Consider the following 115,343-nt stretch of genomic DNA (forward strand, 5'->3'; position numbering starts at 1 on the left):
CGCTGAGGTTGGCACCGATTAGGTCGGCACCGAAGAGGTTGGCACCGATTAGGTCGGCACCAATTAGGTCGGCACCAATTAGGTCGGCACCGAAGAGGTTGGCAAAGCTGAGGTTGGCAAAGCTAAGGTTGGCATCGCTGAGGTTGGCATCTATGAGGTCGGCACGGCTGAGGTTGGCATCGCTGAGGTTGGCATCTATGAGGTCGGCACGGCTGAGGTTGGCATCGCCGAGGTTGGCAAAGCTGAGGTTGGCACGGCTGAGGGTAGCACCGAAGAGGTTGGCATAGCTGAGGTCGGCACCGCTGACATCAAGCTTTAATTTGCCAACGATATCAGCTTCGATCAAAAAGCGAATAACGCTAGTTTTACGTTCTTTGTCGTCTTCAAATCTCCGTAGGATAGATAGCGTTCTAGCGCGAATTACGTCACATGCCGAATCTAATAGCTCTTTCTCCTCAACAGCAGGTTTAGTTTTAGTCGCGATCGCCAGGAGATTCTTATCGACTAACAGCACAGATAGTCGGTCGAAGTAGACTTGTAGAACTTCTTCCTTGGTTTCATCCGCATCACGTTCTCGCTGCGCTCTAGCCACTTCCTCAGAACGCTTCTGCTGCATTTGCTGGAGCCAGTACCCCAGAATTGCCAATGACAGCGGTACTCCTAGTAGACTCAGCCAGTCCCAGAGTGTTTTTCCTTCATCGATCTTGGTTGTTTCAACAGACTTGGTAACATTCCCTTTAGCGTCTCTCTCGATGCTTTTTGTGCTCACAGATTCCCCCTTTTCAAAGCCAAATCCACCTGGCCAGAGGACGGGCTTGGAAACCCATACAGCCGCAAGAATGGTAGCGATTAGCAGTAGCAACAAGAGGCGTTGCTGAAAGGATACGAGGCGTTGCCGAAAGGATAGGAGTAGATTGGTTTTAGGATTCTTGGACATTAGCATTAGCATTAGCAAATGGGTTCTTGAGCAGTTCAGGGAGCTGGCGAATCCCTGCGTGGGGCGCAGCCCCACACCCCTTTTTCTCAAATCATTTGTGATTGTTATATGTAAATTAATTTTTACTTTGCATATTAGGTTTACTGGTTAAACTATATTGATTTTGCTAACTCAAACAAAGGAGAATCGATCGCAAATGGCGGAAAATCAGGTGTTGGCTAAAAATACCATTAACGTTGATGGAGAGACAATCGAGATCTTCGTGCAAGTAGACAAACCCACTGTCAGAGGTGGGCTGGGTGAAAATGAGCGTAGCGATGCCGTTGATAAAACCATCGACGCGGCAAAAGATATGCTTGCCGATGCCATGAAGCTTGTTAAAACTTCCGCTTTACGTGCATATCAAAGTATTAATAGCATTAACGAAACGAGTCGCCCTGATGAATGGGAGGTAAAGATGGCAGTCAAGTTAGACAGTAAAGTAGGAGCGTTTATTGCTGAATTGAATGCCGGGGCACAATTAGAAGTCACGATGAAGTGGAAGGTTAAAAGCTAATGCCTTCAGAAGAAAACCCGTGCCATAAAATTCTTCCCTACACGCGCATTGTCGGGCAAGAACAGTTGAAGCTCGCACTCGAACTGTCGTATATCGCCAAAGGAATAGGTGGTGTATTGCTCAGCGGTAATAGAGGATCGGGGAAGTCCACAGCAGTTAGGGCATTTGGGCTTTTAGCTTACGGCGAGCTGCCCGTGACTTTGCCCATGAATGCGACAGAAGATCGCGTGATTGGTGGCTGGCAGATCGATGCGTTGATGAAATCCGAAGCAAAATGGCAGGATGGGCTGCTGGTGGAAGCGAGCAAGGATAACAAACAAATTCTCTATATCGATGAGGTGAATTTGCTCGACGATCGCGTGGTGAATATTATTCTCGATGCCACTTCAACGGGAATCCTGGAAATTCAACGCGAAGGCGAAAGCAAGCAAGAACTGATATCCTTTACCCTAATCGGCACGATGAACCCGGAAGAGGGAGGTTTGCGCCCGCAGTTACTCGATCGCTTTGGCTTAACCGTAAATATCTCAGCGGAAAAAGAGGCAAAACATCGAACAGACATTCTAAAAACTGTACTTGAATTCGACCGAGCTTTGTCTTCTCCCGACCGAGTAAAGGCATTCTTTGAAGCAGCGCGTCCAAAGGGTGAGAAACTCAAGCAAAAGCTCGATCGCGCTAAGAAGAGGTTGTATGACGTGGAAGTACCCGATTCAATCGCCGACAAGTGCGCCGAGATTGCGGAGAAATTCGACATCGAGAGCAATCGCGGCGACTATACCTTAGCTCTAGCTGCCCGCGCTCTGGCTGCATACGAAGAGTCGAACGAGGTAGCCACAGACCACATCCGCGAGGTGGCTGCTATGGCACTCCAGCATCGCCGACCAATGGCAGTTCAGAGCGATCGCATTGTCTGGAGTACAGAGGACGATGCCAGACTTGATGAACTACTCAGTGCCTAGACATGTCGAGCAAATTTCCCGATCGCTTGCTTGAAGGGCTGGCTTGTGCCGCACTCGGTACCCATCATCCCAACGGAGTTTTGCTGTTTGACGAGGTGGGAAAGGATAGTCTGGAGATCTCCCGTTTCTTAAGGGCAATGGTAGCAGCAGCGACGGGCGATACGGTAGACATTGTTACCCTGAGCAGTTGGCACGACGAAGACGACTTGTGGGGCACGTTCGTTCTTAAAGGAACATCGGCAGAAAAATTTACCAGGCAAGAAGGCTTACTAACGGGCGGTCAAGCAGAAGGACAGCGAAGGATCGTAGTAATTCCAGAGTTAGCCAACCTTAGCCTGACAGCAATGCGCGCGATCGTCTCGATAATGGGTATGGAAACGGCTTACCTGGAGCGTCACGGACAGAAACGTAATTGGACTCCAAAGCTTTACTGGCTAGCTGGTTGCGATCGCCCTGGTGCCGTATCGCCCCATTTACTCGATCGCTTTGGGCTGCGGTTGCAGGGGGGCAACTGGTCTGCCCCGCAACGCGACACGCATCAACGCGGCAAGGATATCCTCGCGCGGTTAGAGGAGAGAACGGCGGACAAACAACGATCGCCAGACTTGGGGGCTTGGGCTGAAAAGCTAAAAGCAGCGCGCGATCGCCAGCCCGCTATTTCTGAGGCAGCCTGCGATCTGGTTCGGGATTGTGTCGATCGGCTCGAAGAGTTTGGTGGTGAATGCAGCGGACATCGGGATACAGCCCTCGCACGGCTAGCGGTGGCGGTGGCGCGACTGGAGGGCAAAGACGAAGTCGATCCATCCTGCGTCGAGAAAGCAGCCAGTATCGCAGGGTTTCCTAAAGGATCGCTAACTCCCCAATCGCCTCACAGCGAGACCCCACCTGGATCGCCAGCTCCAGACCGATTGGATGGGGAATTTAAAGAAACCCCAACCGGACAGCCGCAAACCCCTGGAAGTACGCCAGTTTATGGCGGCACTCCCGATCGCCCTTCGGAAGCGATCGATGCGGAGATGCCAGAGATAACTCGCGATCGCGAAGCAGTCCCAGCCGAGGAGACCAGTCCTTATCGCGAAGATACGGCAGATATCGAGCGCGAAGCGGCATCGTTGCGCTTGCCCGTGAGTTCTTTCCGCACGACAAATGCTGCTAAAGGAGTAATTACAGGCGATCGCCCTACCAATAATGCTTGCGATCTGGCAATTGCAGCAACACTGCGCGAGGCAGCGAAGTTTCAGCCCATTCGCAGAAAAAACCATCCAGAACGCTCTCAAGACAGGCTCGTACTTTTGGGAATCGATCTGCGCGCGCATCGTCGCGCCCCAGCGATCGAGCGCATGTTATTGCTCGTCCTGGACTGCACTTGTTTGAATGCAAGCGATCGACAAACGGTGCTGAAGCCATATACCGACTGGGCTTATGAATCGCGAGCAAGTGTTTGTTTGATTCTTATTGGTGCCCAAAATGCAACGCATTGGTTGCGAGCGGAAAAGATTGCCGCAGGAAAATTTGCCACTCCTCGGATTAGAACTGCCTTAATTGCCGAACCGGGAAAAGCGACACCACTGGCTCACGGACTGATGCTAGCACTGCACGAATTGCGGCACGCTCTGCGGCAGGGGACAGCCACCACCCACGAAGTTGCAATGGTTGTGCTAACTGACGGGCGGGGCAACGTACCTTTGGCAGCCAGTCTTCGCGGCGCGATCGAGCCATTTGTACCCGTCAAACGTCAGGGCATCGAGGACGCACTGCAAGTTGCCGCGCAAATTCGAGATTGCGTTGCTGGTGGCAGTCACCGCATGTACGTTGCCGTACTCGATCTGCAACCGGAGCCGTATTCCGATCTCCCATACGAGCTGGCAATGGCATTGGGTGGAGGAATCGTCTCGATTCCTAATCTCAATGAGAAGGAGGTGCCACAATGAGCGCCTTCAAGAACCTGCCAGAAATACAGCAAGCAGTTCTGGAGGCCAAGCATGACGCTTCCTCTGCGATCGCGGAAACAGAAGAACCTCAAGTTTTCGATCTATTCGATCTAGAGGATATTTACATCAAAAAAACGCCATCCACCCAGGATGGAGCATTTCTCTACGTTAGTGAGGATGACAGCGGTTATTGGTTAAAAGGTGGAAACCAACAATTTACGATGGAGTCGCGAATTTTAAGAAGCTCTGGCTCAAAATATGATTTGTCACTTGATGGCTTTATCAAAAATTCCCCGAATCCCAACGGGAAAACCATCATAGATTGGATGAAAGAGATTTCGTTTAACAAAATTTTGTTAGAGTTAAGAAGGTGGCTGAATCAGATTCGTAAAGAGTTTAAGAATTGCTATCTGATCGTTTACGATACGACATCGGTAGAAATCCTGTGGGAAATGATCGATTTGACCCCGGATGATGAGGAAACGAACTATGCAGGTGCTGTTATTCGCATTGCTCGATGGAAAGAAATAATCAAGGGAGATAGCTTTATCTTCTTGGAACCTCAAGAAATTGCCGCTGGCGGAGAAATCACTGCTTACCTCAACAATGCCGAACTACCCACACTAGATGAAGAGGATGAACTCAAAAAATTAAAAGCCAAGATTTATCTACATTCGCAAATTTCGGAGTTTTGCGATCGCTTGAAATGCAAAACTACTCCTGTTAATCTCGCATATATTGCAGCGCATGGATATTATGAAGATATTGCGTTTGGCTGCAGCGAGTATAAAGTATCTAGATTGGATTTATTGAAAGAGAGCTTGTCAGCCATCCTCAATGGTAAGGGAATTGTATTTATGAATGCATGTCACACTGCACAAGCTCAACCAAACGAGATCGTTCCTGGAACATATCGATATGATTTCATTGACTTATTTTTTAATAAAGGTGCAAATGGGGTAATTGGTACTGTTTCGGCTGTGGGAACAGATACCGCTAAAAGGATCGGCTGCCAATTTTTGCAAAAGTGTCAGGACCGAGAGGTGCCACCCGTAGCCGAAGTGTTACGACAAATTCGCGCTGATGCGGTAAACCGTTGGAAGCAAGATAACAATCATGGTGCACTTGTCTATGCTTTTATGTACGTCTACTACGGCAACCCTTTAGCCGTATTGCGTCTAACCCCACCGCAACCAGGAGGGCAAGCATGACTGCCGCAACCGAAACGATCCAGATCCAACCAGTAATTTCTTATCCGAAAACGGCTAAGGTTGGCGAGTTATATCGCGTAGAAGTGGACGTGCAAATGCCTGAGGGCAACGTGGCATGGCCCTATGAAGAGGAAGAATTTGTCCTCACCTGCGTTGTCGATGGGGGCAGGTTCTTTCGCGTCAAAACCGTTGGCAATCCCTCCATAGCATTGCATCGGTTTGGCGGCACCTACGGGGCGGCTAAGTTTTTGCTCGAAGCCGTGCAGTCAGAACAAGATGCAAATATTACTGTACTGGTGGTGAATGAATGGGGCGTTCCGCTGATCGCTCGCAGCCTGCCAGTAGCGTTTGAAGATATCCCGCCAGGCGATCCTATTGGTGGAATTACCCCTAAAGCTGGAGATAAGTGGAAATTTTTTGAGCCTTGGGAGCCGGAAGCCCCAATCGATCCAGTATTTTTAGAAAACTTACCTTTGCTAGCAGCCTTATTCTCATATCACGAGATTAAGCACCCTGAAGGCAGGCATATTGCCGATGAACTGCGAGTAGAAATCGACAAAGCTTTTAATCAATATGGTGGGCTTGCCTACCCTCCAGCAAATATAATTCAAACCTGCCAGCTTTGCCCTATCAGCGAAAGTTTAGACCTCTCATTTGCGAAAAATCGCACCTGGAAGCAAATAGATCGCGAGCTTCAACAAGATCGCCCCGTAGCGATTTGGAGACCAGTAGAAATAGCCAGCCCCCTTTGCTTCGTGAAGAAGCTCGACTCGAACTCTTATTTAGTCTGCGATCGGACTGGCATTCTTTCTGAAACATCGCTAGAAGAAGCGAATAAAGAATTTTTTGGAAGAGAAGGCTTGTCCGCTCTTTTTATCCGTAGCCTCGATGCCGCGATCGTGCCCGTAGTGCGAGTGGGATGGTACGACCCTGACGCGCTGATGTTGGAGGAGTTTTCGTTCCCGGTGGTGACTTATACAAAAGGCGGAGAGCGCAAAGAGCGTGCTGGTAGCGCCCGCATGTTTCGAGAGCAGATTGGCAATTTAGAACTACAAATGGTAGAAATCCCCAGTGGTAAGTTTTTCATGGGCTCACCAGAAGGCGAAGGGAATAGCGACGAGCACCCGCAGCACGAAGTTACAGTGCGATCGTTTCTTATGGGTAAATACCCCGTAACCCAGGCGCAGTACCAAGCGGTGATGGGCAAGAATCCATCGCATTTCGGGGGGAATGGAGCCAACCGCCCCGTTGAAAGGGTTTCTTGGCACGATGCCAAAGAGTTTTGCGCTCAGCTATCGGAGCTGACGGGCAAGAACTACCGACTGCCCAGCGAAGCCGAGTGGGAATATGCTTGCCGCGCGACTACAAAGACAGAATACTACTTTGGCGACAGCGAATCGAATTTGGGTGATTTCGCGTGGTATTACTCCAATTCGAATGGCAAAACTCAGCCAGTCGGGGAGACACTGCCCAATGCCTTTGGATTATACGACATGCACGGTAACGTGTGGGAATGGTGCGAAGATAACTGGCACGAAAATTATCAAGGCGCTCCGACGGATGGGAGAGCGTGGGTAGATCGCAAAAAATCAACAAATCGTGTTAGGCGCGGCGGTTCGTGGAGCCTCAATGCCTTCTACTGCCGTTCGGCTTTCCGCAACTACTACTATGCGGACTTCGTCAGCAACTACGACGGTTTTCGAGTAGTAGTCTCCTCTCGCTGAGGACTCCCTTCTCTACTCTTTTGCCCTTTTGCGCTTTACCCTTGTTTCTTTTCACTGCTTTGGCGCGTTAGCGCCTCGAATTTTTTTGCACGCCTTAACAATCTCTTTAGCTTTAGAGTAGTAAATTCCAACAAAATTATGCAAAAATCTCGAACACTGTTTTTCTCTAGTTTGTCAAAATTTTGAGAAAGCAGGAGTAAGGCAGGGATAACAGCAGACGCGGCGGTTCGTGGAACAACAATGCCAACAACTGCCGTTCGGCTTACCGCAACAACAACAATGCGGACATCGACAACAACAACAACGGTTTTCGAGTAGTAGTCTCCTCTCGCTGAGTACTCCTTCAGGTCAGAGTTGCCGGATGGGAATTCGGCAAGCGTACGTAAGGGAGTCCAAACCTGCTTTAGCGATGCTGGTGACGGCATCCAAACATCAAACCGAGTGGGGTATTTTAGTAGGAAGACCGAAAAGTTGCCCCATTCATCTATTGTTTTGAGATCCAGTGACAAAAGCGACAAGCGAACTGCCAATCGTCCAAAAAACTTACGACCTCATCAAATGGTACGTACCGATTCTCAATCGTCTACCACGACAGCATCGCTATCAACTGGGAGATCGCACGATCGCAACGCTCTACGAACTGCTGGAAGGACTTATCCGCGCCCGCTATGCCCGCGAAAAGCTCGACCTGTTAGAGTTGCTAAATGCCCGTCTAGATGTTTTGCGCCACCAAACGCGCTTGTTATTTGAATTTGAGTTGCTGAAATTGGAGCGTTACGAACACGCTGGCAAACTTTTGACTGAGATCGGTAGCGAACTGGGTGGGTGGAGAAAACAGCAACAGCACAAAGCTAGAGCCAAAGCATGAAGCGTCATGGCAACCTCTGGGCTGAGATTGTGTCTTTTGCTAACCTGCTCGATGCTGCCAACAAAGCCAGGAAGCGCAAGCGTTATCGTGATAACGTCCTGGATTTTCACTACAATCTGGAATTAGAACTGGTGACGTTGCAGAAAGAGTTAGTTGCCAAAACCTACCGACCGGGAGAATATCGTACGTTCCAGATTTTTGTGCCCAGGCCACGCTTTGTTTCGGCAGCACCTTATCGCGATCGCGTCGTCCATCACGCTTTATGCAATGTTGTCGCCCCGATCCTCGATCGCGCCCTGATAGATGATACCTATGCTAACCGTACGGGGAAAGGCACCCACCGCGCTCTACGACGATTGACGAAATTTGCCCGCTCCAGCCGCTACGTCTTGCAGTGCGATATCAAAAAATACTTTCCCAGCATCGATCGCAATATACTCAAAGAACTGCTACAAAACAAAATCAAGTGTGCAGATACCCTCTGGCTGATTGAGGCAATTATTGATGCCAGTAATCCCCAAGAGACAGTGCTGGACTATTTCCCCGGTGATGACCTACTTGCTCCTAGCCTCCATCCTAAAGGTCTGCCGATCGGCAACCTTACAAGCCAGCTTTTTGCTAACTTCTACCTATCTGGTTGCGATCGCTTTATCAAAGAAGCCCTCAGTTGTCGCAAATACGTGCGCTATGTCGATGATTTTGCTCTTTTTGCCGACGATTGCGAGTATTTAGTCGATGCCCGCCATCAGATTGAGGACTTCCTGTGTACCCTGCGGCTTAAACTTCATCCCGTCAAAACACAAATCTTTGAAACTCATATTGGTGTTAGCTTTTTAGGTTTTTGCACCTTGAGCGATCGCATTCGCGTGCGGAGCGACAACCTGCAACGCGGACGGCGGCGGCAGCGGAAAATGAAAAAAGGAATGGCGCGAGGGGTTATCTCTATCGAACAAATGCAGCGATCGCAACAGAGCTGGCGATCGCACCTTGCCCACGGAGACACTTGGAGATTGTGTCAGAAGCTGTTTGCTCCGCATAACGGCGATCCGGATAGTCAGAGCGGTACAATCGCAACAGAACTATATCCTAATCATGACAACTAATAAAGTCCTGAGTATTTATTGTGAGATCGCACCAAGGGTAGCCTATAGCTTCCGCGAAGCATTGGCAGGACTGGTCGATGCCATCCCTCTAGAGATGGTAAAAATTCCAGGCGGTACCTTTGTCATGGGGGCACCGCCAACCGAAGATAGAAGCAGTAATAGCGAACACCCGCAGCACGAAGTCACCGTGCGATCGTTTTTTATGGGTAAATACCCCGTGACCCAGGCGCAGTACCAAGCAGTGATGGGCAAGAATCCATCGCATTTTAAGGAAAATGGAGCCAACTGTCCCGTTGAAAACGTTTCTTGGAATGCTGCCAAAGAGTTTTGCGCTAAGCTGTCAGAGCTGACGGGAAAGAACTATCGATTGCCCAGCGAAGCCGAGTGGGAATATGCTTGCCGAGCAGGTACGACGACACCTTTCTACTTTGGCGAAACCATCACTCCCGAACTGGTCAATTACGGTGGCAACTACCCCTATGGTGAGGCACCCAAAGGCGAGTCTCGACAGCAGACAACAGCAGTAGGAATTTTTTCACCCAATGCCTTTGGGTTGTACGACATGCACGGCAACGTATGGGAATGGTGCGAAGATAACTGGCACGAAAATTATCAAGGCGCTCCAACGGATGGGAGAGCGTGGGTAGATCGCAAAAAATCAACAAATCATGTTAGTCGCGGCGGTTCGTGGAGCAACAATGCCTACTTCTGCCGTTCGGCTTACCGCATCAACTCCTATGCGGACTTCGACCTCAAATACTACGTCGGTTTTCGAGTAGTAGTCTCCTCTCGCTGAGGACTCCCTTCTTTACTCTTTAGCCCTTTTGCCCTTTACCCTTGTTTCTTTTCACTGCTTTGGCGCGTTAGCGCCTCGAATTTTTTTGCAGGGGGAGGAAGTGCAATTTTACGGAGAGGGGCAAAAGCAGAGTCTGTCACAGCAACCTTTGCCATGACTGCTTGCTCTCCAAGCCTAGAGACCGATCTTTCTCGGGTGCATCCATGCCACAAAGCCGAACTACACCAAACCAGAAATCCTTGCGATCTCTTGGGCAGCGGGCAGAGGAAACATTGCGTAGCTCCAGTTTAGACATACCAACCACTGGGGATTGGCGTTCTAGCGTCGCTCCTAGTTGTTTGCGCGATCGATCTTTAGGGGTACTTTTTTATGGTAAGTTGCCAGTATACTGGGGATTCTAGCAAATAGAGCTTATTTCCCCTACGCTCGCATATAAAATCTTATGTGTGTTTAATTTTTGTCAGCAATGTTCAATTCTGGCGCTTGGCGACATCCCGGTCTATTTTTGCTCTTTGTTATTTCTGTAATGGCGATCGCAGCTAGTACGCTTACCAACTTACTTAGTGATTGGCAGGTAATTGGCGGTGCTGTGGTTTTATGTAGTATGTGGCTCCTGGTGAAAAATAGGCAACTGCCACAGCCGAGCGATCGCAGCGCTCCTCAAACCCCAGTCGATCGCCATAGCCTGCAACGAGATTTGCAAAAGGCGAACCAACTCATTGCTAAGATCGGCGATCTATCGGATCGCCAGGTGCTGGAGAAACAAGCCGAACAAATTGCTAATAATCTTGCTCAAAATCAATTTCGGATTGCTGTATTCGGTATGGGTTCGACTGGCAAAACCGCTGTAATCAATGCTTTGATGGGTCGCAAGGTTGGCAACATCGCCGCTACAGTGGGAACCACACCCGCTACAGAAATCTATGATTATGGTAACGAGCATAGAGAAGATCGAGGTAACTCCAAATCTGCACTGCTCGGTAAAAAGACAAGACAAATCTCGCTGATCGATACACCCGGCATTCAGGAGATGGGAGGAAACGGTCAGGTACGCGAGGCAGAGGCGCTGCATGTAGCCCGTACGTCCGACTTACTTGTATTTGTTACCAGTGGCGATCTAAGCGCTACGGAATATCAGGCATTAACTAACCTCTGCCGCGTTGGCAAGCGCACTATTCTAGCTTTCAATAAAACCGACTCCTATTTACCTAAAGATCGCGAAGCAATTATTACTAATCTGAGACACCACGCCCAAGAACTGGTATTAGCAGAAGATATCGTGGCGATCGCGGCACAGCCCGCCCCCATCAAAGTCAGACAATACGGCGATATGGAGCCAGATCGCTTTAGAGAATGGCTGGAGCCAATCGCACCCGAGATCGCGCCCTTAAAGCAGCGGATTGAGGCGATCCTGTCAGGGGAATGGGAGGAGTTGCTGATTGCCAATACCCATCAGCAAATTCAGGCATTATTGGAGGAAACTCAAGCCAAGCTGAAGCAACTCCGCCATGCCAAAGCTGAGAAAATCGTGATGCGGTTCCAGGCGATCGCGGCGACGACAGTATTTGCTAACCCTTTACCTGGGTTAGATTTGGTGGCAAATACTGCAATTAACGTGCAAATGTTAATCGAACTCAGCCGCCTGTACGAACGGTCATTTAGCGTGAAACAAGCCCAAAAAGCAGCAGCAGTAATCGCGCAGTCTTTCGTGCAAATGGGTTGTGTAGAACTGGCAACCACGGCGATCGCGAACTGCCTTAAAACTAATGCAATTACCTACGCGATCGGGGGATCGGTGCAGGCGCTTAGTGCCGCGTATCTGATCCGGGTCGGCGGTCTCAGCTTTGTAGATTATCTGGATACTTTAGAGGAATCCTCAACCCAAAAGGACATGGCAAATACGCTGAGCACCCTACGCGAGCTATGTCAAAAGAACTTTAGCAACGCGCAGAGCGCTCAATTTCTGACGAGTTTTGTGGGTAGTGCAGTTAAGCAAATTAACCACGGCCTACATATCGCCGCCTCTAGCAGCTAGCAGGAAAATTACAACTGGGCCGGACAGAACGATTAGCGCCAGGCAGATCAGTTGGAAGATAAGTTCAAAATTAATGGCAGAAAAAAAATCTGTAATACCGCTAAGAAAATCCATACTAGTTTTCCAAAAGTTAAATGTTTATTGGTTATTTTAACAAGCAATGCTACTTAAGACATAGATATACCATGTCTGGGGGATCGCCAAAGTTATAAATGACTGTTAGCGGTCAGCTTTAAGCGGTTAGCTTTGGGGAACGATCGTGTTGCAAAGGTTTCAGGACTTAGACTTGTGGATGCATTAAATTACCAGCACGAAGATTTATCCTGTCTGGAACAGGCGATCGCGCCAGCACTAATGTGCGAAGATGCTCAAATTGCGCGTCAGGTGTTTGTCTGTCAAAATCGCACCTGTCGTAAGGACGGCTCCGAGCGTATATTGGCGGCATTAAAAGCCCAATCGCCTGCAAATGTGGAGGTAATCGCCTGCGGTTGCCTCGGCCTGTGCGGTGCGGGGCCGATGATACTGGTTACGCCGGAGAATATGTATTACTGGCGAGTCAGGAAGAGCGAGGTACCAGTTTTGATCGAGCAGCATTTAATTGGTGGCAAACCCGTTAAAAGTATGTTACATCCCAGATTACACCTAGATCGGTTTGCTTGAAAAATTTCACCTGAAGCCAAATCGATTTATATGAATCTGCCATTTTATGGAGAAGTTGGATATGCAGTTATAACCGTCTGTTTGTCACCTGTGTAAATTGCTTCTACTAGACCGTGGGTTGGATGCGCCCACCAAACTTTTATCCTGCCGCCTTTCCCCTGTCCCGATCCACTCTTCTGGTAGCCTGCTTGGATCATCAAGTCCTCAAACCTCTGAGCGTTACAGGTTTTGACGCGAAAGGGCGGAATTCCTTTGATGATATGTTTGTCAAGCGTCATAACTTAATAAATTAGCCGTGCGTGAAAGATTATTAATCAATTACCCAAATAGATAGGCGTGCAGATTATTGCAGCTCCTATTATTCTTTCAGTCCAAGTTTGTTAACCTATCTATAGCGATCGCAAATGATTTGTGAAAAAGGGGGTGTGGGGGCTGTGCCCCCACGCAGGGGAGGCAGGGCGGTCTTGGGGGTTTCCCCCTAGAGCCACTGCCGTGTTCCACCCCTGCACCCCGTTCATAAATGATTTAGGATCGCTATAGTATGAGTTTGAGTTAGTTAATCAACAATATGAAAGCAAGCTTTTCCAAAATCGATCGTAAAGCTATAGCTTATAGTCTTGATGCTTGCTATCCTGGCTTTTTCATATGGATAGGGGACTTTAGCCTGCGTATGGGGGGGGAAGAGCCTGGCGACCAACCGTATCCCTATCCGTATACCCTTCCTACATCGATCGGGATTGGTTTTGTGCTCCCCAATCTTTTTGTATGGCATACCCCATTCTCTGAATTCATGAGAGATTCTAATAATGCAGTGGCATCAAGTAAGACGGATGATAAAGCTCCTGCTTAATTAATTTATTAATTAACAGACATAATCTGTCAGATAAATCCAGAGTCAAGTCATATTACGGTCAATATTTAGGTGCTGAAAGAAATTCAAGTTAATGCTCAAACTAATGGTTTAGGCAATAACCCCAACGCGCTGAGTTTTGAACTTCCCGATCCTCAAGATGAACGGATCTCGGAGCAAGAGTTTGAGGCTCAGGTGGACGTGGCGTGGCAGGTGTGCGATCGCTTTGACCTGCAAACCGATATTTGGCGAGGACGAGTTCTGCGCGTGGTGCGCGATCGCGAAAAGCACGGGCATAACCCAGAGAGTATGGGTTTTCTCAATTGGCTCAACGAGCGGGAAATTACCAAAAGTCAAGCTTATGCCTGGATTGCCCTGGCAGATAGTGCCGATACTTTATTGGAAAACGGCCATCTCGATCCTGACTCCGTCGATCGCTTTAGCAAACGGGCTTTTATTGCTACCGCTCAAGCTGAACCTGAGGTGCAGGAGCTAATCGGTGAAGCCGCTCGCAATGGCGATCGCATTACGCGGCGCGAGGTACGCCAACTCACCGATGAGTGGACGGCGATGACCTCTGACCTCATACCAGAGGAAGTCAAGGAACAAGCTGCGACCAGTGCCATTCCTACCCGCTATCTCGCACCACTGGTGCGGGAAATGGCAAAACTACCGGATTTTCATCAGACGGCACTGCAAGAGTCGATTCGAGAAACCCCTGACGTGGATACGGTCAAGCAGGCAACGTCCGAGGCTCGTAACCTGGCTCGATATTTAACTAATACTACGCAAGTTCAAGCCCTCAGCCGCACTTCTGCCAATCTTGAAGCTGCACTCGAAGAGGCTATCCGCATTGGCTGCTCCAAGTCAATCGCCGATCTTGTCAACCAAGCCGCACAGATGGAACAAACGATCGCGAAGCTGTATGCCACCTGGAGAAAGCTGAACGGCTTAGCCGAACGGTTATATGTCGATAGCGGTGCCAGTACGCCCCATTTAAGATCGTTATTAAATGGTCTGGCTTGCTTGTCGGGAGAGACGGTGGAAGTGCAGTTGGGTAGCGATGAGTCGGGGCGGACGATTCGCCTGCATATTGAAGATGAGACGCATGAGGGATAAGTAGCGATCGCGATCGCTGCTTAAAAACATCCCCTCAGCTAAACTAAGCAGTTAGTATAGTGAGGGGTGGATATAGATAAAATTTTTATATGAGAGCGGTAATGTTAAATCTACATCATCGGTGAACGACGATATTGCTTATAGGCTGCAAAGAACAACCCTGCCAGTGTAATAAAAATAAGACCGAGACAAATGCCTACCAGAATTGGTTCAACCACAAGCTTCAACTGAAAATCTACGCAATCTAGTTTAGCCTCTATCATGCACAAAATAAAGTTTCGTTACGTACTAGGTACCCTATTGGCATTTTCAGCGATCGATTTAGCAGATTTGAGTCAAGTCTCTAATCGGTTTGGGCATTTATCAGGCAATCAAGGCAATTTCGTTCCGAGTGCTTCCAGCCGCTATGCCTATGCCAAAAGTAGTGGCGGGCGCACCGGCGGTGGGTCGTTTCGGCGATCGTCACCATCATCGCCATCGCGCTCCACTACGCCCAGTCGCTCTAATGACACGAACTCGCGCCCAGATAACAGCAGATCCTTTGACAGCAATCGCGATCGCGGTGGTGGCACGACTGTAGTACCAGTAATTATTAACAACGGTCAATCCCGCCCCAGTACTAATACTGGCTCTGGTCTCACCTCCACCAGTTCCTCTGGTGGGGATGCATTCTTAGGCTTCATCATCATTATCGTCGCGCTCATGGTCATAGGTGGCATTGGTTGGTGGATTTTTTACCTGATCAAGCAATCTACTAGCAGTAATAATTTCACTGGTGGTTTCTCCCAGGGCGAGGTGGGCAACGACACTGTCACCGTCACCAAGCTACAGGTGGCTTTACTGGCACAGGCTCGCGAACTTCAGTCCAGATTATCCGAGATCGCCTTAGAGGTCGATACGAATACACCAGAAGGACTGCACTGGTTGATGCAAGAGTCGGTAATAGCGTTGCTGCGTACCCCAGAAAATTGGACGCACGCGCTGTCTAGCTCGCAGGCAACTAAAACAGAAGCAGCCGAGAAAATTTTCAACCAAATTTCGGTAGCCGAGCGCAGCAAATTTAGCGTTGAGAGTTTGGTAAACGTACGCGGTGTCAATCGCAAGCAAACCCCGATCGCCGTCGATCCGGAAAAAGAGCCTGCGGCATACATCGTCGTGACCATGATTATTGGGACGGAACACGACAAGCCTCTATTCGGTCAAATCAGATCGGAAGCGGATCTCAAAGCGGCATTGGAAGCGATCGCGGCAATTCCACCCAGCCATCTCCTGGTATTTGAGTTACTATGGAGTCCGCAGGCCGAAACCGATAGCCTCACCTACGACGAGCTACTAACAGAATATTCAGATATAGTGCAGATTTAGTCGTCTTTCCAATCATTTATGGCAGTAATTAACGGTACATCAGGCAGCGATACCCTTGAAGGCACTCAAGATGGAGATAATATTACTGCCCTGGCTGGCAATGATGTGGTGCGAGGACTCGCTCTCAATGACCTCGTAAACGGCAATCAGGGTGCGGATACGATTAGTGGCGGACAAGGCGCGGATACGATCTATGGCGGTCGCGGTAACGATTCTCTGCGGGGAGCCAAAGGTACGGATGCTCTCTTGGGTGGCGCTGGAGACGATACGTTGTGGGGTGACCTTGGAGCCGATACCCTTACGGGCGGGGATGGCAGCGATGCGTTCGTGCTGGCATCCTCTCAGGACACGGATCGGATCGTTGACTTTAGCAGTGGCGACTCGATCGCTTTAGCAGGTAATCTCACCTTTGGCGATCTAAATATCTCAGGTACAACCGAGAATAATGCCGTCAGTACTGTAATTCAAGATCGCTTAACTGGGCAGGTATTAGCGATTTTGACTGGTGTCGATCCTGGCGCGATCGCGGCTAGCAATTTTAGAACCATATCTGACACTGGATCTCCCAGCCAATCCGGGCAAGCAAGCTCTAGTTTCGATATTCGCTTTGATTATCGCTACGATACTAATGGATTCTTTAGCGATCCGCAACGGCGCGCCGCATTAGAAGCAGCCGCGAATACCTGGGAAAGCATTATCAAAGATGAATTCCCAGATATCCCAGTAGGAACGCCAACCCCCTTTGTCGGCAATCCTCAAACTGATGTGGACGATACATTTGTGACGGATACTCCCATAGACGATCTGCTGGTGTTTGTGGGAAGCAGGAATTTAGGAGAGGCTACACTTGCGGTAGCTGGCCCATCTGGATTTTCTCAAAGCAATTTACGTTATACGGGCAGCAACTTTGAACCCTGGATTGGCTCCATATCATTCGATGCGGCGACAAACTGGTTCTTCGATCCCACTTTAGATACTGCTGGCGATATCCCAAGCGATGCCTTTGATTTTTACTCGATCGCGCTGCACGAACTCGCTCACGTGCTGGGCTTCGGTACGTCTCAGGCTTTTACTAACCTGGTTTCTGTTGCTAATCCCAGCTTCAATGGCGATCGCGTGAAAGCTGCAAATGGTGGCAACCCGGTGCCGCTCTCACCAGCACCCGATCTGGGGCATTTTGCCACTGGTTACAGAATAAATGGCGTGGAGCCGTTAATGGATGCAACTGCTTCACCTGGGATGCGAGACTTTGCTACATCTGTGGATATCGCCGCACTGGCCGATATTGGTTATATCATTTAGAGCAAACTGGTTGACTGACAAATCTCTGTAAGGGCGGGTTTAGTAAGCAATCGAACGCTTTCAATACAAAGCTTTTTGGTAAAGATAATCTGGGCTTTTCAGGACTTCTGACAGTCAATGAGAATGCAAACTCTCACAGCAAGTATGGTAAGGTTACGGTAAATTTTGTACCTTCGCTGACTCTGCTGTCAAATTTTATTTCACCCTTATGCAGATCGACGAGATTCTTAACAATACTTAGTCCCAGTCCAGTACCTTTAATTTTGTTGGCATTCTCAGCTCGCACAAAGCGCTCAAAGATTTTTGGATAATACTCAGTGGGAATACCTATGCCGCAATCCTGTACTTCAAAAGTAACGTTATTGCTTTTACAAGTAACAGATAAATTAACCTCTCCACCCTGCGGGGAATATTTGATCGCATTTGTCAGTAGGTTAGAGAGAATAGCTAATAGTAAATCTGGATCTAAATTAGGGGTAATTTTCGCGGCCTCATCAGGATATTGAATCTGATAGGTAACTTGGTGCAGTTTACTGGCATGAATTTGGCAGACTGAAACTAACTCGGCACAAAATCTATCTAAATCTAGAGGGGATGGATTGCAGACGAGTTCTCCTGACTCTACTTTCCCCACAGTTAAGACATCCTTAATCATTTGTGAGATGGAATCGATCGATCGCTGTATGCGTTCAAAATGTTTGGATTTTTTATCAGGTGCTAGCTTATCTCCACCATCTTTAAGCATGTCAGTCGATAGCTGGATAACACTGAGAGGTGTACGGAATTCATGGGCAGCGATCGCCAGCGATTGCAGTTGCTGCTCGCTATATTGTTTAGCACTTGCCAAAGCTTGACGCAGCGATAACTCCTCCTGGTACTTGCTGAGAGCTATTTCTATAGATGTGCTAACTTCTTTTACTTTAAATGGTTTGAGTAAATAGCCAAAGGAGCCTGTTTGCTGAGCTCTTTTCACTGTTTCATTGCTATTATAGGATGTCAGAAATATGACGGGAATATTCAGATGCTGGCGAATCTCTAGGGCAGTATCAATACCATCAATTGAACCCGCAAGATTAATATCCATTAAAATTAAGTCCGGTTGACAATCGTTTGCGATCTGAATAGCTTCTTCTCCAGACGTAACAGTGTCAACAATTTCATATCCCATAGCTTCGAGATCGTCTGCCAGACTCATAGCAGTCAACAGTTCATCTTCTACAATTAGAATTTTTGTTGCTGTCATAATTTCAATAATCTAAACTCTATTGCGATATTTTAGTTCTGAGAATCTGAGGGAAAAGCACGTTCCATTAGCGGCTTCGATCTTCATTTCCCCCTTAAGCTGACGAGATAATTGGTTGATTATTCGTAACCCTAGGGATGAAGCCCTATTAAAATCGATATGGGCAGGGATACCCACACCGTTATCACAAACATTAAGCCTAATCCGTCCGTCACGAATTGCCAAACATTCAACTAATACCCTTCCCTCGCTGCGATCTGGAAAAGCATGTTTGAAAATATTTATAACTAGCTCGTTGACGATTAACCCACAGGGTATGGCAGTTTCAATATTGACTTCAATGAGATCGGTATTTATTTCAAATTGAATGTCCTTATTTCTAATGTCATGGGATTGAATTAAGCTACTGACGAGATCCCGTACATATGCACCGAGATCGATTTGATTGAGTTGTTTTGACTGATAGAGCCTTTCGTGAATCGCTGCCATTGCATAAATGCGATTGCGGCTATCTTCAAATAACTGGGCAATTGCAGGATCTTTAATAGTGCGTTGCTGAAGATTTAAAAGACTTGCTACAACTTGCAGGTTGTTTTTGACGCGGTGGTGGATCTCTTGCAGTAGCAGCTCTTTTTCTTTGAGAGACTCCTCTAGCTTTAGCTCGGCTCGCCTGCGATCTGTAATATCTGTTGAGATACTGCAAACCACATCTGGAATACCTCGATCGTTTAGTAGTGGGAACCTTAAAGTAACTGCATGTATAAACCCATCATCATGAGGAACAGTTTCTTCGATTTCCATTGATTTGCCGGACTTAATTGTTTGATTGATTGTAGCTAACACTTCTTTAGAGAAGTCATGCTCCCATACATCAAATAAAGTTTTTCCGTATAACTCAGCGTTTGTATAGCCGGATTTCTGCTCGTAAAAACGATTTACTAATATATGTCTTCCATCTTTGTCAAAGACATATATCGCCGCAGGGCAGTTGTCTAGAATAGATTGAAACCGCCTTTGAGTTGCTTTCAGTTCCTCTTCTGCTTGCTTGCGATCGCTGATATCGCGATAAATACAGACAGCACCTTCTAAATGGCCTTCTTCATTTGAGATCGATGTAATTGATACCTCAACTGGGAATTGCGTACCGTCTTTCTTATTGCCGATCAGATCTCCCTTCCATGCTCCTGTTGCTAAGATAATGGGAACTACATCTTTCTCTACAAAGTCAATCGTCTCGGGGGCGTACAAATCTTTCCAGTGTTTGCCAATCGTCTCAGCCGCACTGCTGTAGCCAAAAGTTATCGCGTGAGCATTGTTAGCATAAGTGAACGTGCCGTTTAAATCGACAATGGCAATGCCATCTGCCGAGGCTTCCATTGCTGTTAACTGGTGCTTGAGTTTTAGCTCCCTGGCTCTCTCATCTGTAATGTCGCGAGCAGTACCAATATACTGGGTAGTTCTACCACTAGCATCTTTTGCAAACACCTTATCCCGGCTATACATCCAGCGCCATTCGCCGTTGGCATGCTTAATGCGGTAGGTACAATCGACGACCTCTCCAATTGCGAGGCTATGTATGCGATCGCAGTAGTTTGGTAGTAATGCCAAGTCATCAGGGTGTACTAGAGTTGAGAGTAACCTCGATCCCATAGCGATTGTTTCTGCTGGCGTATAGCCCACAATGCTCGTGCTGGCTTCATTCATATAAATGACCCTTTGCCCAAGCAGATCGTAGACGTAAAGGATATCAGGGACGCTTTCTGCAATGCTCTCCGCATAGCGCTGGCTTTCTAAAAGAGCAATTTCTGAATTTTTGCGCGTGATTGCTACGGAGGTGTAAGTGGCGATCGCTTGCACCAATTGAGTCTCTGCATCGCTAAACTGGCGGGGGGCATCATAGTAAACTACGATTTTACCCAACTGCTTTCCTTGATATTGGATGGGGAATGAGATAGCAGCTTGAATGCCTTCAACTTGTCGCAATATATCCAGTTGCTCGTCGCCTTTTTTTTGCTTAGCATCAGTAATAGTTACCAACTGAGTCTCTGGAAGCTTGCTCTGGGACGCACAGTATTGTTCTACAGCTTGCTTGTAAGCTTCGCTCAACCCAATTGATACTTGATAGCGAAGAATATCGCGATCGTCTATTATAAGTATTGCTGCACGCTTGACTTTGAGGGTCTGTTGGACGCTCTTTAGCGCGACATTATAAATCCCATCAAGCGTGTTAGCTGTATTGAGATTAGATGCCAGATCGTTGACCCAGTAAAGATGTTCGATTTGGGCAGCAAGTCGCGCCTCAGTACGCTGCCGTTCGGCTATTTCCACAGCTAACAGTCGATTAAGCTGAGAAAGTTGACTTGTGCGTTCTGCAACTCTTGTTTCTAGTTCTTCATTGAGGTGCTTTAACGACATTTCCACCTGCTTGCGATCGCTTATATCTTGAATTACGGCAAGCAAGCATCGCGATCCATCCTTAGGGCTTGCAATTAAAGAAACAGTTTTGTGAACCCAAATTAAATCCCCACCTTTACGAACATAGCGTTTTTCAACCGCGAAGTTGGAAATTTCTCCTCCGCTTAGTTGGTTGAGGAAAGTATTAGTCAGATCCCGATCCTCTGGGTATGTAATATCTAAATACTTCATTGCCTGCAGTTCTGCTGAGGTATACCCTACTATCTCGCAAAATTTCTGGTTTGTTTGCAGAAAGCCGCCCTCAATAGTGGTGTAGCAAATTCCTACGGCTATCTGCTCAAACATGCTGCGAAATTTTGTTTCACTTTCCCTTAGTTCCATTTCGGTAAGACTGCAAGTCTTGTTTTTGGTTTCTTCTAATAGTAAAAGTGCCTGAGCCAGAAATTCATTTGCATTAATGGCAATCTGTCCTACGATCTCGGGATCGGAATATTCCTGTAGTAAGATCCTCAGTGCTTCTCGATGGACGACCATTAATTCACTGGTACTTTGGGTTGCTAATATAGCTTCTATCCTGGATTTACAAGTTAGTTGCCATAATTCCGAATTTTCGTCCTCGATCGCTAAAAATTGCCGCAAAACCGCGCAATAATTCTCTACTCTATCCCCCGTTAAACTGCACATACGCTTTAACTAAACACTACACTGCAATCCTCCGTTAATTGCCTTGCACAAATTGGTATATTTGGCAAGCACATAGTTATAGTACCCAAGTGCATGAAAAGACTTCACCTGCCCCTGTGTTTTTACGGCAGTATAGCGGTTTTCACTTGAGAAGGGGTTTTATTGACGGGGTGAAGGGGTTCCACACGGCAGTGGCTCTAGCGGGGAACCCCCAAGACCGCCCTGCCTCCCCTTCTTGGGGGCAACGCCCCCAACCCCCCTGCTCTTTCCGATCTGAAAACCGCTATAGTTCTATTTGCTAGACAGTGGTACAGAAGTAATGATGAAAATGGGGTTGTAGAGGCTACGCCCCTATTTTGGGACAAGCCCCTACCACTCCAACCTCTAAATATTCTTACTTGTTTAGAACTGTCCGCTAGAAATCTACAGAGTTTAGTTTGTCAAAGCAAACTTTCTCTCTGGTTCGATCACTTTCTCCATCATAAATTCGATGGTTTGCTGGCTGACCCATCCCCGACTGGCAAGCAACTTACCCAAAGGCATGGATATCCTGGTTTGTTCTGCTAATGCCTCTTCGAGTTGTTCGGCAGTAACCAAACCAGCTTCCATCAAGTAGGTGCCAATCCGCTTCTTGCCTTTCATAGCAAGCTTTTCTTGGAAGAACTGCTGTAAGGGTTGCTCGTGTATATCCTCGCACCATTCACTGGCGATGTCTTCGATGACATGATGTTCGGCTACCAGTGTCGAACCATGATAATGGCGAATAATGGGATGGATGCCCGTACTCAGGGCAGAATTGTCGATGTCATCTTTGTGAACTCTGGGTATAGCAAAAGGATCGGGAATGGTCTCAAGGATATCGTAGCCAAACTCTAACGTCACCGTGTAATAGTGTTCGCTTTGACCCCACTCACTGTCGTGGATGAAATCAGTTGGGACTTCTTCATAATACTGCGCCGCTTCGCCAGAGCCAGGTACGACGATCAGATCGCACAGAAAACCCGTCTGCTGCCATAAGGCTGAACTGCGGTTGACGCGCTGCAAAACTGCTTCGGTCAGGCTTGTGGCTGTAGGCTCTAATTTGCGGCACGGCCACGCTTGCTGATGATATTTTTGCTCGAATACGCGATACAGAGCGCGAATGTTATAGCGGAATCCGTGAATGAAGCCAGATGCCTTTTTCTTGAAGTCCCGCATGTGCATCAGCACGCCAGCAAAGTATAGATCCTTGACATTGGTGGATTCCCACGAGCTAGTCTGTCTGGGGAAGCGATTGTTAATCGTCAATTCGGGCAAACAGGTTTCGTCAAAGATCGATGTGTCGAAGCGGAAGCCAGTGCATACAATGACGCGATCGTAAATGAGGTCTTCTTGTTCGCTGTCGGCGTGTGTATAGGAGAAAGAAACCACATACTTACCGTCATCTCGCATTGCAATTTTTCCCACAAAAGCATCGAGAATCACATTCTGCGACTTCAATTGATAGGTGTCGAGAATTGAGTTGTTGACTGCCCGCAAATGACCGACATACCTGCTCTTCCATGCCATTGTAATTGAAGTGGGACTTACAACATGGATGGCAGCCGTTGTTGCGGCTAGCCGATCCGCAGTCTCAAATCCAGAGTTACCCTTACCAATAATCAAAACCCTCTGGTTCTTAAAGTCCTCTGGATCGACGGAGACATCGGTGTAATTCTCAGCTAGCTCGATACCGGGGATAGGAGGTAGGTAGGGTTTTGCCAGACCTGTGGCAATAATTAGACGCTTGCAGGCATATACCTTACCTTGGCTATCGGTTACCTTAAATGTGCCATCCTTAGTAACGCTAGTTACGCGGCGATCGTACTCGATGTTCAGCTTAAAGCGATTTACGAAGTCGCCAAGATATTGGACGAGCGCATCGGCATCCGGGAAATAGTCTTTGCTGTAATCCGTAAATAGCAGTTCGTTGTCGTTGCTGAGCAAAGAATTCCAATCCCATCTGAGCTTAATTTCCGGATCGTCATACCCCGTATAACGCTTATTAATGGAAATGAGTTGGCGATGGCGGGGAAACTGCTTGAAAGACGTGGCAGGTGATGCTCCAGCCTCCAGAATAAGATAGTTTCGCTTAGCTTGTTCAAGAAAATAGCCAAGTTGAATGCCTGCGGGGCCTGCCCCAATAATTAAGTAGTCTAGCTCGCACTCTACTGCCGAACTGAACAGACATGTAGTAGAAAACGCATGAGAAATATTTTGAGACTTGGCGTATGACAACATCTCATTTGTAAGCCCAGTAAACAAAGCGAATACTTTATCAACAATCTTCATGCATTCACTGCGTTCTGCCTCTGTGAGATGGGTATTCTCGACTACTTGCTGTGCTTCAGGCGAGCAATAAGTATGTCCTGGTTCTACAGTTAAGTGACCGCTACCAAAGTAGCGATATTTATCTTGGGTATTAGGTACCTTAGATACGATCTCGTGTATAACTTTAGAGGACTCAGTGAAGAGAACATTCCCGGTTGCTTCATTTACCTCAGTAACAACCAATTTTTGGATAGGAGAAGCTTGAAAAGTTAGTCGATATAGCTCATGAATAACAAAATGAGAGAAACTAGCATCCTTGCCCCATAGGAATTTTACTGCATCATTGAATTTTAATGAATGATTAAGCCCCAATTTCTCAATATCTTCCAGAAACCATAGCCAATGACGATCGTCTTCATAGGTATGCTCATTGATGATTGCCTGTATTTTGTCAGTTGTTGGCTCATCCCTAAAAACATGCTTGTTAAGATCGCCGAAGCCCATGATAAACGGGGTGACACAAGGGGCAAAAGCAAGTCTCTGCAAGGGATCTATGCTTTTATCGCGCATAAACTCAAACAGAGGCAATTGAGCAAAATCCCGCTTTTTCTGTTCGATCGCTGCAATGATTTCTTTCATCCTAAAACCTCAAAAGCAATTTATAGATTGGGACGCGATTCTAGATTATCGATTTCTAGGCTACGAGAACTTAGTTTAGATAAAAACTTAGACGAGCGAACTTGAGAACTGTTAAAGTTCTGTAGCAAACGCACTATAATCGACGTGCAATACTGAATGCGTAGCAAATGGACACCTAAAGCCTTATCTTTGTATAGACCCGACAAGATCGCGTTCTTTAAAAGGCTATAGACTTAAATCCTTTGCTTATCAACAAGAATAAGAAACTAAAAACTATACCGATATAAAACATCAGCTTGAGAGCACATTCCCCTAGTTTTCAGAAAAGTTCTTATACATTTACGATTCCTTTACAAATACTACTTCATATCCCTTAATAAGTATACCCAATAAATATTAAGTTTTGTAAACCGACTTAAAGGCTTACAGCAATAGGGTTTGTGGCATCTAGCTCATTGCTCATACGCTCCACGTATACCTGAATTAAGGTATTAGTCCTTACTTGTACTGATAGCTGTTCGGCTCTCTAGTTGGACATTTTGTGGGATACCAACCTCAATTTATTCATGATATCCAGCATGATATCTAAAGCGATTTAAGTTAAAAATATGTTGGTAAATATTTTCCGCTCTGCCTGGATTTCCCTTTTATATAGCGGTTTTCAGATCGGAAAGAGTAGGGGGGTGGGGCAATACCCCCAAGAAGGGGTTCCACCCCTTCACCCCAAAAGTAAAACCCGTTCTCAAGTGAACCCCGCTATATAACTACTGGATATAGACATGAAAAGATCGTTGCTCATTCTATAGCAATAGCCAAGAGTCTTAGGATGGGGTGCATGGGTTCCACCGCTGCGTGGAGGCCGTGCACCCACACCCCCTGTCCTAACAGATTTGTCTATGGCTATAAAAGTACTAATAAATGATATGCAGTGTGGCTCTGCTAACTCGACTGGTGAGTTTTTTGGCTGGTTGACTGACAAAACTTTTTGTTTGGCGGTTGTAGGTGCGAAGCGGCTGCTCGAAGAGTAACCACAGCTACAAAAACGAAATCCGCCGGCGCGGATTGTCAAAACTCCTGGTGAATATAGTCTGCGTAAGCTGCAAGCAAAGGGATTAGCAAAGCGGGATTTGGTATTTCAGCAATTGTAATAGATCGCGAAAGTAATGAATATGTTTCTGCCCCGATCGCTGTTTGGAACCCCTTAGCCGCGAGATGCAACAAGAGAATCTTTTTCCCCATCGATCGATTTTGTCAGTAAGGTCGCGCCCAAGCTCACAAGACCGATCGCAAACAAAACTGCCCCCATCTCCGTAACTAAATTACCGAGCGCGCCCTGGCTAAAAAACAAAGCGCCTGCCCAAAATGTCGGCGCGCCGACGGCTAGGCATATCCCCCCTAACATTGGCATAGATAGCAATCTGACCGCAGCGATCCCATAAAGAACGAAACCTAGAGAGAATGCAAGCACGGTCAGGAAAAAGACGATGCGGAAAACCAGCACGGGAGTTTCCATCGAGATTTCTTCGATCTGAGCGATAAAGTCCGGTGCGTGCTTTGCCAGGTACGGCACCACAAACGAGTCCCAAACAGCGATGGGTAGGGAAAGAACCGTGCCGAGGAAAGCCAGATAATAGCCGACTTTGGGCAGCAGTCCCCGTGCGGCGATAAACGCCTGATACAGCGGCAAGAAACTGCAAATAATCAGCAAATAGGAAATCAGCCACGTCGCGTGTACGGGAACCCAGATGTCTTCCAGCGCGCCCTGCGGGGTGTTAGCGGGATGGAAAAACATAAAGCCCCCGAATAGCAGACCCGCCGCGATCGACAAGATGCCGCTCGATCTGAGATTTGGAGATGCCATCGCTTATACCGTTATTACATTTGAGTGGGAACGATCTAGATTACGCCAGCGCGATCGCATCGGATTTATTTTGGTATAGCGGTTTTCAGATCGAAAAGAGTAGCAGATCGGCAAAGCCCTAAAACTCCAGGGCAAAGTCCTTGCGCGTAATTGGTTGCTGGATCTCTAAGCCTTCGCCACCAAGATAAGTAAGCGGTTTACCCTCGACGGAAAGGAACAGCTTGGCATCGGGATCGAGGCTAGTAGAAGTATAGAGAACCTGAACTACACGACCAATGACGCTGGCACTGCCGCCGCCAGAGGTGAACTCTTTAGACAGGTTCAATTGGATATTTTTATCTTTAATCGTAAAGTCGAGTACTTTGGTACCAGTGGGAATGGCGCTATAGAATCCTGGTTGTTTAGTTGGTTCCGCCATCATGGTCGCAAGTGCCGTCTTTAGGGCTGTTTCCGTATTAGCTGTCTTTACAGGCATTGGCACGGCAACAAAACGCTTTTCTTTGGACTCAATCCAGTAGATAGTTACCCGTTGTTCGGGAATTGGGGAGATTGTAGGAGTTGGTTGAATTGTGGCAGATGGTTCGTTTGCGATCTTATTGTTGTAGAGCAATGCAGCAGTACTGCCACCAGCGATCGCGGCGGCGACTACTAAACCAAACCAAACTTTTTTTTGTAATACAGGTATTCTCATAATTTCTCCTCACTTAAGATGCGGTATCTAGGGGAAATCACCTTAAGTCAGTGTTTCTTATACCACCATTTTATGCCTTCACATCCGATGGCGAACAGCTTAACCGCCAAAATTGTAGCGAGATCGCTAAAATAGCACCGCTAAATATTGACTTGGACTTGATTAAGTTTGTTGCGCGGTTGATTGATTATAGCCAACAGGCTCAGGACGGGGTGCAGCGATGCGTTACGGCTATAGCTATAGCCAATAGGCTTAGGACGGTGTGCAGGGGTTCCACCCCTGCGTGGGGGCGCAGCCCCCACACCCCCTGTCCTAACAGATTCTGTCTACGTCTATACATCCTACGATTGGGACATTAATTTAACCGTAATTCACTTACATTTACTGGCTGGTATATAAAACTTTAACTTTCTTAATAGCCCTGACGAAATAAGTATTAGAAGGTATTAGCAGGTCGGCATTACATCTGGAGGCAGTTACCGATGTGAACTCGATCGGTTACGATCTTTATATTAGTGTTTCTACGTGTACATAACAGGTGCTAGATACTCTTCGCACTGATTTTCAGGTTATTTTCGAGCGAGACCCCGCTGCTCGCAACTGGCTAGAGGTTATTTTCTGCTATCCAGGGCTACAGGCATTGTGGCTGTATCGCTTTGCTCACCGATTGCATCGTTTGCACTTGCCCTTGATCCCCCGCTTAATTTCGCAAATTGCCAGGTTTCTAACTGGTATAGAAATCCACCCCGGCGCGGTAATTGGCAAAGGGGCATTTATCGATCACGGTATGGGTGTCGTGATCGGCGAAACAGCCATTATTGGGGAATATGTTTTGCTGTATCAGGGTACTACCCTCGGTGGTACGGGTAAAGAAACTGGCAAGCGACATCCTACGCTTGGAGATAACGTTGTTGTCGGTGCGGGGGCAAAGGTGTTGGGCAACATTCAAATTGGCAGTAACGTTCGCATTGGGGCAGGCTCTGTAGTGCTCAAGGACGTGCCGCCGGATTCCACTGTAGTTGGCGTACCGGGTCGCATAGTGCATCGTCAGAACGTTGCCAGCTCGCCGCTCGACCACTGTGGAGTCCCCGACCCCGAAGGCGATGCGATCAAATTGCTTCTAAAGCGCGTCGAGCAGTTGGAAACGCAAATCCAGCAGCATAGCTCTCAGCTTGCTAATACATGTATTATTGACTCTAGCTGGCTGAGGGATGTTCGTCCCAAACATCTCAGCAGTGCTGATGGTAATAAAAGCCTGCACAGCGACGAGTTTGTTGAAGGTGCAGGAATCTAAAAGTAGGCGATCGAACGATTATGACTCAACAGGTTAAGGCAAAATCTAATTCCGCTGTATCAATTGCTAGAAGGCTGTTTTTGCTAGCTGGCGCGGCAGCAACCCTCACAGCTTGTGCCACCGGGGAGCAATCTTCCCAGCCTGGCGCTACCACTCCTACGACCGCACAAAAGAGTCGCTTTGATGTCGTGCAGGCTAGGGGCAAGCTGATATGTGGCGTGAGCGGTGAAGTACCCGGCTTTAGCTTTGTGGATAAGAGCGGTAAGTATTCTGGCATTGATGTGGATATTTGTCGGGCGATCGCTTCGGCGCTATTTGATAACCCCGATGCCGTGGAATATCGCAATCTGACCGCAAAAGAGCGCTTTACTGCTTTGCAAACCGGCGAGATCGATATCCTCAGTCGCAACACCACCTGGACGGCCAGTCGCGATACATCAAATGGTTTTGAGTTTGCCCCCGTTGTTTTCTATGACGGGCAGGGTATGATGGTGCGCAAAGATAGCGGTTTTAAGACCCTCGCTGATATGAAGGGTGCGTCTATCTGCGCCCAGATCGGTACGACTACAGAGCTTAACCTCGCCGATCAGATGCGGAAGCTGAACGTCGAGTACAAACCCGTAACTTTTGAAGATATCAACGCTACTTTCGCTGCCTATCAAGCTGGCCGCTGTACTGGGGTCACCGCCGATCGCTCTGCCCTGATTGCGCGGCGATCGCTCTTACCCAAGCCCGAAGATCACGTCATCTTAGATAATTTGCTTTCTCAAGAACCCCTGGCTCCTGCGGTTTTGAATGGCGACTCTAAATGGTCGGATACCGTGAAATGGATTGTTTTCTCTACAATCAATGCCGAGCAATTGGGGATTACCTCAAAGAACCTGGACGAGCAAGCAAAAAGTACTAATGCTGAAGTCAAGCGTTTCCTGGGTGTCGAAGGCGATCTGGGCAAGGGTATGGGGCTGAGTAATGATTTTGCGGCGCGTGTAGTCAAGCATGTTGGCAACTATAGCGAAATTTACGATCGCAATTTAGGCCCAACTACCAAATTCAATTTGCCACGCGGTTTGAACAAACTCGCTAAAGATGGCGGTATTATGTATTCACCCCCATTCCGCTAAGGTAATTCCTGCGAGAAAATGTACCGATAATTTCTAGGGGCAGTGCCTTCTGCCCTGAGGTTTAGGGCGAACACAAGGGATTGCCTCTGCGGGTATTCGATCTACGAAAAACCTCCTGAGGAAATTCCCAAATGAGCACCGCAACTAATAATCTAAAAGCATGGTGGAGTTGGCGCATGGCTGCCCAACTCGTTTTTTTAGTTCTGCTGGCGATCCTGGCGGCGATCGTTTGGCGAAATTTGGGTAGTAATTTACAGCAGCGAGGAATTACGCTGGACTTTGGATTTCTCAACTCCCAGGCTTCGTTTAATATCCGAGAAGCTCCCATTGACTTCAAACCTACTGACACTTACTGGCGAGCTTTGATCGTGGGGTTGCTCAATTCGTTCAAGGTGATGGCGATCGCGATCGTATCTGCCACTTTTGTAGGGATTGGTATCGGCGTAGCGCGCTTGTCTAATAACTGGTTGCTGCGGCAAGTTGGACTTGTCTATGTGGAAGTCTTACGGAATACGCCATTACTCCTGCAATTGTTCTTTTGGTATGCGGCGGTATTTCTATCTCTGCCTAAGCCACCGGACAGCATAGATGTATGGGGGATAGCAAGTTTTAATAACGAAGGTGTGAGCGTTCCCATCTTGCAAATGAGCGTGTCATCCGAGTTTTGCGCCCTGGTCATCGGGCTGACTCTATATTCAGCCGCATTTATTGCAGAGATCGTGCGCGGTGGCATCTTGGCAATTGCGAAAGGGCAATGGGAAGCCGCTAAAGCCCTTGGGCTAAAACCTGGTACCACTCTGCGACTGATTATTTTCCCCCAAGCTATGCGCGTGATTATTCCGCCTTTGACCAGTCAGTATTTGAATATTGCCAAAAACTCTAGCCTGGCGATCGCAGTCGGATATGAAGACATCTACGCAATCTCGTCTACAACCTTCAATCAAACGGGCAGACCCGTACAAATAGTTTTGCTCTTAATGGCTACCTACTTAACTATTAGCCTGATTATTTCCTTAGTCATGAACCTGATTAATCGCCGAGTCCAGATTAGAGAACGGTAGAAAATTCAAACCCATGGGCAATATTTAAATAAATCTACCATGCCTATTCACCCAACCCAGCAATGAAGTTTGAAACTAAACCTGTATTCAAGTCAAAGTTGCGATCGCTGTTAATTTTTCCATTTGTCCTGCAAATCTTTGCGATCGTTGGGTTAGTGATGTATCTTTCTTACAGGAGCGGGCAACAAGCTGTAAGAGATTTGACCGATCGCTTAGAAGAAGCGGTGGCGAGTCGAATCGAAAAAGAAGTAGTTAGTTTTATGGAGAAGCCTAAGTTAGTTAACCAGGTGCTGCTCTCCAGCGTCTACAATGGGAATTTGAACGTAGAAGACCCCTCAGCTTTAGAAAAGTTCTTCTTCAACCAGATTAAAAGTCACGGCATCGTGCCATATCTTTTTTATATAAACAAAGACGGTGACTTTATTGCCGTTCAGAAGCTAGATAACGGTCAATTCATCACTAAAGTAAAGGATCGATCGACTGGGAAAAATAGGAATATATATCAGCTTGACGAGCAAGGTCGTCGAGTTAAGCTAGTAGCGAGCCTTGAGTTCGATCCACAGGAATATTTATCACTAGCACAGCCTGACAGATTGCCAAAGCAAAGATTTGAACCATTAGCCTGGAGTGAAGTTTCCCTATCTTCTAACGCTTTAGCCCTAGAAATTAAAACTTCAGTTCCTGTATACAGCAAAGCAGGAGCAGTACAGGGTGTGATGGGGGTTGAGCTTTTCCTTTCGCAAATTAGTAATTTTCTTCATCAAATCAAAGTTAGCCAGTCAGGCCAGGCTTTCATTATCGAACGTTCTGGTGAAATAATTGCGAGTTCGACCTCGGAGTTACCTTACAGGCAAAAAGAAAATATCCAAATTCGACTTCTAGCTACAGAAAGCCGCGATTCTGTAACGCAGGCAACAGCAAAGCATTTACTCCAAAGGTTCGGCGATCTCAAACAAATTACTTCCGAGCAAAGCTTTACTTTTACTATTGATGGTAACCCATATCTTGTGCGCTTGGAACTGCTGAAAGACGCGTACGGACTAGATTGGTTGACAGTCGTGGTCATCCCAGAGGCTGATTTCATGGGATATATCAATGACAACATCCGCAATACTTTTCTTTTATGTCTTCTGGCTTTATTTGGGGCGATCGCCTTAGGTAGCTATACTTCCCTCTGGCTTACCCGGCCAATTCAGAAATTAAAAGATGCCAGCCATGCGATCGCCGCTGGAAATTTCGACCAGAATGTGAAATTAAATCGGCAGGATGAGTTAGGTGAATTATCTGAGTCGTTCAACACCATGGCTAACCAACTGCAAACATCCTTTAGTGCATTGCAATCTCTCAATACAGTACTCAGTGAGAAAGAAAAACAACTGGAATTTTATAACGAAACCCTGGAGCAACAAGTCCAAGAGCGTACTCAAAAGCTCTACGAGACTATGGACGAGCTTAAGTCAATGCAAGAAGAAATCGTCCAAGCGGAGAAAATGTCGGCATTGGGACACCTGGTGGCAGGAATCGCTCATGAAATCAATACTCCACTGGGAGCAATTAAAGCTTCGATTAGCAATATTACCAGTGCTCTAGCACAATCCCTGCAAGAATTACCACCATTAATTCAAACGCTCTCTCACGAACGACTGGTAGAGTTTTTTACTCTCTTAGATTTAGCCCGACACCCGCAAACAATGCTTTCGTCGCGTGAGGAGCGCCAACTAAGGCGATCGCTAAAACAAAACCTCCAGGAGCAAGGCTTAGCCAATGCGGATGCCCTGGCAGATCCCTTAAGTAAAATGGGTATCCAGGCTCCAATAGATCCGATTTTGCCCCTGCTACAGGATGCCAATGCTCCTGCAATTTTAGATACGGCTTATCATCTCTCGTCAGTTCAAAGTAACAGTCAGAATATTCAGCTAGCTGTAGAAAGGGCTGCGAGAATTGTGTACGCGCTCAAAAACTACGTGCGCCAGGATATGTCCGGTACTCCGGTCAGTGCCTCTGTCCCTGAGAGCATCGATCTGGTATTGCCCCTATATCAAAATCAAATTAAACGCGGTGTTGAAGTCACCAGAACCTATCAGGACGTACCGCCAATTATGTGCTATCCCGAAGAACTCTCCCAGGTGTGGTCAAATCTAATTAGTAACGCCATCCAGGCAATGGACTATAAAGGTGAATTGGCGATCGCTGTTTCCCAAGCGGACGAGCAGATCGTCGTGCAATTCAGAGACAGCGGGTCTGGCATTCCAAAGTCGATTCAAGCTCAAATTTTTCAACCTTTCTTTACAACCAAGCCCATTGGCGAGGGTAGTGGTCTGGGCTTAAGCATTGTCCGCAAAATTATAGACAGACATCATGGTAGTATCGTGGTTACAAGTAAACCCGGCAATACAACCTTTATGGTGTCGTTACCGCTAAATTTTCAGCTTTTAACGCCCCTAGATGTTAAATAATGCTGAGTGCTGGGTATAGTCAACAAAAGCGTTCTCAGACCCCTTCCTTCCTTTTCCCTTTTGACTGGAGGCTAAGCGAGCGAGGCTTTTGTGAGCTTTCCCATGAAAGTTTTCACGAACATCTTACCCGATCGCGTCATATGAATGTAGCAAGAGCAATTTTGTGCGTAGATGATGAGCGCATCGTGCTGATTAGTCTGCGAGATCAAATTTTTAAGCATTTTGGCGATCGCTACCAATGTGAAGTAGCTGAAAGTGCTGGCGAAGCTTGGGAAGTCATAGAGGAGTTACGTGCGGATGGCATTAAGCTGCTAGTTATTGTCTCCGACTGGTTGATGCCTGGGATAAAAGGCGATGAGTTCTTAATTCAAGTACGGGAGCGGTTACCTGACGTTATGACGGTATTACTCACAGGCCATGCTGATGAAGCGGCAATTGAGCGAGCTTACCAATTTGCCAATCTCCACGCCTACATAGCTAAACCCTGGACAGAAGAAACCCTTATAGGCATTATCCAATCTGGTCTGGAGAAATTTCATGTCTAAGGTAACGATTATCTGCGTTGATGACGAACGCACTGTACTAACGAGCCTGCGCGACCAATTGAGACGAGTTCTGGGTCATGACTACGACATCGAAACTGCGGAGAGCGGTGAAGAAGCCCTAAATTTATTTGACGAGCTAGCGCAAAACCTGGTTGAAGTGGCACTGGTGATTTGCGACCAGACCATGCCTGATATGAGCGGTGTAGAATTTCTCTGTCACCTGCATCTTCTCTACCCCAAAACCCTCAAAATTCTCTTAACTGGTTCGATCGGTCTCAATGATATCGTGCAATTGATAAACCACGCCAACCTCTACCGCTATATAGCCAAACCCTGGGATGAATCCGATCTGACCCTAACAGTCAAGGAGGCACTGCGGCGGTTCGCGCAGGAGCAACAGCTTGCCGAACAAAACCGCGTCCTCCAACAAATGAACTTAGAACTTCAGCGCGAGATAAGCGATCGCCGCCGAGTAGAAGCGCAACTGGCTCACGATGCTCTCCATGACGCTTTAACGAGGTTACCAAATCGCACCTTATTCCTAGAACGCCTGGGACAGGTACTGCAAACCGCTCGCACCAATCCAGACTACCAATTTGCGGTGCTATTTATCGATCTCGATCGCTTCAAAATTATTAATGACAGTTTGGGGCACATGGTAGGCGATCGGTTTCTGATCGAGATTACCCAACGCCTGCATCAGTGTCTGCGCACCCATGATATGGTATCTCGACTCGGAGGGGATGAATTTACAGTCCTGCTCGAACATATCCACGCACCGACCGAAGCCACTCAAGTGGCAGAACGCATTTTGGCAGCTTTATGCCATCGTTTGAACCTGGAGGGGCATACCTTATTCCCCAGCGCCAGTATAGGTATCGTGATCGGTTCCCAGGCATATCAAAATGCGACCGATTTATTGCGGAATGCCGATCTTGCCATGTACGAGGCGAAAAAGACAGGTAGATCCTGTTATGCTCTGTTTACCAACGATCTGCATACCCGTACTTTCAAAGTATTGCAACTAGAAGGCGACCTGCGGCAGGCACTGACTCAGCAAGAATTTCAACTCCACTATCAACCGATCGTATCCCTAAAAACAAACAAGCTCATTGGTTTTGAAGCGCTGGTGCGCTGGCAGCATCCAGCGCGAGGGTTTATTCCGCCCAACGAGTTTATCGCACTGGCAGAAGAGACCGGCTTCATCATTCCATTAGGGGAATGGGTACTGCATGAAGCCTGTCGTCAAATGCATGCATGGCACCATGCATTTCCAACTCGGGCAGATTTGCTCGTTAGCGTTAACCTTTCTGGCAAGCAATTGCGCGATCCGAGGTTGATTGAATGTATCGATCGCGTGCTGGCAGCAACAGGACTGGATGGCAGGTTCTTAAAACTAGAACTCACCGAGAGCATGCTGGTTGACGATGTAGAAATGGTGCTCCAGACGTTAGAAAACATCTGTGACAGAAATATTCAACTCAGCATTGATGACTTTGGCACGGGATATTCCTCATTAAGCTATTTACCCAGATTCCCAATTGACACACTCAAAATAGATCGCTCCTTTGTCAGTCGGATGGCGGACGATTCTGAAAATCTAGAGATCGTGCGAGCGATCGCCTCGCTGGCTCAAAGCATCGAAATGGATGTCATTGCGGAAGGGATTGAGACCGTCGAGCAGTTAGAGCAATTGAGAATGCTGGGCTGTGGATTTGGACAGGGATATCTTTTCTCTCGTCCTTTAGATAGTCAGGCCGCCGAGCAACAAATCTTGGGAACCGCTCGGTTTGCGATCGCTAGTTAGATCGTAGAGAGCACCAGGTTGCGCGACAGCGAAAAGTTTTAGATACCTGATAGGGCAAGCGTTCCCTGCGTGGGAAAGAGGTCGGCAAAGAATGTAGAAACGATCGCATTGGATTCTACCTGGAGATAATCGATTACTGGGATGGGACTATCATCGTGACGGCTGAGTACGCCGAAGCCCGTGCGCTCGCGTCTGAACCTCAGTACGAGCGGATCGTTAGGTAGTAGCGGTTTGCGCAGCCACTCATCTAAGCTTTTAGAGCGATCCATGCGTTCGGTCATGGCACTGATAATTTGCAAATCCTCTTTACCTGGCAGCCTGCGGTTTGCCATTGCCCATGCTTGTTTCAGCAAATCCGATCGGCGATCGCTTTTGAACCAGGCGGCGATCGCCATTGCCCCTGGTGTGCTCGGTCGATCGATTGCGGTCTGAATATTTGCCTGTTTGGATTCCAGCGCATCTGCCAGGATTTGCGCCGTAGGATTGCCTGCCTTTCGCATGCGCTCTAGTGCCCCCGGTCTGCCCAGCCACCAGTCTATTACCGCACGAGTATGTTGTAGTTGAGCAAACAGATCGCTGTTCTGAGGTGTAGTTTTGAGCAATCGATCGTAAAGAGTATCTAGTTTTTGCACGGATTGGGAAGCAATGCTGCGCTCCCTCAGAGCGGTTAAAGCTGATGGTAAGTTGTTAAATATTTTCACGGTTTCCTTTAAAATGCTGCTCTGGGAATTAGCCAGGTTCCAAATCGGACTGGTAATAAATATGGGGTCGTTGAGCCATTCCCGCGCGATCGCGTCGGTACCAGTATCCTTACCCTGCCTCAACAGGCTTAACCCCAAACCATAAAAGAGTCCTCGCTTCGCAGGTACGAGTTCTAGAGCGCTCCGAAAGAATTTCTCTGCCTCCTTGGGACTGTCATTACTTAAACTGAGCCATGCGGCGCTGTTATAGCCAAATTCTTGATAGGGATTGACTTTAATTCCCTTTTGCAGCCATTCTAAACCTTCGCGCTTTAGTTGGTTTCTGAATTCGAGATCGGGATATACCCCTGAGAGATTGCCCAGATTCCATCCCAGTTGATAGGGATAGTAAGGCTCCCAACTAGCAAGTTCGTGGGCGCGTTGCAGATTTTGCTTAAATTTCTGCAAATCCTCTTTAGATCTGTCTAGATCGCCGTTTCTGGCATCAAATTCAATGTCGCCTAAGAAATTAAAACCGACGCTCGCAAAATGCCACGCTGCATCCACCGGGACGATCCAAACGATCGCAGCCATAAAGAGTACTGTCATCGTCCCAGCTAGCCACCGTCTTGGTTGTGGATAGTCACCTAGAATGACGCGCTCTTTGCGATCGCCGTGAATTTGACCGATGTAAGCAAAACTAGCAGTGAAAATTACTAAGCTGCCACTAATCGCAAATACATCGAGTTGATAGTCGGTAATGGCCTGGACGGCATAGGCCAACAGCCCGCCAAACAGGGCATAGGTAATTATCTGCTGCTGTCGATCGCTCCTCCAGGTGGAAGAGAAATGCAATCGCACAAATAATCCCAGGATGGCAAAGATAGCGATCGCGGCGGCCAACGCGCCCAAGCTACCCAATTCCGCCCAAATTTGCACGGGCGTGCTGTGCAATTGGAACATCATCTCTGCCTCACGACCTGCCCAGTCAGGACGATAGCGCTGATAAAACAAAGCAGCAGAGCCAGGGCCAGCCCCAAACGCTATGTTATCTAAACCAATTTGCCTGCCGGTATAAGCGGCAATTATGCGATAGAGAAGTTCGTTGCTACCCCGCCCTGACAGTAGAGCGCTAACCAGAGATTGCAGGCGATTGTTAAAGGCAATTAGTATGACTGTAACGGCGATCGCACCCATACCCCCCAATAAAACCTGAAGACGTGCTTTGCTGCGCAGCAACAACACCAAAATGCCAAATACCAATAAGACGGAAATGCCTAAGAAGCCTCCCCGCGAACTGGTTGTATAAAGAGCGATACATCCCAAGCCTACTCCAACACCCCAGATTGTCCGTCGGCGGGGCTGCGCGATCGCCAGCCCAATTAATAGTGGAATTGCCAGCATGAGAAAGCCCGCAACATAGTTTTGATGGCCTATTGGTGCCCAGTTGCGCGATTCAATATCCGAAAAATCAAAGTTGAGATTGATGCCGAGCGAACGCAATTGGCTTAGTTGGGATAGGTTGGGAGCTAAAGTATTGACGATCCATAGGACTAAGCTTTCGACAATAAAAACTAAACTCAGACCGCCTTGAAATGAAAGCAGCCAGTTCAAACTACCTGTTTGGTGTAAATAATTATGCGTGGCATAGATGGCGGCAATTAAGGCAAAGCCAATGCAACTGTTCCATGTGGCCTGGGCGGGAAACTGAGCAAAAATCGCGGACAAACAGAGGGCGATAAATAGCAGAGAGATCGCCCAATCTAGCTTATTTCCCAATAACCAAAAGGGCGGTTGTCTGCGCCACAAGCGCAATAGAGCCACCAGTGCCAAACAAAATAGTCCTGTCTGCCAAATCAGTACCCACGGCCAAACAATCGCCTGCGTGCTACTAGCAGGGAGCAATACAAAGATCGCATAGATCAGTACGCCCAGACCCCCTAATAATCTGCCAGATCCCATATAATTCGCCTATGATATCGTCACTCAATATACGCGATCGCGTGACAAATAGCGTCATTAATAATTCACTTTAAGCCAACTCTGGACTTCCTGGCGGAATTCCTTTCTTGCCTCGCTCATCAGTATTTCATTACCGCGATCGAGCACTCGCGAAATCCCTTCTAAAACTGGTAGGTTTGGGAAGATGAGGCTGTGCAAAGACTCGACATAACGATCTTCTACCAATATGAAAATTGCTAATTTACCGTCCCGATATCGCCAAATTTCTGGAACTCCCAGTGCCTCATAAGCACTTATTTGGGTCGGAGAGGTTAGATCGACTTCGATCGCCAAATCTGGTGGTGGATCGACTGTCAGATCTAACCGTTTTTTGCCAATCATGGCCTCACTGTTTTGAATATAAAAGCAATCGTCAGGCTCAATACCTGCTTTCATGCTTTGCTTTTTGAAGGTGGAAGAACCCAATGACTCCCAGGGCAAATCCAGTTCTTCCAGCAGCACTACCAACAAGTGGCTAATCAGTGCTTTAACGCGTTCGTGTTCTGGTAATGGCATCCGGATCTCTAAATCTCCATCAAAGTAGGCAATGCGGGTAGCCCTTTTTTCCCCCAATTCGAGTAGAACTTGCTCGAATTCCTGCCAATCAAGATCGTGCAGGTAGATCCTCTGCCCAGGCACAATTTCTATACGGTTTAGGGATATTGACGCAATCATCTCTTTGAGCAAACTTTAAAAAGATTATAGCGGAATGGCACTGAAATATAGCCACACCCCCCTGTCCTAACAGATCTGTCTATGCCTATAAATGAAATCTCAATTATATCTACTCTTTACGTTTGAAGCGGTCGATCTCAGATTGCAATTCCTCAATTTGTCGGCGTAGGGCTTCTGCTTCGTCGCTTTGAGATTTAGCCTTTGTCTCGGGCGATTCTGGTTCTACGTTAATCGCGCCCTCGCTATCCGATCGCTTGTAGTTACCCAAACGAATTTGACGATATTCTTCAGAACCGGCCCAGTCGCGGATGTAGTGCAGGCGATCGACGGGGAAGGGATGGCTGAGCATGGAATTGGGATTGCCCGTGCCGTTATACAGCAGGAATTTGTAGATTTGGTTCAAGTTATCTTTATCGAGTTCTTGATAGGCTTCGGACTGGCGGCTAAACTCGGACATGCTAATTTCGTGGGCATAGGCTTTACTGCCGCCTGAAACTTGCATCATCGTATGCTGCACGATATCGAGATCGTCGGTAACCAGAAGTGCGGCTCGATCTGACGACAGCTCGGCTTTGCGCCGCCACTCAAAGAATGCATAAATCAGGCCGCTGCTGACCAGTCCGCCCAAACCGAATGTCACTTCGCTGAGCGCAGATACAACGCTCATCGCCCACATTGCCATCTGAATCAAAATCGTGTGGCCGCATTTGATGTGACCCAACTCATGGGCGATTACCGCCCGAATTTCTGCTTCGTCGAGCAGATCCAGGACACCTGAATTAATCACGATGTAGGGACGATCTTGGCCGAGGGCATAGCTGTTGACGTAGGGATTTTGCGATACGAACAAAGTTGGTTCGGGGTGAACGTCCAGGTCTCGCACGCTTTCGCGAAACAGGCGATAAATGGTGGCATACTGGCGCGGCCCCACCTGAATGCTATTACCCATGTGGTAAATCATCTGGGGACGTTCGTAGAGGAACTCTACAAATTTGCTGGCGAGGAGATCGAAGCCCGGAACGCTGCGTAATGCTTGTTCTGCCTGGCGATCGAGGGGATGACGAAATGCTTCGCTAGATATTCCAGTGTATGTGGGCATGTTAACGCAATTCTCCAAAAGCTCTAAAATTTTGCGATCTTTTCGATCGCTATGTTAACCAAAAAAATTACTAGAGGGCAGACCTTTCTCCTTTTCTCCTTCCTCGAGCAATCGCGACGCTATAGCGGTTTTCAATTGAGAACAGGTTTTATTGACGGGGTCAAGGGGTTCCACATGGCAGTGGCTCTAGCGGGGAACCCCCAAGACCGCCCTGCCTCCCCTTCTTGGGGGCGTTGCCCCCAAACACCCTTCTCGTTTTCATCTGAAAAACGCTATATATTACTAAACAACGATACTCCTAATATCTTAATTAGAGATGCTGTGGTGGATTTGGAGCATCGCTCGGAGTGTTTTTTTGGTACGTCAACAAATCAGCGGCGGACGGTCTCAGCCGATTGATTGAATAACATATTACGCGATCGCTCGATATCGAGTGTCTGGCTTTTGAATGCTTCTGCCTTCTCATAGGCGCGAATCGTAGAGGGACGAGCTTGAATTGATTCAAACCAACGCTTTAGATTTGGGAAATCCGCGAGGTTTTGCCCCTGGCGTTCGTGCGGCACAATCCAGGGATAGGAGGCGATATCAGCGATGGAGTAACTATCGCCTGCGATGAATTCGCGATCGCCGAGTCGTCGATTTAGAACAGCATATAAACGGCTTGTTTCTTTCACGTAGCGATCGATGGCATAGGGGATTTTCTCCGGCGCGTACTGGCTGAAGTGATGATTTTGTCCTGCCATCGGCCCAAGGCCGCCCATCTGCCAAAATAGCCATTGCAGTACCTCAACGCGATCGCGCAAGTTTGCAGGAATTAGCTTCCCAGTTTTTTCTGCCAGGTACAGAAGAATTGCCCCAGACTCGAACACGGAAACCGCCTCGCCACCGTCAATTGGTTCGCGATCGATAATGGCAGGGATGCGATTGTTGGGAGCGATCTTGAGAAAATCAGGCTTGAACTGGTCGCCTGCTCCAATATTAATAGGAAAGATCGTGTAGGGTAATTCTGCTTCCTCCAGGAACATCGTAATTTTATGACCGTTGGGAGTTGTCCAATAGTAAAGTTCGATCATGTTTTATCTTCTCCATTTGTAGAGTTTTTTAGGACTGCGACAATATCTGTAGGGGTAGCGCCCCCGTGTCTACATCGCTGCATCTGGGCAGCCACAAGTGGATTTGATTTTCCCAAAGGTAGCGCCCCCATGCCTGCATCGCTGCATCCGGGCAGCTACGAGCAAATTGGATTGTCCCTACGATAATTGCGATAGCGCCGGATAGTCCGTATATCCTGCTTCACCGCCACCATAAAATGTTGCCTCATCTGGCAAATTCAGAGGTGCGCCCAGACGAAATCTCTCCGGCAAATCCGGGTTAGCAATGTAAGCTTTCCCAAACGCCACCAGATCGGCATCTCCATTCGCGATCGCTGCATTGCCGCTTGCCAAGGTATACCCACCATTAACCATGAGGGTACCTTTGTAAAGCGGTCGGAAGTATTTAGTGGGAATTGGCGTACCTCCGTGCCTGACATCAGCTTCATCCGCTTCTATAAGATGCAGGTAGGCTAGGTTAAAGCGATTCAGCGCTTCCACTAGATAACTAAATGTATCCTTGGGATTAGAATCGCTCATACTATTAAAAGTACTGCTGGGCGAGAGGCGCATACCAACGCGATCGCTTCCCCACACATCAACTAAGGCTTCCGTCACCTCTAAATGCAGGCGAGCGCGATTTTCAATAGAGCCACCGTATTTATCCGCGCGCTTGTTCGTGCCATCTCTGAGAAACTGATCTAACAGATAGCCACTCGCACCATGAATCTCTACACCATCAAACCCCACTTCCAAAGCATTCTTTGCTCCCTGCCGGAATTGGTTGACAATCCCAGAAATTTCCTCAGTTTCCAAAGCGCGAGGGACGATAAATGGCTTCATCCCTTCATAGGTAACTGCTTCACCTTGGGCGGCGATCTCGCTGGGAGCAACGGGTAATGCTCCATCCGGCTGCAGGGATGGATGCGAAATACGCCCCACATGCCCTAGTTGTAGGAAAATTCTGCCACCACGGGCGTGTACGGCATCGGTAACTAGCCGCCACCCTTCGATCTGTGCCTGGGAGTGAATCCCAGGCGTACCAGCATAGCCCATCCCTTGCGGCGAGACCTGCGTCGCCTCCGTAATAATCAGCCCAGCCGACGATCGCTGCTCGTAATAGGTTGCATTCATGACCGTGGGTACGTTACCCGCGCTAGCTCTCATACGAGTGAGAGGTGCCATTACGATGCGGTTAGGTAGATTGTAGGTGCCAATCTGAATCGGTGAGAAAAGATCTAATTTTTTACTCATGACTTTAGCAGTGATTTTGAGAGGAGATCTAAACTAAATATGTTTTTCCAGCACCATAGTGAGGGTTGCTTTAGGCACCGCACCGACGACCATATCAACCTTTTGTCCTTCCTTGAAAATCATGAGAGTAGGAATGCTGCGGATGCCATATTCAAGAGCAACATGAGGGTTCTCGTCCGTGTCGAGCTTGACCACCTTTACTTTCCCGTCATATTGCTCTGCTACTTCTTCCACGGTTGGTAAAACTAACCGACAAGGCCCGCACCAGGGTGCCCAAAAGTCCACTAAAACCGGCAGATCGCTGTGCAATACTTCTTGCTGAAATGTAGAATCCGTAATCTGGGTAACAACCGACATGTCTAACCTCCTGGTTGGTTAGTTTAATTGTTCGACATTCTCGAATAATTAAACTATAATGCAAGATATGAGATAATGCAAGGCCATGAGGCTTCTATATCATCCCGATCGCAAAGATATTTCCTTAGCAGGGGTTCTCTATGCTTTAGGCGATCCCGTGCGTCTGGAAATTGTAAAGCGCCTGTCAACAAGTGGCGAGCTGCCATGCTGCGCGCTAGATTGCGCGATCGCCGATAACACTAGCATCAGTCCCAAACCGATCGCCAAATCTACGATGTCGCATCATTTTAAGATTTTGCGCGAATCTGGCGTGGTGTATTCGCGCAAGGAAGGCACGCAACTAATTAATTCTCTGCGCCGCAGCGATCTTGATGCACTTTTCCCTGGGTTGCTTAATGCTGTATTGCAATCTGCCTGTGAAGATCCAGTTTGTATGCAAACATAAATACCATAACCCGTACAGATTGTAGATATCTACTCTTCTATTGCAAATTAAAAATGGCTTTAGATTTCTCAAAAGGATGCGTTAATTTCCGAGATATAGGAGAATGTGTTAACATAATATCCTCTCGATCTCTACTACCCATAGGTAAGCTGTTTCGTGGTGGCAAGCTCGATTTTATTACTTCAGCAGCACAGATATACAATCCGAGCACAATTATTAACCTGCGAAAGAGTAAGGATATTCAAACATTTGGGGCATATGTTTTTGATTTCCCGATCTCAAATAACTATGAGAAATATGAAACTAGCAATCGCCAAGTGCGGATATGGCTAAATAAAGTAATCAAGGTCTTTGAGGATGAATATTTAGCATATCCAGTGTTGATACATTGTACATCTGGCAAAGATCGGACAGGAGTTGTAGTTGCTACCCTATTGAAGATATTAGAGATTCCAGATGAAGTAATTGTTGATGAGTATTTGTTAAGTGAAGGAGAGGTCAGATTTGAATGGATCGAGCAAGCGATCGCAGGTATCGGCAATCCAGAGTGCTATTTCAATCGATTAAACGTAGAGAAGGTAAGGAGAAATATCTCTAATCTATGACTGATATTGAATTTATATCAAATCCCGATCTGTTACCCCCTGTTCTCACAGTCTGCGCAGGCAGACTTTGCTCGTGTAGCCCCGACTTCTAGTCGCCAGGCAATACAGGGATAATTCGTACAGATTTAGTATTACTCCCAGTTAAATCTCTGTAGTTCCACTACGAGTTTCTTCCAATGGAACAACATCATGGAAGTAGTTATAGTCAACATAGCGATGACTGTCATCAGATGTGTGAGTAATTACATCCACAAAGCGGTGGCTCCATAGGATATCGCTAGCGTGATACATGTGGCGGGCATGCACGGTTTGGGCAACTGTTTCATCCAGACCGCTTAAGGAAACCACTAACATAGCTGCTGTTTGCTTTAGAGACTCAGCCGTCATGCCATACAGAGGACTGTGGCGATCGATTGGGTGCATTGCTTGCCAAGTTAAGGCAAAGCTAGGAGTCTGGTGTCGCAATAGCTTGAGATCGTGGATGCGACGAATATAATGCCCTTCCGCTGTCATTTCATCGCGCAATAAGTACACCCGCAACTGGGCTTCCAGGATTTGATTGCGACGTTGATTCGCAGCTCGAAAAGTCAAAGTAGGACTGCCTTCGTGCGGTGCTACTACTGCCACTCGACTAAACAGTACCCGCGCCGTAGGACGCGAAAATCGCGCAAATGCCAGACCCGTCGTTACCGCAATTCCGATCAGACCGACGATCGCTTCGATCGCGACGATGATATTGGCATAGACGGTTTTAGGATACATAAATCCATAACCGATGGAAGCAAATGTCTGGACGCTAAAAAAGAAAGCATCTGGGAAAGAGCCAGGTTGAGCGTTGGCAATATTATCTCCTCCGACCAAATAAGCCAGGGCGAATAGAGCATTAACTAGCAAGTATTCCAGCACGACGATCGCTAGAAAACCCAACCAGGGAACCGTCAGCATTAAGTGATAGGGTTCCCGCCAATAGTAATACCAGACATTCATGCCAACAATTTCAAATTTACCGTCGCGGAGCATAATGCGAATGCGCGGTAACCGTCGTTGGCGTTGGTTTCTAGATTGATTTTGGGGTCGGAATTGCATGTGGGCTTTGCAAAGTTCGGTTTGCACGAATGTGAGCTTTTGCTGGCACCAGAGTACAACATCTACAATGGGGAGTGTACAGCTTATTTTTTAACAATCGCGGTAAAACTCATGGCGTTATTCGGATTTGGTAAAAAGCTCACAATGCCTGCACCTGAAGAGGCATTACCAGGACGGACTGCATCTATGCCCGTGCCGCCAGCGCATTACGTCAACCACAATCCCCTCAAGCCTCCCTTTCCAGAGGGCATGCAAACTGCGATGTTTGGTATGGGTTGTTTCTGGGGCGCAGAGCGCAAATTTTGGCAGCAGGAAGGTGTCTTTGTCACTGCTGTCGGCTATGCGGCAGGTAACACCCCCAACCCCACCTACGAAGAGGTTTGTAGTGGCATGACCGGGCACAATGAAGTTGTATTTGTTGTCTTCGATCCGAGCATGGTGAGCTACGAAACCTTACTCAAGATTTTCTGGGAAAATCACAATCCGACCCAAGGTATGCGTCAGGGCAACGACACTGGCACCCAATACCGTTCTGGTATTTATACGTATTCCGACAGCCAAAAGCAATTGGCCGAGTCCAGCCGCGATCGCTACCAGGAAGCTCTCAGCGCCAAAGGTTATGGCAAAATTACCACCGAGATCCTGGATGCGCCAGAGTTTTACTATGCCGAAGGCTATCACCAGCAATATCTAGCTAAAAATCCCAATGGATATTGCGGTTTAGGTGGATGCAATGTCAGTTTACCTGTCATGGCAGAAGCTTAAAGCGATTTCCAGTAAAAACTCGCGATCGACTGTAGGGTGGGCAATGCCCACCTTATATCCAGGTTGACTCTATCATTGGAACATTCGGTATAGCGGTTTTCAGATGAAAACCGCTATATCAGTCTTTTTAAACAGTTTCTAATCATTGGGTATCATACACTCTCACGCGTTCCTCACAATAATTTGCTAGCATAAAAGTAAGGAGAAAATTTCGCAGATCGCTACAGGTAGCGCTTTCAGTGCTTTCAAATTCTGTCGATAGTGTATAAGCAATCTTAATAACACTATGTGTGGGTGGTATCTGAAGTGAAAACGCTATATGTGAAGGATATGCGAAGGGTGGGAATTTATCTTCTAGATGGAGGGGCATATGAAGAGTGTATATTTACCGATTTTTATTTCACTTTTGGTTGCAATTTCTACCCCGTTGACCGCGATGGCTCAATCGCGATCGGAATCAAGACCTGACAAATGCGAGTATCTGCAAAATGGGGAATATATTTGCAGTTTCAGAGGTGCAGACACAGGGGAGACAGTGATTTCTGCGTTTCCCAACTCAATTAGGCGACAAGGAAGGCAAGGAGCAGTTAATTTTGACTACATGACTTCTAGCAGGCTTATTAGAAATCAAGCTCAGGTTAATTGTCACGAGTCATTGGATCGCTGGCATCGGTTTGCTGATGAATACCGGGCTGAACTCGTGGATGTGACTACTTATGCGTCACATAAGATGTTGAACTATGTCTGCGAGCAAGCTGGTCATTCTGTTGAGGAACAGATTAATCGGTAGATAATGGTAGAAACATCACCATCATCGTCTCTAGCGATCGACTGTAGGGTGGGCAATGCCCACCTTATATCTGAAAGTATCGGCTACACAAACAAAGTCTGCCTGCGCAGACTTCAAGAAAAGGGGTTAACAAATCGGGATTTGATATTACAAATTGCGCCCCTGAGGCTATAGACTATGCGATGAGGTAGTTCATTTGATTCCGAGCGAGTTGCAGCTATGAATTTTTGGCAAAAAATCTCTGTAGGAGTTCTATTTACCATTGGGTTCATGTTCCTAACGGTTACTACTGCGTCAGTCCTGAAACCAAATCAAACAGAAAAGGATCGCAGTACAGCTCTAGGAGGATTGTTATTGGGGGTTCCACCTACATCAGCCGGGATCTGGATGATTTTGGATGCGCGCAGACAAGCCAGGGTGAAGCAAAAACATAGCTTGTTGCAGGTTGAATCAACCTTTTTGCAGATGCTCAAGGCAAATGCAGGTAGCATAGCGACAATTGATTTTGCCTTAGAAGCAAAACTTCCGCTAGCGGAGGCACGGCAATATTTAGATCGAAAAGCACGGGAGTTAAATGCCGATTTTGATGTGAGCGAAAATGGTGGAGTTAAATATCGATTTCCATTATCATAAACATGTTGATAAAATCTCAGCGATACTGAATTTTAAGTCTGGGAAGATACTAGACTCAATTTGTTGGCTTCCCACAAACGCGGTTTCTTCGTACAGCCCCTCTTCTAGTATCAGTACGGTTATCTTAGATTGAACGGGATCGATAATCCAATATTCAGGAATTCCGCGAGTAGCATACTCAGAGCGCTTGTAACGATAATCTCGTGCTGGATCGTCTGGGCTAACAATTTCCACGACCAGGAGTGGCGGCACTTGTAATACCACCGATGACATTGTCTTAATGGCTTCCGTTTGCTCTTCTGAGAGAACTACCAGATCGGGAATGCGGGATCTGCTTTCCGCTGTGCGAACTCCTACATTACTTGGCATTACCGTCCATTTCAAACCCAACCTGGTAATTTCGCGATCGAGTAGCTTAAACAGAAACACCAGGATTAGGGCGTGCATACCACTGGCAGTCGGCATTAAAACAAGCTCCCCGTCAACAAGCTCATAGCGGTTATCCGTACCGTCATTGTATTGCAGATATTCCTCAAAGGTTAGTTTTAGCTTGGCTGTTGCGGTCACGATCGCCAATCTCCCACTCTTATATTGTGCGCTTCCTTCCTATGATAGGCGATCGCAAGTCGATCGTGGTTTCCAGCTTACAACCTGGCGATCGCGGTTGCATCATACGGAATTGGAGGATTTAGAAGGCATAGATCGCCCCTGCAAGGTTGCTAATTGCTCCTGTAATTGCTCCGGTGATGTTGCTGGTTCCAGACAGGCAAATCCTTGACAGACGATCGCTAACACATCTTTTGGTAAGTCGATATCGATTTGGAATACTACAAACGGTAGATATTGTTGCTTCAGTTGTTGGTATTGCGCCACTGTTGTACGCACCAAAGTACGATTTGTCAGCCACGCCGCCGCACTCAGCAAGCTAGGACAGGCAACTGGACTGTTGCTAATTACTTGTCCAAAACTATGCAAAGCCGCTTCAGCTTTTTCCAGATATTCCGAGCGATCGCTCAATAAGCTTAATCTAATTAAATTGGCGATCGCGATGCCATTCGCCGATGGAGTCGCATTATCCTGATAACTTTTCTCTCTTACCAGGAGATATTCGCTGCTATCGACAGCGGTATTGAAATAACCTCCACTGGTCTCATCCCAAAAGGCGCGATCGAATTCCGATTGAATCTCCAAAGCCTTGTTGAGATATATGTCAGCCAGGTTATCTTCGGTATAGATATCCATATCCAAACAGGCTTGTTGCAGATCGAGTAATGCCTTAATCAAGAGCGCGTAATCCTCCGATTGCGCTACTACCGAAGGATTGCCATCGTAACTGACACGATAGAGTCGTTTGCCTTCATAGGCTTTGCTATTACCCACCCACTGATTCTGCAAAATAAAGTCGGTGGCAGCGATCGCTAACTGGCGATCGGATTCAGCCCCAAATACCTGATAGGTTCTGGCTAAGCCAGAGATCGTCAGAGCGTTCCAGGCAACGATCATCTTGGTATCGGTTACGGGCGGCACTCGTCCCGGCCAATTAATAGCTTTTACCTGTTCGGAACTGCGCGCCGGGGGGAAAGCATCGGTCGGCAGCGAATACTCGCCGTAGCGCTTGCGGAATAACTTATTTAAGCTGGCTTCGGTAATGCTAGACAAACTGCCAAGGTGGCGGCGTTTGAGTACGTTTTGTCCTTCAAAATTGCCATTGGGGGTGACGGTGAATTCTTGAGCTAATTGCGATAGCTCTGCTTCTGTCAACAATTTCTTGAGTTCGTTGTAACTCCATACCCAAAACTTACCCTCTTTACCTTCACTATCAGCATCTTGGGAGGCGTAGAAATAACCCTCTTGGGTGAGCATTTCCCGCCTCAGCCAGAGTACGGTTTGGGCGATCGCGCTTTCTAGAGCCGGTTCGTGCAAGCCGGAAGACCATAGATTAGACAGAAATTCCATAATCTGGCCGTTGTCGTACAGCATCTTCTCGAAATGCGGCACCGTCCAGGTAGGATCGACGGTGTAGCGGTGCCAGCCCCCCGCGACGCGATCGTAGATGCCTCCCAGACATAAATCTATGCCTCTTTGCTCTGCCCGCTCTTGGAAATCTGGCTGTAAATCTGGCTGTAACTGATGGCAACGGAGAACCAGATCTGCGTAGGGGATCATTGGGAAACAGGTACCAGTTTCGCGATTGACTAGTACTTGAGCGCACTTAACCAGACCCGCAGTTAGTGTGTGGGCATCTATGCCTAGGTTACTAGCCGAGTCATCGGCGCTTGCTACCACTTGCGCAACCAGGTTGAGGTTATGTACGATTTGTGCCTTGTAATCGGCTAACTCCTGGCGTTTATCTTGATAAATCTGGATAATCGACTGCAATACCCTGAGAAAACCCGGTCTGCCGTAACGCGGCTCGATCGGAAAGTAAGTACCGCCATAGAAGGGCACCAGATCGTCGGGGGTCAAAAATAGGTTAAGCGGCCAGCCACCACTTTCGCCCATAATCTGCACTGCCTGCATATAAATGCTATCGAGATCCGGCCTTTCTTCTCGATCTACCTTAATCGCGATGAAGTGAGCGTTCATATAGTCAGCGATCGGCGTGTCGGAAAAAGCCTCGCCCTCCATCACCGTGCACCAATGGCAGCTAGAGTAGCCAATGGACAGGAAGATGGGTTTATCCTGCGATCGCGCCGCTTCTATGGCCAGATCGCACCACGGCCACCAATCGATCGGATTTTCCGCATGTTTGCGCAGATAAAGGCTTTGAGACTGGGCAAGATGATTGGGCATAATGTATATGATGACGCTCTTAATTTGGATTTTATGATAGAGATCTCTCAGCAGTCAGCTTTCAGCGGTCAGTTTTTTGGCTCTGAAACATACATTTAGCTATTTAATCCGCCATGCCTGTGGCTGCTGAAACTTGTAAATATCGGTAATTAATTGCGCCCATCCATCTGCTAGCGATTCTAGCAAGCGTTCGCCTTTTGCTTTGGTCGCCGTAGTTGGATCGCCCAACACGCCACTGCGCGTTAAATCCTTCATCACCCAGGCAAAGGGGTTAGCACCTTCCATGCTCAATAAACTGTTTTCTGGCAATCCTTGGGGATATTCCGCGATCGCCCGATCCATCCGCACGTACTCGGGCAGCAGCACCAGCATTAAACTGGTCTCCGCATCGCCAGCGTGAATTCCAAATTCCCACTCTTTGGCAGTAATCAGATCTTTGGCAATATTGGGTACCCGCCAGGTAAATAGGGGGAAAACCATCAAGTCTGGATATTTTTGGTGAATATCCCGCGCCACGAACTCTAATATTTGGGGCTGACCGCCGTGGGAATTCATTAAAGCTAATTTGCGAAATCCGGCACTGTAAATACTGTCTGCCAGATCCATTAAAACAGCGGTCAAGGTCTGGGCACCGAGCGCGATCGTGCCAGGAAAACCCCAGTGCTCGTTGGATTTGCCGTAGTAAAGCAGCGGCAAACTATAGGCAGGAATGCTGCGATCGAGTTTTTGCAGAGCTTTACCCAAAACACCCATACTAATTGCCGCATCAACGACTAAGGGTAAATGCGCCCCATGCTGTTCGATCGCCCCCATCGGCTGAATAATTACTACGTTAGACTTATCTGGCAGATTATCGATCTCGTTCCAGGTTAAATAGGGAAAGAAACGCTCGGGTGGAATGAAACTGTGCATCATGGGCGATCGTCCTTTACTTTCCTTTGCCTAAGACGGTAGCCCAAACCATAGACGGTTTCAATGGGATCTTCTGTAGCACCGGCAAGTTTGAGCTTGTGACGCAAACTTTTAACGTGCATTTTCACGGTTTCCTCCCCCGGCGGCTCCTCAAACGACCACAACTGCTCTATAATCGCGCTCCGACTAAACATGCGGTTGCTATTGCGCAGAAATAAACACAGCAAGCTGTATTCTTTAGGTGTGAGATGAACGGGTGTATTTTCATACACTACTTCGCAGGTATTAGGATTAAGCTGTAGCTTACCCCATCGCAATATAGGTGGTAAAGTATCGCTACTGCGTCGCATTAAGGCTCGAATCCTGGCTTCTAGCTCCTTTAACTCAAAAGGCTTGAGCAGGTAATCATCCGCCCCAGCATCCAGGCCCACGATCTTGTCATCCAGGGAACCCCTGGCTGTAAGCATCAATACGGGCATGTGATAGCCCTGTTGGCGCAGCTTTTGACAAAAAGCAATGCCATCTAGTTTGGGTAAAACTACATCCAGTAAGATCAAGTCATAGGCGAACGCTTCCACAAATTCCCAAGCGGTCTGCCCATCGCTAGCCACGTCAACCACATGTTGTTGGTAACTGAGCGCCTCCTTCAAGGTCTCAGAAATTTCATCTTCATCTTCAGCAATCAGGATCCTCATAGGGCTTTAAGGGCAGAAATTCGCATATGGGTGCCGGAATTCGCAAATTTTTGGCAGTTATGACTTTTTGCTTATAGACGGTTTGAACATTGTTGGTACAGCTATGACTAAAAAGCTTAAAACGATTTATACGGAAAGAAACCCTGGCTGCTTCCCACCACACCCCCCTAAATATGGATCGAGATGTTTGCAGCTACATGGTGATATTTATTTTACTGCGATCGAAAGTTTAACCTAGATGGGTAACCTCGTAACTAGAAATCCACAGACCTGGACGGCGAATCCTCTGAGACGGGAAAAGTATTATGAACGAGACGTTGCAAACATTTAAAATCGATCGAGGCATTGGTCAACATAATTCCAATGACTATTTCGCCGTGCTGGGCTTGCCAGTTACCGCTGATGCCTCCCAAATCCGCAAGCGCTACTTGAGTATTGCGAGAAACCTCCATCCCGATGTGTCTGGAGGCTCCCCAGAAGAAAGACACCGCGCCTGCCAATACCTGGCTAAGTTAGTTAGCCCCGCTTACAACATGCTCATGCAGGACAGAGAGCGGCATGAATATTCTGCTCTGCTCAAAGCGATCGCCAAGCGCTTAGTGAAGCGAGAGTTAAAGATGACTCCCAAATCGGAAATTGCCAAAAGATTGCTCCACTCGCCTAGCGAACTACACTACTTAGAGTCTGTAGAGGAGATTGCTAAACTACAGTACAAATCGTTAGACAAAGTTTTAGAATATACAGCCCAGCTTAGCGAGCTAAATTTAATTTACATTATGTATCAGGAAGGATTTCATCCTTCTTTGTTTGAAGCCGCCCAGGGCAGCAGTAATAACCGAGAACCTCATCCAGTTGCATCGCAGGCTCGGCCTTCCACTCGACAACTTTCTGCTCGGGATAGTCAAAAAGGAGATATCTCAGAGCGATCGCCCCAACGAGTGCAAAACCAACTACTGCTGGCGGAGGAATACATTAGTAAAAGTCAATGGAACATGGCTCTGGCGGAATTACGCGCTGCCTTACAGCTAGATCGCGCTAATAGCAAATGTCACGCCTTACTGGGCGTAGTATATCTCAATCAAAAGCTTATGGGTATGGCAAAAGTGAGTTTTCAGCAAGCCTTGAAGCTTAACCCTAGAGAGCCGCTAGCTTTAGCAAATATCGCAAAATGCACGAATGCACCCAGCAATAGCACTAACCTTGATAAGACTAAAAAAGGTAGTGGTTTCTTTGGCTGGTTAGGCGGTTCTTGACCGGCACTTTGGCGCTAAGATAGCGGAGGTACATATGAATCGAGAAGTAAATGGTACATCAGCTACCTACAGGAGCCAGGGATCTCCTGCCACTGGATGTGGTGCAAAAACGATGGATTGAGAGCCGCGTCCAAAAGGTATTTCAAGCTTGGGGATATCAGCGCATCATTACACCTACTTTGGAGCGCTTAGAGACCTTAGTAGCTGGCGGTGCCGTACAGCCAGAAGCAGTAATACAGTTGTTGGGTAATGGTACGGATGTTTTGGGGCTGCGGCCCGAGTTAACCGCCTCGATCGCCCGCGCCTACGCAACCCGACTTGGTAGCGATCGATCTAGTTGCCCGCAACGCCTCTATTACAATGCCAATGTATTTCGTCAGATCCCAGCGGGGGGATATCCGGGTCAGCAGGAATATTACCAAACCGGCGTTGAGTTGCTGGGTGGTGCGGGGTTGCTGGCTGATGGCGAAATCTTACTCTTGTTAGCCGATTGTCTTCAGCAAGTTGAATTGCCGGCATGGAAAATTATCCTTGGCGACGCTGGTCTCACCAGTGGATTGCTTAATTCTTTCCCCGAGCAATACCGCGACAAGATTCGTCATTGCCTTGCCCATCTAGACCGTATCACTTTAGAGAATTTACCTATTTCTGACGAGGCGCGATCGCGAGCCTTAGAACTGCTGGATCTGCGCGGTGCCGCGCCGGATGTATTATCTCGCTTATCGTCTTTGACATGGATTGCTGAGAGTAGCGATCGCTCGACCGAGATTAACCATCTCAAGTCCCTGGTGGAACTATGGCAAACTCACATGCCGCCCGATGCCCTCATTATCGACCTCAGCCTGATTCAGACATTTGATTACTATACGGGTATTGTGTTTGAGGTGGTTAGCGATCGTCGTGTCGTTGCCCAAGGCGGTCGTTACGATCGCCTCTTGGGTATTTATCACCCTCAGGGGGTTTCTTTCCCCAGTATTGGATTTTGTCTCAACCTCGAAGATCTGCAAAAAGTGTTATTGCACAATCTACCGACTCGCGGACACACAAATACCTGTCTAGTAGCGCCGAGCGCAACCAACTTGGTCAATGCTACTTTTAGCCATGCTGCCAGTCTGCGGCAACAATTTCCACAGCAAGCAATCGAGATCGAGCTGGAATTTAGATCGCAGCAGGAAGTACGCGATCGCGCGCGATCGCGAGGCATCCAGCAAATTGCCTGGGTTAAAGGCGAAGACGCGATCGAGATGGAATCTTTACTTTAAAGATTGCACTCAAGCGTGTCGCGGGTTTGCCGCTTAGTTACCGGATTAGTGCCACTAGCATACTGGCACAGTTTTTCGCGCACATTTTTACGCAAGTCGACATCCGTAAAGTCAGCACCCTCGATCTGAGCTTTAGTAAAGTTCGTACCGTAGGCAAATGCTCCTTCTAATAGGGCATTCTTCAGGTTAGTCTCATCCATCCGCGATGTATCGAGCGTGCTGTATCTGAGATCGGCGTTAGTAAAGTCAGCACCAGTCATATTAGCGCCAAAGAAACTGACCCCCTTGAGGTCAGAGCCGATAAACTTAGCATTTCTCAGGTCGGCCTTGTTAAACTGAGATCCTTGTAAAACTTTGCCCGAAAAGTCCGAACCCGCTAGAAATTCCTTGTCATAATCTTCTGCTAGAGTTACAGGACTGCCAAGCGCCAGAACTAGCAGGCAAATTGCGAGCATTGCTCCCAGCCTGTATAGATGTGATTTACAGGTATTTTTAAATAAGTTCATAGCTGTAATGGTATTTATATAATTCTCTGCCCCTATAGTAAATTCATAGCAAATCTACGGTCGATTTTGGCAAGGCAAATTTCAACTAGGCAAGCTGGTAATGCTGGCGAGAATTTAGTAGCCGATCTACTAAAGGAAAACGGCTGGCAAGTGCTTGCCATGCAATGGCACTGCCGCTGGGGCGAGCTAGATATCGTGGCTCGCGATCGCAACTGGTTAATTTTTGTGGAAGTGAAAACAAGGGGCGATCGCAACTGGGATGAGAACGGCTTACTGGCGATTTCATCCCAAAAGCAGAGAAGGCTTTACCTTGCAGCCTCAGAGTTTCTCAAACGACATCCCCAACTGGCGAACCTGGACTGCCGCTTTGACATTGCCCTCGTCCAAAGGAGCGAAACAAGGGATTTGCAAATGCTGAAGCTAAAAGAATACGTCGAGGCAGGTTTCAGCGTAGAAAACACGTAACCAGCCACATAACTATATACATTAAAATCGTGGCAACGCTAGGCGGTACTCCTGGAGCCACCATGAGCCTTACCTGGTTGAGCATCACCCCGCATAGGACAGCCAGAACCAGACCCATCAGAGCTAGCAAGACCGAACGCCCAAACCGATTTTCCTTACGGTTAAGGAAGTAAATGCTCGATAACAGGGAAAGAGCCAACCAGGTAGGCGAGGCGGCTGGTATAAGGAAGTTAAATACACCCAGCCCTGCAAACACCCCCAGAGAAACCAAAACGTCCTGGCGAGAAGGGTTGTCAACCAAACGCGATAACCACGTAGATGCAGATTTTGTAGGGCCAGGCTGCGCCACCGGGGGTACGTTGGCAACTAACCTTTCCGGGAAGCGTATGCGATCTGGCACTTTGATTTTGCCTTCCTGCCTGGCTCTGAGGCGATCCATTAACACGGCATCGTAGGCTGCTTCGATCAGCTCCTGTTGCAGTTCGTCGTCCTCAAACTCGCTTAACATGCGATCGCGCGCGCGTTGCACTTCCTCGAAGGAAGCGTCCTCATCTATTCCTAGTTTTTCATAGGGGGTTGGGTCACTCATCTGCTTTAACTTGTGGCTTTAACTTGTGGCCTAGCACCTTACTATTGTCGGTCGCACTAAGAATTGTGCCTATATTCTAATCCTAAAATTCTAAACTTTTAGTGTTAGAAGCACAAAACAACAAAGCTAGCTATGGCATAGCTATATCAAAATCTATAGATAGGTTACTAACCATAGACAAGCATAGATAACTTATAGCTAATAGTATAGCTTTTTACTGGAGCAGCGTTTTCCTAGCCTAGGACTTAGATTTGAAGAAACGTTGCTTTAACCGCTCTACTAATGTTTTAACCTCTGGTAAGTCAAGTCGCATCACCAGAATCGCAAATACAACCAGTCCTGCTGCTCCGGCCAGACAAACCTGCAAAAGCAGTACCCACAGTCCCCGATCGCCTAAAATGTACTGGCTGCCATTTAATATGCCCCAACTGCTCAACCCAGCGATCGCGCTGATAACTACTAATTGCAGAAGCGGTATGCCCCATTCTCGCCAGGGAAACCCGTACAATTTGCGGTTGAGGTACCACAACAGCACCACCATGGAGATCAGATTAACTAATACGGTAGCAAGCACCAGACCGGGAGCGCCAAATGGCTTGACGAGCAAATAATCCAGCCCCGCATTGATGCCAATATTGACGACACTGATACGAAAGGGCGTGTCTCCATCGCCAAGCGCGTAAAATACCCTGACCAGGACATCCCGCCCCAAGTAGACAAACATGCCAAGACCATAGGCAACCAAAACCGACGCTACTAATTGTGAAGTATCCGATGTAAAGGCATAGCGTTCGTAGACAATCCGCACCAGAGGAAATGCTAAAGCCATCATCAAAGCGCTGAGCGGCAGCATGGTAATAGCAGTTAGCATCATGCCCTGCCGAATGCGTAGCTTTAGCTCCGGCCAGTCATGCGGATCGGCCAAGCGCGAGAACATGGGTAATAGCGGCACCAAAATTACGTTAGAAAAAATTCCCAACGGTGTTTGCACCAGCAAGGTAGCGTAACCTAATGCCGAGGCAGCTTGTGGAATCCCGGAAGCAAAAAACAAATCCGTGTACACGTTGATTTGCATCATGCCAGAGGAAAATGTGGCTGGCACCATGATTTGCACGATCTCTTTGACTCCTGGCTGTCTGAAGTCAAACCGCAGGCGCAGCCCACCCAAACCCGATCGCAATTGCGCGGGCACCTGGACTAACCACTGCAAAAGCGCACCTGCTAGGGTACTGTAGGCCAATACCTGGCCGCCCAGGAGCAAATTTTGGGGCTCGAAGATGCGATCGCGCAAAACTACCGCCATTCCCCCAATGCCAATCAGTACGGTCAAACTCGACAGTAACGGACTGATAGACGGCAACCAAAATTGGTCGGAGGCATTCAGCGCGCCAAAGCCAATCCCAATTAAGCCTGACAGCAGCGCCATCGGTGCCATGATCCGAAACTGCTCGATCGCGATATTTCTGGTTGCGATCCCCTGCGCCGTGTTGCCCAAACCGGGGGCATAGAGGTTAATTAGTGGCTCGGCAAATACAAATAGCAGCACGCTAACTCCCAAAAGCAATATGCCTACTAGCGTGTTTACGGTTTCGAGCAGGGGGGCAGCTTCTTCTGACTTGCGTTTGGACAGCACGCTCACGATCGCACTATGAAAAGGCCCGTTAATCCCACCCAGCAATATCAACAGAAATCCTGGTACGACGTAGGCGTAGTTGTAGGCATCGTAGGCGGGGCCAGCACCAAATGCTGCCGCGATCGCCATCTGCCGCAGTAGACCGAAAACTTTGCTCAGCAATGTTGCTACCGCCACAATGCCAGCAATACTAAGCAGCGATCTACCGACTTTTTTTGTGTTATCAGAAGGTGAATCAGACAAGTTTTTTATCCCAGCAGTAGTCAGTTGAATTTAAGTTTTGGGAGGTGGGGGCAGCCCCCACGCAGAGGTTATACCCCTACATCCCGTTCTAATCGCTATTCGTGTAGCTATACACAACAAAACTCCGACTTAACAAGTAAAGCCGGAGTGAAGATCGTAATTGAAATGACTTGTATTAATTAGTACAGGTTCTCTTCTTGATGAGTCAGAATTTCTAGATCGGACTGGGGATAAGCAACACAGGTCAGGATGTAGCCTGCTTCGATTTGCTCATCATCTAGGAAGGACTGGTCAGACTGATCGACTTCACCCTTGACGACCTTACCTGCGCAGGTAGAGCAAGCGCCAGCACGGCAGGAATAGGGAAGATCTATGCCTTGGGCTTCTGCGACATCAAGAATATACTCATCATCGGGCACTTCGATAGTTGTATCGAGACCTTCAGCTTGATTAATCAGCCTAACTTTGTATGTTGCCATTAATAGTGACCCTCTCAAAAAAAACGCAAGTTCAATCATTGATAAGCAGAATCAACCCACTCTGACTTCGGACGAAGCTGTACTTAAACGTACGAGCATTGAATCTTAAGTCCTACGATCGAGTCTGCGATCGCATCATATCGCTCTTACGAAAAGAAAGCATAGATTAAGCAAAAAAATCTAAAGCCATTGATTAAAGTCCTAACTCAGGTAGCGCGGATTACGCTTGAAAGCTGAAACGCTTATTTGGCAATGGTTTTCACGTTTTAGTCCAGCTTAAAAACCCATGAGTTTTCAATGATTAAATCTTTACTGCTATTGCATTAACTAATCTAATTGCAAAGTATAATCACCTACTCGACTTTCTATATAAAATTTGAATATAAATTAGAGGCAACCCAGAGGAAAGCCGATGGCTAAGGTGCAACCATCGGCTTTCCTTCTATGGTTAGGCTGTCCGCGTGGTTAAGCGGACAATGCTCGCCCTCACTGTGGGGCTTTGTTGAAGTCGCGATCGATTACTTTTGGGTTTCGGAGTAATTGGAGTCAATCAAGGGAAATGCTCTAACGGGATCGGTAGTCAATGCCCCAGGAGAGTCGCGGGCAGGACTAACGGGTGAGGCATTAGGTATATATGGAGTAACTGGTGGAATAGCCTCAATACTAGAATTAATGGGAGTTACTGATGAAGTTGGCAAAGTTCTAGATGACTCTTTAAATGTGAAGGGGTTGGCGATCGTCGGCACCAAAGACTCGCCTGGAGATGTCCTGAGCCGATCCGCATCGCCAGCATGAGGTTTAACAGGCGATACTTCCACGGGATCGGCATTACCCTGAGCCAAAACATCAAAGCTCTGTTGTAGTCCTAGTGGAATTGTCGTACCGCATGCAACTCCCAGGATATAGATTAGCGCTATTTTATCGATCGCTTTAGCAGAAGTCCTCATTGCCCCAACCCTCCATGCTTATGTATTCAATACAAGTTAATAGGAATTATGCAGAGATGCCATAGGTAGGGTGCATTGCCCACCTATTAATGATGCTTAGTGCCTGTAGTGTAGCACTGGTTTTCAGAACCGCAAGAAAACTTATACCAATTTAAATTGTTGAATTACAGATGGGGGTGGGGTGCCTCCCACGAAAGGCTTCTACCCAAATTGGTATTAGTTGAAGTTTAGGTTTTTAAACAGATCGGGTGGCAAATTTGGCAGGATAAGCGTGACAAAGTAATAGACGAGTGGTGCCGTGAACACGTAGCTATCAGCACGATCCAAGATGCCGCCATGACCAGGGATCAGTTGACCCGAATCCTTTACACCCGCATCCCTTTTCATCATCGACTCTGTTAGATCGCCGAGTAAACTCGCAACCCCAATTAATAAGCCCAATGTTACTCCAGTGACGGGCCACAGATGCCAACCCATCCGCCAGGCTCCGATCGTGGCAACGGATACACAACTAAAAAGACCGAATATTGCCCCTTCCACTGTCTTTTTAGGACTGATATCAGACAGGCGCGTGCGCCCGACTAGCTTACCCATGGAATAAGAAGCAATATCGGAAGCCCAAATACAGCCGAATGCCAATAGGACGTAAATCCCGCCCTGACTGAGCATAAACCAGGATAAATCGCCATGACCTAGCTCTCGCAGCCTGATCCAATAACTAGGTAAGTAACCGCCATAAAACAACCCCAAGATAGATGCAGAAATATCGGCGATTGAGGCAAATCTCGGTTGGAATAACAGGTAAAAACAAATAAACGTACCGGCAATTGGGACAACAGCATCTGCTATTTCTACCTTCATCAATGAAATTAGCAAAAGTACTTGACTGACTGCCATAGTCATCTTGGCAGCCGGGATCATGCCTTTGGCTCTAACTAATTCAAAATATTCTTGCTGTCCTAAGTAAATCAATAAGGCTAGACCGATGGTAAAGGCCCATCCTCCCAACGCGATCGCTGCTAATGCAAGGGGTATAGCAACAATAGCGCTAATTATGCGAGTCCAAGGCATGAAAACTTCAATATCCTTCTAATTCCTGAGTAGGAAGCGATCGATCTCTTATTAGTGCTAAAGTGTAGTTCATTTGCTACATAAAAGCCGATACAACCTGCTGACACAATCTATAGTATGTCCTCTCCAGGTCACACGAAAAGTTACTATGCCATACTTGGACTAACTCCGTGGGCAAATGAACGTCAAATTCGCCAAGCTTATCGCGAGTTAAGCAAACTCTACCACCCCGACACTACGAAGTTACCCAAAGCGGAAGCTATCAATAAGTTCCGAGAGCTTAATGATGCCTATGCCACCCTCAGTAACCCAGAACGGCGCAGCGCCTACGATCGCAGTATCCATTTTTCCCGCCTGAAGGTGTTTCAAGAGCAAACAGCCGCCGATCCCCTCCACCCCAATTCCATCTACGCTGATGACGATATCCCCAGCGAACGCCCGCTTTCTAGTGGCGAACTATTTGCTTTGTTCCTATTGTTTTTAACCTTCATTATCTGTCTGGTAGTTGTAGTATTAATTGGTCTCGTACGAGGCGATCGCCTTCTGCCAGACTCGTTAACCTTAAACTTAAAGAATTTCAGTATTTTGTTTCTTCCCCATAGTTGGGGCGTTCTTTTCTCTACACTCATAACTCATATAGCCTGAACCTATGCGTTTGCCATCGCCCGATACCCCACTGTACAATCACCCCCTACCTCTGATTGAGTCCTGGTTGCAAACCCAGGGTTGCACGCAAGATAAAGCGAATGCGTCTAGCTGGTACGTGCGTCGTAACGGTTGGGAAGCAGAAATTTGGATGGATATTGAGGAAATTAGGGTACGCTACATTAATGCGATCGCTGGGAATAAAGACATTCAAAGGGTTTTTCCCTACTCCCTCAGCCGTCAGGATATTGAAGATGCAATCTTTACTGGACCATAACCAATTTTTAACTAATGGTGCTATAGTCATTGAACTAGGCAAAAGTACATGGCAGTAGCTCTCGATGCTCTATCTTCAATGCAATCGCCAAGATCGCTGCAAAATTGCCAAAGCATTATGGAAGTTACGATCGGGTTTTCTAGATGTGCAGCTCAATTAAGCAAAAGTTAGCAAGCACGATCGAACAGAATTCCGGAAAAACAAATATAAGGGTGTACAACTATGTATCGTTTAGCATTTAGGAGGCGAATTGAGTAAATCTTACAGGGTAGCTATATTAGGTGCTACTGGTGCAGTTGGTACGGAATTAATGGCACTGCTACAGGAGCGGAAGTTTCCACTGAACGAACTTAAGTTACTTGCTTCAGAAAATTCTGCTGGCAAGCAGGTGCAGTTTGGAGATCGCCTGTTGACGGTCGAGACCGTGCAAGCAAGTTCGTTTGACAATGTAGATCTGGTTCTGGCATCGGCGGGTGGTTCCATTTCCAAACAATGGGCACCCATCGCAGCTAAAGCAGGAGCGGTTGTTATTGATAACTCCAGTGCCTTTCGGATGCGATCGGACGTACCGTTAGTCGTGCCAGAGGTCAATCCTGATGCCGCGCGCGCTCATCAGGGCATCATTGCTAATCCCAACTGCACGACTATTTTGATGAATCTAGCCGTCTGGCCTTTGCATAAGGTTAAGCCAGTGAAAAGAATTGTAGCGGCGACATATCAATCAGCTAGCGGCGCGGGAGCGCGAGCTATGGAAGAAGTCAAACTACAATCGCAAGCAATCCTAAATCGCGAGCCACCAGAAGCGAAAGTTTTGCCCTACCCTCTAGCGTTTAATCTCTTTTTGCACAATTCGCCGATGACGGCAAATAGCTACTGCGAAGAAGAGATGAAGATGGTGAATGAAACTCGCAAGATTTTTAACGAACCGGAGCTGAGAGTTACGGCTACTTGCGTGCGCGTGCCAGTTCTGCGCGCTCATTCCGAGGCAATTAATCTGGAATTTGATACCCCCTTCGATCCGGAATCAGCCCGCCAAATTTTGAGCCAAGCGCCGGGCGTGAAACTGGTTGAAGATTTTACTCAAAACTATTTCCCCATGCCCATTGAGGCTAGTGGCAAGGATGAAGTTCTCGTCGGTCGGATTCGCCAGGATATTTCCCATCCTAACGGGCTGGATTTGTGGTTGTGCGGCGACCAGATCCGTAAAGGAGCGGCACTAAATGCCATTCAAATCGCAGAACTATTAATCGAGCAAAACCTGATTTAACCCTTATGGGAATTACTTACGTGAATGCTGAAGTCCAGATCCCCCCTAGCCCCCCTTAAAAAGCAAGGAATCTTGCAAGTTGCCCCAAAGAGAGGGTTGGTGGATCTGTTGTGTGTAAGTTCTGATGTATCTTTGCTTTTTATTGCCTAACTGTTTATGGGTGGAATTGACTTTGGTAGCTTATTGACCGCTATGGTAACGCCTTTCAGTTTAGAAGGCGAGGTTGACTATGTCAAAGCCGAGCAACTTGCCATGCATTTAGTCGATCGCGGCACTGATACGCTGGTTGTCTGCGGTACTACGGGCGAGTCTCCTACACTGAGCTGGGATGAAGAATACAAACTCTTTCAGGTAGTCAAGCAAGCTGTAGCAGGTAAGGCGAAAATTGTGGCTGGAACTGGCTCGAATTCCACCTCTGAAGCGATCTCCGCCACCCAAAAAGCCGCTTATCTCGGACTGGATGGCACGTTGCAAGTAACGCCCTACTACAACAAGCCCCCGCAAGAAGGTCTGTACCAGCACTTCGCCGCGATCGCCCATGCCGCCCCAGAACTACCCATAATTTTGTATAATATCCCTGGTAGGACTGGTTGTAAGCTGGAACCAACAACAGTCGCGAGGCTGGCTGAAATTCCCAATATTGTAGCAATTAAAGAAGCTACCGGCGATTTGGATCAAGCCAGTCAAATCCGAGCTACTACCCCCAGCGATTTTGCTATTTATTCTGGCGATGATTCATTGACCCTGCCACTCATGGCTGTTGGTGCGAAGGGAGTCGTTAGCGTGGCATCGCACCTGGTTGGTTCTCAACTAAAGGCAACGATCGCTGCCTTTAATGAAGGTAACGTCCAGTTGGCAACCCAGTTACACATTCAACTCTTTCCCCTGTTTAAAGCTTTATTTCTCACTACCAACCCAATTCCAGTGAAGTTGGCGCTGAAGATAGTTGGTCTGGATACGGGTGTAGTGCGATCGCCATTGGTGCAAGGCACCCCCGAACTTGAAGCGAAGTTGCGATCGGTTATGAGCAGTTTGGGTATTATCTAATGAACTATTGAGAGTAATTTTTAGTCATTTATTTATCCTGCGATCTATTGCCGCTGTAAAAAAGCCATTGCCGTACGGGCAGAGAGGGTGAGGGCGCAAGTTTAAAGTTTTTTAGATTTTCAGTTTCTCAGTTTTTCAGGTTTCCATTTCATTTGTCGTTTATATAGAAAGCCAAGTCAGAACATATGTCAAAAACTTCTAACGCTCCCGCACTCAAGATTATTCCTCTGGGTGGTTTGAAAGAAATTGGGAAAAATACGTGGGTGTTTGAGATTAACGATGAGATTATGCTCCTTGATGGTGGGCTGTCGTTCCCAGAAGATGGCATGCATGGGGTGAATATCGTGCTGCCGGACATGACCTATCTGCGGCAAAATCGCCATAAGATTAAAGGCATGATCGTTACCCACGGACATGAAGACCATATCGGCGCGATCGCTTTTCACCTGAAGCAATTCGACATACCAGTTATCTACGGCCCTCGCCTGGCGATGGCTCTGTTAGAGGACAAATTGCGCGAAGCGGGCGTACTGAATCGTACGGAATTGCGCCGCGTTGGCCCGCGCGATATGGTGCGGGTGGGGAATAGCTTCTTTGTGGAATTTATTCGCAACACTCACTCGATCGCCGATAGTTTTACCGTAGCGATCAACAGCCCGGCAGGGTTAGTGATCCATTCCGGCGATTTCAAAATAGACCACACACCTGTTGATGGCGAATTCTTTGACTTCCAACGCCTCGCCGAACATGGCGAAAAAGGAGTGCTCTGCCTGATCAGCGACTCCACCAATGCCGAAATACCTGGAGTTACGCCATCAGAGCGAGCAGTCTACCCCAACCTCGAACGCGCATTTGCCTCCGCCAAGGGCAGAGTAATTGTGACCACGTTTGCTTCGTCAGTGCATCGTGTCAACATGATTCTGGATATTGCCGAGAAGCAAGGCCGAGTTGTCGGTATTGTAGGGCGCTCCATGCTTAACGTGATCGCCCACGCTCGCACGTTAGGCTATATCAAGTGTCGCGATGAACTGCTCCAACCGCTGCAAAATCTGCGACATTACAACGAAAACCAGATTTTAATTCTGACGACGGGTTCGCAGGGCGAGCCGATGTCAGCCTTGACGCGCATGGCAAACGAGAGCCATCCTCAGCTAAAAATCCAACCCGGCGATACAGTAGTCTTCTCTGCCAATCCCATCCCTGGCAACACCATCTCGGTCGTGCGCACGATTGACAAGTTGATGGCATTGGGAGCTACGGTCGTCTACGGCAAGGATAAAGGCATCCACGTTTCTGGTCATGGCGCGCAGGAAGATCAAAAACTGATGTTGGGCTTAACCAGACCGAAATTCTTTTTCCCCGCTCACGGCGAACTGCGCATGTTATTGCAACATAGCAGGATGGCACAGGCAATGGGCGTACCGCAAGACCATGTCGTGATTGCGGAGAATGGCGATGTGGTTGAGGTCTGCCAGGATTATATTCGCATTGCCGATCGCGTTCCTGCAGGCATCGAACTGGTGGATTCCTCTCGCGAAGGTGTAGTAAATGGCGATGTCCTGCGCGATCGCCGTCAAATTGCTGGCGATGGAATTGTCACGATAGCGATCTCGGTTGGACTGGATGGCAAATTATCGGCAGTACCGGATATTCAGCTTAATGGCGTAGTGCTGTCTATGGAACGCGCTGCCCTCTTTAACATGCTGAGCGAAACCGTTGAGAAAAGCCTGGAGCGGACCTGGCTGGAATTTGCCCGCAATACCCTGGAAATCGATTGGACGGGGCTGCGCTATCAACTGGAGCGCGATATCAGCAAGGCTTTACGTAATTACACGCAAAGCCGACCCAAACTGGTTCTGTTACTCCAAACTCCAATCTTGTCTGGCGCTCCTATTGTATCTGCACCTGTAACTACCACTCCTGCGGCTGGCAAGCGCCGCCGTGCCGCTGCTGTATCTTAATCATAGGACTTACGCATTGAATGCTGAGATTCAAGATCCCCCCTAGCTCCCCTTAAAAAGGGGAAATCCCAGCTCCCTTAAAGAGGGAGTTGGGATTTCTGTTTTGCGTAAGTCCTGTTGGTATTAGCTTCAGATAGGGATTTAGCTAGCGCGATCGCCTAGCGACCCAGAGTTCAGTAGATTCGAGCCATTCTGACTATGGCGTAACGATAAAATCATTAGGACTTGTAGAAAAGAAGTTGTTGACAGAAGGGATCGAAATTTTCCCCGTAACAGCTCCTACTGGTACAGTAGCTCTAATTTGATTGCTGGAGACAAATTCGCTAGGAGCATTCACTGTATCGCTGTTTGGGTCTGCGGGGTTAAATCCCGGAAAACTGACGAAGGAGGGATTCCCAGGGCTGAAATTCGTGCCTGAAATCGATAGCTTAATGCCAGTTGACCCACGAGTTGGCAATATTGCCTTGGCAATAAAATAGAATGCAATCTATAGAGCAGCATAAATAATAGATGGATGCTTAAAGTAACTCCTAATGTGGGCAGGCAATCTCTGCAATTTCTGCAGTTGAGATAGCAATCTATGTTTTAATTGACCCAGGTTTCGCGTCAGAGGTTTGGCGTGAACTCCCTGTTTCACATCACCATTGAAATACTCTACTGGATTCAACTGCGGCGCATAGGAAGGCAAATAAAATAACTCGATCTCCTGGGAGTGCTGTTCTAACCATTGCTGCACGGGGCGCTCTCGATGGACGGGATGGCGATCCACGATCCAAAACAGTTTGCTTGAACGCTTGTCAATCAACCGTTGCAGAAATTCAATAAATACTGGGGCTGTCAAGGTACAGGTGTAAAGCATAAATTGAATCGTGCCTTGATTACTGATGCTAGCAATGAAATTCAACCGTGTCCGCTCGCGTTTACTAGGACGAATTTCAGGGGGATGCCCCTTGGGTGCATAACCTCGCCCCCCATACTCATCAGAACTGAGTCCCGATTCATCTCCCCACTCGATTTCGGCACCTTCTGCTTGTGCCCGTTGCTCAATCGCGGGATATTCTTCCTGTAACCAGTGTTTCACGGCAGCGGGGTCTTGCTCATAGGCACGTTCGATCGGCTTCTGGGGGCTGTAGCCCCATCGTTTGAGGTATTCCCCCACTGTGCGGATTGGCATCTCCACACCTAATTCTTGCTCGATTAAGGCTTTTACGGCTCGTCTACTCCACAAGGCGCTCTCGATCTGGTATTCCTCCGGGCTGTGTCCCCGCAGCATTGCTTCAATCGTTGTTTCCTCTGAGGCACTTAAACTGCGCCCTTCCCCTACCTCTCGTCCTCGTCGCTGCTGAAACAGGGCTGCTTCTCCGTAATCTTGATACGCCCACCACCACTCCGTAATCGTGTTACGATGAATCCCCAGGTACTCACTAATATCACATACTCGTTTCCCTTGTTCTCGCAACCGGATCGCTTGCTGTCGAAGGTAATTTTGCGTCTCTATCGATAGGTGTCGGCCATCTGGTTTATCCATGTCAAACCTCCTTGTGCCTTTACTTCTATTATCCTATGCTTTCTTTTTCATTGCCGGAGCAATAACCCTGTAATTGTGGGACCTACGATGAAGTTGTTAGCACTTGTTGCCGATCCAGCAGTAGTATTAACGGTCACGGGGCCGGTAGTTGCGTTCAGGGGCACCATCGCTGAAACTCTGGTGGAGCCATCACCAGTTAAGCCGACTAATGTAGCAGGCATTCCATTAAACAGTACGCTGGTGGTTCCAGAGAGATTAGTGCCCTGGATTGTGACCCAGAATCCACCTGGCAGAGCCGGTTGAGAAAATCCTGTAATTGTGGGTTGGTTGTTTTGTAATGGTGCAGTTGAGACTGCGACATCGAGCAAACTATCACCAGTAGCGCGGAGCAAGGGCGGTGTAATTCCAGGATTGAGCGGAGGTATGGCTGTAGCCGCACCCGTATCCAAATTGACACAGTATAGAGTCGATCCAGAGACAGCAACGGCATTGTTGACCAGATTTTGAGGATTAGTATAAATATCCATCCCTGCGACGGGGGCAAAGTTCACACCGAGAGAACCAATCGTTCGGTTGATGCCGTTTGCCGTCTGATTAGGCCCCGTAACAACCTGATTGGAACCGACCGTAGCTAGACTCTGGATCGTCAGCACGTCCTTATCGGAGTCGATGTTGTACAGGACGGTTTGGGTAGCATTGGGAACGTTATTCGTGTAGGCTCCAGCAGTAATGTTGGGATCTACACCTTCATTGCGATCGCCATCTGCATATACTAAACTTAGTTGCGGATTGGTAGCGCTGAGATCTACACCATTGGCATTGGCAACAGCTAAATTCTGGTCATTACTGCCGATCAAGCGCAGAGCATTGACAACGGGATTGAAATCCATCAAAGATTGGAAACCCCCATCGAAGCTAGTTGGAAGGGTACTGACAAACTTAGTCGCACCGCTAGCGGGATCGATAATGTAGATAAGATCGGTATCCGTTATCCCATAGAGCAGGTTGTTGGCTGGGCGAAAGTCGATTCCCTCTAAATTCCCTTTAATGTCTGTTACTTGCACGGGATTCACAAATAGACCAAGACTGGGATTATAGGTGAATAGAGTATTGTTACTGTCGAGGGCTATAATAGGCTGGCTGACTGGCAAACTGGAGCAGGGGACTGGGAATGATGCCACCTGCGCAGAAGCAGAACCAACGTTAGCAATCAGGCTAACCAAACTGAAGAAGATTGCTGCAACAAGCATTGATAACCGCTTGACAGCATTACAAAAAAAGATTCGCATCGGATAATCTCCTGGAAATTGCGTGTGAGTGCAGTTCTGGGCAGTAGAGCTTTGTTTTGGTGAACTCTTTGCATAGAACCTTGAGTGTAGTTTGTCTCAACCCACTGTTCATTTCCCAGTCCAAAATCTATTCAGTTTGTCTTTGTTGATGTTTAATTGATACTCAATTTGTATTCAGCTAATTTCGCGCTGCCATAGCATATTTGTTACTCGTTCGATCCCAGTTTTAAGGTGGCGACGATAGGTACTGAAGGGTAAATCCAATAACTCCGCTGCCCGTTCCTGGGTAGGGGCAGGATGCAGGTATGTCCGATCTAAGGCGCGATATAGTTTTTCATCGCGAGGAGCAGATCGCAGCGATGCTATTATCTCTTCGATCGCAGATTGTAAAGTTGCGATACGTTGATTCATGTCTGTCTTATCTACAGTGTGCTCCACAATTAGCCGCGATCGCAGAAGAGGATTTTGCTGCAAGATATTGGGACTGCTCAGATGGCGGAGGGCGTGTTGTACGGCTTCGACAAACTCTGCCTGACTGAGAACTAATAAAGGTTCGCTGACGTGAGTTGTATTGGTAGCCTGGACTGAGGCGGCAATTTCCCTTTGGGCGAGTAACTCCTGCCAAGCTGCGGGTGAGAGGACGCGCCAGTCGTGTCCGTATGCGCCATAGCATTTCCCTCCCACAGTAAAGTCAGCCTCTGGCAACCTGGTTAGATCGGCATAGGCAAACATCGCTGCCCATGACTCCGGGTCAGCGCAGGGTAGAAAGGTAAATGCCAATCCTGATGTGTTTCGGTAGTATTGAACGAGATTGATAAATATGAGGCTTTGAGTTGGCGATACATTCTGGTATGTATCTCGTGCCATCCAAAAACGAAATAAAGAAGCTCCTTCTCCCGATCGCAAAGGAGCGTGTTTGTGTAGGTATTCCCAAGCGGCGATCGCAGCGGGATCGGCGCGCAGGTCAGATTCGCTTGCTTGATGCAGGGCGATCGCCATCACAAAGCCAGCAAGCTGCGGCTGTGCGTCGCGAAATACCATGACGCTATGTGGTTGTCGAGCTAGCCAATGTGCGGCAATGCTAGCAGATTCGCGCCCCTCATGCTGCTCCACCATGCGAATCAAAGCAGGAACGTCGCTCTCGCGCATGGTATCAGTTTGCAAGCTTTTGTTCTCTTGCCAGGTAAAGCGGGGGCGAACGGCGGGATTATCGCGATGTAGAAAAATATAATCGAATAGCAAGCGATGTTGTTGTTGACCTTGAGTTTCCTGCAGGCGTTGCGTGTAATACGAACGAGCGCGTCGGTGTAGTTCCACATACCAGTCAGGATTTCGCCAGCGCAGATCTGCAATCAGTACCTCTCGCACGACATCGTGAGGGAATATACCTTGCTGACCTGATTCGACAAAGGAGAGCGATCGCAACCAATTAAATAGCTTATGTACGTCCAGGAGTTCCAGCATCCGCGACAATAAGGCTTCTGTGGTGACTCTTACTAGAGCGCAAGCTTCTAAAGCCATGCGACGATCGGATGAAGGCAGATCCTGGACAAATCGTTCCAGCAGAATTTTGACGATATCCGGCTCTACATCTGTTTGAAATTGGATGTCATGTCCTTGCTCGAATACATCAGCAACTAGAGATAGTGCCAGGGGATGACCGTGAGTAAATTCCAAGACAGACTGGTGTTGTAGTTCTGGAACATCTCGTTTCGTGAGATAGGCTTGACTTTCCTCTGGGCTGAGATTGCGCAATGGCACTACGCGCACGAGAGACTGCCAACCCGAATCGCTACGCCAGGCTGGCGCAGGCGCATGACGGCTAGCAATTACCACTAATACGTTTTCGGTTAGCTGTGGCAGGAAGGTTTCGCGTATCCAATCATCAAGCGGCTCTAAGGTTTCATAAGTATCGAGCAGGATAATAAGACAATCAGATCGATCTGCAAATGCCTGTAATGGCGAATCTGTTGGTTCTAATCCCAAGATCGTACGTAAGGAACTAAGGAAAGATTCGGGCGTAGGTTCGATATTGCGCGTATCTATATAGAGCGATCGGATTTGATGTTGCTCGCAGATACGACAAAACTGCTCCAGCAAGCTGGTTTTACCAACTCCACCAGGGCCAAATACATGTAGTACGTGGAAGGGTAGCTGAGGGGAATCCGCAGACTTAGACTTAAGGATCGCAGTTTGAAATAAATAAAGCTCAAACTTGCGGCCTACAAATCGACGCGATCGCTCAATAGTCAGACGCTCTGCAAGAGATACAGACAGTGGCATAGACAGTACCTCGCTGCTAAAAAGATAAACTGAGTTTTTAAAACGAGTTCAAAATTTAGAAGCCTTTTCTGGATGGGTATACGCTTGTCTATGCTGCTTGGATCTCTAAAGAACAAAATAATTTTTGACACGCTGTTGCGAGCCAGCAAGATCTGGCGATCGCGCCACAGTAAAGGCTTAAAACTCAAACCAGTTCAAACAGATTAATATTTACTTTCTCAGCTATCATCAGGAAGTATAAATCAACCGATTCAATGGAATTCTCTCAATATTTATCTTCTGACTGTGCATATCACCATAAAGATCTAAGTAGCTTAGTTCTGTGGTAGATAACTTGCCTTTTTGCACTCCAGCGATCGCCGCATCAATTTCATCTCGGTTTCTCAGTCCCGTCAAACAAAGATCGACGCAATTTTGGCTTAAGGAGTAGCGATATAGATCGGGTACGGTGGGCTGCCAGCACTGTTTGGGCAGACCGTCAGGAGGATACCACAAAGCACCTGTATGCGATCCGGTAGATTTAAATGTCACAATCCCCGGTCGTTGAGGATCGCTCTCGTTTAAATGATGGAACACCTTGGCTTGGGCGGAGCGATGGGCGACATTATGTCTTACCATCACTACATCCAGCAAAGGGCTGTGCAACCACTGTTGAGCCAGATCGAGATCGTGGAAGGAAGCACCAATATAGCGAACTACCCCCATCCTTTTCATGCGTTCTGAGACACCAAACATCTGTTCGGCAATGCGATGAAATGTGGTATCCTTTCCTCTCATGCCGGGGACTAAATTCAAACAATCGCTCAATGCAGTACCATCATTACTGCCAATCCAGCCCCAAAAAAATATATCCACGTAATCGAGTCCCAGTTCTTTAAATTGGTCATAAAGTGCGGAAAAGGCAACTTCTGGACTCTTAATGTAAGTTACCGTAGCCAGTACGACTTTTTCTCGTACTGCCGAACCGCGCCCGCACAATTTTCTCAAGCCTTCTGCCATAGAGCTATAAATGAAGTGGTGCAAGTCGCTGGAGTAAAAGAAATAGTTAATACCTCGCTCAAAGGCATAGAGCGTGTCTTCACTTGAAATTCCAGCCCCACCACCTAAACCCAAACAACTGACATTTAAGTTGGTGCGACCGAGCGAGCGATAAAAAGGTAAATCCAATGCCGAGTGCTGGCATGCGGCATTGGTTGATGTTACTGCTTCCAGTGTTGATAATTTGGTCATCGTATGGATTATAGCGGTTTTCAATTGAGAACGTTTTTTTTGGGGTGAAGGGGTGGAACCCCTTCTTGGGGGCAACGCCCCCAAACCTCCTACTCCTTCCGATCTGAAAACCGCTATAAGTGTAAATCGGATGGCAATGACATTCAAGAGGAATTCTAATCGACTTCTAAAGGAGTGTAGATATCCTCCGAACTGGGGTTGAGGTAGGGTCGGTGTAAATCGATGCCAAGTTGAGAAAATTGCTGGTAAATTGCTTCTAGACGGGCATTAGGAGACTCATCTCCATTAGCGCGAGCTTCTATCAAACCATTAGCGACAATTTGACAGCGATTCAAGCCAAAGCTTTCCTTATCGGCAAACTTGCGATCTGGCTCCTCAGCTAGAGCGAGGCCGGGTGCCAGGAACTTGGTAAATAGCGGGATATCATCCTTGAAATAAATGCGATGTTCGTTATATACAGACTGAAGCACTTGACAGACACCAGGATAATTACTGCGCTCGAAGTAGAGTACGCCCGCATCGCAGCGATTGTAGTCAAACGGGTTGTACAAAACCTTGAATGTAAATGAGATGTCGATCGCGTTAAGTTGTTGCGTCAAGCTTTGCATCATCGCGATCGCCCCTTCATCTGTCACGTTAAAGTAGACGCGCACGGTTTGGGGATAAGTATTAACGCCGCGATCGCTAGCTGCCATATAGAAGCCATTTTGCACTAAGTTGCGAGGCATCCGAATGGCTACGATATCTCCGAGAGCAGTGCTTTGCTCGGTTGTAGGCAATCGATAAAATTTTGGTTCGGCGTTCGCACCAGTTGGCTCGATGTATAAAGTCAAACCATTCTTTTTGACAAACAGGCTACCATCGCTTTCTTGCCCGACAACCTGCCAACCAGGATCGAAATAGCCTTTTCCCTTGTTGCTGGCGTGCAGTCGGCTGAAAAACTCCAGATCGACTCCTAAGTAGGTATTGTTTTTCTGATGTTTGTGCAACCATATATCGGGCATTTCCGTTTCTGGTGCCAGAACTGTTCTGGAATGTCCGTTATAGTAAATACCATAGAGGAAGCTTTGTAGTTGCGAGCTGAGATATTTATCCAAAAGATCTGGAGATACTGCCCTAATACTGGCAATAGCCTCTTCTGAGAGTTCTAGTGGTTTATAGTCTGGGTGGTGAATGCTGAGATCGGGTTTGATTTCGATTCTATTAACAATATCTTCAAGAGCATCGAACAGCTTTTCTTGCGCAAAGTCACTGGTTGGTTTTTTGAGAGAATTTAGAAGTAGCGTCATAGATTTAATCGCAATAAATGTTGTTGCCGTAAAAATTCATGGTAGGGGCAGGTTTTGTCCGTGCGATATCAGTAAAATCCCAAAACTCCTCGCCAAACCTGCCCTTACATATCGCCGATCGCCATTTGCATTTAGGCAGCAAGTGGAATCAATGGCATCAATTGCTCGGGCACAGTACCAAATACGGTTGTAATTGATTCTTGAGGTCGGCATAACAAGCTTTTCGCCACTTGTAGCAGACAAATACTCGTATTGCCAAAATATTTTTGATATTGAATCATTGCCTGGATTTGTTGAATAAAGCTAAAGCCTGTAAACTGGACAACTTTAACAAGGAAGTCAGGGCGATATTCAATTATTTCTGGAAAAACAGATAAGTATGCTCTCATGAGAGCGGCGATTGAGGGTTGGATAGATTCTAAAGGAATCATTGCTATACGCAAGGATTCTTGAATATCCATAGAATTGTTTACTACCAGATTGCCCAACCAGATTTGCATGTAGCTAGAGATCGTCAATCCCAAATCGAAGGCGGGATCGCCCCAGCCGCAACGCTCCCAGTCAATAATGCGAATACTCTTACTTGCAGTTGCCGCACTAGCAACATACGTTTCCCAGCGATCGTGCAACAAGATATTATTCAATTTCAGATCGTTGTGGGTAAGACAACTTGGTTGGAATGCATTATCCAATTCGGAGATTGCTCGTGCTAGACTGTCATAACGTTGATAAAGCGTGAAGAATTTGATTGCATCGGCAGGTACGCGACCAAAGACTTCGGGAGTGATGCGACTCATACTGCGAGAAAACTTAGCAAAGTTCTCTTTAGGTACGCTCTGGTTATGTTTAGAAATAAATTCTTGATATTGCTCGCCTTTGAATGTAGAACGATGGATTTGCCCTAATGCACTACCGATTACCGTCGCGATCGCGGGTGGAAAACCATTTTTAAGTCCATAGAAACCCGACAGGTCTCGGCAGTCCGTCAGATAGTTAAAAACCAGGATGGATTCTGCTTCGCCAAAATGCAAAATCTCTGGTAGCAACGGGCATAGCATATTGAGTTCGGGAATTGTTTGCAGTAACTCGCGCGTGCGCCATTCTGTCAAAAACTCGCCCGCCGTTTTCCCTTCAGAGTTATAGCGCTCTTGCTTGACCAACAGCTTGCGATCGCCCGGTAGACCGATCAGCAAGTTATAATTTTTGGCATATTTAACTTCGATATGGCTGTTTTCTGCTTCTTCGCGGGTGCAAAGGTCATGTTCCTGCAAATAATTAAATACATTATCCGCGCTTAACACAAATGTCATAATTATCCTCCATCAAATATCTAGCTAAGCAATGTTAATAGGAGATCTAAGCAAGGGGGGCAAATCTTCACCACGCGGAAGGTACAATGGAGAGAAGGCATTAATAATGAGGGGCGACAATTCTCCGCCACGAATGTCGATTTCTGGCTCGGACAAATCGTTCATATAACTTTCAGAATCGGAAAATAGCGTGTAACCAGAGGTAGATAAATCGGAAATTGCGATCGTTGCCATTAGAGTATTTCTCCTGATAGGATTTACAACTTGATTAGATTAAGGAGAGATTGAAATAGAAACTGTTCAATCTCTGTTAGCAAGAATTGCGAGCAAACTAGCGTGCTAGTTTAAGGGGAGACTGTTAGGAGAGCCAGTGACAATCGAACAAAAATTGTTGACGTTATATCTTGTGGAGTCATTACAATTATGAGTGTTACATCGAATAGTCCTACACCAACGCGCAAACTGGAGTGCTGCTAGCTGGGCAAATTGCGAGTGCTGTAATGTAAGGATTCAGGCGGTAGGGGATTGATGCAACACTAACAACACAACCACCGCGCTTAGAGTTAATTTGCTCGTCGGTTAGATCTGACATGAAGCTTTCTAAATCGTTAAATAAATCCGAACCAGCGGGATTTAGTTCGTTAATTTGAATAGTTGCCATGATTTGCTCCTGCGTGAATAGAGTAAGCTTTCAGGTTTAATTCCACTCTCAATTTGTACATCAATTTTGCGTGAAATGATTTGGCAAGTCAAGGTAGAGAGGGATATTTTGCAGACATAAAGGACTCCATAATATCCAAATTAGGAGAAAGATAAATATCCCAGGTTCTACCTAATTTGACTTGTCATTTGCCTGAATTAAGGAGGGATCGAATAGTTTTTAGCTCAACCCCTCATAGCATACAACGGCTAACTTTATTAACCCATTGTCACGGCACAAAGCGGAGAGTAAGGTTTCGTTGTTGGGAAACCGATAGAACAAATTATCGCTGTTGATTGCGTAATTGAAGTTACAGTGGTTGGCTTGGTTGGCCAGCAATCAGCATCGAGACCACCTTGAATTCTCAACTCACCTTCAGACAAATCTTGCAAATAGGTTTCAGCATCATCAAATAGATCTGAGCCGATCGCATTTAGTTCGTTAATGTCAATATTAGCCATGATTTTCTCCTGTGTGAAAAGAAAAAGTTGTATGTGGGATTAAGTGCGTTCTTAATCCCTATTTCAAGCGTTTGCAAAGCAATTTTGTTGCCTATTAGTTCGCAGTATTGGCTGTTGGAGGTACGCAAAGGGGAGAGCCAGTAATGGAAATGCAGTTAGAACAAACATATGTTGACATCCCATCTGTAGTCAATGGAGTTGGCAATAGGGGTGGAATGCATCCATCAATAATGCCGCCTTGAATTCCCAACTCTTCCTCTGACAGCTCTTGTAAATAGGTTTCAGTATCATCAAATAGATCTGAACCAGAAATGTTGAGTTCGCTAATATCAATATTGGCCATGATTTTTCCTCAATAAATAGTGAATTTGGCTCAATATCTTTAGATGGTTTTGAGTAAAAGCCCTTAAAAACTATCATAATTAATATGATTTAAATATGATTTTAAGGGCAAACTCTGACCACAAGAAGATACAAATGCAGTTATTCCACTCTCATTTGTTTTGATGCCAATCATTCTCCGATCTCGCCATACCGCTATTTTTTGGTACTATCGATAACTGTAAAAACTACAACCGTACTAAGAGCGAGATCTGCTCCTCCTACAACACCGCAAACTGGACTGCTACTAAAAGGAGTAGCTGTAATCGTTACAACTCCTCCAAGGCAGCCACCACGAGTAGAGCTAATTTGCTCGTCAGTTAAGTCTGCCATGAAGCTTTCGGAATCGTTAAACAAATTCGAACCAGCAGGATTCAGTTCGTTAATTTTAATAGTTGCCATGATTTTCTCCTATGCGAATAAAGTTAGGTTTAGAATTGATTTAATTTTCAATTCTTGAGTTTATCTTGCAAAAAATAATTTAGTCAGTCAAGCTCAAAGACGTTGTTTTACAGACATAAAAGAGTTCGTTCTATCTGAGCTTCTGGGCAGTCTAAACTTGACTTTATATACATTTATAGGTACTTAAATTAATAGTTAACTTGGCAAAAGTTACTCTGGTTTCTAGCAGGCAAGGATCTGCCAGTAATCTACCATCTGCAAAAATGAGCAGAAAATGAGCACTTTTTGGTCTGGAAATTGAGCAGTTAGATCCGGCATTCTTTGACAAAGCATTAGTTATTCATCTTGTCTTGGTGAGAAGCATGCACCCCACTCGTTTTAGTTGAGGGAAAGTCAATGTCTTCTGAAACTTCTGAAGTTTTGCAGCAAGTAATTAAATTTGAGCAGCAGGGGCGATACCTCACGCCATTCCAGCGCAAGTTGTTGTTAAAGAATCTACAGTCTGAATTGCGCGCAGAGTATCGCCAGCGGATTGAGATTATGTTACTGGCAGATATGGGACAAACGCAGACGCAGATCGCCCATGTGCTCGGTTGCTCTCGCGGTACCGTGAGGCTGTGGTCTTCAATGGCTCGTAACGGTCAAGCTCACAATTGGGAAGATATCCCGATCGGGCGACCTAAAGCTGTTAGCGAACCGTATATCGATCGCCTCAAAGAGTTAGTGAACCATAGCCCCCGCGACTACGGTTATGCCTTTCAACGCTGGACGGCTTTATGGCTCAAGAAACAGTTGATTAAAGAGCTTGGCATTGAAATCAGCGATCGCCACATCAACCGATTGCTTAAAGAAATGGGACTCTCAACGCGATTGAAGCAGTTGGATAAAACATCCGCGATCGCTGCAAATAGTAAGTGCAGCATTAAGATTAACGATCTGCATTCTTCCCTATCAACCGATACAGTAATACCGTTCAATTTCCATTCAACTCAGTAGATACGGATAAATAGACTGTCTGCGATCGCATCAATAACTCAGTAACTCATGTTACGCAGAATCTTTATCTCTTTTGACCTGTATATACCTTTGTAGTCAAGGGTCGTAGGGGTGAAACCCCCGATTTGGTTCTGTTCCCCTCTCCCTGAGGGAGAGGGGCTAGGGGTGAGGGTTTCAAGATCTCTCGCGTAAGGTGAGCCAATAAATTTAGTGTCTTTTTTCGCAATTGCTGCTGAGAAGCAGTCACAATAGATCGGAAACTTATGATTCAACCATCATCCACATTAGTAAAAATTGATATTGAAAAGCATCTCCAGGAAACTCTCGGTCAACCCCTATCTGAAACAGAATTAGCTGCGTGCTGGCAACAGATGCAGTTACTAGAACCACCAGCCGGAAAGCTCTTTTGGCAAGCGACAGATGAACGTCCTGGTGTGTATATCGTCCTTGCTGGTAAAGTGAGATTGCTCGACGGAGATAATAACCTGGTAGCTTCCCTTGAGCCGGGCGTATCGTTTGGACAGCAAACTCTATTTCCCGCCGAGAATTTCCAATCCTATACCGCTAGAGCTTCGCTGAATTTACAACTTGCCTATCTTCCTAGCAATTACCTGCAATCCCTAATTGGTAAATATCCGACGATTGGCGATCGCCTGCGCCACCAGGCGATCGTGTGGAATTTTCTGTTATGCTGTCGCCAAACCATTTCCTCTTCTGACATTCCTGTTGAAGATTTACTCCAACTCCTTACCCTACTGGAGCCGCAAACTTTAGATAAAGGTGAATTATCTTTCTCTATAGTTCAAGGTCAACAGCTTTTGCTCCTGCATCAAGGCGAACTGCTGCATTCATCGGGTAAGAGACTGACGGTTGGCAATCTCTACTTCTCGTCGCAATTGCCGCAAGGAGGTTCCTGGCAGGTAACGAAACCTACAGAAATATACAGGCTCGGTCGATCTGAGTGGGAGATGTTGCGGCAAGATGCACCACAACTAGCAACCCTGGTTAGCTCAGACAGAATTGAGACAGAATTGCCGAGTAGAAATATTGCAGTAATTGAAGAACCGGAGAGAGTTCCTCCTACCAAAATTTCTCACAGCGATCGCCAATCTAAATCGCAGATTGGAAAAGCCTATTTCCCCCACCCAACTATCAAAATCGGCCATCTATGGCAGCGGATTACCCATCGCTATCCATTCTTTCGACAGCAAAGTGCCACTGACTGCGGTGCAGCCTGCCTAGTAATGGTCGGAAGGTACTGGGGGAAGCGTTTCAGCGTCAATCGCTTGCGAGAAATCGCGCACGTCAATCGTACAGGTGCGTCGATACGAAGTCTGTCCGCCGCCGCAGAAAGCCTCGGTTTTACTACTCGCCCCGTCAAAGCCAGTCTCGATAAATTAGCAGAACAGAATTTGCCCGCGATCGCCCATTGGGAAGGCAAGCACTACGTTGTGGTTTTTGAAATTACCCGCGATCGCGTTGTGGTTTGCGACCCCGCACTCGGGCAGCTTTCTCTCACGCATGCCCAATTCAAACGCGGTTGGACTGGATACGCTTTGTTACTGCAACCCACAGCATTACTCAACGAATCCAAGGAAGATAAACAACAATTTTGGCAATTTTGGCAGCTAGTCAAACCTCATTCTGTAGTACTCGCAGAGGTATTCATTGCTTCCGTATTGCTGCAGATTTTCGGTCTGATTACACCACTACTAACGCAACTTCTTTTAGATCGAGTAGTCGTGCAGCGCAGCAGCCTGACTTTGACAACTGTAGGCATAGGGTTGCTTTTCTTTAGCCTGTTCCGAGTGGTGATGACTAGCCTGCGGCAATATCTACTCGATCACACGGCCAATAAAGTCGATCTGGTCTTGCTGATCGGTTTTATCAGTCATACGTTTCGATTACCACTGGGATTTTTTGAATCGCGGTTCGTAGGCGATATCATCTCGCGAGTACAGGAAAATCGCAAAATCCAGCGTTTCCTTACAGGTGAAGCACTCTCCATCGTCCTCGATTTATTGACAGTTTTCATCTATGTTGGACTGATGCTCTGGTATAGCTGGCAAATGGCGCTGTTAACGCTAGCGATCGTGCCCCTATTTATGCTGCTATCCGCCATCTCTACGCCGCTGTTGCAAAAAGTTTCCCGAGAAATCTTTACGGCATATAACGAAGAGACTGGATATCTCATTCAATCGCTTAATGGCGTTCGTACGGTCAAATCTATGGCAGTAGAGCAGAATGTCCGCTGGCATTGGGAAGAATTATTTAATCGCTCGGTTAAGGCGAACTTTAACGGACAAACAATCGGAAATGCCATGCAGACAGCCAGTCTGACCATCGAAGCACTTATTACCACCATCTTGCTCTGGTTTGGAGCGTGGCAAGTAATTCAAAATAATTTAACGATCGGACAATTAGTAGCTTTTAACATGCTTTTGGGTAATGTCATTCGTCCCTTCCAAAGGCTGACTGTATTGTGGAATGAGTTGCAGGAAGTAGTAATTGCAGTCGAGCGCATCAACGACGTGATCGATACTGCTCCAGAGGAAGATTTACTGCATCAAACTCGCCAAACCCTACCACCAATTAACGGTTACATTCAATTCGATCGCGTTACGTTTCGCTACCATCCCGATAGCGATATCAATACTTTGGAAAACCTCAGTTTCTCAGCGCAGCCAGGGCAAATGGTAGCGCTAGTTGGACGCAGCGGCTCCGGCAAGACGACTATTGCAAAGCTCTTGCTCGGCTTGTATTCACCCACCGAAGGTAAGATTCTCATTGATGGCTACGATGTCAGCGGTTTATCGTTGCGATCGCTGCGCCAGCAGATTGGCGTTGTCGATCAAGATACGTTTCTCTTTGGCGGTACGATTCGCGAAAATATCTGCATCAGCCATCCCGAAGCTAAATTGGATGACATTATTGAAGCTGCAAAGCAGGCGGGAGCGCATCAATTTATTAAAGAGCTACCAATGGGATATGAAACTCAAATTGGTGAAGGTGGTGGGATGCTATCGGGCGGGCAGAGACAGCGGCTGGCGATCGCTCGCGCCCTTCTGGGCAATCCGCGTTTGTTGATTCTAGATGAAGCCACCAGCAGCCTCGATGCTGAGTCGGAGCGCATTATTCAATCCAATTTCAATACTATTTTAAAAAATCGCACCACTTTAGTCATTGCCCATCGCCTCTCTACCGTCCGTAATGCCGATCTAATTTTAGTACTCGATCGCGGCGTTCTGGTCGAAAGCGGCACGCACGAGCAATTAATGTCTCAGCGCGGCCACTACTTCTATCTCAACCAGCAACAACTGGCGATCGTCAGCTAAATTCAGCCATCGATTCATCGAGGACAAGCATATGTCAAACATCTCAAACTTTAGCCAAGAATCTACTCAGAATGGGCATAAATCCTATAGACAGATCTCATCCACCAAGGAATTGCAACTTCAGCCTGTCGAAGCAGAACTAAGCGATCGCGCAGAAATATTAATCGACTCTCAAGACATCACCTCTCAAGACGAAGATTGGTCTGGTATGACTAAGGAGTTAGTCAATTCACTCCCGCGCGTTTGGACTAGAGGCTTATTCTATTGCCTGCTCGCTTTCGTGGCGATCGGCTTGCCTTGGGCAGCGCTATCTCGCGTTGATGAAACTGGTAGCGCACGAGGACGACTCGAACCCAAAGGCAAAACTTTCAGAATCGATGCTCCAGTTGCAGGTACGGTTTCTAAAGTATTGGTGCAAGAGGGGCAACTCGTGCAGGCGAACCAACCTTTACTCGTAATCGAATCAGAAGCGATCGAGAGCGAGCTACAGCAAGCTCAAACTAAGCTGGAAGGGCAACTGAATCGTCTCAACCAGGCGGAGTTACTGAAGAATCAATTAGCGATTAGCATGCAATTCCAACAACAACAAAACCAGGCTCAAGATCTAGCAAAGCTATCCCAAGTCGAACAGGCAAAATATAACCTGAGAAGCAGTAATGTCAGTCTCAATTTACAAAAGGTAGAAAAACTAGCACCCATCGATCAAGCCCGACAAAGTCTGGAAGCCAGCCAGGTCGCCTACAATCTAGCTGCGAGTCGCGAGGAAAGAGACAAAGTTGAGGTCAATCGCTACAAGCAGCTTTGGCAGCAAGGAGTCGTACCTGAAATTCAGTTTCTGGAAAAGGAAAAGCTAGCAGCGGAAAGCCGCAGGCTGCGAGTACAGTCCGGAGCTGAGATCGAGCAAGCAAAATTGCGCTTAGCCGAGCAGCAAACTCGCTATCAAACTATCATTACCCAGGCTCAATGGGAGGTAACTCGCTCAAAATTGAATCTTGACGAGCAGCAAAACAGCTATCAAAGCACTATCCATGCTGGCAGAATTGCTTTGCTGAAAAGTAACGAGCAACTAAAGGAAGTAGAAGGGCAAATTACATCGCTCAAAACTGAAATTGCCCAGAATAAAGTTCAGATTCAAGCTCTTAAGTTTCAATTAGGGCAGCGCGTAGTCAAGGCTCCTGTCAGCGGCACGATTTTTCAACTACCGATCCAACGAGCTGGAGTTGTATTGCAACCAAGTTCGCTGGTAGCGGAAATTGCACCTCAAGACTCTCCTATGATTCTGCGATCGCAAATAGCAACTTCCGAAAGCGGCTCGCTGCGAGAGGGACTACCCGTAAAAATCAAGTTCGATGCCTATCCTTTCCAAGACTACGGTGTGGTCGAAGGAAAATTAGTCAAGATGGCTCGAACCTCCAAAGTCACGGAAACAGCGCAAGGTCAAGTCGCAACTTTTGATTTGGAAATCGAGTTAGCAAAACCCTGTATCCAGACCAGGAACGAATGCATTACCTTAATGCCCGGACAGACAGCAACTGCCGAAATTATCGTTCGCCAGCGTCATGTTATTGACTTTATCCTCGATCCATTCAAAAAGCTGCAAAACGGTGGACTCGAACTGTAACTTATAGCGGTTTTCATCTGAAAACGAGAAGGGGGTTTGGGGGCGTTGCCCCCAAGAAGGGGTTTCACCCCTTCACCCCGTCAATAAAACCTGTTCTCAATTGAAAAACGCTATAACCTATAAATTATTTCTCCAATCATTATCAAATTCGATCGCCAATAAAAACTATGCCACAGACTATTAACATCGCTCAAAACGATATCCTGCACCAAGTCAAGCTATCCTGCCAAATACCTGCATTAATTGACGAGATTGTAACTCGCAGAGTCATTGCATCTGCTATAGCAGATGCTGGCATCAAATTAGGAACCGAAGAATTACAGGAAAGAGCAGATCGATTTCGCTTGATGCTGCAATTGAAGAGTGCAGAAGATACATTTGCCTGGCTGCAAAAACATAGCCTGACTGTAGATGATTTTGAAGAAATGATTTCTCACAATTTAATGGCTGAGAAGCTAGCGCAACATCTGTTTAGCGATGCGGTAGAAACATATTTTATCGAGCACTACTTGGATTACACTGGTGTAGCAATGTATGAAATAGTTTTGGACGACGAAGACTTGGCGCTGGAAATCTTTTATGCAATTCAGGAAGACGAAATGAGCTTTTCAGAAGCAGCCAGTCAATACATTCAAGATGCAGAATTACGTCGAAAGGGAGGTTACTTGGGTGTCGTTCGCCGCTTTGACTTAAAACCGGAAATTTCCGCCGCAGTCTTTGCCGCAAAACCACCGCAGATGCTTAAACCAATTGTGGCAACCAGGGGAGTGCACTTAATTAAGCTGGAGGAACTTTTGCAACCACAGTTAGACGAACGATTGCGCGATCGAATTGTTGGAGATTTATTTAGAGATTGGATAAAGCAAGAAACTGAGAAATTTGAAATAGTTCAAGTCTGATACATGCAACTTTGCTGTTGCCCCTGTCTTTCAAGAAAAGGCAGCATTATGTTTATGTTCTGGTAACCAGCCCGACCACTCGGGCTAGCGCCCTCTAGCCCAAGCAACGTCCTTTACAGTATTTATATTCTAAAATTTGTAACAAAAACTACCAATTAGCGAACATTATAGTTATAGTCGTTGTATAAATCATTGAAGGAACTACTTACTATGAACATTAAGCATGAAAAGAGGATGGAAGCTGCGGCTAACCATAAGGCTAGTTTGGCTGCATTACTAAAGCGTCGCATAGAATCTGCTAGATCTAGAAATGACGCTCAACTGATCGGACAGCTAGAAAGCGAAATGAAGCAACTGGGTCTGAACTAAAACTGCTGTTGGCTTCATTAATTTAAGATACAAATATTGTTTTCAACACATAACGCCATTCAGTTCTTTGGGCAAGAGCGTTGCGCGAAATACGCGGAATACATTAATGTTGCAGCACCCCCTCAAGGCGATCGCCTTGAGGGGGTGCCTTCATTTTGAGCTAGTCTAGAATGTGAATGTGGTGCGAACTACGCCTACTGTAGCAGTGGGGGCGTTGTTAATGCCCTCTGGGTTAAAGACGAAGAACACGCCTGGCGTAATGCTGATATTTTTAGACACCTTAAAGTTGAAGTAACCTTCTAAATGGTAAGGCTTAGCCGTGAATCCGGTCGGAACTGTAGCAATGCCACCTACGGATTCCCGTGCTAGGGGCTGTCCGAATAGAATGCCAGCCGTATTACCCTCACTAAATACATCGCTGAAGTGGAAGCCTGTCATCCAACTGGTAAAGGTTGTCGAAGCATTAAGGTTAGTTAGATTGGCAAAGATCCAGGCACCCGATAGGTTAAAAGCAACTTTAGGGGCAACCCGCCATGTTAGGGTAGCACCAATGGAGTTGAGTTTGATCGGCTCGGTTGCTGCCCCACCATTGATGGCACCAATATCCGCCGCCGCTAAGCCAGTGCCCAAAATGTTGATTTGGTGATAGCTGTTGGCATAGTTCAGACCGATATCAAGAGTAGATGACGGTCTGAGGGTTAGTTGTGCGGCTGCTATGGTACTGCCACCAAAAAATCCAGCACCAAGGGGCGTAGCGGGGAAACCTTGATTGCTGGGGAGCGAGGCGTTCACGCTGCCGTACAGGGCGCGGAAGTCAACCGTATCCGAAGGTGTCCAGATCAAACCAACCGCCGCAGCCAAACCAGTACCGGACATGCCGCCAGACACGCGAGTGGCAGCGTTCCAACCTTGCCCAAAACGCGAGATCGAACCTTGTCCTTCGCTAGCAAAGGGACTGATCGCTGGGAATGCATCGGAAACTTCGGCGTTGGAGCCAGCAAACATGGTGAACTTATCAGCGACTGGAAAGACGTACAGTAGCTTGTAGAGGTTAATCGAGTTGGAAGCGACAGGGTTGAGATTCTGTGGATTTACGCCAGGGAACTGCGGTTCAAAGCCCAAGCGCACGTTGCTGGCACTCAAGCCTAGTGGATCGGTATATCCCAATGCACCTTGCAAGCTATTGGCACCGCCACCGAAGTTATAAGCCTGCAAACCAGTAATCAGCAAGTCTTTGCCAGTAAAACTGGTGAGTAAGTTCAGTCTAACCCTGTTATTGAATACAACATTTGAGTTGCCACTGCCTGCCACGTTAGGATTGGCACCACTAGCGCCAGCCACCCCAATAATTACTTCGCCACTCAGCTTGGTGGTAGTTGAGAACTGTTGGGCTTCGAGTGTAGCTGTTTTGGACTCTAGGGCATCAACCCGTCCCTTGAGAGCAGCTAATTCCGCCGCAAATTCCTCTTGTAACTTTTGGACGGCGGCTAGATCCTCTTTGCTAACTTTATCTGCCAAGCCAGCGGTGAGAATCTCGTTAATCTTGTCTAAGCAGGCATTTAAACCTGCGGCAAATTCAAAGCGCGTGAGGGCGCGCTGACCGCGAAAAGTGCGATCGGGATAACCGGCAATGCAACCATAGCGCTCGACTAAAGATTGCAAGGCCGTGAACGCCCAGTCAGTTGGACGAACGTCAGATAGCTGCGAAACAGATGTGACGTTTTGGGCTGTGGGGCTGGGAGCGATCGCATTGTCTTGTATTTGCGCGTTTAACTGCGAAACTGGAGTGCTAGTGGTATTACTAGGAACTATCTCCGATACTGTCTCTGCTGTTGTTTCTGAGGTTGTGGCAGTTGTAGCTTGAGCAACCGGTTGGAAAGGTTGCACGGGAGTCTCGTTAGTTAGTTTGATAGTTGATTTAGTAGATACAGACTCTGTTGTCGCAGGTTGCTCGATATCGCCCGACTTGGTTTCAGCAGTAGCAGGAAGCGCACCAAACAAGAGATAAGAAGCTAATAGGAGCAAACCTAGCTTGCTAGCAGCGTAATTTTTCAACATAAATATTCCTCACACAATTTCCATAGGATATCAAAATTTTTAGAGATTGGTTTAAAATCCTCCTAATAAAATTTGGCATTAAACCTCAACGGTTTAAGAGGAACTGCAAGCGTGTCTTTAGTTTAAAGATATAGCCGTATGCAGACTCCGTTAGAACAGGCGAGTGTGGGGCTGCACCCCCACGCAGGAGTTCCACCCCTGTACCTCGTCCTAAGCTTGTTGACTACAGCTACATTTAACTACAGCTATATTTAAATGTACGAAAAAATCAGCGTCCCAACCTTACACAATTCCTATGGTTACTATTAGGTAAATATACGGTATCCAGAAATCTATTCCAGCTAAGCAATTACACTATCTAAACTCGGTACGTCCACCCACTGTCGTTGGGCATGGGATAGATGGGTTAAATCCATCAGTAGTTGCGAATAAATACCCTCTTTTAGACCAGGTGCGATACTCTCTCCTTTTCGGATAGCGGCAACGAAGCGATCGCAAATCGCGATAAATGGAGCGAGACGACCGTCTTTAAAGGTTTGCGGAAATTCATATTCCGATGGGATTGGCATCACTTCCAACTCGCCGCCGGGTTTTGCCTGCCGCAAGCTGAAGCCATGCACGTAGTCTGCTAGATTCGGACTGCCCAGCACGAGCGTGGCGCGATCGCCATATACCGTCACCCAATGCCCTCGTCCGCTATAGGTAACCGTGCTAATGCAAATATTACATGGCGTACCATCGGCGAGTTCCAGCATGATATTGCAGGTGTCGTCGGCATCAACGGGGTGCAGAACTCCGTTGACATCGGGTCGTGTGGGAATAGCAGTACTGAGTTGCCCGCACAGGCGTGAAATTGGGCCAAATAACCAGTCCACATAGTCGAATGTATGAGATCCCAGAGCACCTAGCGCCCCTCCACCTCGAGCTTTCTGGCTGTACCAGTTCCACGCACGCTTCGCGTCGGCACGCCCTTGAACCAACCAGTCGATTGTAATCAGACGAGTTTTGCCAGCGTATCCTTGCGCCATTAAATCTTTTAGATAGCACCAATGGGGACAGGTACGAAACTCAAAGTCCATCGTCACGATCGTCCCCTTATTCTGGGCTAGCTTATACAGAGCGATCGCCTCATCGACATTCAGCGTGGTCGGCTTTTCCAGTAAAACGTGTTTTCCGGCAGCGATCGCGGCTTTGGCTGCCTCAAAATGCAAAAAGGGAGGCGTGGAGATACTGACCGCCTGCACGTCTGGGATTGCCAGGAGATCGCCAAGGTTGGTGTAGCTGTGGGGAATGCCAAATTTATCTGCTATCTGTTGGGCTTTATCTAGCCTGCGATGGTAGACTGCCACTACTTCCGTGTCGGGATGAGCCTGAAACCCTGGAATATGGACGATTTGCCCGAAGCCAGTACCGATAATACCAATGCCAATTTTCTGCGCCATGTTGGAACCATTATTAACTATTTCGATCGTTTGAGCATTCTACAACTCGTAGCCCCGCGCTAACCAGTAGTGCCAATCGGCGATCGCTTCCTGGGTATCTTCATCTGCTGCGGGGGCTTCTATCTCTTTTAAACGCATAGAGAATATATCCCCGTCATATTCCACTTCCACAAACATCTCGTGCAAGCACTCCTCCTCCGGGGACATTCCCACCACTACTACCTCAGTTCCTTTTTTCTGCGCTGAAGTGCGCGACTTCTCGATTAGCAAAGCCTTAAAGGGGAAACTTAGTTTGTCGTCAAGATAGTAGTACCAACCCATTGCCCGTTCTTCTTCACCGTAGGCATCAACTACAATCTCCATGGCAATGCGTTCTTCTCGCGCATCGTCTTCTGCAACTTTAGCCATAAGTGTTGTTCCTCCAAAGCAACCTGCTAAGATAAATTTAGCTATTTTAGGGTGCGTTTTGTGACTTTTTTGAATACTTGCTTAGTTTAATACTCGATTTAATAACTGGACAAACATGGTTGTAACTCCTCAAAAATCGAAACTCGCTCTAGATATCTGGGTCAAAGCAACTTGGGAAGATTTTGTGGCTCTAGCTGACGATCGCGCTTATACAAGAACTAACAGATTTTATTACGACCGCGATGCGATGAGGATAGAAATGGCAGCACTTGGCCCGATACACGCCCGCGAAAATGCGATTGTTTCTAAGGTAGTCAGCTTGTTTGCGACGCTCAAAAATATACGAATTTTTGAGTATTTGAATTGCAGTTTTCGCAAGGAGCCGGAAAGAGAGTGCCAACCAGATCTTGCTTTCTACATTGGTGAGGGGTTACGTTTACCTGCATCTAATAACTCCCCTGTAAACTTGAAGGAACACGATCCTCCTACTTTGATAATCGAAATTGCCTCGACTACGCTTAACGACGATTTAGGGCATAAACGTTTGTTGTACGAGCGGCTGGGCGTGCGGGAATATTGGGTAGTGGATGTCGAAGCGACTGAAGTATATGCCTTTGAGATTGCGGACGGACGCAGCGGACGCATTCAAGCATCCCAAGTGCTAGCGGGTCTGCGGATCGCAACTGTAGAAGAGGCTCTACTCCGCAGCCAGAGTGAAGATGATGGGGCGATCGCGCGGTGGTTATTGCAAACCTTCAACGCCTAATTCTCATACGGAATCTAAGCGCAGCTTTGAGGAACGGCAACCTGTCGCAAAAGTTCCATCGGGCCGCAGGCTTTAAGAACCTGCATTTGCTCTCGATCTCTCACTAGCAACGTACCAGCAAATCCCAATGAATTGACCGAGATAGACCCAAAACTTTCCTGCGATCGCAAAATCAAAAGCATCCATTCTCGCGTTGCCAAAAGATTATACGGACAGGGCTGTATCCCTAGCTCATTCTCTGCACTAGTTTTGGGGAAACTAATCGCTTTGAGCAGGCGATGATAACAGGCCAGTGTCGCTTCTGCGGCTTGGAATGGAGAGCCTGCCCAGAGCGGCTCTAATTTGGTAAAGGCATGGACAAAAGGCAGTCCGGGGATGGTAGCAATCTCGCCTTGAAATACAGCGGATGATAGTAGTGGCGCGATCGGAATCTGGTGAGGTTCAGAAGGGATGAGCGGCAGGGAAACAATTTGCAAATGCTTATGCGGTTGGCTGGCACCAGCCGTTTTGCCAGCATTGTAAAATACCAGCCCGTCGAATTCTGCCAGACACGCCCACATTGCTACAAAATCTGCCAAGGTCAGCAGGCTTTCCTGTGCCTCGAATGCCCGTGTAATAACGAGTAGGTGGCGATCGACTACGTTGAACTTGTTCAGAATGCAGACATGCGTATCGGAAATATCCGTAACAAACAGATCCTCGTCGTAGGGCAGGAAGGGGTTGAACGATCGATCGCCAGCACTAGTTAGTCGGTCTTGGGCTTGTTTCGCCTCGTCCTTGCGAGCGAGATTGGCCAGGATTCTCACCATAAAGCGAACGCCATCCTGCTCGACAAACTCAAACTCTGTCGGAATGGACAGCAAGGCACCGCACTGATGGGCGCGATCGCTGCGCTCTACCAGCTTTGTCCACAAAGTGCCAGGTTTCAACAACAGATTTTCCCGATCCAAATTATGCTTCCTCAAAACAAAATACGCCCAAAATCATTGTATAGCTCCCATAAAATACCTCCCGACTTATTTTGTCCCTAATGGGGCGAGATCTAGGTTAAGTTAGTTATTGGGTCTAGCTTGCATAAACTAGCTTGCATAAATTTGTAGAGGTTGACTATGTACCAGTCCAAACCTAACGCTATGGGGAAACCCTTCCCCACGATGTACGATCTGCCCAGCGATTATCCGGAGGATCCAGGATTGCCTGACGAGTTTCATCTTTATCAACCGCAGGTTCTCAGTCAAACTTGTAAACCTCCTGTCTACGAAAGCGATCGCGTCTTTATTGCCAGCGACCTCAATCTTTACTACGATCTCGATCGCTTGAATTGGTATAAACGCCCCGATTGGTTTGTAGTGGTAGATGGAACGCGGCTATACCAAAATAGAGAGCTTCGTCAAAGTTACGTTCTATGGGATGAAGGCAAGAGTCCTTTATTAGTGGTGGAGTTGATCTCCGAAGGAACGGAAGCAGAAGATTTGGGCAGAAACGTACGCAAACTCGGCAGCCCGCCGACTAAGTGGGAAGTATACGAACAGATTTTGCAAGTGCCTTACTACATAACATTTGACGAGCGCAATAGCGAATTTCGCAAGTTCAGATGGCAGAATGGCAAATATACCGAACTAGACAGGGAAGCAACAAAGCTGTGGGTTGAGGAATTGCAGTTAGGGCTGGGGATTTGGCACGGATCTTATCAAGGCATAGAAGCTGATTGGTTGCGTTGGTATGATGCTAATGAAACGTGGCTCCCAACCCAGGAAGAGCGCGCCGAACAGGAACGCCAGCGCGCCGAACAGGAACGTCAACGCGCCGAACAGGAACGCCAGCGCGCCGAACAGGAACGTCAACGTGCCGAACAGGAACGTCAACGTGCCGAACAGGAACGCCAGCGTGCCGAACAGGAGCAGCAGAAAGTGGAAGCGCTGAAAATGCAGTTAAGGGCACTAGGAGTTGAACCCGATATTTAATGCTGTAGGGGCGAACGGCCGTTCGCCCCTACAATTGAAAACCGCATATATTGGGAAGAGCGTAATTCAGGGATAAAACAAATTGCTGCGTGAAAAGATTGCGTTTTACTTAGAGGATATTGAAACACCTGTAGGCAAAGGGATTAACCTGGCGATCGCTCTACTGGTGTTGATTTCATCTGGAATATTTGTCGCACAAACCTATCTCATCTCCGAGACAACCCGAAATATCCTGAATCTTGCGGACAATGCTATTCTTTTTATCTTTGCCGTTGAATATCTACTCCGCCTCTGGTGCGCCGACAACAGGCTGAAATACTGCTTTAGCCTTTATTCAATGATCGACTTAATCGCGATTCTACCGTTTTTTATAATTGCGGCTGACACTAGTTTTATTCGCCTCTTGCGCTGGTTCAGATTTCTGCGCCTGGTGCGTCTGTTGGGCGATAAAACCATATTTGGGCGAGTTAGCAACGACGATCGCCTGATGGTGGTGAGAATTATATTTACTCTATTTGCGATCGTGTTTATCTTTTCGGGGCTGATTTATCAGGTCGAACATCCCGTCAATCCCAATAGCTTTAGAACTTTTCTCGATGCATTTTACTTCTCGATTTTTACCATGACAACAGTTGGTTATGGCGATGTCACCCCTTCTTCGGAATCTGGACGTTTGCTTACCGTTTTGATGGTACTGATCGGCATCGCGCTGATTCCGGTGCAGTTGGGAGATTTATTTAAAAGCCTGGTTAAAACGGCTAATCGCGTAGAGATACCGTGTCTCAATTGCGGTTTGTCGTCTCACGATGCTGATGCCAAACATTGCAAGAACTGCGGCACCGCATTGAGTCCTGAGATGGAGTGATTCACGTTAGGGTCAAACGACCGTTCGCCTCTACTCATGGTCTACAAAACCACAGGATAGTTCTCCGTTTGGGGAACCTTCTGCTTCTACCAAGCAGGCAATGCCATCTTTTTCGCTGAGCATAACCACATGGTCTAAAGTAGGAGCGGGAGCGATACTGTAAGGCGCGATCGCCGCAATGCGAAGATTAGGGATATCTAATCCAGATTCACACAAACTACCTGGCTCTTGCGGGCAGCGCATTTCTACTTTCTGAGAATTGTCCAACTGTAGTGCGGCAATAGGGGTATCGGTGGTATCTGCCTTGGCAGGGGTAGCAAAACTTACCAAAGCGATCGCTAATAACGTTGCAAATCCTCTTAATTTCATAGCCTTAATCCTCACTCTGTAATCTGAATATCCTGTGAAGTTTTACCTTGAGCACCTGTCTATCAGTTTGCGACTTTAGACGCGGTTATACTTCCTGCAACTAGCTCATGCGAGTGGGTGAACCCCCCTCTGGCATGGAGCGAGATCGCTCTATATCTAGATATCATCTCTGTAAAATATGGCAATTGCAGCGATCGAGATCTGAGCTTAGTTGCGATCGCGATCGCAATGCCACTGTCAGTCCCAGACAAGGCATAATGCTATTAGTAACGAGCGCGAGTTTTCAGATTTTTTAGATTCTTATGAAATTAGGTATTGCAGTTGTAGTAGTTCTGGCGGCTGGTACATGTTTTGGCTTGTCCGTACAAGCGGTACGAGCAGATAATCCCTTGCACGTACGGCAATTGCTGACTACCAAGGAGTGTCCGGGTTGCGATCTCTACGAGGCTAATTTAGGGCCTGTCAATCTGCGGGGAGCTAATCTGAGCAATGCCAACATGTACCGCGCCAATCTGAGGTTTGCCGATCTCAGAGAGTCCAGACTAGTGGGCGCTAACCTGTACAGAGCCGATCTTAGAGGAGCAGATCTAACTGGCGCGGATATCTTTGGAGTCGATTTCAATGAAGCCAACCTCTGCAATGCCATCATGCCTGATGGCAAGAAGTCAACTCAGGGTTGTCCCGATAATGTTGCCAAATAGTTTTTACCAACATCAATTAGCGATCGCTGCGCCACGACCAGAATCTTCGATCGCGATCGAGCTTTACAACCAGCGTTACCTACACCCTCCTCAAAAATCTTCTGGAGCATCTCGATCCCTCTTCCTGATATTATCGCTTTTAGGGTAAAGCGTTTGTCTTTGAACCGTTTTCTGACGAGTCAGCCAGTTTATCCCTTTCCGCTGAGGATTACCCATTCATGAAACCAGAGTTATTAGCAAAAATACAAAGCTGCTGTCGAGATCTAGCTGCCTTCGAGCAAGTTCGGCAAGCTCTGGCGGATGAAATGTACACTTTGGAGCAAGCGACCCGTCAGGCTAATTTCCAGCTCCAACAGCAGCAGGCGCTAGCCCGGGTGATTATGCGACTGCGAGAACACATAGATCTAGAAGCAATTTTTAAAGCTACTGCGGCTGAAATCAGGCAACTGTTAGGGGTCGATCGGGTTGGCATGTTTCGCTTCGATCCAGACTCTGGCTGGGATGACGGCGAATTCGTATCGGAGGATGTAGACCCCGAGTTTGACTCGGCGATCACCCAAAAAGTTCGCGATCGCTGTTTTGGCGAGCAGTTTGCTATCTATTACCAAGAAGGGCGCGTGCAGAACGTTGCCGATATTTACAATGCCGGGTTGAGCGACTGCCACATCGCGATCCTGTCGCAATTTCAGGTACGGGCAAATCTGGTGGTGCCCTTGTTGCAAGGTCGCCATCTGTGGGGCTTGTTGTGCATCCATCAATGCCGCGCCCCCCGCCAGTGGCAGGACACCGAGATCGAATTCGTGCAGCAAATCGCCAGCCACTTAGCCATAGCGCTGCAACAGGCGGAACTGCTGGCAGAACTGCGGGCTGAGGTAATCGAACGCCAGCAGGCGGAGCAACGCGCTTTGGAACTCAACCAGGGCTTGCGCCAGGCAATTATCGAACTGCAGGCAGTGAATAAAGAACTGGAAGCCTTTAGCTATTCTGTTTCCCACGATCTGCGCGCCCCCTTACGCAGTATTGACGGTTTCAGCCAGGCACTACTAGAAGACTATCTGGGTCAATTAGATACTGTCGGGCAGGACTATTTGCGTCGCATCCGCTCGGCTAGCCAGCGCATGGGGCAGTTGATCGATGACCTGCTCGCGCTAGCGCGGGTAACCCGCAGCAGCCTCCACAAAGAAGTCGTCGATCTCAGCCAACTGGCTAGCGAACTCTGTACTCACTTGCAGCAAGCCCATCCAGAGCGGCAGATGGAGTTTGAGATCCAACCTGACCTCGTTGTCCAAGGTGATGTGCGGCTGTTGCAGGTGGTATTAGATAATTTAATTAATAATGCCTGGAAATTTACCTCGAAGCACCAGCAAGCCAGGATTGAATTTGGCGCGATCGCTCCTGAAAACGGTATTCCTGTATATTTTGTTCGCGATGATGGCGTTGGTTTTGATATGGCATTCGTTGACAAATTATTTAAGCCATTTCAGCGCTTGCACGGCATGTACGAATTCCCCGGCAACGGGATCGGGCTAGCCACCGTGCAGCGCATCGTTCACCGCCACGGCGGTCGAGTATGGGCAGAAGCCGCCTTAGATCGAGGTGCGACGTTTTATTTTACGCTGGAGGAGGAGGAAGTTGGGGTATGAGTGGAGGCACCAATACCAAAGCGATCTTATTAGTAGAAGATAATCCCGATGATGAAGCATTGGCAATCCGTGCCCTCAAACGCCATCACATTGGCAACGAGATCGTAGTAGCACATGATGGGGTAGAAGCACTGGATTATCTGTTTGGCACGGGTCAATATGCGGGACGGAATATCGGCATCAAACCTGCCGTGGTTCTATTGGATCTGAAACTGCCTCGGATCGATGGTCTGGAAGTGCTGCGTCGCCTGCGCGAAAATGAAAGTACAAAACTCTTGCCTGTCGTGGTTTTAACCACATCCAGCGAAGAACAAGATCTGCTCGACAGTTACAGCTTGGGATGCAATAGTTACATTCGCAAACCCGTCGATTTTCTGCAATTTTCGGAAGCGATTCGACAACTTGGGATGTACTGGCTGCTGATGAACGAACCACCACCCATTTAGGAAGGCGATCGCCATGAATCCTCAATTATCTGTTCTGATTGTTGAAGACTCGGAAGACGATATGCTGCTAGTGTTGCGGGAATTGCGACGTGGCGGCTACGCGATCGACTACGTCCGGGTCGAGACTCCAGATGAAATGCAAGCCGCCCTCGATCGGCAGCCGTGGGACATTATCCTGGCCGATTATACCTTGCCCGCCTTTAGCGGCCTGAGCGCGCTGCAACTGTTGCAGGAACGGCAGCAAGATCTACCTTTCATTATTGTTTCGGGCACGATGGGGGAAGAAACCGCCGTCTCTGCCATGAAAGCGGGGGCACATGACTTTATCACCAAGGGCAATTTAGCGCGGTTAGTACCGGCGGTGGAACGGGAGTTGCGAGAAGCCACAGAACGGCAGAAACGCCGTCAGGCGGAACTGGCTTTGCAGGAAAGCGAAGACCAGAAGAAACACCTGGAAACTCAGTTTTATCGCGCTCAACGCCTGGAGAGTCTGGGTACCCTGGCCAGCGGCATCGCCCACGATCTCAACAACATTCTGACTCCGGTTCTGTCAATTGCTCAGGTATTGAGGTTACAGCAACCAAATCTTGGCGAGCGATCGCAGCGGATGTTGCAGATCTTAGAAGATAGCGCCAAACGAGGCGCGAATATGATCGAACAAATTCTCACTTTTGCCAGAGGTACGGGTGGAGAGCGCCATCCAGTGCAGGTTACGACCCTATTGCACGAAGTAATTGATGTCATCCAACAGACTTTCCCAAAATCGATTGATATTCATCACAATATTCACGAACAGTCACTTTGGTTGGTTTCTGCTGATTCGACTTACCTGCATCAGGTGTTTATGAATCTCTGCGTGAATGCCCGCGATGCCATGCCCAACGGGGGCATTCTCTCTTTTACCATTGAAAATTTTTTTGTAGATCGAGCCTTTGCTCAAGCCAACCTCGATGCCCAGGTTGGGAACTATGTGGTCGTTACCATCGGCGATACTGGTGTGGGAATTCCCTTAGAAGTCCGCGATCGCATCTTCGATCCATTTTTTACCACTAAACCACCCGGTCAGGGCACAGGGTTAGGGCTGGCAACCTCGTTAGGGATTGTCAAAAATTACGGCGGATTCTTACAGGTTTTCAGTGAAGTAGGGCAAGGCACTCAGGTGAAGGTGTACTTACCTGCCATTGAAGGCATGTCAACTGACTCTATCCGATCGGAAGAACGGCTTAGCAGTAAGGGAGAGATGATTTTACTCGTAGATGACGATATTGCCGTGCTGCACAGTATTCAATCTCTACTAGAAATCCAGGACTATATCGTGATATCAGCAAATGATGGCATGGCAGCGATCGAACTGTTCGCTCAGCGTCAAGCTGAGATTAAACTGGCGATTCTAGATATCATGATGCCCAAGATGAGCGGCATCACCTTAATTCAGAAGCTGAAGGAGATAAATCCAACGGTTAAGATTATTGCCATGAGCGGATTGCCAGCCAACCGAGACCCCGCTCTTGCCGCAGGCGCGAGTGCATTTTTATCAAAGCCCTATACCCTCAAAAAACTTCTAGAAAGTCTAGCTCTCATCACGTGATGGTAATCCACAAAAGAATGTAATTGAAATAGGATTTAACGATATCTATAGTAGCTTTTGGGCAACGCCGCGAGCTTTAATCGCATCGTCGAAATTTGGTCGCAGCGCGATCGCCCGATCGAACGATGCTACTGCCTCGCGAAACCTGCGCATCGCATAGAGCGATAGTCCGCGCGCGTACCAGGAATCAGCGGCGGTAAGTTCGACTAAATCGGAAAAGTACTGGTTAATCTGAATTGCTCTGTCATAGGCTGCGATCGCCTGGTCGTAGCGTTTCAAATTCGCTAGTGTAATCCCTCGATTATGCCAAAGTGGAGAGTCGTTAGATGTGAGATTTAGAGCTTTATCGTAGCTTTGCAACGCCTCGTCGTAGCGTTTCAAGTCGTCCATCACATAGCCGCGACCGTACCAAGCATCAAATGCATCGGAATTGATCTGGATGGCGCGATCGTAGGCTACCAGCGATTCTTGGTAGCGTTTGAGCTGTCGTAGCGCTTTGCCCTTACTGGCCCACACCTCAAAAGCATTGGGTTGCAGTTGGAGAGCCTTATCAAACGAGGCGATCGCTTCTTCGTACCGCCGCAGCCCGTACATCCCTCTACCGCGACCGTACCAAGCGCCAGCAATTTCAGGCTTTGCTTGAGTAACTCGATCTCCCAGTGCCAGCAACTCTTGATGCTTTCTTAATACGTACATCGAACTGCTCAAACCCGCCCAAGCGTTTGTGTAATCCGGCTTAGCTTGCAAAGCTTTACTAAAAGAGGCCGCAGCATCTGGATAGCGATTCAAACTAAATAGTGCATGTCCTCGCAAATTCCAAGCCTCGGCGAAGTCGGGTCGCGCCTGTAATGCCTTATCAAATGATTCCACCGCTTCTCGGTAGCTATTCAACCCCGAAAGCGCTACGCCTCGGCCAAACCAGATATCGGTCAGTTCGGGCTTGAGTTGGAGTGCTTTATCAAAAGACGCGATCGCTTCGCGATATCGTTTCAGTCCGGCGTAGGCGGCACCGCGACCGCCCCAAATTTCAGCTACATTGGGATATGTCTGCACCAGGCGATCGAAAATAACGCTCGCTTCTTGATAGCGCTTCTGATTCAACAGCGCCGCCGCCTGCACGATTAAGTCCTGCCCCCCAGTCTGAGCTAAAATAGGCTCTACTTGAGCGAGTAATGGCTGGGGCGATCGCGTTAAAAAACCAACTAGTACGCTGCTACCAAAGGCGACAACAGAGAGTATAACTTTCAGAAACAGGAAATTAAGCTTCATTTCTTCGCTACTAAAATCGCATTACACTAAACTAAGAGTTAAGGAAATAGCCTAGCCCTTCCAGTCAGTCCTTTAGCAATTTTACCAACAGATTTTGCTATCTATAGCGGTTTTCAGATGAAAACGAGAAGGGGGTTTGGGGGCGTTGCCCCCAAGAAGGGGTTCCACCCCTTCACCCCGTCAATAAAACCTGTTCTCAATTGAAAAACGCTATAGCATTACGGCTCTCGACCTGATTGATGAGAATTTGGTATAATTTCGATCGATTCATATTCTATGTACATTAGAAATGACCCGCGAATCACTTGAAACAAGAGTCCGCACGGTAGAAGAAGCTATAACTGTTATGGCGGAAGCCCAGCGCGAGTTGCAGGCTAATCAAGCATATATGGCAGAAACACACCGTATAGTAGCAGATAACATCGATACGCTTACCCGGTTAATGGCCAGGATGGATGAGCGGCAAACTGTACTGGAACAGCTACAAGCTCAAAGCGCGCAGCGGCAAACTGTACTGGAACAGCTACAAGCTCAAAGCGCGCAGCGGCAAGCAGAAAATGCACAGCGACAAGCCAGAATCGAAGAGCGGCAAGCAGAAACAGACCAGCGCTTTAACATTTTGCTAGAAGAAATTCGATTTATGAACCGTCGTAACTTTGGCGATCGCAACGAACAATAGCTGTGTTTCAATGCCTTTAACACTTCTTGAAGAGAAAAAAAGTCATAATTGCCAGACACATTTCCCCCTCAGTTAGAACTCCGCACCTGGCAATCTAATTGTGGATTTTGCGTCTGTTTTAAAAATGGCTTGCAGAGATTGTTGTAACGTGGGAGTCATCACAATTCGATCCTCATATGCCACGATTACCCTAACCAACGTAGGAAGTTTATTCTGAGTCGCTTCCAAATAGAGAGGCTCGACATAAAGCAACGATTGCTCGATGGGAATCACTAATAGATTTCCTTGAATCGTTTTTGAACCCTGGCGATTCCAAAGCGAAATTTGTTGAGAGATCGCAGGATCTTGATTGATACGCGCTTCGATTTGCTGGGGGCCGTATACTAGCCTCTGTTTGGGAAAGACATACAGCAGCAGCTTGCCATAGTTCTCGCCATCCGATCGCGCTGCCAGCCAGGCAATTAGATTAGCCCGCTCCTTTGGTGTATAGGGTAAAAGGAGAATGAATTCCTCAAATGGAATGGTAGGCAGACTGGTAATCAAGTAATATGGTTCGACTAGCTGGGGGCGATCGCCGTAGACTTCAGTGGGAATCTGCCACACGTCTTCGCGATTGTAGAATACTTGCGGATCGGTCATGTGATAGGTCATCAAGCGTTCCGATTGGATCTTGAAGAAGTCAACTGGATATCGCAGGTGTCGCCGCAGATTGGCAGGCATGTCGTCGAGCGATTTGAATAAATTGGGAAAGATGGCAGCCCAGGTATTAATCATCGGATCTTTGGCATCGGCAATGTAGAAATTGACCGCACCGTGATAGGCATCGATGACCACCTTAACAGAGTTGCGGATATAATTTATCCCTTCGCTGCCAATGTCGGCATAGGGATAGCGATCGCTGGTGGTGTAGGCATCGACAATCCAATATAGATGACTGGGATCTTTGATATTTCTGGAAACGTTGTTGGATTTAGTATCCGCTGCCACTAAATAGGGATCGCCATCGAAGCGCAAAAACGGCGCGATCGCCCGAATGCGTTGTTTGATGTTGCGCCTAAACAATAGCTTGGTCTCTGGGAGAAAGTCGCGCGTAAACAGCATTTGCCAGTCGTTTAAATATTTGGCAAACATCCATCGCCGCCAGAGCACGCCAATATTAATTCCTCCCCGTCCATCGTAGGTATTGTAAACATTGTCATCGCCACTGGGATAATCTAATTCTTTCACCCTGGTTCCCACGATCGCGTAAGTATCAGTTAGTTCGCCATAATAGATGCGAGGTTGACCGATGGGAATGCTGGTACGCACGGAGTCGCTAGAGGTAGTGAGAGGAGTGCCTTCTGTAATGCCAATATCCTTGACAAGATACTCGGGCAGGCCGCTCGCATTAAACCTGTTCACCGGACTAACGGTAAACCCATAACCGTGGGTGTAGATGAGGCTGCGATTGACCCAGGTTTGCGCTATCTTGGGTAAGGCATTATAGTCTAATTCCCTGGGGGCAATCAGAACCTGTTGTTTGGCAGGAGGTTCCTGCGGCTCGACAGCCAGGGTATAGCGATCGATATCAGCATCGGCAAAGCGATAGTAGGGGCGAATCTGCTGTAGCTGCCGATTGCTTTCCAATAAGGGCTGCCGATCCCACAGGCGGATATTGCGAATCGTGAGTTCGTTGGACTGAATATCGTCATAGGTAAGGCGATTCTGTGGATCGAAAGCTCGAACTTCAATCGCATCGAGATCGAATGCCTGCCGCGTCTGCGCGATCGCACGTGCGATATAAGGTCGTTCTCGCTCCAACTCATTCGGTTGCACGACCAGTGACTGTACTGCCTGCGGTACTACCTGCCCCGCTACGACAACTACTATTAAATAGATGATTAATCCGTATGCTACGTGCTTGTGGTCGGAGAACCGACGCGATCGCGAAATTGCTCTCCACAGCAAATATGCGGCGATCGCCAGTGACAGAATAGCCAACAGCGTGCAGGCTGGCAGTTGCGCGTTGATATCGGTATAACTCGCACCATAGGAAACTCCTCGTGGTGAATAGAGTAGCTCGTAGCGACCGAGCCAGTAGCTGAATGCCACTCCCAACATCAGCGCACCTCCCATACCGTAGAGATGTTGCTGTTGAGAAGACGAGAATCCTGGGAACATCCCTTGACTGAGGCTATTTGCTGACAGTAGATATGTCAGTAATGCTGCAACAAAACCGTAGGCGAATATGCCGAGCAGTCCGAATTCCAGTAATTCCCACAGTGGCAGCGAAAAGATATAGAAACTAATATCCCGTCCGAACACCGGATCGTCGCTGCCAAACGGCGTGGGATGGAAATATGGCAACACCCTTATCCACTGTCGCGAGATCGCAGTGGCGATCGCCGCACTCATCATCAACGCACTCGCCGCCAGTAAGAAGCGAGGGTAAATTAACAGAGCGATCGCCCCACCTAGAAGCGCGATACCTGCAATTCTGTGTGAGTTTAACTGCACCAGCGATCGCCATACCTGCTCCGGCCTGAAGGGCTGCGGTGCTGGAGGCAAAATATTGGGAAGATTGACATCGCGGCTGGTTTGACCGAGCGCGGCTTGAGCAAATGCAGTTTGGGCAAGAGCAACCTGACCGTAATGCCACAGCAGTAACCCTACTAACAGGCTCAGTCCGAGCGACAGGAGCAGCAACCAGCGCAACCGCAGCGGCATAGCGTATTTTCCCGATCGCTCGTTTTTTGCGATTGCATCTGCTCTTTGCTCCCCCTTAACTGAGAAAAGAGCTACTCTCTTTTCCATAGGAGGATCGGGATGCTTGAGTCGTTGAGCCAGATGTAGGTTGCCAAACAGATAAACGGCAGCGATCGCGAAAGCGATCGCCCACAGTCCTACCCTCGCCGCCAACCTAATTGCATAGGTGGAAAGATAGCCGACTTCCTGGAACCACAGGATCTCCGCTCCCAAACGAGCAACTAACTCGGCGATCGCCCACAACGTCAATATGGATGCAACAGCCAGCAACAGAACGTAGCGCTTCCTTAATTTTTGCCTTAGTAGCAGTAATTTCACGACTATCTCCCATGCGATCGCGGCTTCGCGTCGGTTAAGTAAGCGACCCGCACCTATGAAATATAGCCATAGACAGATGGGTGCGTGGGGGGGCTGCGCCCCCCACGCAGGGGTTATACCCCTGCACCCCGTCCTAAATCCGTTGGCTATAGCTATATTTGTAGCATCTACCTGATAAACTGCAACAAATCGAACTCTTGGCGAATGTCGAGCAGGGAGCGATCGAGCAAAGGCTCAAACTCTAGAAACGGTAGTAGCTTCTGGCGGTTTCGAGTTTTGAACCAAATCGGAATTAAAGCTGGAATCAGCAACGGTAGTACCATGAGTACCGATCTGTAGAGCCAAAGTACGCCCTTTTCTCTAATCATGTCCTCATACATCACATCTACGGCAGGCGAATTTTTCATTTTTAGATAGGTCTGAAACGTGCATTCACTCGTCCACCAAAATAGCGGCAGAATTTTTAGCTCGTCGTACATTCCCGTATCGCAACCGTAGATGACATGACCGACATCATGAGCCAGCAAGATTTTGGCAAATTCTTGTGGCTGTGTTTCAGGTGGAGTGACGTGAGGATTGTGGGCATAGTACTCTGCCAAACCTTCCTGAAGCGTTTGAGTACTGGTTTTATCCATGTAGTGAGGGCGGTGGCTCATAATTATTAATTATATTTTCGATACGATACAGTACCGTAAATTATGCTAACACTTAATGAACAATCCTGATAAAAAATCGCCGGGAAGACCACGCAGCGTCAAATCTCATCAAGCCATGTTGCAAGCAACTCTCGAACTGCTGGCAGAAGTTGGTTTCGATGCAATGAGTATCGATGCGATCGCGGCTCGCGCTGGGGTCGGCAAAACCACAATCTATCGTCGCTATGCCTCAAAAGCAGAATTAGTCGCGGATGCGATTGAGAATGTTCGAGAAGAAATGGTAATCCCCGATACGGGCACTCTTCAGGGTGACATTGATGCGCTCGTTCAAAATGCCGCACAAATCACTCTCAGTCCACTTGGACGACAGACTGTTGCCATGATTATTAGCAGTGCCTCCAGCAACGCTCAATTTGCTCAGATTTACTGGACAAAATATCTACAACCTCGACGAAAAACATTTGCGATCGTCCTAGAACGGGCAAAGGCAAGAAATGAAATCCCAGCCGACCTGGATTCCGATCTAGTCTTTGACACGATGAGTGGAATCATGCTCTACGCTTTAATTTTTCAACCGACATCTGAATCCTGGACAGCGTATGTTCGCCGTGCCCTAAGTCTCTTGTTTAGAAGCAACTGAACGCAAATGGATAACTTTTCAACTGCTACCACAACCTTTAACCGAAGCAGCCCAACATCGATCTAGCCACTAGCTACAACTCAGGTTTAGTAAGGCATTGCCCGTCATGCGACAAATACGCCAGTCGGGTAGCACGTCTGCTCCCATCCGTTGATAAAAACTAATCGCTGGTTCGTTCCAATCTAAAACCGACCATTCAAATCTTCCGTATCCCCGCTCGATCGCTATGCCAGCAAGATATCGAATCATGGCTTTACCAATACCTCGTCCGCGATATGCTTCCAGCACGAATAAATCCTCCAAATACATACCAGGGCGTGTCAAAAACGTGGAATAGTTTTGTACGAATAAAGCAAATCCCACGGACAGATCGTCGCATTCAGCAACGATCGCCTCAGCGCAGGGGCGATCGCCAAACAAGTGATCTGCCAAGGCATCGATGCTGCCAGTACAAGTATCGGTCAGTTTCTCATATGCAGCTAATGCCTGGATTAATGCAAAGATAGTCTCCACATCTGTAGGAGTTGCCGATCGGATCTGACAGTCGAAATTAATTGAGTTTGCTGTATCCAAGCGCGTTACTCCTTTCCATTTCTAATTTTCTCCAGAATTTTGGATGTTGAAGTAGGAATCTCTATTTGAATTAATTCAATCCTTCCTCCACTAGCGATTACCACCGGAGCCTCTGGCAGAGTTGCGGGCGTGTAGTCCCCGCCTTTGACGTAAATATCGGGGGAGATCGCCTGGATTGTCGCGATCGCCGTAGTTTCTGGGAAAATTACCACGGCATCAACTGGCTTGAGCGCTCCTACAACTTCGGCTCGTTGTGCTTCTGGCACGATCGGACGCAGATCGCCTTTGAGTTGGCGTACGGAGCGATCGCTATTTAAGCCGACAATTAAAGTTTTGCCCAATTGTTTCGCCGCTTGCAGGTAGCGCACGTGACCCACATGAATGAGATCGAAGCACCCGTTTGTAAAAACTAAAGGTCGCCATGCTTGAGGTGACTGCCGCAGGATCGCCTGGAGTGAATCTAAGCTGATAACATTACTATCATTACTAACAACATTGCTAGCGACATTACACATGGCAATTCTAAAATAGACAACTCCGAACTAGCGTTGCAGATCGTAAATTTTGCAACAAGGGCAAGCAGGGGCTACACCCCCAGAAGGGATGTTACACCTTCCCCCCTGCAAAACTTTTGTTTTGGCGTACTAGCCTTAAAACAAACTATACAGATTACCTACACCTTAACAAAGGGTTTAAAGTAAAAACTGCGACTTGAATTTGAGCCAAAATACAGGGACTATGAGCATGGATCGCGAAACGAATAAGGATAAACACTGGACGGTCAACGATCTGGAGCGCTTGCCCGATAATGCCTGGCTTAGCTACGAGATCGTAGATGGTGAGTTATTTGTCACCAGATCGCCTCACCTGAGGCATCAAAGGGCTTGCGGTAAGATATTGCGCCCCTTAGACGAATGGTCAGAACCAAGCGGTCTCGGCGAAGCATTTTTGAACCCAGAAATTATCTTTTCTGCCTCCGATATGGTCATCCCCGACGTGATCTGGCTGAGCCACGATCGCCTGGCGGAAATACTCGACGACTCCGGGCACTTAACGGGCGCGCCGGAGATAGTTATAGAAGTTTTATCGCCTGGCAGGGAAAACGAACGCCGCGATAAGGAGGCTAAACTCAAGCTGTATTCCAGACAGGGCGTACAAGAGTATTGGATCGCCCAGTGGGAGTTACATCAGGTAGAAGTTTATCGCCGCACTGACGACAGCCTCACACTAATTGAGGTACTGAAGGAAGACGATCGCCTGACTTCACCCTTACTACCCAAATTTAGCTGCGCTGTATCGCAATTCTTTAACTAATCTACCTGAATGCTTCCTCATAGTGGCTATCACTGGCGTGGTGGTTCCGATCGTTTCTTTGAAGGCTGGTACTATCGCCTCACCCTACCCCGCATCGGGCAGTCATTTGCCTTCATGTATGCGATTGACGATCCCCAGGGTGGGACAGCGTGTAGTGGTGGCTCTCTGCAAGTGCTGGGTATTGACGATCTCCACCTCTGGCGTACGATCCCCAATCCTCGCACTTTCCACGCCAGCCGCGATCGCCTCATGCTAGAACACTGGGGAGCGGCGGGACAGGGCTATAGTGCTAGCGATCGCCACAACAAAGGCGCGATCTCCGATCCCGTTACGTCAATGTCATGCCGTTGGGATTACCACATCGAGCCAATTTATACTTGGGGTAACGTACGCGATAACGCGGGGCAAGCGATCCCCACTATGGGATACCTCTCTTATTTGCCCGTATTTGAACCGGGGTGGCAAATTTTAATGGCGCATGGCTTGGCAACTGGGGCGATCGCGTGGAACGATCGAGTATATGAATTCGATCGCGCTCCTGCCTACTGCGAAAAAAATTGGGGCAGATCGTTCCCACAACAATGGTTCTGGCTCCAGTGCAATGCCTTTAGCGAATATCCTGACTTAACGATTACAGTAGCGGGTGGCATCCGTGAATTCCTGGGTGCAGCCAGGAGCGTTGCTATGGTGGGCATTCATTACAATGGCAAGTTATATAGCTTTATGCCGGAGAACAGCGACATTTACTGTCGGATTGCGCCTTGGGGGGACTGGCAAATCGAGGCACATAAGCAGGAATACGGCTCGCCGCAAGATGTTTGCATTCACGGCACAACCTTACATCGCGGTACGTTAATTATGGTACCGAGAGCTACAGGCTTAGAATATTGCTGCCGCGATACTACTAGAGGCGATCTCAAGCTCAAACTTAATGCCGATCTACAAATTAATACCTCCAGCAATCTAGCTGCTCTGGAGGTAGGGGGAAAGTTATGGGATCGAGTTTGGCAATTCCGATCCGATCGCATCTAGCGAAACATGCTACTGACTGACGTATCTTCGTGGACGCGCCAGATCGTCTCGCCAATCAGGTTGGCGACCGAAAGGACTTTTAACTGAGGAAAATGGCAATCTTGGGGGACGGGAATGGTATTGGTAACGATTACCTCTTCAATGCAACCGCTGGAAAGCCGCTCGATCGCCGGAGGAGAGAACACCGCATGGGTAGCGCAGGCGTAGACTTGACGCGCGCCTTCTTTGCGTAAAATTTTTGCTGCTTCGGTAATCGTGCCTGCTGTATCGATCATGTCATCGACTAAAACGGCAGTCTTACCAGCAACATCGCCGATCACGTTCATCACTTCCGCTACGTTATGACTCTGGCGGCGCTTATCGATAATAGCTAAAGGGCTGTCGTTGAGCTTTTTGGCAAAAGCTCTTGCCCGCGCCACACCGCCCACATCCGGCGAAACAACTACTAAATCTTCCAGTTGTTTGTCCAGTAGGTAGCTAAATAATACGGGCGAGCCATAGACATGATCGCAGGGAATATCAAAATATCCTTGAATCTGTGCCGAATGCAAATCCATCGCAATCACGCGTTGTGCGCCGGACTGCACGATTAAATTGGCAACCAGCTTAGCTGTAATTGATTCTCGGCCAGCAGTCTTGCGATCGGCACGCGCGTAGCCGTAGTAAGGTAAAACAGCCGTAATCTGACGCGCTGAGGCTCGACGACAGGCATCGATCATAATCAGTAACTCTGTCAAATGATCGTTAACAGGCCTGCATGTAGGCTGAATTAGATAAACATCGCAGCCCCGGATGGACTCCTGTACCTGGATGTAAATCTCCCCATCAGCAAAACTCTTGCGTACCATAGGGCCTAGCCCCATGCCCAAGTACCTAGCAACTTCTTGCGCCAGGGGTATATTTGCAGATCCGGCAAATAACCTCAGCCTGTCTTCGCTGCCATTAGCAGAGAAGACACCATACCTATGTTTTGTTGTTGTTAATTGAGTCACTGCGTTTTAATCAAAGCCTACAATCGGGTTTAATTGTTTGTGCGCAAGCGGTTACTATCGTAACCCATACCTGCAATAGCGATTCAATTCAGCGTTAGTTTGACAATCATGCTATTATTTGCTACTTTTGCGGTCGGCGACGCTGCAAAAATTCAGGTATATCAAGCCCTCCCGAACTGCTTTGCTTGGGTTCGGCTTGGGAGACAGACTGCTGGCTAGTAACGCTTGTTACTTTTACAGGTTGTTGCTTCTTAATTTGCGGTGCTGGCACAACTGCCTTATGAGAAAAACCCGTAGCAATTACCGTAATTCTGACTTCCCCATCCATTTTATCGTCAATCACGGCACCAAAAATGATGTTGGCATTAGGATCGACTACTTCATAGATAGTTTCAGCCGCCGCAGTTACTTCATGTAGGGTGAGATCGTTGCCACCAGTAATGTTGAATACTACGCCATTGGCTCCCTCAATCGAGGCTTCTAGCAGTGGTGAAGATATAGCGGTCATGGCAGCCTCGCGCGCGCGCGACTTGCCCGAACCTAATCCTATGCCCATCAGGGCTGACCCAGCATCAGCCATAATGGCACGTACATCGGCAAAGTCAACGTTGACCAGTCCTGGAATTGTAATGATATCCGATATGCCCTGCACACCTTGACGCAATACATCGTCAGCAATCCGAAACGCTTCCTGTACTGGCGTATTTTCAGGTACTACGGACAGTAACTTATCGTTCGGAATCACGATTAAGGTGTCTACATGCCCCTGGAGCTGCTCTATTCCGTCTGTGGCTTGATTAATTCTTTTTTTGCCTTCAAAGGTAAACGGCTTAGTTACTACACCAACAGTTAAGGCACCAACTCCCTTGGCGATCTCGGCAATTACTGGTGCAGCACCTGTACCAGTTCCACCGCCCATTCCTGCGGTAATAAATACTAGATCTGCACCCTCAAGCGCCTGGGCAATTTCATCGCGCGATTCTTCTGCCGCTTTCTGACCGATTGACGGATTACCTCCGGCTCCTAAGCCTCTAGTTAATTTTTGCCCCATTTGAAAGCGCTTAGGTGCGGCTGACTGTAATAATGCTTGCGCATCCGTATTCACTGCCCAAAACTCAACACCCGCAACTTCGCTGACAATCATGCGATTGACTGCGTTACCACCACCGCCACCTACACCAATAACTTTGATTTTAGCTATGCTGCCTACTGTGATGTTGCTCATTTCAGGATCTATCCCTAATTGTGGCTTTGTGCTGTTATTACGGGAGTGACCCAGATGTATTCCATGATGATTCATTTTCTCAGACGTTTCATTGGTCATTGGTAAATCCGGTGGATCTAGGTCGCCAGAGCTATTGGAGGCTAACTCCGGCCAGTTATTGCTAGGTATCATTGAGACTGCCAGCGAAAGGTGTATGGTTTCATCTACGACTTGGACGGAAAACAAGCACTTACGAGTTGCTAAATATGATAAACATAATTTGCATCTAAGTATAAAACTATATATCGATAATTCAGTAGTAATTTAATCTACTGTTTCGATTCTGAGGAATTTAGCTTGGTCGGAGTTTTCATTTCCAGGATGGGGGAACTAGAATTGGTTAAGTCAATGTAAACAAATGGCTGAGATTTTAACTTCTGAGGTAAAGAGCGGAGTCTTTCTAATATCTCTAATTGTTTGGCAAAATCTGGATCGCTATAAAGTCCACAATGAACTATTCCCAGTTCCGTTTTGAGGATGAGGTTATTTTCATCCCGCCAATCTAATTGCAAAATTTTTACATGGCTTTGACTGAGACGGCGATAGGCGTTTGGCCAGACCTGCAATACTCGCTTATTCAGTCCCAAAATAGTTAGATCTGGCTTTTTGACATTGGCAGGATAGCTTTTAAGCGGCATCCATGCCCCATCTGCGTCAATCAACCCGATTTTACCGTCTAGTTCTGCTTTAGCGACGGGATTGCGCTCCTGTACTTGAATGGTTAGCCTGGCTGGAAAAAGCGTGCGGGTCACCACCACGCTACGCACGGGCGCAGTGGACTCTAGTTTCGCAGCGATCGCGCTTGGCTGCACTTGAAAGATCGATTGGGGATACGATACGGGTACGAGCTTTTGAATGGCTTCCTGGGTCAACAGGCGATTGCCTTCGATATCGACTTGACTGGGGCCGCGCAAGATCCAATCAGGCAAAGTAGCTACCCATAACATGCTACCGGTTGCACCACTGATAAACAGAAACTGCCAAAGGTGCTGAAAAAATTTAATACGACGTTTCTGCCGAAGTTGTTTGCGCCGTTCGGTAAAGTCATCTACGGTAACCTGGTCGGAGGTGGTTGCCATTGCCTTGTCTCGAGCTTTAGTTTGCACTGTTACATTGCACTGTTAATCGTGCTGTGAATTTTAGGAGGTAGCTTTCAGCAGTCAGCGCTGACTCAAATTTATGGATCCAATAGATAGATCTAAATGGATCGGAATCATTTTAAAAATTTAAGCGATCGCTGCAACAGGGCAATTGAACTTAGAATTAGTAGGGTTAAAGCCCGAGCATAGGTTATTGCAATAGCCATAGTACTTAGAGGTGTGATAGGAGCGCAATATTGCTACAACAATAGAGGAGAAAGCCCGAATTTTCAACTAAGATTTGGGGATTGGATGGGGGAGTGGGGCTTGGGTGATGGGGCTTGGGTAATGGGGCTTGGGTGATGGGGCTTGGACTGAGGGGTGAGGGTTTCAGGATCTGCCCCGTAAGGTCGGTGAATAATAAGAAAACTCAATACTATAATTGAGATTTGGTGAAATTTATAATTGGAGACAGCAAATGCTCGAACAGGGAACGATTAGTATCCACACTGAGAATATCTTTCCCATTATTAAGAAGGCGCTTTACTCAGAGCGGGATATCTTTTTAAGGGAGTTGATCTCTAATGGGGTGGATGCGATTAGTAAGTTAAAAATGGTGTCCTATGCTGGCGAAGTCAGTGGTGAGCTGCCCGAACCAGAAATTAGCGTCACCATTGATAAAGACAACAAAAGGATCGTGGTCTCTGATAACGGGATCGGCATGACTGCTGATGAGGTGAAAAAGTACATCAATCAGGTGGCTTTTTCGAGTGCGGAGGAATTCATTCAAAAATATACTGGTTCTGGTGACAGCGATCGGCAAATCATCGGTCATTTTGGCTTAGGCTTTTACTCGGCTTTTATGGTGGCGAGCCGCGTAGAAATTGATACTTTGTCGTATCAACCTGGGGCACAATCTGTACATTGGTCTTGCGATGGAACCACCGCGTTTACGCTAGATGATGGTAGTCGCGACAAGGTCGGCACCACGATCGTATTAACCCTACAAGAAGATGCGGAAGAATTTCTGGAAGTAGCCGAAGTGCGGCGGATCGTGCGCAAGTACTGCGACTTCATTCCCGTACCCATCAAGCTGAACGATGAGGTTGCCAATAAGCAGAAAGCCTTGTGGAGTCAGTCCCCTAGCTCATTGAGCAAGGATGACTATCTGGAATTCTATCGCTATTTATATCCCTTCCAGGAAGATCCCCTATTCTGGGTGCATTTGAATACGGACTACCCGTTTATTATCAAGGGTATTCTCTATTTCCCCAAAATCAAGGCAGATATCGATCCCAATAAGGGACAGATCAAGCTGTTTTGCAATCAGGTATTTGTCAGCGATAACTGCGAAGAGGTGATCCCCAGATTCCTCTTGCCCTTACGCGGTGCGATCGACAGTACCGATATTCCGTTGAACGTATCGCGCAGCTTTTTGCAGGGCGATCGCAAGGTACGCAAAATTCAAGACTACATCGCTAAAAAAGTCGGGGATCATCTCACCCAACTGTATGCCGACTCGCGTGAGGAATTCCTACGCTGCTGGCAGGACATTAGCCTGTTCATGAAGTTCGGCTCTATGAATAGCGATAAGTTTTACCAACAGGTGAAGGAAATTCTGGTTTACCCCACTACCTACGTAGAAGACGCGCCCAGCAAGAGCGAGTACGGCAACTATACAACGCTGCAAGCGTATCTGGAGCGTAATAAGGAAAAACATGAAAACCGCGTCTTTTACACTTCCGATCCCGTGACTCAGGCTACCTATGTGGAGTTGCATAAGAGTCAAGGTCTGGAGGTAATTACGCTAGACTCGTTTATCGACAGTCACTACATTCACTTTTTGGAAAGGGAATTTCCCGATGTGAAATTTGCCCGCGTCGATGCGGAGATCGACGATCGCCTGATTAGCGAGGAGTCGAAAACAGAAATCGTCGATCCCACGACGAATAAAACCCAGAGCGACCATCTGCAAGAAATCTTCCGGCGGGCTTTGCATAAACCCAATCTAGTCATTCGCACGGAAGTATTAAAGGGCAATGATACGGAGACGGCACCGCCTGCAATGATTCTGTTACCAGAAAACGCCCGCCGGATGCAGGAGATGTCAGCCTTGTTGCAGCAGACCAACGTGGCTTTCCCTGAGGATCACATTCTGCTGGTCAACACTGCCCACCCACTGATGCAAAACTTGATCGGTCTCGATCGCAGCGCAATTTTAACGGCATCGGGGCAACCTTCGGAAGCGAGCGATCTAGCTAATCTGATTTGCAACCACGTCTACGATCTAGCACTGATGGCGCAAAAGAGCTTTGATGCCAATAGCATGAAGGCTTTCCTAGAGCGTTCTAGCAAGCTGTTAACCAAGCTCACAGGCAAGATTTAGCAGCATAACGCACAAAAATCCATTACCTTCCTCTTTTTCTTCGATTGAAAAGGGGAAGGTTATTGTTATTCAAGATATCTCAGGGGATCTATGGGAAAAGTGGCGACGCATTTTGCCCTAAAAAGTTCCCATGAGAAGAGAATTCCTATGCAATATTCGCTCTGGGTTGCCACCTGCTCCATGGGAAGTTCTGAGTACTAAAACGTTTCAACAGAAAGTTTGTCAAGATCCCTAAGTGATGCCGTCTGAAACCCTCTGGTAGTGTCACAATATATTATTGATGTAGTGTGTCGATCGCAATTCATGCAAGCGGAAACTCTAGAACTGCTGGAATGGCAGAGATTGTGTCAGCATCTCGCCACCTTTGCTGCCACTAAATTGGGGACAGTGGCGGCGGTTCAGCTTGGCATACCCGAGAATCGCGATCGCTCTCTAGAGCTACTCACCCAAACCAAAGAGGTGTGCCACCTTGAGTCGAAATTGCCAGGTGGTATATCGCTAGAAGGGATTCACGATATTGCCAATGCCGTCTTAAGAGCGCAGAAGCATGGCATTCTGTTGCCGGAGGAACTTTGGCAAGTTGCCACCACTCTAGCCGGAGCCAGAAATCTGCGCCGCAGCCTCGATAGCGTTGAAGGTTGCGATCGCCTGCAAGCATTGGTTAGCGATCTGCGCACCTACCCCGAACTGGAACAGGAAATTTATCGCTGTATTGACGAGGGCGGCACGGTTTTAGATCGCGCTTCCGAAAAGTTGGGCAACCTGCGCAGTGCCCTGCGGCAGGTTCGCGATCGCATATTCAGCAGCTTGCAAGGGATTATGCAACGCAATCACAGCGCCTTGCAGGAAAATATCATTACGCAGCGCAGCGATCGCTACGTCCTGGCTGTCAAAGCACCTCAAAAGGATCGAATTCCCGGAATCGTGCACGATGCCTCCAGTACGGGCATGACTGTATACATAGAACCTCATGCCGTCGTCCCTGAGAATAACAAACTCAGGCAACTAGCACGACAGGAGCAGGCGGAGATCGAAGTTATTCTGCAACGCCTCAGCACGCAGGTAGCTGCCGTTGCTGAGGATTTGTTGAGGCTACTAGAGATTGTCACCGAGATCGATCTGGCGATCGCCCGCGCTCGCTATGCCTACTGGCTGGGAGCCAATCCCCCTGCCTTTGTTGAGGGTACGATCAATGGCAATATTACCCTGCGTCAGTTGCGACATCCCCTATTGGTCTGGCAGCAACAGCACGAGCAAGGTCATGCCGTAGTGCCAGTAGATGTAACGATCGATTCGACTATTCGGGTAGTGGTAATTACTGGTCCCAATACAGGCGGCAAAACGGCGACCTTAAAAACCTTTGGTTTAGCTGCCTTAATGGCTAAAGCTGGCATGTTCGTTCCAGCGCGGGAACCAGTGGAATTGCCCTGGTTTGATGCCGTTCTGGCGGATATTGGCGACGAACAGTCCCTACAACAAAGCCTTTCTACTTTTTCGGGGCACATTCGCCGCATCGCTCGCATCTTAGCTCAAACTTCGCCTCAGAGCTTAGTACTGCTCGATGAAGTGGGGGCAGGTACCGACCCCACCGAAGGGAGCGCGATCGCCAGGGCTTTACTGGAACATCTCGCCGATCGTGCGCGTTTGACCGTTGCGACGACGCATTTTGGTGAATTAAAAACGTTGAAATATCAAGATCCCCGCTTTGAAAATGCCTCGGTAGAGTTCGATGACGTGCAGCTTGCACCTACCTATCGCCTGCAATGGGGCATTCCGGGTAGATCGAACGCGATCGCGATTTCACGTAGACTCGGTCTCCCAGATGAAATCCTGGAGCCCGCCCAAAATCATCTCGGGACTGGTTCGGCGGAGATTAACACGGCGATCGCGGAACTAGAGGCACAACGACGCGAGCAAGTTAGCAAAACCGAAGCCGCCGCCGAACTATTGCAGGCAACGGAGAAATTACATCGCGAAATCGGTGAAAAGTCAGCCGTGCTGCGATCGCAATACCAAGAGTTGCGCGCCATGCAAGAAAACGAGGTGGCAGCAGCGATCAAGCAAGCTAAAAAAGAAATTGCCCGCGTCATTCGCAAATTACAGGCGGGCGACGGTTCGGCTCAGGCTGCCCAGCACGCCGAGCAGCGCTGCGAGGAACTGAGCAAGCGGCATCTACCATCGCAGCAGGTACAAACAAAACCGCAAGCTACGACTTATACACCTCAAGTTGGCGATCGCGTGCGGATCGTCTCGCTCAATCAAAAGGTACAGGTATTATCGTTGCCAAATAGCGCTGGCGAACTCTCGGTGCGCCTGGGGCAAATGAAGATGACCGTGAATCTTAAGGATATCGAACCAATTTCCGTTTAACCAACGGCGGGATCGACTTGTGGAGTGACAGAGTCGAGGCTCGCAACCACAAAGGGCAGATCGCATTTATCTTGGAAAACGCTGAGATCGAACCAAAAAGTCGTACCAACACCGACTTCGCTCTTGAGATGGACGCTACTATGGTGCTTCTCAATAATGTTGCGCACGATGGATAACCCCAATCCCGTACCTTCCAAGGTATGTACGCGATTCTCTACGCGGAAAAAGCGATCGAAAATCCGCCGCTGATCCTCAGAGTCAATGCCAATACCCGTATCTGCCACCTCAACTCGGACGCGGTTAACCGATCTATGGGGGATGGTAGCGTTTTGATCTTGCCATTCATAGGCACGGATGAAAACCTGACCGCCAGGGTTAGTAAACTTGAGTGCATTACCGACTAGATTGGCAAGTACCTGTAACAACAGGTCGTAGTTGCCCCAAACCTTAGCTAGATTTGGCGATATTTCCTTGCGCAATTCAACTCCCTTATCGCGCGCGTTAAGCTGATACGTGCGCACGGTTTGCTCGACGGTTTGATTGAGATCGACAGCATCGAATACATATTGCTTGCCGGACTCTAGGCGCGACAAATCCAGCACATCATTGACCAGGCGAGTCAGGCGATCTGTTTCTCGGTTGGCTGTATCGAGAAACTCGTGCTTTTGCTCGTCGGTTAACTCATCACCATACTCATACAGCGTTTCAATGAAAGACTTGATATTAAACAATGGCGTGCGCAGTTCGTGGCTGACGTTACTGATAAACCGACTTTGAGCTGCATTTAGCTCTACCTCGCGGGTGATATCCTGCACGGTCATGGCAATACCTCTGACGGTATTGCTAGTTCCCATCACAGTGTCAATCCAAAAGCGCAGAGAATGGTTAAACCCACCTTCACCTGGTTCTCCGGCGTGCATGATGCGAAATTCGCCGCCTTCGCGCTCTCCGACAGCAATCTCCAGTAAAGGCCGCGAGATCTCCGTTGCCACGGGGGCAGGTAATATTTGCAAGATATTAGTGCCAATAACTTTGCTGGCATCTAAATCCAGGATAGCGATCGCAGCGGGGTTTGCCAGCATCACCTTCATATCGGCATCCAATAACACGGCTCCATCGGCGATCGTCGATACCAGAGTTTCCAATTTCGCTTTTTCCGCCGTTAACTCCTCAATATTTTGCTCCTCGTAGCTTGCCAGCCGGATCGCCATATTATTAAAGCTTCTGATGAGTTCGCCCAACTCACCGCCAAAGGGCAGGTCGATCCTTTGCTTGAAGTTACCGCTCGCAATACTTTGCACCCCAACTACCAGTTCTTTGATCGGCTTCGTAATCGTGACAGCGTTAGAAGCTGCTCCCAAAATTACCATTGCCCAGATGGAGACAAACACAGCAGTTGCCACGTCCAGCGTCAAGTTAGAAGAAACTACAGCGGTAGGGTTAGGGTTAATCCCGATTGCTAAAGTTCCGAGCGATTTGCCTGAGTCGGTAAGATTAACAAATACATCCGTAACCTCGCCCTCTGGAGTAGCATGCTGGCGCACTTGAGGACGACCGGGGGTAGTATTTGGCTCCTTGGGAATTTGAATGCGACGGCGGATAGTGAGGGAGTTTTTGACCTCGCTAGAGGAAAATGGAATGCCGTAGTAAATTTCACCGTTGTTATCGGCGTAGAGAATATAACGAATGCTGGAACTACTATCGTAAAAATTTTTAGATAGTCGAGCTACCTCTGCCAGGTTATCTTCTGCAACCAGATGCGCCACATTATCGGCAAGTAGTAAACCTAGATCTCGTCCAAACCTGGTATCGCTGAGACGAGCATCGGTTTGAATGTCATTAACTGCCCAAAATGTTACCCCACTCATGAGTAGAGAAACTAACAGAGTCACTAAGGCCATAAGCTTGGTTTGAAGCGTGACCTCTGACCACCAACGCCGAATAGTTGTGTAGATATGTGACAGTAGTTTAAGCAACGCTTTAAATTAAGAAGTTTTTGTAAAAGTGTAAAAGGTAAGTAAAAGTAAATTTTAATAAATACTACTATTCTGCCATGGCTAGTATGATGGATAGCATAAGCAAAAGGGGACTTTTCGATCGCATTTTCTCAACTTTCGTTTAATATGCAAACAAGCTTATTTAGAAAGTTAAAACACGTGAGGATATCAAGATGGATGAGGCTGAAATTACACAAGCTCTGCAAGCCGACCTGAACTTCTTTAAAGTTAAGGTTCAGGCTAAGCATAGGGACGATCAGTTACACATCTTGATTAGTCGCAGTCAAACTAATGATGTGGATTACACCGTTTTGTTTGACGCAGTTCAAAATACCTTGACCCAGCACAAACTACCTGTAGAAGTTTTCACCGTTTACGGCAGAATATTCGGCTCCAAGCATCCAGAATGGCAGCGACAGGGTTCGTTACAACAGATTACAGATGCAGGAGTAGCTGTTACCTCTGCCGTACAAGCTAGCCCACCACTAGCAGACCTGACTCCGGCTCTCACTCCGACAGCAGCAGACTACCTGGCAGAAGTAGATGATTTTACAAGTGATGCTGTAGATTTACCCGACATATATACGCCTGGAGCGACTGCCAAACCTGAGAATGCCAATCTAGATATCGAAGCGATC

Annotated in this window: 109 protein-coding genes (2 of these 109 only partly in view); 55 read left to right on the forward strand and 54 right to left on the reverse strand. The window is 47.6% G+C overall.

The features are described from left to right. A protein-coding gene (locus PSE6802_RS30840) for a pentapeptide repeat-containing protein (RefSeq protein ID WP_019499167.1) crosses the window boundary here: on the reverse strand, window positions 1–937 show its 5' portion. The gene continues 233 nt to the left of window position 1, outside the view; only the first 937 of its 1,170 coding nucleotides appear in the window; its start codon is at window positions 935–937; its stop codon lies off the left edge, out of view. A gap of 157 nt (window positions 938–1,094) precedes the next feature. Between PSE6802_RS30840 and PSE6802_RS0106135 the strand changes: the two genes are divergently transcribed. The 5 genes from PSE6802_RS0106135 to PSE6802_RS34660 are packed head-to-tail and all read left to right on the forward strand — an operon-like array spanning window position 1,095 to window position 7,318. After that, window positions 1,095–1,493 (forward strand): CU044_2847 family protein, encoded by a 399-nt coding sequence (locus PSE6802_RS0106135; protein ID WP_156815444.1) that lies wholly within the window; start codon window positions 1,095–1,097, stop codon window positions 1,491–1,493. After that, window positions 1,493–2,452: an AAA family ATPase gene (locus tag PSE6802_RS0106140; protein WP_019499169.1), complete on the forward strand. Its 960-nt coding sequence runs from the start codon at window positions 1,493–1,495 to the stop codon at window positions 2,450–2,452. The genes PSE6802_RS0106135 and PSE6802_RS0106140 overlap by 1 nt, the downstream gene beginning before the upstream one ends. Before the next feature lie 2 nt (window positions 2,453–2,454). Beyond that, window positions 2,455–4,383: a hypothetical protein gene (locus tag PSE6802_RS0106145; RefSeq protein WP_019499170.1), complete on the forward strand. Its 1,929-nt coding sequence runs from the start codon at window positions 2,455–2,457 to the stop codon at window positions 4,381–4,383. Then, on the forward strand, window positions 4,380–5,594 hold the full coding sequence (locus PSE6802_RS0106150) for a CHAT domain-containing protein (protein WP_019499171.1): 1,215 nt from the start codon (window positions 4,380–4,382) through the stop codon (window positions 5,592–5,594). Before PSE6802_RS0106145 ends, PSE6802_RS0106150 begins: the two co-directional genes overlap by 4 nt. Beyond that, window positions 5,591–7,318 carry a formylglycine-generating enzyme family protein gene (locus tag PSE6802_RS34660; RefSeq protein ID WP_019499172.1) on the forward strand — a complete coding sequence of 576 codons (1,728 nt, stop codon included), beginning with the start codon at window positions 5,591–5,593 and terminating at the stop codon, window positions 7,316–7,318. The genes PSE6802_RS0106150 and PSE6802_RS34660 overlap by 4 nt, the downstream gene beginning before the upstream one ends. Window positions 7,319–7,353: 35 nt before the next feature. Here the strand turns inward: PSE6802_RS34660 and PSE6802_RS0106160 are convergent, their stop codons facing one another. Then, a complete protein-coding gene (locus tag PSE6802_RS0106160; RefSeq protein ID WP_019499173.1) occupies window positions 7,354–7,827 on the reverse strand; it encodes a hypothetical protein in 474 nt (157 codons plus the stop codon). Between PSE6802_RS0106160 and avd the strand changes: the two genes are divergently transcribed. Genes avd through PSE6802_RS0106175 form a run of 3 tightly spaced genes read left to right on the forward strand, consistent with a single transcriptional unit; the run spans window position 7,821 to window position 10,085 of the window. Beyond that, window positions 7,821–8,186, forward strand: a complete 366-nt coding sequence (avd, locus tag PSE6802_RS0106165; RefSeq protein ID WP_019499174.1) for a diversity-generating retroelement protein Avd — start codon at window positions 7,821–7,823, stop codon at window positions 8,184–8,186. The genes PSE6802_RS0106160 and avd overlap by 7 nt on opposite strands. Further along, on the forward strand, window positions 8,183–9,289 hold the full coding sequence (locus PSE6802_RS0106170) for an RNA-directed DNA polymerase (RefSeq protein WP_019499175.1): 1,107 nt from the start codon (window positions 8,183–8,185) through the stop codon (window positions 9,287–9,289). The genes avd and PSE6802_RS0106170 overlap by 4 nt, the downstream gene beginning before the upstream one ends. Next, window positions 9,279–10,085, forward strand: a complete 807-nt coding sequence (locus PSE6802_RS0106175; protein ID WP_019499176.1) for a formylglycine-generating enzyme family protein — start codon at window positions 9,279–9,281, stop codon at window positions 10,083–10,085. The genes PSE6802_RS0106170 and PSE6802_RS0106175 overlap by 11 nt, the downstream gene beginning before the upstream one ends. A gap of 136 nt (window positions 10,086–10,221) precedes the next feature. Here PSE6802_RS0106175 and PSE6802_RS33210 read toward each other — a convergent pair whose 3' ends face one another. Next, window positions 10,222–10,380 (reverse strand): hypothetical protein, encoded by a 159-nt coding sequence (locus PSE6802_RS33210; RefSeq protein WP_156815445.1) that lies wholly within the window; start codon window positions 10,378–10,380, stop codon window positions 10,222–10,224. A 171-nt stretch (window positions 10,381–10,551) separates the two neighbouring features. On the opposite strand from PSE6802_RS33210, the gene PSE6802_RS0106185 reads away from it, so the two are divergent. Further along, on the forward strand, window positions 10,552–12,120 hold the full coding sequence (locus PSE6802_RS0106185) for a YcjF family protein (protein ID WP_019499178.1): 1,569 nt from the start codon (window positions 10,552–10,554) through the stop codon (window positions 12,118–12,120). Here PSE6802_RS0106185 and psb30 read toward each other — a convergent pair. Then, window positions 12,094–12,234 carry a photosystem II reaction center protein Ycf12/Psb30 gene (gene psb30, locus PSE6802_RS0106190; protein ID WP_019499179.1) on the reverse strand — a complete coding sequence of 47 codons (141 nt, stop codon included), beginning with the start codon at window positions 12,232–12,234 and terminating at the stop codon, window positions 12,094–12,096. The genes PSE6802_RS0106185 and psb30 overlap by 27 nt on opposite strands. 174 nt (window positions 12,235–12,408) lie before the next feature. Between psb30 and PSE6802_RS0106195 the strand changes: the two genes are divergently transcribed. Further along, window positions 12,409–12,780 carry a (2Fe-2S) ferredoxin domain-containing protein gene (locus tag PSE6802_RS0106195; protein WP_019499180.1) on the forward strand — a complete coding sequence of 124 codons (372 nt, stop codon included), beginning with the start codon at window positions 12,409–12,411 and terminating at the stop codon, window positions 12,778–12,780. Between the two features lie 44 nt (window positions 12,781–12,824). Here the strand turns inward: PSE6802_RS0106195 and PSE6802_RS0106200 are convergent, their stop codons facing one another. Further along, window positions 12,825–13,058: a hypothetical protein gene (locus PSE6802_RS0106200; RefSeq protein ID WP_019499181.1), complete on the reverse strand. Its 234-nt coding sequence runs from the start codon at window positions 13,056–13,058 to the stop codon at window positions 12,825–12,827. Window positions 13,059–13,348: 290 nt separating this feature from the next. Between PSE6802_RS0106200 and PSE6802_RS0106205 the strand changes: the two genes are divergently transcribed. Continuing rightward, window positions 13,349–13,630 carry a hypothetical protein gene (locus PSE6802_RS0106205; protein WP_019499182.1) on the forward strand — a complete coding sequence of 94 codons (282 nt, stop codon included), beginning with the start codon at window positions 13,349–13,351 and terminating at the stop codon, window positions 13,628–13,630. Between the two features lie 72 nt (window positions 13,631–13,702). Next, window positions 13,703–14,749: a hypothetical protein gene (locus tag PSE6802_RS0106210; protein ID WP_019499183.1), complete on the forward strand. Its 1,047-nt coding sequence runs from the start codon at window positions 13,703–13,705 to the stop codon at window positions 14,747–14,749. A 110-nt stretch (window positions 14,750–14,859) separates the two neighbouring features. On the opposite strand, the gene petG is transcribed toward PSE6802_RS0106210, so the two are convergent. Further along, window positions 14,860–14,967, reverse strand: coding sequence for a cytochrome b6-f complex subunit V (gene petG / locus PSE6802_RS0106215; RefSeq protein ID WP_026103101.1), 108 nt, complete (start codon window positions 14,965–14,967; stop codon window positions 14,860–14,862). A gap of 82 nt (window positions 14,968–15,049) precedes the next feature. Here petG and PSE6802_RS0106220 point away from each other — a divergent pair, with 82 nt between their 5' ends. Both PSE6802_RS0106220 and PSE6802_RS0106225 read left to right on the forward strand, forming a co-directional pair. Then, complete coding sequence (locus PSE6802_RS0106220; protein ID WP_225902655.1) at window positions 15,050–16,114, forward strand: DUF1517 domain-containing protein; 1,065 nt, start codon at window positions 15,050–15,052, stop codon at window positions 16,112–16,114. Window positions 16,115–16,132: 18 nt separating this feature from the next. After that, window positions 16,133–17,416 carry a hypothetical protein gene (locus PSE6802_RS0106225; RefSeq protein WP_019499186.1) on the forward strand — a complete coding sequence of 428 codons (1,284 nt, stop codon included), beginning with the start codon at window positions 16,133–16,135 and terminating at the stop codon, window positions 17,414–17,416. Window positions 17,417–17,549: 133 nt separating this feature from the next. Here PSE6802_RS0106225 and PSE6802_RS0106230 read toward each other — a convergent pair whose 3' ends face one another. From PSE6802_RS0106230 to PSE6802_RS35240, 3 genes are all read right to left on the reverse strand, one after another. Then, the gene (locus PSE6802_RS0106230; RefSeq protein WP_019499187.1) at window positions 17,550–18,659 is read right to left on the reverse strand and encodes a hybrid sensor histidine kinase/response regulator; all 1,110 of its coding nucleotides are present in this window, start codon (window positions 18,657–18,659) and stop codon (window positions 17,550–17,552) included. 12 nt (window positions 18,660–18,671) lie between these two features. Next, the gene (locus PSE6802_RS0106235) at window positions 18,672–21,758 is read right to left on the reverse strand and encodes a PAS domain S-box protein (RefSeq protein ID WP_019499188.1); all 3,087 of its coding nucleotides are present in this window, start codon (window positions 21,756–21,758) and stop codon (window positions 18,672–18,674) included. A 432-nt stretch (window positions 21,759–22,190) separates the two neighbouring features. Continuing rightward, window positions 22,191–24,686 carry an NAD(P)-binding domain-containing protein gene (locus PSE6802_RS35240; protein ID WP_019499189.1) on the reverse strand — a complete coding sequence of 832 codons (2,496 nt, stop codon included), beginning with the start codon at window positions 24,684–24,686 and terminating at the stop codon, window positions 22,191–22,193. An 896-nt stretch (window positions 24,687–25,582) separates the two neighbouring features. Between PSE6802_RS35240 and PSE6802_RS35245 the strand changes: the two genes are divergently transcribed. Beyond that, window positions 25,583–25,714: a hypothetical protein gene (locus tag PSE6802_RS35245; protein ID WP_263970318.1), complete on the forward strand. Its 132-nt coding sequence runs from the start codon at window positions 25,583–25,585 to the stop codon at window positions 25,712–25,714. A gap of 173 nt (window positions 25,715–25,887) precedes the next feature. On the opposite strand, the gene PSE6802_RS0106250 is transcribed toward PSE6802_RS35245, so the two are convergent. Next, window positions 25,888–26,547 carry a hypothetical protein gene (locus PSE6802_RS0106250; protein ID WP_051050563.1) on the reverse strand — a complete coding sequence of 220 codons (660 nt, stop codon included), beginning with the start codon at window positions 26,545–26,547 and terminating at the stop codon, window positions 25,888–25,890. Between PSE6802_RS0106250 and PSE6802_RS35250 the strand changes: the two genes are divergently transcribed. Beyond that, complete coding sequence (locus PSE6802_RS35250; RefSeq protein ID WP_263970319.1) at window positions 26,541–26,669, forward strand: hypothetical protein; 129 nt, start codon at window positions 26,541–26,543, stop codon at window positions 26,667–26,669. The genes PSE6802_RS0106250 and PSE6802_RS35250 overlap by 7 nt on opposite strands. On the opposite strand, the gene PSE6802_RS0106260 is transcribed toward PSE6802_RS35250, so the two are convergent. Then, window positions 26,666–27,238, reverse strand: a complete 573-nt coding sequence (locus PSE6802_RS0106260) for a GerMN domain-containing protein (RefSeq protein ID WP_019499193.1) — start codon at window positions 27,236–27,238, stop codon at window positions 26,666–26,668. The two genes, PSE6802_RS35250 and PSE6802_RS0106260, sit on opposite strands and share 4 nt — an antisense overlap. A 538-nt stretch (window positions 27,239–27,776) precedes the next feature. On the opposite strand from PSE6802_RS0106260, the gene cysE reads away from it, so the two are divergent. The 6 genes from cysE to PSE6802_RS0106290 all read left to right on the forward strand — a co-directional run bounded on the left by cysE (window position 27,777) and on the right by PSE6802_RS0106290 (window position 35,522). Beyond that, window positions 27,777–28,532 (forward strand): serine O-acetyltransferase, encoded by a 756-nt coding sequence (gene cysE, locus PSE6802_RS0106265; protein ID WP_019499194.1) that lies wholly within the window; start codon window positions 27,777–27,779, stop codon window positions 28,530–28,532. A gap of 20 nt (window positions 28,533–28,552) precedes the next feature. Next, window positions 28,553–29,653 carry an amino acid ABC transporter substrate-binding protein gene (locus PSE6802_RS0106270; RefSeq protein WP_019499195.1) on the forward strand — a complete coding sequence of 367 codons (1,101 nt, stop codon included), beginning with the start codon at window positions 28,553–28,555 and terminating at the stop codon, window positions 29,651–29,653. A 131-nt stretch (window positions 29,654–29,784) separates the two neighbouring features. Then, window positions 29,785–30,714 (forward strand): amino acid ABC transporter permease, encoded by a 930-nt coding sequence (locus PSE6802_RS0106275; protein WP_019499196.1) that lies wholly within the window; start codon window positions 29,785–29,787, stop codon window positions 30,712–30,714. Between the two features lie 62 nt (window positions 30,715–30,776). Beyond that, window positions 30,777–33,170, forward strand: a complete 2,394-nt coding sequence (locus PSE6802_RS28030; RefSeq protein ID WP_019499197.1) for a HAMP domain-containing sensor histidine kinase — start codon at window positions 30,777–30,779, stop codon at window positions 33,168–33,170. Window positions 33,171–33,310: 140 nt separating this feature from the next. Next, a complete protein-coding gene (locus tag PSE6802_RS0106285) occupies window positions 33,311–33,715 on the forward strand; it encodes a response regulator (protein WP_019499198.1) in 405 nt (134 codons plus the stop codon). Next, on the forward strand, window positions 33,708–35,522 hold the full coding sequence (locus tag PSE6802_RS0106290) for a putative bifunctional diguanylate cyclase/phosphodiesterase (RefSeq protein ID WP_019499199.1): 1,815 nt from the start codon (window positions 33,708–33,710) through the stop codon (window positions 35,520–35,522). Before PSE6802_RS0106285 ends, PSE6802_RS0106290 begins: the two co-directional genes overlap by 8 nt. A gap of 38 nt (window positions 35,523–35,560) precedes the next feature. Here PSE6802_RS0106290 and PSE6802_RS28035 read toward each other — a convergent pair whose 3' ends face one another. The 6 genes from PSE6802_RS28035 to trxA all read right to left on the reverse strand — a co-directional run bounded on the left by PSE6802_RS28035 (window position 35,561) and on the right by trxA (window position 42,679). Next, window positions 35,561–38,164: an O-antigen ligase family protein gene (locus PSE6802_RS28035; RefSeq protein ID WP_019499200.1), complete on the reverse strand. Its 2,604-nt coding sequence runs from the start codon at window positions 38,162–38,164 to the stop codon at window positions 35,561–35,563. Window positions 38,165–38,221: 57 nt separating this feature from the next. Next, window positions 38,222–38,878: a Uma2 family endonuclease gene (locus PSE6802_RS0106300; protein ID WP_019499201.1), complete on the reverse strand. Its 657-nt coding sequence runs from the start codon at window positions 38,876–38,878 to the stop codon at window positions 38,222–38,224. A 109-nt stretch (window positions 38,879–38,987) separates the two neighbouring features. Beyond that, window positions 38,988–39,977 (reverse strand): M48 family metallopeptidase, encoded by a 990-nt coding sequence (locus tag PSE6802_RS0106305; protein WP_019499202.1) that lies wholly within the window; start codon window positions 39,975–39,977, stop codon window positions 38,988–38,990. Between the two features lie 371 nt (window positions 39,978–40,348). Next, window positions 40,349–41,050, reverse strand: a complete 702-nt coding sequence (locus tag PSE6802_RS0106310) for a glutathione binding-like protein (RefSeq protein ID WP_019499203.1) — start codon at window positions 41,048–41,050, stop codon at window positions 40,349–40,351. A gap of 177 nt (window positions 41,051–41,227) precedes the next feature. Further along, window positions 41,228–42,322, reverse strand: coding sequence for an alkene reductase (locus PSE6802_RS0106315; RefSeq protein ID WP_019499204.1), 1,095 nt, complete (start codon window positions 42,320–42,322; stop codon window positions 41,228–41,230). A gap of 33 nt (window positions 42,323–42,355) precedes the next feature. Then, window positions 42,356–42,679 carry a thioredoxin gene (gene trxA / locus PSE6802_RS0106320; RefSeq protein ID WP_019499205.1) on the reverse strand — a complete coding sequence of 108 codons (324 nt, stop codon included), beginning with the start codon at window positions 42,677–42,679 and terminating at the stop codon, window positions 42,356–42,358. An 85-nt stretch (window positions 42,680–42,764) separates the two neighbouring features. On the opposite strand from trxA, the gene PSE6802_RS0106325 reads away from it, so the two are divergent. Next, window positions 42,765–43,124 (forward strand): ArsR/SmtB family transcription factor, encoded by a 360-nt coding sequence (locus PSE6802_RS0106325; RefSeq protein ID WP_019499206.1) that lies wholly within the window; start codon window positions 42,765–42,767, stop codon window positions 43,122–43,124. Window positions 43,125–43,177: 53 nt separating this feature from the next. Further along, complete coding sequence (locus PSE6802_RS0106330; protein WP_019499207.1) at window positions 43,178–43,729, forward strand: tyrosine-protein phosphatase; 552 nt, start codon at window positions 43,178–43,180, stop codon at window positions 43,727–43,729. A gap of 141 nt (window positions 43,730–43,870) precedes the next feature. Here PSE6802_RS0106330 and PSE6802_RS0106335 read toward each other — a convergent pair whose 3' ends face one another. Then, entirely contained in the window at window positions 43,871–44,815 is a 945-nt protein-coding gene (locus PSE6802_RS0106335) for an ion channel (RefSeq protein WP_019499208.1), read from the reverse strand. Window positions 44,816–44,926: 111 nt separating this feature from the next. Between PSE6802_RS0106335 and msrA the strand changes: the two genes are divergently transcribed. The 3 genes from msrA to PSE6802_RS0106350 all read left to right on the forward strand — a co-directional run bounded on the left by msrA (window position 44,927) and on the right by PSE6802_RS0106350 (window position 47,003). Continuing rightward, complete coding sequence (gene msrA / locus PSE6802_RS0106340; protein WP_026103104.1) at window positions 44,927–45,580, forward strand: peptide-methionine (S)-S-oxide reductase MsrA; 654 nt, start codon at window positions 44,927–44,929, stop codon at window positions 45,578–45,580. Window positions 45,581–45,950: 370 nt separating this feature from the next. Next, the gene (locus tag PSE6802_RS0106345) at window positions 45,951–46,370 is read left to right on the forward strand and encodes a hypothetical protein (protein ID WP_156815446.1); all 420 of its coding nucleotides are present in this window, start codon (window positions 45,951–45,953) and stop codon (window positions 46,368–46,370) included. A 219-nt stretch (window positions 46,371–46,589) separates the two neighbouring features. Beyond that, window positions 46,590–47,003, forward strand: coding sequence for a hypothetical protein (locus PSE6802_RS0106350; RefSeq protein ID WP_019499211.1), 414 nt, complete (start codon window positions 46,590–46,592; stop codon window positions 47,001–47,003). On the opposite strand, the gene PSE6802_RS0106355 is transcribed toward PSE6802_RS0106350, so the two are convergent. From PSE6802_RS0106355 to PSE6802_RS0106375, 4 genes are all read right to left on the reverse strand, one after another. Next, window positions 46,998–47,570: a Uma2 family endonuclease gene (locus PSE6802_RS0106355; RefSeq protein WP_026103105.1), complete on the reverse strand. Its 573-nt coding sequence runs from the start codon at window positions 47,568–47,570 to the stop codon at window positions 46,998–47,000. The two genes, PSE6802_RS0106350 and PSE6802_RS0106355, sit on opposite strands and share 6 nt — an antisense overlap. 102 nt (window positions 47,571–47,672) lie before the next feature. Next, on the reverse strand, window positions 47,673–49,796 hold the full coding sequence (locus tag PSE6802_RS0106360) for a thioredoxin domain-containing protein (protein ID WP_036945574.1): 2,124 nt from the start codon (window positions 49,794–49,796) through the stop codon (window positions 47,673–47,675). A gap of 99 nt (window positions 49,797–49,895) precedes the next feature. Beyond that, window positions 49,896–50,711, reverse strand: coding sequence for a creatininase family protein (locus PSE6802_RS0106370; protein ID WP_019499215.1), 816 nt, complete (start codon window positions 50,709–50,711; stop codon window positions 49,896–49,898). Continuing rightward, window positions 50,708–51,403, reverse strand: a complete 696-nt coding sequence (locus tag PSE6802_RS0106375; RefSeq protein WP_019499216.1) for a response regulator transcription factor — start codon at window positions 51,401–51,403, stop codon at window positions 50,708–50,710. Before PSE6802_RS0106375 ends, PSE6802_RS0106370 begins: the two co-directional genes overlap by 4 nt. Window positions 51,404–51,708: 305 nt before the next feature. Between PSE6802_RS0106375 and PSE6802_RS28040 the strand changes: the two genes are divergently transcribed. Both PSE6802_RS28040 and PSE6802_RS0106385 read left to right on the forward strand, forming a co-directional pair. After that, window positions 51,709–52,656, forward strand: a complete 948-nt coding sequence (locus tag PSE6802_RS28040; protein WP_019499217.1) for a J domain-containing protein — start codon at window positions 51,709–51,711, stop codon at window positions 52,654–52,656. A 50-nt stretch (window positions 52,657–52,706) separates the two neighbouring features. After that, a complete protein-coding gene (locus PSE6802_RS0106385; protein ID WP_019499218.1) occupies window positions 52,707–53,918 on the forward strand; it encodes an ATP phosphoribosyltransferase regulatory subunit in 1,212 nt (403 codons plus the stop codon). Here the strand turns inward: PSE6802_RS0106385 and PSE6802_RS0106390 are convergent. Further along, complete coding sequence (locus tag PSE6802_RS0106390; RefSeq protein WP_026103106.1) at window positions 53,915–54,424, reverse strand: pentapeptide repeat-containing protein; 510 nt, start codon at window positions 54,422–54,424, stop codon at window positions 53,915–53,917. The genes PSE6802_RS0106385 and PSE6802_RS0106390 overlap by 4 nt on opposite strands. 66 nt (window positions 54,425–54,490) lie before the next feature. Between PSE6802_RS0106390 and PSE6802_RS0106395 the strand changes: the two genes are divergently transcribed. Then, entirely contained in the window at window positions 54,491–54,889 is a 399-nt protein-coding gene (locus PSE6802_RS0106395) for a YraN family protein (RefSeq protein ID WP_019499220.1), read from the forward strand. On the opposite strand, the gene PSE6802_RS0106400 is transcribed toward PSE6802_RS0106395, so the two are convergent. The 5 genes from PSE6802_RS0106400 to PSE6802_RS0106420 form a co-directional block, all read right to left on the reverse strand. Further along, window positions 54,870–55,478, reverse strand: coding sequence for a CPP1-like family protein (locus tag PSE6802_RS0106400; RefSeq protein ID WP_019499221.1), 609 nt, complete (start codon window positions 55,476–55,478; stop codon window positions 54,870–54,872). The genes PSE6802_RS0106395 and PSE6802_RS0106400 overlap by 20 nt on opposite strands. A gap of 238 nt (window positions 55,479–55,716) precedes the next feature. Then, the gene (murJ, locus tag PSE6802_RS0106405) at window positions 55,717–57,354 is read right to left on the reverse strand and encodes a murein biosynthesis integral membrane protein MurJ (protein ID WP_019499222.1); all 1,638 of its coding nucleotides are present in this window, start codon (window positions 57,352–57,354) and stop codon (window positions 55,717–55,719) included. A 179-nt stretch (window positions 57,355–57,533) separates the two neighbouring features. Beyond that, window positions 57,534–57,833, reverse strand: coding sequence for a ferredoxin (locus PSE6802_RS0106410; protein ID WP_026103107.1), 300 nt, complete (start codon window positions 57,831–57,833; stop codon window positions 57,534–57,536). A 518-nt stretch (window positions 57,834–58,351) separates the two neighbouring features. Beyond that, entirely contained in the window at window positions 58,352–58,780 is a 429-nt protein-coding gene (locus PSE6802_RS0106415; RefSeq protein WP_019499224.1) for a hypothetical protein, read from the reverse strand. Window positions 58,781–58,996: 216 nt separating this feature from the next. Continuing rightward, complete coding sequence (locus tag PSE6802_RS0106420; RefSeq protein ID WP_019499225.1) at window positions 58,997–59,851, reverse strand: phosphatidate cytidylyltransferase; 855 nt, start codon at window positions 59,849–59,851, stop codon at window positions 58,997–58,999. A gap of 117 nt (window positions 59,852–59,968) precedes the next feature. On the opposite strand from PSE6802_RS0106420, the gene PSE6802_RS28045 reads away from it, so the two are divergent. From PSE6802_RS28045 to PSE6802_RS0106450, 5 genes are all read left to right on the forward strand, one after another. Then, window positions 59,969–60,496: a J domain-containing protein gene (locus tag PSE6802_RS28045; RefSeq protein WP_019499226.1), complete on the forward strand. Its 528-nt coding sequence runs from the start codon at window positions 59,969–59,971 to the stop codon at window positions 60,494–60,496. Between the two features lie 4 nt (window positions 60,497–60,500). Further along, on the forward strand, window positions 60,501–60,773 hold the full coding sequence (locus PSE6802_RS0106430) for a DUF3143 domain-containing protein (protein WP_019499227.1): 273 nt from the start codon (window positions 60,501–60,503) through the stop codon (window positions 60,771–60,773). Window positions 60,774–61,023: 250 nt separating this feature from the next. Beyond that, window positions 61,024–62,040: an aspartate-semialdehyde dehydrogenase gene (locus PSE6802_RS0106440; protein ID WP_026103108.1), complete on the forward strand. Its 1,017-nt coding sequence runs from the start codon at window positions 61,024–61,026 to the stop codon at window positions 62,038–62,040. Window positions 62,041–62,196: 156 nt separating this feature from the next. Next, the gene (gene dapA / locus PSE6802_RS0106445; RefSeq protein WP_019499230.1) at window positions 62,197–63,087 is read left to right on the forward strand and encodes a 4-hydroxy-tetrahydrodipicolinate synthase; all 891 of its coding nucleotides are present in this window, start codon (window positions 62,197–62,199) and stop codon (window positions 63,085–63,087) included. Between the two features lie 185 nt (window positions 63,088–63,272). Continuing rightward, window positions 63,273–65,048 carry a ribonuclease J gene (locus tag PSE6802_RS0106450; RefSeq protein ID WP_019499231.1) on the forward strand — a complete coding sequence of 592 codons (1,776 nt, stop codon included), beginning with the start codon at window positions 63,273–63,275 and terminating at the stop codon, window positions 65,046–65,048. 487 nt (window positions 65,049–65,535) lie between these two features. Here PSE6802_RS0106450 and PSE6802_RS0106455 read toward each other — a convergent pair whose 3' ends face one another. The 11 genes from PSE6802_RS0106455 to PSE6802_RS0106505 all read right to left on the reverse strand — a co-directional run bounded on the left by PSE6802_RS0106455 (window position 65,536) and on the right by PSE6802_RS0106505 (window position 75,921). Then, window positions 65,536–66,576 (reverse strand): IS630 family transposase, encoded by a 1,041-nt coding sequence (locus tag PSE6802_RS0106455; RefSeq protein ID WP_019498107.1) that lies wholly within the window; start codon window positions 66,574–66,576, stop codon window positions 65,536–65,538. A gap of 47 nt (window positions 66,577–66,623) precedes the next feature. Then, window positions 66,624–67,865 carry a DUF4394 domain-containing protein gene (locus PSE6802_RS30850; protein WP_019499232.1) on the reverse strand — a complete coding sequence of 414 codons (1,242 nt, stop codon included), beginning with the start codon at window positions 67,863–67,865 and terminating at the stop codon, window positions 66,624–66,626. A gap of 174 nt (window positions 67,866–68,039) precedes the next feature. Then, window positions 68,040–70,148 (reverse strand): hypothetical protein, encoded by a 2,109-nt coding sequence (locus PSE6802_RS0106465; RefSeq protein WP_019499233.1) that lies wholly within the window; start codon window positions 70,146–70,148, stop codon window positions 68,040–68,042. A 228-nt stretch (window positions 70,149–70,376) separates the two neighbouring features. Next, entirely contained in the window at window positions 70,377–71,378 is a 1,002-nt protein-coding gene (locus PSE6802_RS0106470; protein WP_019499234.1) for an aldo/keto reductase, read from the reverse strand. Between the two features lie 155 nt (window positions 71,379–71,533). Then, on the reverse strand, window positions 71,534–72,667 hold the full coding sequence (locus PSE6802_RS0106475) for a T3SS effector HopA1 family protein (RefSeq protein WP_019499235.1): 1,134 nt from the start codon (window positions 72,665–72,667) through the stop codon (window positions 71,534–71,536). A 131-nt stretch (window positions 72,668–72,798) separates the two neighbouring features. Next, on the reverse strand, window positions 72,799–73,977 hold the full coding sequence (locus PSE6802_RS0106480) for a phosphotransferase (RefSeq protein WP_019499236.1): 1,179 nt from the start codon (window positions 73,975–73,977) through the stop codon (window positions 72,799–72,801). 24 nt (window positions 73,978–74,001) lie between these two features. Beyond that, window positions 74,002–74,211, reverse strand: coding sequence for a hypothetical protein (locus tag PSE6802_RS28055; RefSeq protein ID WP_019499237.1), 210 nt, complete (start codon window positions 74,209–74,211; stop codon window positions 74,002–74,004). A 211-nt stretch (window positions 74,212–74,422) separates the two neighbouring features. Further along, window positions 74,423–74,638 (reverse strand): hypothetical protein, encoded by a 216-nt coding sequence (locus PSE6802_RS0106490; protein WP_019499238.1) that lies wholly within the window; start codon window positions 74,636–74,638, stop codon window positions 74,423–74,425. A 257-nt stretch (window positions 74,639–74,895) separates the two neighbouring features. Then, on the reverse strand, window positions 74,896–75,138 hold the full coding sequence (locus PSE6802_RS28060; protein WP_019499239.1) for a hypothetical protein: 243 nt from the start codon (window positions 75,136–75,138) through the stop codon (window positions 74,896–74,898). Between the two features lie 94 nt (window positions 75,139–75,232). Beyond that, the gene (locus tag PSE6802_RS28065; RefSeq protein ID WP_019499240.1) at window positions 75,233–75,481 is read right to left on the reverse strand and encodes a hypothetical protein; all 249 of its coding nucleotides are present in this window, start codon (window positions 75,479–75,481) and stop codon (window positions 75,233–75,235) included. A 194-nt stretch (window positions 75,482–75,675) separates the two neighbouring features. Then, window positions 75,676–75,921 (reverse strand): hypothetical protein, encoded by a 246-nt coding sequence (locus tag PSE6802_RS0106505; protein WP_019499241.1) that lies wholly within the window; start codon window positions 75,919–75,921, stop codon window positions 75,676–75,678. 396 nt (window positions 75,922–76,317) lie between these two features. Between PSE6802_RS0106505 and PSE6802_RS0106510 the strand changes: the two genes are divergently transcribed. The 5 genes from PSE6802_RS0106510 (at window position 76,318) to PSE6802_RS34225 (ending at window position 83,141) form a co-directional block, all read left to right on the forward strand. Then, the gene (locus tag PSE6802_RS0106510) at window positions 76,318–76,917 is read left to right on the forward strand and encodes a helix-turn-helix domain-containing protein (RefSeq protein WP_019499242.1); all 600 of its coding nucleotides are present in this window, start codon (window positions 76,318–76,320) and stop codon (window positions 76,915–76,917) included. Window positions 76,918–77,180: 263 nt separating this feature from the next. Then, window positions 77,181–80,252, forward strand: coding sequence for a peptidase domain-containing ABC transporter (locus PSE6802_RS0106515; RefSeq protein ID WP_019499243.1), 3,072 nt, complete (start codon window positions 77,181–77,183; stop codon window positions 80,250–80,252). Between the two features lie 31 nt (window positions 80,253–80,283). Further along, a complete protein-coding gene (locus tag PSE6802_RS0106520; protein WP_019499244.1) occupies window positions 80,284–81,873 on the forward strand; it encodes a putative HlyD family type I secretion protein in 1,590 nt (529 codons plus the stop codon). 167 nt (window positions 81,874–82,040) lie between these two features. Beyond that, complete coding sequence (locus tag PSE6802_RS0106525) at window positions 82,041–82,772, forward strand: peptidylprolyl isomerase (protein ID WP_019499245.1); 732 nt, start codon at window positions 82,041–82,043, stop codon at window positions 82,770–82,772. A 210-nt stretch (window positions 82,773–82,982) separates the two neighbouring features. Beyond that, on the forward strand, window positions 82,983–83,141 hold the full coding sequence (locus PSE6802_RS34225; RefSeq protein WP_019499246.1) for a hypothetical protein: 159 nt from the start codon (window positions 82,983–82,985) through the stop codon (window positions 83,139–83,141). Window positions 83,142–83,306: 165 nt separating this feature from the next. On the opposite strand, the gene PSE6802_RS0106535 is transcribed toward PSE6802_RS34225, so the two are convergent. The 3 genes from PSE6802_RS0106535 to PSE6802_RS0106545 all read right to left on the reverse strand — a co-directional run bounded on the left by PSE6802_RS0106535 (window position 83,307) and on the right by PSE6802_RS0106545 (window position 87,049). After that, the gene (locus PSE6802_RS0106535) at window positions 83,307–85,199 is read right to left on the reverse strand and encodes an iron uptake porin (protein WP_019499247.1); all 1,893 of its coding nucleotides are present in this window, start codon (window positions 85,197–85,199) and stop codon (window positions 83,307–83,309) included. Window positions 85,200–85,540: 341 nt separating this feature from the next. Beyond that, window positions 85,541–86,641 (reverse strand): Gfo/Idh/MocA family protein, encoded by a 1,101-nt coding sequence (locus PSE6802_RS0106540; protein WP_019499248.1) that lies wholly within the window; start codon window positions 86,639–86,641, stop codon window positions 85,541–85,543. 39 nt (window positions 86,642–86,680) lie between these two features. Next, window positions 86,681–87,049, reverse strand: a complete 369-nt coding sequence (locus PSE6802_RS0106545; RefSeq protein WP_019499249.1) for a calcium-binding protein — start codon at window positions 87,047–87,049, stop codon at window positions 86,681–86,683. Window positions 87,050–87,164: 115 nt separating this feature from the next. On the opposite strand from PSE6802_RS0106545, the gene PSE6802_RS0106550 reads away from it, so the two are divergent. Next, on the forward strand, window positions 87,165–87,815 hold the full coding sequence (locus tag PSE6802_RS0106550) for a Uma2 family endonuclease (RefSeq protein ID WP_019499250.1): 651 nt from the start codon (window positions 87,165–87,167) through the stop codon (window positions 87,813–87,815). Between the two features lie 14 nt (window positions 87,816–87,829). Here the strand turns inward: PSE6802_RS0106550 and PSE6802_RS0106555 are convergent, their stop codons facing one another. Beyond that, window positions 87,830–88,765 carry an ATP adenylyltransferase family protein gene (locus PSE6802_RS0106555; RefSeq protein WP_019499251.1) on the reverse strand — a complete coding sequence of 312 codons (936 nt, stop codon included), beginning with the start codon at window positions 88,763–88,765 and terminating at the stop codon, window positions 87,830–87,832. A 159-nt stretch (window positions 88,766–88,924) separates the two neighbouring features. Between PSE6802_RS0106555 and PSE6802_RS0106560 the strand changes: the two genes are divergently transcribed. Together PSE6802_RS0106560 and PSE6802_RS0106565 are read left to right on the forward strand one after the other, a co-directional pair. Next, window positions 88,925–89,779 carry a Uma2 family endonuclease gene (locus PSE6802_RS0106560; protein ID WP_019499252.1) on the forward strand — a complete coding sequence of 285 codons (855 nt, stop codon included), beginning with the start codon at window positions 88,925–88,927 and terminating at the stop codon, window positions 89,777–89,779. An 82-nt stretch (window positions 89,780–89,861) separates the two neighbouring features. Beyond that, window positions 89,862–90,644: an ion transporter gene (locus tag PSE6802_RS0106565; RefSeq protein ID WP_019499253.1), complete on the forward strand. Its 783-nt coding sequence runs from the start codon at window positions 89,862–89,864 to the stop codon at window positions 90,642–90,644. A 30-nt stretch (window positions 90,645–90,674) separates the two neighbouring features. Here PSE6802_RS0106565 and PSE6802_RS0106570 read toward each other — a convergent pair whose 3' ends face one another. Continuing rightward, a complete protein-coding gene (locus tag PSE6802_RS0106570) occupies window positions 90,675–91,013 on the reverse strand; it encodes a hypothetical protein (protein WP_019499254.1) in 339 nt (112 codons plus the stop codon). A 117-nt stretch (window positions 91,014–91,130) separates the two neighbouring features. Between PSE6802_RS0106570 and PSE6802_RS0106575 the strand changes: the two genes are divergently transcribed. Together PSE6802_RS0106575 and PSE6802_RS0106580 are read left to right on the forward strand one after the other, a co-directional pair. After that, a complete protein-coding gene (locus PSE6802_RS0106575; protein WP_156815448.1) occupies window positions 91,131–91,271 on the forward strand; it encodes a hypothetical protein in 141 nt (46 codons plus the stop codon). 44 nt (window positions 91,272–91,315) lie between these two features. Continuing rightward, window positions 91,316–91,714 (forward strand): pentapeptide repeat-containing protein, encoded by a 399-nt coding sequence (locus tag PSE6802_RS0106580; RefSeq protein ID WP_019499256.1) that lies wholly within the window; start codon window positions 91,316–91,318, stop codon window positions 91,712–91,714. Here the strand turns inward: PSE6802_RS0106580 and PSE6802_RS33215 are convergent. Continuing rightward, a complete protein-coding gene (locus PSE6802_RS33215; protein ID WP_019499257.1) occupies window positions 91,684–91,824 on the reverse strand; it encodes a hypothetical protein in 141 nt (46 codons plus the stop codon). The genes PSE6802_RS0106580 and PSE6802_RS33215 overlap by 31 nt on opposite strands. Window positions 91,825–91,932: 108 nt before the next feature. Between PSE6802_RS33215 and PSE6802_RS0106590 the strand changes: the two genes are divergently transcribed. From PSE6802_RS0106590 to PSE6802_RS0106600, 3 genes are read left to right on the forward strand one after another with little or no spacing between them, the layout of a single operon-like run. Continuing rightward, on the forward strand, window positions 91,933–93,357 hold the full coding sequence (locus PSE6802_RS0106590; protein WP_019499258.1) for a sensor histidine kinase: 1,425 nt from the start codon (window positions 91,933–91,935) through the stop codon (window positions 93,355–93,357). Continuing rightward, window positions 93,354–93,803: a response regulator gene (locus PSE6802_RS0106595; RefSeq protein WP_019499259.1), complete on the forward strand. Its 450-nt coding sequence runs from the start codon at window positions 93,354–93,356 to the stop codon at window positions 93,801–93,803. Before PSE6802_RS0106590 ends, PSE6802_RS0106595 begins: the two co-directional genes overlap by 4 nt. A 13-nt stretch (window positions 93,804–93,816) precedes the next feature. Next, a complete protein-coding gene (locus PSE6802_RS0106600) occupies window positions 93,817–95,391 on the forward strand; it encodes a hybrid sensor histidine kinase/response regulator (RefSeq protein ID WP_019499260.1) in 1,575 nt (524 codons plus the stop codon). A gap of 45 nt (window positions 95,392–95,436) precedes the next feature. On the opposite strand, the gene PSE6802_RS28070 is transcribed toward PSE6802_RS0106600, so the two are convergent. Beyond that, window positions 95,437–96,660 carry a tetratricopeptide repeat protein gene (locus PSE6802_RS28070; protein WP_019499261.1) on the reverse strand — a complete coding sequence of 408 codons (1,224 nt, stop codon included), beginning with the start codon at window positions 96,658–96,660 and terminating at the stop codon, window positions 95,437–95,439. Between the two features lie 289 nt (window positions 96,661–96,949). On the opposite strand from PSE6802_RS28070, the gene PSE6802_RS28075 reads away from it, so the two are divergent. Next, entirely contained in the window at window positions 96,950–97,339 is a 390-nt protein-coding gene (locus PSE6802_RS28075) for a hypothetical protein (RefSeq protein WP_225902656.1), read from the forward strand. A 72-nt stretch (window positions 97,340–97,411) separates the two neighbouring features. On the opposite strand, the gene PSE6802_RS0106615 is transcribed toward PSE6802_RS28075, so the two are convergent. Together PSE6802_RS0106615 and PSE6802_RS0106620 are read right to left on the reverse strand one after the other, a co-directional pair. Then, a complete protein-coding gene (locus tag PSE6802_RS0106615; RefSeq protein ID WP_019499263.1) occupies window positions 97,412–100,402 on the reverse strand; it encodes a UPF0182 family protein in 2,991 nt (996 codons plus the stop codon). Between the two features lie 167 nt (window positions 100,403–100,569). After that, window positions 100,570–101,058: a hypothetical protein gene (locus PSE6802_RS0106620; RefSeq protein WP_026103111.1), complete on the reverse strand. Its 489-nt coding sequence runs from the start codon at window positions 101,056–101,058 to the stop codon at window positions 100,570–100,572. 55 nt (window positions 101,059–101,113) lie between these two features. On the opposite strand from PSE6802_RS0106620, the gene PSE6802_RS0106625 reads away from it, so the two are divergent. Beyond that, window positions 101,114–101,698: a TetR/AcrR family transcriptional regulator gene (locus PSE6802_RS0106625; RefSeq protein WP_019499265.1), complete on the forward strand. Its 585-nt coding sequence runs from the start codon at window positions 101,114–101,116 to the stop codon at window positions 101,696–101,698. A gap of 69 nt (window positions 101,699–101,767) precedes the next feature. Here PSE6802_RS0106625 and PSE6802_RS0106630 read toward each other — a convergent pair whose 3' ends face one another. Both PSE6802_RS0106630 and rfaE2 read right to left on the reverse strand, forming a co-directional pair. After that, a complete protein-coding gene (locus tag PSE6802_RS0106630; RefSeq protein ID WP_019499266.1) occupies window positions 101,768–102,271 on the reverse strand; it encodes a GNAT family N-acetyltransferase in 504 nt (167 codons plus the stop codon). A gap of 5 nt (window positions 102,272–102,276) precedes the next feature. Then, complete coding sequence (gene rfaE2 / locus PSE6802_RS0106635; protein WP_019499267.1) at window positions 102,277–102,786, reverse strand: D-glycero-beta-D-manno-heptose 1-phosphate adenylyltransferase; 510 nt, start codon at window positions 102,784–102,786, stop codon at window positions 102,277–102,279. A 229-nt stretch (window positions 102,787–103,015) separates the two neighbouring features. Here rfaE2 and PSE6802_RS0106640 point away from each other — a divergent pair, with 229 nt between their 5' ends. Both PSE6802_RS0106640 and PSE6802_RS0106645 read left to right on the forward strand, forming a co-directional pair. Continuing rightward, window positions 103,016–103,585, forward strand: a complete 570-nt coding sequence (locus PSE6802_RS0106640) for a Uma2 family endonuclease (RefSeq protein ID WP_019499268.1) — start codon at window positions 103,016–103,018, stop codon at window positions 103,583–103,585. Between the two features lie 9 nt (window positions 103,586–103,594). Continuing rightward, a complete protein-coding gene (locus tag PSE6802_RS0106645; RefSeq protein WP_019499269.1) occupies window positions 103,595–104,617 on the forward strand; it encodes a tocopherol cyclase family protein in 1,023 nt (340 codons plus the stop codon). On the opposite strand, the gene PSE6802_RS0106650 is transcribed toward PSE6802_RS0106645, so the two are convergent. The 3 genes from PSE6802_RS0106650 to PSE6802_RS0106660 all read right to left on the reverse strand — a co-directional run bounded on the left by PSE6802_RS0106650 (window position 104,614) and on the right by PSE6802_RS0106660 (window position 107,979). Beyond that, on the reverse strand, window positions 104,614–105,609 hold the full coding sequence (locus PSE6802_RS0106650; protein WP_026103113.1) for a ribose-phosphate pyrophosphokinase: 996 nt from the start codon (window positions 105,607–105,609) through the stop codon (window positions 104,614–104,616). The two genes, PSE6802_RS0106645 and PSE6802_RS0106650, sit on opposite strands and share 4 nt — an antisense overlap. Window positions 105,610–105,730: 121 nt before the next feature. After that, window positions 105,731–107,005: a cell division protein FtsZ gene (gene ftsZ / locus PSE6802_RS0106655; RefSeq protein ID WP_019499271.1), complete on the reverse strand. Its 1,275-nt coding sequence runs from the start codon at window positions 107,003–107,005 to the stop codon at window positions 105,731–105,733. 137 nt (window positions 107,006–107,142) lie between these two features. Beyond that, window positions 107,143–107,979, reverse strand: a complete 837-nt coding sequence (locus PSE6802_RS0106660) for a cell division protein FtsQ/DivIB (RefSeq protein WP_019499272.1) — start codon at window positions 107,977–107,979, stop codon at window positions 107,143–107,145. A 451-nt stretch (window positions 107,980–108,430) separates the two neighbouring features. On the opposite strand from PSE6802_RS0106660, the gene htpG reads away from it, so the two are divergent. Together htpG and PSE6802_RS0106670 are read left to right on the forward strand one after the other, a co-directional pair. Further along, window positions 108,431–110,338, forward strand: a complete 1,908-nt coding sequence (gene htpG / locus PSE6802_RS0106665) for a molecular chaperone HtpG (RefSeq protein ID WP_019499273.1) — start codon at window positions 108,431–108,433, stop codon at window positions 110,336–110,338. A gap of 303 nt (window positions 110,339–110,641) precedes the next feature. Next, window positions 110,642–112,708 (forward strand): endonuclease MutS2, encoded by a 2,067-nt coding sequence (locus PSE6802_RS0106670; RefSeq protein ID WP_019499274.1) that lies wholly within the window; start codon window positions 110,642–110,644, stop codon window positions 112,706–112,708. Here PSE6802_RS0106670 and nblS read toward each other — a convergent pair. Continuing rightward, on the reverse strand, window positions 112,705–114,609 hold the full coding sequence (gene nblS / locus PSE6802_RS0106675; protein ID WP_156815449.1) for a two-component system sensor histidine kinase NblS: 1,905 nt from the start codon (window positions 114,607–114,609) through the stop codon (window positions 112,705–112,707). The genes PSE6802_RS0106670 and nblS overlap by 4 nt on opposite strands. A gap of 269 nt (window positions 114,610–114,878) precedes the next feature. On the opposite strand from nblS, the gene PSE6802_RS0106680 reads away from it, so the two are divergent. Then, window positions 114,879–115,343, forward strand: the start of a protein-coding gene (locus tag PSE6802_RS0106680; RefSeq protein WP_019499276.1) for a hypothetical protein. The gene runs 1,326 nt beyond the window's last position; only the first 465 of its 1,791 coding nucleotides appear in the window; its start codon is at window positions 114,879–114,881; its stop codon lies beyond the right edge, outside the window.

This window comes from Pseudanabaena sp. PCC 6802 (genome assembly GCF_000332175.1).
In the GTDB taxonomy this organism is placed as follows: Bacteria; Cyanobacteriota; Cyanobacteriia; order Pseudanabaenales; family Pseudanabaenaceae; genus PCC-6802.

Bases quoted from the DNA above. Each gene is read 5' to 3' on its own strand.
- PSE6802_RS0106140 (WP_019499169.1), top strand. From the start codon at position 1,493: ATGCCTTCAGAAGAAAACCCGTGCCATAAAATTCTTCCCTACACGCGC.
- PSE6802_RS0106145 (WP_019499170.1), top strand. From the start codon at position 2,455: ATGTCGAGCAAATTTCCCGATCGCTTGCTTGAAGGGCTGGCTTGTGCC.
- PSE6802_RS0106150 (WP_019499171.1), top strand. From the start codon at position 4,380: ATGAGCGCCTTCAAGAACCTGCCAGAAATACAGCAAGCAGTTCTGGAG.
- PSE6802_RS34660 (WP_019499172.1), top strand. From the start codon at position 5,591: ATGACTGCCGCAACCGAAACGATCCAGATCCAACCAGTAATTTCTTAT.
- PSE6802_RS0106170 (WP_019499175.1), top strand. From the start codon at position 8,183: ATGAAGCGTCATGGCAACCTCTGGGCTGAGATTGTGTCTTTTGCTAAC.
- PSE6802_RS0106175 (WP_019499176.1), top strand. From the start codon at position 9,279: ATGACAACTAATAAAGTCCTGAGTATTTATTGTGAGATCGCACCAAGG.
- PSE6802_RS33210 (WP_156815445.1), bottom strand. From the start codon at position 10,380: ATGTCTAAACTGGAGCTACGCAATGTTTCCTCTGCCCGCTGCCCAAGA.
- PSE6802_RS0106185 (WP_019499178.1), top strand. From the start codon at position 10,552: ATGTTCAATTCTGGCGCTTGGCGACATCCCGGTCTATTTTTGCTCTTT.
- psb30 (WP_019499179.1), bottom strand. From the start codon at position 12,234: ATGGATTTTCTTAGCGGTATTACAGATTTTTTTTCTGCCATTAATTTT.
- PSE6802_RS0106200 (WP_019499181.1), bottom strand. From the start codon at position 13,058: ATGACGCTTGACAAACATATCATCAAAGGAATTCCGCCCTTTCGCGTC.
- PSE6802_RS0106205 (WP_019499182.1), top strand. From the start codon at position 13,349: ATGAAAGCAAGCTTTTCCAAAATCGATCGTAAAGCTATAGCTTATAGT.
- PSE6802_RS0106225 (WP_019499186.1), top strand. From the start codon at position 16,133: ATGGCAGTAATTAACGGTACATCAGGCAGCGATACCCTTGAAGGCACT.
- PSE6802_RS0106230 (WP_019499187.1), bottom strand. From the start codon at position 18,659: ATGACAGCAACAAAAATTCTAATTGTAGAAGATGAACTGTTGACTGCT.
- PSE6802_RS0106235 (WP_019499188.1), bottom strand. From the start codon at position 21,758: ATGTGCAGTTTAACGGGGGATAGAGTAGAGAATTATTGCGCGGTTTTG.
- PSE6802_RS35240 (WP_019499189.1), bottom strand. From the start codon at position 24,686: ATGAAAGAAATCATTGCAGCGATCGAACAGAAAAAGCGGGATTTTGCT.
- PSE6802_RS35245 (WP_263970318.1), top strand. From the start codon at position 25,583: ATGGCTATAAAAGTACTAATAAATGATATGCAGTGTGGCTCTGCTAAC.
- PSE6802_RS35250 (WP_263970319.1), top strand. From the start codon at position 26,541: ATGCCATCGCTTATACCGTTATTACATTTGAGTGGGAACGATCTAGAT.
- PSE6802_RS0106250 (WP_051050563.1), bottom strand. From the start codon at position 26,547: ATGGCATCTCCAAATCTCAGATCGAGCGGCATCTTGTCGATCGCGGCG.
- PSE6802_RS0106260 (WP_019499193.1), bottom strand. From the start codon at position 27,238: ATGAGAATACCTGTATTACAAAAAAAAGTTTGGTTTGGTTTAGTAGTC.
- PSE6802_RS0106270 (WP_019499195.1), top strand. From the start codon at position 28,553: ATGACTCAACAGGTTAAGGCAAAATCTAATTCCGCTGTATCAATTGCT.
- PSE6802_RS0106275 (WP_019499196.1), top strand. From the start codon at position 29,785: ATGAGCACCGCAACTAATAATCTAAAAGCATGGTGGAGTTGGCGCATG.
- PSE6802_RS28030 (WP_019499197.1), top strand. From the start codon at position 30,777: ATGAAGTTTGAAACTAAACCTGTATTCAAGTCAAAGTTGCGATCGCTG.
- PSE6802_RS0106285 (WP_019499198.1), top strand. From the start codon at position 33,311: ATGAATGTAGCAAGAGCAATTTTGTGCGTAGATGATGAGCGCATCGTG.
- PSE6802_RS0106290 (WP_019499199.1), top strand. From the start codon at position 33,708: ATGTCTAAGGTAACGATTATCTGCGTTGATGACGAACGCACTGTACTA.
- PSE6802_RS28035 (WP_019499200.1), bottom strand. From the start codon at position 38,164: ATGGGATCTGGCAGATTATTAGGGGGTCTGGGCGTACTGATCTATGCG.
- PSE6802_RS0106300 (WP_019499201.1), bottom strand. From the start codon at position 38,878: ATGATTGCGTCAATATCCCTAAACCGTATAGAAATTGTGCCTGGGCAG.
- PSE6802_RS0106305 (WP_019499202.1), bottom strand. From the start codon at position 39,977: ATGCCCACATACACTGGAATATCTAGCGAAGCATTTCGTCATCCCCTC.
- PSE6802_RS0106310 (WP_019499203.1), bottom strand. From the start codon at position 41,050: ATGATCGAACTTTACTATTGGACAACTCCCAACGGTCATAAAATTACG.
- PSE6802_RS0106315 (WP_019499204.1), bottom strand. From the start codon at position 42,322: ATGAGTAAAAAATTAGATCTTTTCTCACCGATTCAGATTGGCACCTAC.
- trxA (WP_019499205.1), bottom strand. From the start codon at position 42,679: ATGTCGGTTGTTACCCAGATTACGGATTCTACATTTCAGCAAGAAGTA.
- PSE6802_RS0106325 (WP_019499206.1), top strand. From the start codon at position 42,765: ATGAGGCTTCTATATCATCCCGATCGCAAAGATATTTCCTTAGCAGGG.
- PSE6802_RS0106330 (WP_019499207.1), top strand. From the start codon at position 43,178: ATGGCTTTAGATTTCTCAAAAGGATGCGTTAATTTCCGAGATATAGGA.
- PSE6802_RS0106335 (WP_019499208.1), bottom strand. From the start codon at position 44,815: ATGCAATTCCGACCCCAAAATCAATCTAGAAACCAACGCCAACGACGG.
- msrA (WP_026103104.1), top strand. From the start codon at position 44,927: ATGGCGTTATTCGGATTTGGTAAAAAGCTCACAATGCCTGCACCTGAA.
- PSE6802_RS0106345 (WP_156815446.1), top strand. From the start codon at position 45,951: ATGAAGAGTGTATATTTACCGATTTTTATTTCACTTTTGGTTGCAATT.
- PSE6802_RS0106350 (WP_019499211.1), top strand. From the start codon at position 46,590: ATGAATTTTTGGCAAAAAATCTCTGTAGGAGTTCTATTTACCATTGGG.
- PSE6802_RS0106360 (WP_036945574.1), bottom strand. From the start codon at position 49,796: ATGCCCAATCATCTTGCCCAGTCTCAAAGCCTTTATCTGCGCAAACAT.
- PSE6802_RS0106370 (WP_019499215.1), bottom strand. From the start codon at position 50,711: ATGATGCACAGTTTCATTCCACCCGAGCGTTTCTTTCCCTATTTAACC.
- PSE6802_RS0106375 (WP_019499216.1), bottom strand. From the start codon at position 51,403: ATGAGGATCCTGATTGCTGAAGATGAAGATGAAATTTCTGAGACCTTG.
- PSE6802_RS28040 (WP_019499217.1), top strand. From the start codon at position 51,709: ATGAACGAGACGTTGCAAACATTTAAAATCGATCGAGGCATTGGTCAA.
- PSE6802_RS0106385 (WP_019499218.1), top strand. From the start codon at position 52,707: ATGGTACATCAGCTACCTACAGGAGCCAGGGATCTCCTGCCACTGGAT.
- PSE6802_RS0106390 (WP_026103106.1), bottom strand. From the start codon at position 54,424: ATGAACTTATTTAAAAATACCTGTAAATCACATCTATACAGGCTGGGA.
- PSE6802_RS0106400 (WP_019499221.1), bottom strand. From the start codon at position 55,478: ATGAGTGACCCAACCCCCTATGAAAAACTAGGAATAGATGAGGACGCT.
- PSE6802_RS0106410 (WP_026103107.1), bottom strand. From the start codon at position 57,833: ATGGCAACATACAAAGTTAGGCTGATTAATCAAGCTGAAGGTCTCGAT.
- PSE6802_RS0106415 (WP_019499224.1), bottom strand. From the start codon at position 58,780: ATGAGGACTTCTGCTAAAGCGATCGATAAAATAGCGCTAATCTATATC.
- PSE6802_RS0106420 (WP_019499225.1), bottom strand. From the start codon at position 59,851: ATGCCTTGGACTCGCATAATTAGCGCTATTGTTGCTATACCCCTTGCA.
- PSE6802_RS28045 (WP_019499226.1), top strand. From the start codon at position 59,969: ATGTCCTCTCCAGGTCACACGAAAAGTTACTATGCCATACTTGGACTA.
- PSE6802_RS0106430 (WP_019499227.1), top strand. From the start codon at position 60,501: ATGCGTTTGCCATCGCCCGATACCCCACTGTACAATCACCCCCTACCT.
- dapA (WP_019499230.1), top strand. From the start codon at position 62,197: ATGGGTGGAATTGACTTTGGTAGCTTATTGACCGCTATGGTAACGCCT.
- PSE6802_RS0106450 (WP_019499231.1), top strand. From the start codon at position 63,273: ATGTCAAAAACTTCTAACGCTCCCGCACTCAAGATTATTCCTCTGGGT.
- PSE6802_RS0106455 (WP_019498107.1), bottom strand. From the start codon at position 66,576: ATGGATAAACCAGATGGCCGACACCTATCGATAGAGACGCAAAATTAC.
- PSE6802_RS30850 (WP_019499232.1), bottom strand. From the start codon at position 67,865: ATGCGAATCTTTTTTTGTAATGCTGTCAAGCGGTTATCAATGCTTGTT.
- PSE6802_RS0106465 (WP_019499233.1), bottom strand. From the start codon at position 70,148: ATGCCACTGTCTGTATCTCTTGCAGAGCGTCTGACTATTGAGCGATCG.
- PSE6802_RS0106470 (WP_019499234.1), bottom strand. From the start codon at position 71,378: ATGACCAAATTATCAACACTGGAAGCAGTAACATCAACCAATGCCGCA.
- PSE6802_RS0106475 (WP_019499235.1), bottom strand. From the start codon at position 72,667: ATGACGCTACTTCTAAATTCTCTCAAAAAACCAACCAGTGACTTTGCG.
- PSE6802_RS0106480 (WP_019499236.1), bottom strand. From the start codon at position 73,977: ATGACATTTGTGTTAAGCGCGGATAATGTATTTAATTATTTGCAGGAA.
- PSE6802_RS28055 (WP_019499237.1), bottom strand. From the start codon at position 74,211: ATGGCAACGATCGCAATTTCCGATTTATCTACCTCTGGTTACACGCTA.
- PSE6802_RS0106490 (WP_019499238.1), bottom strand. From the start codon at position 74,638: ATGGCAACTATTCAAATTAACGAACTAAATCCCGCTGGTTCGGATTTA.
- PSE6802_RS28060 (WP_019499239.1), bottom strand. From the start codon at position 75,138: ATGGCTAATATTGACATTAACGAACTAAATGCGATCGGCTCAGATCTA.
- PSE6802_RS28065 (WP_019499240.1), bottom strand. From the start codon at position 75,481: ATGGCCAATATTGATATTAGCGAACTCAACATTTCTGGTTCAGATCTA.
- PSE6802_RS0106505 (WP_019499241.1), bottom strand. From the start codon at position 75,921: ATGGCAACTATTAAAATTAACGAACTGAATCCTGCTGGTTCGAATTTG.
- PSE6802_RS0106510 (WP_019499242.1), top strand. From the start codon at position 76,318: ATGTCTTCTGAAACTTCTGAAGTTTTGCAGCAAGTAATTAAATTTGAG.
- PSE6802_RS0106515 (WP_019499243.1), top strand. From the start codon at position 77,181: ATGATTCAACCATCATCCACATTAGTAAAAATTGATATTGAAAAGCAT.
- PSE6802_RS0106520 (WP_019499244.1), top strand. From the start codon at position 80,284: ATGTCAAACATCTCAAACTTTAGCCAAGAATCTACTCAGAATGGGCAT.
- PSE6802_RS0106525 (WP_019499245.1), top strand. From the start codon at position 82,041: ATGCCACAGACTATTAACATCGCTCAAAACGATATCCTGCACCAAGTC.
- PSE6802_RS34225 (WP_019499246.1), top strand. From the start codon at position 82,983: ATGAACATTAAGCATGAAAAGAGGATGGAAGCTGCGGCTAACCATAAG.
- PSE6802_RS0106535 (WP_019499247.1), bottom strand. From the start codon at position 85,199: ATGTTGAAAAATTACGCTGCTAGCAAGCTAGGTTTGCTCCTATTAGCT.
- PSE6802_RS0106540 (WP_019499248.1), bottom strand. From the start codon at position 86,641: ATGGCGCAGAAAATTGGCATTGGTATTATCGGTACTGGCTTCGGGCAA.
- PSE6802_RS0106545 (WP_019499249.1), bottom strand. From the start codon at position 87,049: ATGGCTAAAGTTGCAGAAGACGATGCGCGAGAAGAACGCATTGCCATG.
- PSE6802_RS0106550 (WP_019499250.1), top strand. From the start codon at position 87,165: ATGGTTGTAACTCCTCAAAAATCGAAACTCGCTCTAGATATCTGGGTC.
- PSE6802_RS0106560 (WP_019499252.1), top strand. From the start codon at position 88,925: ATGTACCAGTCCAAACCTAACGCTATGGGGAAACCCTTCCCCACGATG.
- PSE6802_RS0106570 (WP_019499254.1), bottom strand. From the start codon at position 91,013: ATGAAATTAAGAGGATTTGCAACGTTATTAGCGATCGCTTTGGTAAGT.
- PSE6802_RS0106580 (WP_019499256.1), top strand. From the start codon at position 91,316: ATGAAATTAGGTATTGCAGTTGTAGTAGTTCTGGCGGCTGGTACATGT.
- PSE6802_RS33215 (WP_019499257.1), bottom strand. From the start codon at position 91,824: ATGCTCCAGAAGATTTTTGAGGAGGGTGTAGGTAACGCTGGTTGTAAA.
- PSE6802_RS0106590 (WP_019499258.1), top strand. From the start codon at position 91,933: ATGAAACCAGAGTTATTAGCAAAAATACAAAGCTGCTGTCGAGATCTA.
- PSE6802_RS0106595 (WP_019499259.1), top strand. From the start codon at position 93,354: ATGAGTGGAGGCACCAATACCAAAGCGATCTTATTAGTAGAAGATAAT.
- PSE6802_RS0106600 (WP_019499260.1), top strand. From the start codon at position 93,817: ATGAATCCTCAATTATCTGTTCTGATTGTTGAAGACTCGGAAGACGAT.
- PSE6802_RS28070 (WP_019499261.1), bottom strand. From the start codon at position 96,660: ATGAAGCTTAATTTCCTGTTTCTGAAAGTTATACTCTCTGTTGTCGCC.
- PSE6802_RS28075 (WP_225902656.1), top strand. From the start codon at position 96,950: ATGACCCGCGAATCACTTGAAACAAGAGTCCGCACGGTAGAAGAAGCT.
- PSE6802_RS0106620 (WP_026103111.1), bottom strand. From the start codon at position 101,058: ATGAGCCACCGCCCTCACTACATGGATAAAACCAGTACTCAAACGCTT.
- PSE6802_RS0106625 (WP_019499265.1), top strand. From the start codon at position 101,114: ATGAACAATCCTGATAAAAAATCGCCGGGAAGACCACGCAGCGTCAAA.
- rfaE2 (WP_019499267.1), bottom strand. From the start codon at position 102,786: ATGTGTAATGTCGCTAGCAATGTTGTTAGTAATGATAGTAATGTTATC.
- PSE6802_RS0106640 (WP_019499268.1), top strand. From the start codon at position 103,016: ATGGATCGCGAAACGAATAAGGATAAACACTGGACGGTCAACGATCTG.
- PSE6802_RS0106645 (WP_019499269.1), top strand. From the start codon at position 103,595: ATGCTTCCTCATAGTGGCTATCACTGGCGTGGTGGTTCCGATCGTTTC.
- ftsZ (WP_019499271.1), bottom strand. From the start codon at position 107,005: ATGATACCTAGCAATAACTGGCCGGAGTTAGCCTCCAATAGCTCTGGC.
- htpG (WP_019499273.1), top strand. From the start codon at position 108,431: ATGCTCGAACAGGGAACGATTAGTATCCACACTGAGAATATCTTTCCC.
- PSE6802_RS0106670 (WP_019499274.1), top strand. From the start codon at position 110,642: ATGCAAGCGGAAACTCTAGAACTGCTGGAATGGCAGAGATTGTGTCAG.
- nblS (WP_156815449.1), bottom strand. From the start codon at position 114,609: ATGGCCTTAGTGACTCTGTTAGTTTCTCTACTCATGAGTGGGGTAACA.